At 72.8% G+C, this 115,343-nt stretch carries 98 protein-coding genes, 1 pseudogene and 1 riboswitch (1 of these 100 running past the window's edge); of the genes and pseudogenes, 76 read left to right on the top strand and 23 right to left on the bottom strand.

Annotation, left to right across the window (positions count from 1 at the left end; genetic code table 11):
* Positions 1-879 carry the 3' portion of a replication-associated recombination protein A gene (locus tag AB0E77_RS13635; RefSeq protein ID WP_361569483.1) on the top strand. Its footprint begins 477 nt before the window's first position, so 879 of the gene's 1,356 nt are visible here — the last part of the coding sequence; its start codon lies beyond the left edge, outside the window; its stop codon occupies positions 877-879.
* Positions 880-1,175: 296 nt separating this feature from the next.
* The gene (gene rpsD, locus AB0E77_RS13630; RefSeq protein ID WP_030973190.1) at positions 1,176-1,790 is read left to right on the top strand and encodes a 30S ribosomal protein S4; all 615 of its coding nucleotides are present in this window, start codon (positions 1,176-1,178) and stop codon (positions 1,788-1,790) included.
* A 32-nt stretch (positions 1,791-1,822) separates the two neighbouring features.
* Here the strand turns inward: rpsD and AB0E77_RS13625 are convergent, their stop codons facing one another.
* Positions 1,823-4,006 carry a regulator gene (locus AB0E77_RS13625; protein WP_361569481.1) on the bottom strand — a complete coding sequence of 728 codons (2,184 nt, stop codon included), beginning with the start codon at positions 4,004-4,006 and terminating at the stop codon, positions 1,823-1,825.
* Between the two features lie 170 nt (positions 4,007-4,176).
* Between AB0E77_RS13625 and AB0E77_RS13620 the strand changes: the two genes are divergently transcribed.
* The 14 genes from AB0E77_RS13620 to nusB all read left to right on the top strand — a co-directional run bounded on the left by AB0E77_RS13620 (position 4,177) and on the right by nusB (position 17,561).
* Positions 4,177-4,620 (top strand): DUF948 domain-containing protein, encoded by a 444-nt coding sequence (locus AB0E77_RS13620; protein ID WP_361569479.1) that lies wholly within the window; start codon positions 4,177-4,179, stop codon positions 4,618-4,620.
* 7 nt (positions 4,621-4,627) lie between these two features.
* On the top strand, positions 4,628-4,978 hold the full coding sequence (locus AB0E77_RS13615; RefSeq protein ID WP_361569477.1) for a hypothetical protein: 351 nt from the start codon (positions 4,628-4,630) through the stop codon (positions 4,976-4,978).
* Positions 4,978-7,650, top strand: coding sequence for an alanine--tRNA ligase (gene alaS / locus AB0E77_RS13610; protein WP_361569475.1), 2,673 nt, complete (start codon positions 4,978-4,980; stop codon positions 7,648-7,650). Before AB0E77_RS13615 ends, alaS begins: the two co-directional genes overlap by 1 nt.
* Before the next feature lie 8 nt (positions 7,651-7,658).
* Positions 7,659-8,123, top strand: a complete 465-nt coding sequence (ruvX, locus tag AB0E77_RS13605) for a Holliday junction resolvase RuvX (RefSeq protein ID WP_361569473.1) — start codon at positions 7,659-7,661, stop codon at positions 8,121-8,123.
* A 128-nt stretch (positions 8,124-8,251) separates the two neighbouring features.
* Positions 8,252-9,982: an endolytic transglycosylase MltG gene (gene mltG / locus AB0E77_RS13600; protein WP_361569471.1), complete on the top strand. Its 1,731-nt coding sequence runs from the start codon at positions 8,252-8,254 to the stop codon at positions 9,980-9,982.
* Positions 9,982-10,809, top strand: a complete 828-nt coding sequence (locus tag AB0E77_RS13595; protein WP_361569469.1) for a shikimate dehydrogenase — start codon at positions 9,982-9,984, stop codon at positions 10,807-10,809. The genes mltG and AB0E77_RS13595 overlap by 1 nt, the downstream gene beginning before the upstream one ends.
* A 48-nt stretch (positions 10,810-10,857) precedes the next feature.
* Entirely contained in the window at positions 10,858-11,196 is a 339-nt protein-coding gene (locus tag AB0E77_RS13590; protein ID WP_361569467.1) for a hypothetical protein, read from the top strand.
* Positions 11,197-11,357: 161 nt separating this feature from the next.
* On the top strand, positions 11,358-12,542 hold the full coding sequence (aroC, locus tag AB0E77_RS13585; RefSeq protein WP_361569465.1) for a chorismate synthase: 1,185 nt from the start codon (positions 11,358-11,360) through the stop codon (positions 12,540-12,542).
* A complete protein-coding gene (locus AB0E77_RS13580; RefSeq protein WP_361569464.1) occupies positions 12,539-13,054 on the top strand; it encodes a shikimate kinase in 516 nt (171 codons plus the stop codon). Before aroC ends, AB0E77_RS13580 begins: the two co-directional genes overlap by 4 nt.
* Positions 13,051-14,142, top strand: coding sequence for a 3-dehydroquinate synthase (aroB, locus tag AB0E77_RS13575; protein WP_189230637.1), 1,092 nt, complete (start codon positions 13,051-13,053; stop codon positions 14,140-14,142). Before AB0E77_RS13580 ends, aroB begins: the two co-directional genes overlap by 4 nt.
* Before the next feature lie 193 nt (positions 14,143-14,335).
* Positions 14,336-15,181 carry a Pro-rich N-terminal domain-containing protein gene (locus AB0E77_RS13570; RefSeq protein WP_361569462.1) on the top strand — a complete coding sequence of 282 codons (846 nt, stop codon included), beginning with the start codon at positions 14,336-14,338 and terminating at the stop codon, positions 15,179-15,181.
* A 206-nt stretch (positions 15,182-15,387) separates the two neighbouring features.
* Positions 15,388-16,494, top strand: coding sequence for an aminopeptidase P family protein (locus AB0E77_RS13565; RefSeq protein WP_361569460.1), 1,107 nt, complete (start codon positions 15,388-15,390; stop codon positions 16,492-16,494).
* A gap of 63 nt (positions 16,495-16,557) precedes the next feature.
* Positions 16,558-17,124 (top strand): elongation factor P, encoded by a 567-nt coding sequence (efp, locus tag AB0E77_RS13560; RefSeq protein ID WP_361569458.1) that lies wholly within the window; start codon positions 16,558-16,560, stop codon positions 17,122-17,124.
* Positions 17,125-17,126: 2 nt separating this feature from the next.
* On the top strand, positions 17,127-17,561 hold the full coding sequence (gene nusB, locus AB0E77_RS13555; protein WP_189230641.1) for a transcription antitermination factor NusB: 435 nt from the start codon (positions 17,127-17,129) through the stop codon (positions 17,559-17,561).
* Between the two features lie 186 nt (positions 17,562-17,747).
* Here nusB and bldD read toward each other — a convergent pair whose 3' ends face one another.
* Positions 17,748-18,251, bottom strand: coding sequence for a transcriptional regulator BldD (gene bldD / locus AB0E77_RS13550; RefSeq protein WP_024887373.1), 504 nt, complete (start codon positions 18,249-18,251; stop codon positions 17,748-17,750).
* Positions 18,252-18,548: 297 nt separating this feature from the next.
* Between bldD and pyrR the strand changes: the two genes are divergently transcribed.
* The 14 genes from pyrR (at position 18,549) to AB0E77_RS13480 (ending at position 35,165) form a co-directional block, all read left to right on the top strand.
* Positions 18,549-19,145, top strand: coding sequence for a bifunctional pyr operon transcriptional regulator/uracil phosphoribosyltransferase PyrR (gene pyrR, locus AB0E77_RS13545; RefSeq protein ID WP_361569456.1), 597 nt, complete (start codon positions 18,549-18,551; stop codon positions 19,143-19,145).
* A gap of 116 nt (positions 19,146-19,261) precedes the next feature.
* On the top strand, positions 19,262-20,242 hold the full coding sequence (locus AB0E77_RS13540; protein ID WP_361569454.1) for an aspartate carbamoyltransferase catalytic subunit: 981 nt from the start codon (positions 19,262-19,264) through the stop codon (positions 20,240-20,242).
* Between the two features lie 5 nt (positions 20,243-20,247).
* The gene (locus tag AB0E77_RS13535) at positions 20,248-21,534 is read left to right on the top strand and encodes a dihydroorotase (RefSeq protein WP_361569452.1); all 1,287 of its coding nucleotides are present in this window, start codon (positions 20,248-20,250) and stop codon (positions 21,532-21,534) included.
* Entirely contained in the window at positions 21,531-22,106 is a 576-nt protein-coding gene (locus AB0E77_RS13530; RefSeq protein WP_361569450.1) for a hypothetical protein, read from the top strand. Before AB0E77_RS13535 ends, AB0E77_RS13530 begins: the two co-directional genes overlap by 4 nt.
* The gene (gene carA / locus AB0E77_RS13525; protein WP_361569448.1) at positions 22,103-23,245 is read left to right on the top strand and encodes a glutamine-hydrolyzing carbamoyl-phosphate synthase small subunit; all 1,143 of its coding nucleotides are present in this window, start codon (positions 22,103-22,105) and stop codon (positions 23,243-23,245) included. The genes AB0E77_RS13530 and carA overlap by 4 nt, the downstream gene beginning before the upstream one ends.
* A complete protein-coding gene (gene carB / locus AB0E77_RS13520) occupies positions 23,238-26,546 on the top strand; it encodes a carbamoyl-phosphate synthase large subunit (RefSeq protein WP_361569446.1) in 3,309 nt (1,102 codons plus the stop codon). Before carA ends, carB begins: the two co-directional genes overlap by 8 nt.
* 86 nt (positions 26,547-26,632) lie before the next feature.
* Positions 26,633-27,739 carry a quinone-dependent dihydroorotate dehydrogenase gene (locus tag AB0E77_RS13515; protein ID WP_361569444.1) on the top strand — a complete coding sequence of 369 codons (1,107 nt, stop codon included), beginning with the start codon at positions 26,633-26,635 and terminating at the stop codon, positions 27,737-27,739.
* A 5-nt stretch (positions 27,740-27,744) separates the two neighbouring features.
* Positions 27,745-28,590 (top strand): orotidine-5'-phosphate decarboxylase, encoded by an 846-nt coding sequence (pyrF, locus tag AB0E77_RS13510; RefSeq protein ID WP_361569442.1) that lies wholly within the window; start codon positions 27,745-27,747, stop codon positions 28,588-28,590.
* A gap of 223 nt (positions 28,591-28,813) precedes the next feature.
* Positions 28,814-29,137: an integration host factor gene (locus tag AB0E77_RS13505; RefSeq protein WP_003977346.1), complete on the top strand. Its 324-nt coding sequence runs from the start codon at positions 28,814-28,816 to the stop codon at positions 29,135-29,137.
* A 37-nt stretch (positions 29,138-29,174) separates the two neighbouring features.
* A complete protein-coding gene (gene gmk / locus AB0E77_RS13500) occupies positions 29,175-29,768 on the top strand; it encodes a guanylate kinase (protein WP_225635325.1) in 594 nt (197 codons plus the stop codon).
* Positions 29,769-29,836: 68 nt separating this feature from the next.
* Complete coding sequence (rpoZ, locus tag AB0E77_RS13495) at positions 29,837-30,109, top strand: DNA-directed RNA polymerase subunit omega (RefSeq protein ID WP_003977348.1); 273 nt, start codon at positions 29,837-29,839, stop codon at positions 30,107-30,109.
* A 114-nt stretch (positions 30,110-30,223) separates the two neighbouring features.
* Entirely contained in the window at positions 30,224-31,426 is a 1,203-nt protein-coding gene (gene coaBC / locus AB0E77_RS13490) for a bifunctional phosphopantothenoylcysteine decarboxylase/phosphopantothenate--cysteine ligase CoaBC (protein WP_361569641.1), read from the top strand.
* A gap of 241 nt (positions 31,427-31,667) precedes the next feature.
* On the top strand, positions 31,668-32,876 hold the full coding sequence (metK, locus tag AB0E77_RS13485) for a methionine adenosyltransferase (protein ID WP_361569441.1): 1,209 nt from the start codon (positions 31,668-31,670) through the stop codon (positions 32,874-32,876).
* A 138-nt stretch (positions 32,877-33,014) separates the two neighbouring features.
* On the top strand, positions 33,015-35,165 hold the full coding sequence (locus AB0E77_RS13480) for a primosomal protein N' (protein WP_361569439.1): 2,151 nt from the start codon (positions 33,015-33,017) through the stop codon (positions 35,163-35,165).
* Positions 35,166-35,296: 131 nt separating this feature from the next.
* Here the strand turns inward: AB0E77_RS13480 and AB0E77_RS13475 are convergent, their stop codons facing one another.
* Complete coding sequence (locus AB0E77_RS13475) at positions 35,297-35,845, bottom strand: hypothetical protein (protein ID WP_361569437.1); 549 nt, start codon at positions 35,843-35,845, stop codon at positions 35,297-35,299.
* Positions 35,846-36,174: 329 nt separating this feature from the next.
* Between AB0E77_RS13475 and fmt the strand changes: the two genes are divergently transcribed.
* The 11 genes from fmt to AB0E77_RS13420 all read left to right on the top strand — a co-directional run bounded on the left by fmt (position 36,175) and on the right by AB0E77_RS13420 (position 49,003).
* Positions 36,175-37,107 carry a methionyl-tRNA formyltransferase gene (fmt, locus tag AB0E77_RS13470; RefSeq protein ID WP_361569435.1) on the top strand — a complete coding sequence of 311 codons (933 nt, stop codon included), beginning with the start codon at positions 36,175-36,177 and terminating at the stop codon, positions 37,105-37,107.
* A 79-nt stretch (positions 37,108-37,186) separates the two neighbouring features.
* On the top strand, positions 37,187-38,614 hold the full coding sequence (locus tag AB0E77_RS13465; RefSeq protein ID WP_361569433.1) for a transcription antitermination factor NusB: 1,428 nt from the start codon (positions 37,187-37,189) through the stop codon (positions 38,612-38,614).
* A 144-nt stretch (positions 38,615-38,758) separates the two neighbouring features.
* Positions 38,759-39,445, top strand: coding sequence for a ribulose-phosphate 3-epimerase (rpe, locus tag AB0E77_RS13460; RefSeq protein WP_361569431.1), 687 nt, complete (start codon positions 38,759-38,761; stop codon positions 39,443-39,445).
* A 77-nt stretch (positions 39,446-39,522) separates the two neighbouring features.
* On the top strand, positions 39,523-40,566 hold the full coding sequence (locus AB0E77_RS13455) for a sugar-binding domain-containing protein (protein ID WP_361569429.1): 1,044 nt from the start codon (positions 39,523-39,525) through the stop codon (positions 40,564-40,566).
* Between the two features lie 25 nt (positions 40,567-40,591).
* Entirely contained in the window at positions 40,592-40,945 is a 354-nt protein-coding gene (locus AB0E77_RS13450; RefSeq protein WP_361569428.1) for a barstar family protein, read from the top strand.
* A gap of 108 nt (positions 40,946-41,053) precedes the next feature.
* Positions 41,054-42,496 (top strand): GuaB1 family IMP dehydrogenase-related protein, encoded by a 1,443-nt coding sequence (locus AB0E77_RS13445; protein WP_361569426.1) that lies wholly within the window; start codon positions 41,054-41,056, stop codon positions 42,494-42,496.
* 408 nt (positions 42,497-42,904) lie between these two features.
* On the top strand, positions 42,905-44,395 hold the full coding sequence (locus tag AB0E77_RS13440; protein WP_361569424.1) for an amino acid permease: 1,491 nt from the start codon (positions 42,905-42,907) through the stop codon (positions 44,393-44,395).
* A gap of 15 nt (positions 44,396-44,410) precedes the next feature.
* Positions 44,411-44,863 (top strand): Lrp/AsnC family transcriptional regulator, encoded by a 453-nt coding sequence (locus AB0E77_RS13435; protein WP_361569422.1) that lies wholly within the window; start codon positions 44,411-44,413, stop codon positions 44,861-44,863.
* A 139-nt stretch (positions 44,864-45,002) separates the two neighbouring features.
* Entirely contained in the window at positions 45,003-46,211 is a 1,209-nt protein-coding gene (locus AB0E77_RS13430; RefSeq protein WP_361569420.1) for an MFS transporter, read from the top strand.
* A gap of 258 nt (positions 46,212-46,469) precedes the next feature.
* Positions 46,470-47,258 (top strand): carbon-nitrogen hydrolase family protein, encoded by a 789-nt coding sequence (locus AB0E77_RS13425; protein ID WP_361569418.1) that lies wholly within the window; start codon positions 46,470-46,472, stop codon positions 47,256-47,258.
* Between the two features lie 47 nt (positions 47,259-47,305).
* Positions 47,306-49,003, top strand: a complete 1,698-nt coding sequence (locus AB0E77_RS13420; protein WP_361569416.1) for an NAD(P)/FAD-dependent oxidoreductase — start codon at positions 47,306-47,308, stop codon at positions 49,001-49,003.
* On the opposite strand, the gene AB0E77_RS13415 is transcribed toward AB0E77_RS13420, so the two are convergent.
* Positions 49,000-49,929 carry an LLM class F420-dependent oxidoreductase gene (locus AB0E77_RS13415; protein WP_361569415.1) on the bottom strand — a complete coding sequence of 310 codons (930 nt, stop codon included), beginning with the start codon at positions 49,927-49,929 and terminating at the stop codon, positions 49,000-49,002. The genes AB0E77_RS13420 and AB0E77_RS13415 overlap by 4 nt on opposite strands.
* Before the next feature lie 101 nt (positions 49,930-50,030).
* Positions 50,031-50,726, bottom strand: coding sequence for a DUF5995 family protein (locus AB0E77_RS13410; RefSeq protein WP_361569414.1), 696 nt, complete (start codon positions 50,724-50,726; stop codon positions 50,031-50,033).
* Positions 50,727-50,899: 173 nt separating this feature from the next.
* Between AB0E77_RS13410 and AB0E77_RS13405 the strand changes: the two genes are divergently transcribed.
* Positions 50,900-52,027 carry a glycoside hydrolase family 6 protein gene (locus AB0E77_RS13405; protein WP_361569640.1) on the top strand — a complete coding sequence of 376 codons (1,128 nt, stop codon included), beginning with the start codon at positions 50,900-50,902 and terminating at the stop codon, positions 52,025-52,027.
* Here AB0E77_RS13405 and AB0E77_RS13400 read toward each other — a convergent pair.
* Complete coding sequence (locus AB0E77_RS13400; RefSeq protein ID WP_361569412.1) at positions 52,009-53,424, bottom strand: solute carrier family 23 protein; 1,416 nt, start codon at positions 53,422-53,424, stop codon at positions 52,009-52,011. The genes AB0E77_RS13405 and AB0E77_RS13400 overlap by 19 nt on opposite strands.
* Positions 53,425-53,610: 186 nt before the next feature.
* Between AB0E77_RS13400 and AB0E77_RS13395 the strand changes: the two genes are divergently transcribed.
* Complete coding sequence (locus tag AB0E77_RS13395; RefSeq protein WP_361569411.1) at positions 53,611-54,069, top strand: thioesterase family protein; 459 nt, start codon at positions 53,611-53,613, stop codon at positions 54,067-54,069.
* On the opposite strand, the gene AB0E77_RS13390 is transcribed toward AB0E77_RS13395, so the two are convergent.
* Positions 54,029-55,240, bottom strand: a complete 1,212-nt coding sequence (locus AB0E77_RS13390) for an MFS transporter (protein WP_361569409.1) — start codon at positions 55,238-55,240, stop codon at positions 54,029-54,031. The genes AB0E77_RS13395 and AB0E77_RS13390 overlap by 41 nt on opposite strands.
* 135 nt (positions 55,241-55,375) lie before the next feature.
* Between AB0E77_RS13390 and AB0E77_RS13385 the strand changes: the two genes are divergently transcribed.
* Positions 55,376-56,569 (top strand): ROK family transcriptional regulator, encoded by a 1,194-nt coding sequence (locus AB0E77_RS13385; RefSeq protein ID WP_361569407.1) that lies wholly within the window; start codon positions 55,376-55,378, stop codon positions 56,567-56,569.
* A 53-nt stretch (positions 56,570-56,622) separates the two neighbouring features.
* On the opposite strand, the gene AB0E77_RS13380 is transcribed toward AB0E77_RS13385, so the two are convergent.
* Together AB0E77_RS13380 and AB0E77_RS13375 are read right to left on the bottom strand one after the other, a co-directional pair.
* Entirely contained in the window at positions 56,623-57,375 is a 753-nt protein-coding gene (locus AB0E77_RS13380; protein ID WP_361569406.1) for an SDR family oxidoreductase, read from the bottom strand.
* 177 nt (positions 57,376-57,552) lie between these two features.
* The gene (locus tag AB0E77_RS13375) at positions 57,553-59,916 is read right to left on the bottom strand and encodes a chitinase C-terminal domain-containing protein (RefSeq protein ID WP_361569404.1); all 2,364 of its coding nucleotides are present in this window, start codon (positions 59,914-59,916) and stop codon (positions 57,553-57,555) included.
* Between the two features lie 227 nt (positions 59,917-60,143).
* A riboswitch (FMN riboswitch) is annotated at positions 60,144-60,274 on the top strand.
* A 151-nt stretch (positions 60,275-60,425) separates the two neighbouring features.
* Here AB0E77_RS13375 and AB0E77_RS13370 point away from each other — a divergent pair.
* From AB0E77_RS13370 to AB0E77_RS13330, 9 genes are all read left to right on the top strand, one after another.
* Positions 60,426-61,028 carry a riboflavin synthase gene (locus tag AB0E77_RS13370; RefSeq protein WP_361569402.1) on the top strand — a complete coding sequence of 201 codons (603 nt, stop codon included), beginning with the start codon at positions 60,426-60,428 and terminating at the stop codon, positions 61,026-61,028.
* Positions 61,025-61,669, top strand: a complete 645-nt coding sequence (locus AB0E77_RS13365; protein ID WP_361569401.1) for a nicotinamide mononucleotide transporter family protein — start codon at positions 61,025-61,027, stop codon at positions 61,667-61,669. Before AB0E77_RS13370 ends, AB0E77_RS13365 begins: the two co-directional genes overlap by 4 nt.
* A complete protein-coding gene (locus tag AB0E77_RS13360; RefSeq protein ID WP_361569399.1) occupies positions 61,666-62,955 on the top strand; it encodes a bifunctional 3,4-dihydroxy-2-butanone-4-phosphate synthase/GTP cyclohydrolase II in 1,290 nt (429 codons plus the stop codon). The genes AB0E77_RS13365 and AB0E77_RS13360 overlap by 4 nt, the downstream gene beginning before the upstream one ends.
* Positions 62,956-62,976: 21 nt before the next feature.
* Positions 62,977-63,462: a 6,7-dimethyl-8-ribityllumazine synthase gene (gene ribH / locus AB0E77_RS13355; RefSeq protein ID WP_361569397.1), complete on the top strand. Its 486-nt coding sequence runs from the start codon at positions 62,977-62,979 to the stop codon at positions 63,460-63,462.
* A 33-nt stretch (positions 63,463-63,495) separates the two neighbouring features.
* Positions 63,496-63,768 (top strand): phosphoribosyl-ATP diphosphatase, encoded by a 273-nt coding sequence (locus tag AB0E77_RS13350; protein ID WP_059299784.1) that lies wholly within the window; start codon positions 63,496-63,498, stop codon positions 63,766-63,768.
* A 47-nt stretch (positions 63,769-63,815) separates the two neighbouring features.
* On the top strand, positions 63,816-64,664 hold the full coding sequence (gene hisG / locus AB0E77_RS13345; protein ID WP_361569395.1) for an ATP phosphoribosyltransferase: 849 nt from the start codon (positions 63,816-63,818) through the stop codon (positions 64,662-64,664).
* Between the two features lie 64 nt (positions 64,665-64,728).
* Complete coding sequence (locus AB0E77_RS13340) at positions 64,729-65,208, top strand: PH domain-containing protein (protein ID WP_361569393.1); 480 nt, start codon at positions 64,729-64,731, stop codon at positions 65,206-65,208.
* 250 nt (positions 65,209-65,458) lie between these two features.
* On the top strand, positions 65,459-66,790 hold the full coding sequence (locus AB0E77_RS13335; protein WP_361569391.1) for a hemolysin family protein: 1,332 nt from the start codon (positions 65,459-65,461) through the stop codon (positions 66,788-66,790).
* Positions 66,787-67,863, top strand: a complete 1,077-nt coding sequence (locus tag AB0E77_RS13330) for a hemolysin family protein (RefSeq protein WP_361569389.1) — start codon at positions 66,787-66,789, stop codon at positions 67,861-67,863. Before AB0E77_RS13335 ends, AB0E77_RS13330 begins: the two co-directional genes overlap by 4 nt.
* Positions 67,864-68,062: 199 nt before the next feature.
* Here the strand turns inward: AB0E77_RS13330 and AB0E77_RS13325 are convergent, their stop codons facing one another.
* The gene (locus AB0E77_RS13325; RefSeq protein ID WP_361569639.1) at positions 68,063-69,928 is read right to left on the bottom strand and encodes an AAA family ATPase; all 1,866 of its coding nucleotides are present in this window, start codon (positions 69,926-69,928) and stop codon (positions 68,063-68,065) included.
* A 434-nt stretch (positions 69,929-70,362) separates the two neighbouring features.
* Positions 70,363-70,984, bottom strand: a pseudogene (locus AB0E77_RS13320) (hypothetical protein).
* Positions 70,985-71,222: 238 nt separating this feature from the next.
* Here AB0E77_RS13320 and AB0E77_RS13315 point away from each other — a divergent pair.
* The 3 genes from AB0E77_RS13315 to AB0E77_RS13305 all read left to right on the top strand — a co-directional run bounded on the left by AB0E77_RS13315 (position 71,223) and on the right by AB0E77_RS13305 (position 73,644).
* A complete protein-coding gene (locus AB0E77_RS13315) occupies positions 71,223-72,593 on the top strand; it encodes a peptidase C39 family protein (protein WP_361569388.1) in 1,371 nt (456 codons plus the stop codon).
* Between the two features lie 148 nt (positions 72,594-72,741).
* Positions 72,742-72,882, top strand: coding sequence for an SCO1431 family membrane protein (locus tag AB0E77_RS13310; RefSeq protein ID WP_361569386.1), 141 nt, complete (start codon positions 72,742-72,744; stop codon positions 72,880-72,882).
* 102 nt (positions 72,883-72,984) lie between these two features.
* A complete protein-coding gene (locus AB0E77_RS13305; RefSeq protein WP_361569385.1) occupies positions 72,985-73,644 on the top strand; it encodes a helix-turn-helix domain-containing protein in 660 nt (219 codons plus the stop codon).
* Between the two features lie 52 nt (positions 73,645-73,696).
* On the opposite strand, the gene AB0E77_RS13300 is transcribed toward AB0E77_RS13305, so the two are convergent.
* Entirely contained in the window at positions 73,697-74,956 is a 1,260-nt protein-coding gene (locus AB0E77_RS13300) for a glycoside hydrolase family 18 protein (RefSeq protein WP_361569383.1), read from the bottom strand.
* A gap of 357 nt (positions 74,957-75,313) precedes the next feature.
* Between AB0E77_RS13300 and AB0E77_RS13295 the strand changes: the two genes are divergently transcribed.
* A complete protein-coding gene (locus AB0E77_RS13295) occupies positions 75,314-76,486 on the top strand; it encodes an acyl-CoA dehydrogenase family protein (RefSeq protein ID WP_361569382.1) in 1,173 nt (390 codons plus the stop codon).
* Between the two features lie 421 nt (positions 76,487-76,907).
* On the opposite strand, the gene AB0E77_RS13290 is transcribed toward AB0E77_RS13295, so the two are convergent.
* A complete protein-coding gene (locus tag AB0E77_RS13290) occupies positions 76,908-77,345 on the bottom strand; it encodes a hypothetical protein (protein ID WP_361569380.1) in 438 nt (145 codons plus the stop codon).
* Positions 77,346-77,611: 266 nt separating this feature from the next.
* Between AB0E77_RS13290 and AB0E77_RS13285 the strand changes: the two genes are divergently transcribed.
* The 4 genes from AB0E77_RS13285 to fxsA all read left to right on the top strand — a co-directional run bounded on the left by AB0E77_RS13285 (position 77,612) and on the right by fxsA (position 81,833).
* Positions 77,612-78,052, top strand: a complete 441-nt coding sequence (locus AB0E77_RS13285; protein WP_004002750.1) for an Lrp/AsnC family transcriptional regulator — start codon at positions 77,612-77,614, stop codon at positions 78,050-78,052.
* 78 nt (positions 78,053-78,130) lie between these two features.
* The gene (locus tag AB0E77_RS13280) at positions 78,131-79,738 is read left to right on the top strand and encodes an amidohydrolase (protein WP_361569378.1); all 1,608 of its coding nucleotides are present in this window, start codon (positions 78,131-78,133) and stop codon (positions 79,736-79,738) included.
* A gap of 525 nt (positions 79,739-80,263) precedes the next feature.
* Positions 80,264-81,214, top strand: a complete 951-nt coding sequence (locus AB0E77_RS13275) for a polyprenol monophosphomannose synthase (RefSeq protein ID WP_361569376.1) — start codon at positions 80,264-80,266, stop codon at positions 81,212-81,214.
* A gap of 46 nt (positions 81,215-81,260) precedes the next feature.
* The gene (gene fxsA / locus AB0E77_RS13270) at positions 81,261-81,833 is read left to right on the top strand and encodes an FxsA family membrane protein (protein ID WP_361569374.1); all 573 of its coding nucleotides are present in this window, start codon (positions 81,261-81,263) and stop codon (positions 81,831-81,833) included.
* A gap of 139 nt (positions 81,834-81,972) precedes the next feature.
* Here fxsA and AB0E77_RS13265 read toward each other — a convergent pair whose 3' ends face one another.
* The 4 genes from AB0E77_RS13265 to AB0E77_RS13250 all read right to left on the bottom strand — a co-directional run bounded on the left by AB0E77_RS13265 (position 81,973) and on the right by AB0E77_RS13250 (position 85,463).
* Complete coding sequence (locus AB0E77_RS13265) at positions 81,973-82,347, bottom strand: RNA polymerase-binding protein RbpA (RefSeq protein ID WP_003977404.1); 375 nt, start codon at positions 82,345-82,347, stop codon at positions 81,973-81,975.
* 279 nt (positions 82,348-82,626) lie between these two features.
* On the bottom strand, positions 82,627-83,973 hold the full coding sequence (locus AB0E77_RS13260; protein WP_361569372.1) for an MFS transporter: 1,347 nt from the start codon (positions 83,971-83,973) through the stop codon (positions 82,627-82,629).
* Positions 83,974-84,036: 63 nt separating this feature from the next.
* The gene (locus tag AB0E77_RS13255; RefSeq protein ID WP_361569371.1) at positions 84,037-84,804 is read right to left on the bottom strand and encodes a glycerophosphodiester phosphodiesterase; all 768 of its coding nucleotides are present in this window, start codon (positions 84,802-84,804) and stop codon (positions 84,037-84,039) included.
* Positions 84,801-85,463, bottom strand: coding sequence for a hypothetical protein (locus AB0E77_RS13250; RefSeq protein WP_361569370.1), 663 nt, complete (start codon positions 85,461-85,463; stop codon positions 84,801-84,803). Before AB0E77_RS13250 ends, AB0E77_RS13255 begins: the two co-directional genes overlap by 4 nt.
* Before the next feature lie 101 nt (positions 85,464-85,564).
* Here AB0E77_RS13250 and AB0E77_RS13245 point away from each other — a divergent pair, with 101 nt between their 5' ends.
* Positions 85,565-87,064: a PLP-dependent aminotransferase family protein gene (locus AB0E77_RS13245; RefSeq protein WP_361569368.1), complete on the top strand. Its 1,500-nt coding sequence runs from the start codon at positions 85,565-85,567 to the stop codon at positions 87,062-87,064.
* Positions 87,065-87,109: 45 nt separating this feature from the next.
* Here the strand turns inward: AB0E77_RS13245 and AB0E77_RS13240 are convergent, their stop codons facing one another.
* Positions 87,110-88,951 (bottom strand): hypothetical protein, encoded by a 1,842-nt coding sequence (locus tag AB0E77_RS13240; protein WP_361569366.1) that lies wholly within the window; start codon positions 88,949-88,951, stop codon positions 87,110-87,112.
* 49 nt (positions 88,952-89,000) lie between these two features.
* The gene (locus AB0E77_RS13235; RefSeq protein WP_161166034.1) at positions 89,001-89,195 is read right to left on the bottom strand and encodes a hypothetical protein; all 195 of its coding nucleotides are present in this window, start codon (positions 89,193-89,195) and stop codon (positions 89,001-89,003) included.
* Between the two features lie 312 nt (positions 89,196-89,507).
* Between AB0E77_RS13235 and AB0E77_RS13230 the strand changes: the two genes are divergently transcribed.
* From AB0E77_RS13230 to AB0E77_RS13205, 6 genes are all read left to right on the top strand, one after another.
* A complete protein-coding gene (locus AB0E77_RS13230) occupies positions 89,508-89,900 on the top strand; it encodes an ankyrin repeat domain-containing protein (RefSeq protein ID WP_361569364.1) in 393 nt (130 codons plus the stop codon).
* A 322-nt stretch (positions 89,901-90,222) separates the two neighbouring features.
* The gene (locus AB0E77_RS13225) at positions 90,223-91,641 is read left to right on the top strand and encodes a HEAT repeat domain-containing protein (protein WP_361569363.1); all 1,419 of its coding nucleotides are present in this window, start codon (positions 90,223-90,225) and stop codon (positions 91,639-91,641) included.
* Positions 91,642-91,748: 107 nt separating this feature from the next.
* Positions 91,749-92,456 carry a GntR family transcriptional regulator gene (locus tag AB0E77_RS13220; RefSeq protein ID WP_361569361.1) on the top strand — a complete coding sequence of 236 codons (708 nt, stop codon included), beginning with the start codon at positions 91,749-91,751 and terminating at the stop codon, positions 92,454-92,456.
* A 92-nt stretch (positions 92,457-92,548) separates the two neighbouring features.
* On the top strand, positions 92,549-94,075 hold the full coding sequence (locus tag AB0E77_RS13215) for a hypothetical protein (RefSeq protein ID WP_361569359.1): 1,527 nt from the start codon (positions 92,549-92,551) through the stop codon (positions 94,073-94,075).
* 289 nt (positions 94,076-94,364) lie between these two features.
* Positions 94,365-95,246, top strand: coding sequence for a hypothetical protein (locus tag AB0E77_RS13210; protein WP_361569357.1), 882 nt, complete (start codon positions 94,365-94,367; stop codon positions 95,244-95,246).
* Positions 95,247-95,321: 75 nt separating this feature from the next.
* Positions 95,322-99,992, top strand: coding sequence for a hypothetical protein (locus tag AB0E77_RS13205; protein ID WP_361569355.1), 4,671 nt, complete (start codon positions 95,322-95,324; stop codon positions 99,990-99,992).
* A 76-nt stretch (positions 99,993-100,068) separates the two neighbouring features.
* Here AB0E77_RS13205 and AB0E77_RS13200 read toward each other — a convergent pair whose 3' ends face one another.
* Positions 100,069-100,623 carry a hypothetical protein gene (locus AB0E77_RS13200; RefSeq protein WP_361569353.1) on the bottom strand — a complete coding sequence of 185 codons (555 nt, stop codon included), beginning with the start codon at positions 100,621-100,623 and terminating at the stop codon, positions 100,069-100,071.
* Between the two features lie 422 nt (positions 100,624-101,045).
* Between AB0E77_RS13200 and AB0E77_RS13195 the strand changes: the two genes are divergently transcribed.
* From AB0E77_RS13195 to AB0E77_RS13170, 6 genes are read left to right on the top strand one after another with little or no spacing between them, the layout of a single operon-like run.
* A complete protein-coding gene (locus tag AB0E77_RS13195; RefSeq protein ID WP_361569351.1) occupies positions 101,046-104,063 on the top strand; it encodes a nitrate- and nitrite sensing domain-containing protein in 3,018 nt (1,005 codons plus the stop codon).
* Positions 104,060-104,494 carry a roadblock/LC7 domain-containing protein gene (locus AB0E77_RS13190; protein WP_361569349.1) on the top strand — a complete coding sequence of 145 codons (435 nt, stop codon included), beginning with the start codon at positions 104,060-104,062 and terminating at the stop codon, positions 104,492-104,494. Before AB0E77_RS13195 ends, AB0E77_RS13190 begins: the two co-directional genes overlap by 4 nt.
* Positions 104,495-104,504: 10 nt before the next feature.
* Entirely contained in the window at positions 104,505-104,900 is a 396-nt protein-coding gene (locus AB0E77_RS13185; protein WP_361569347.1) for a DUF742 domain-containing protein, read from the top strand.
* A gap of 57 nt (positions 104,901-104,957) precedes the next feature.
* Positions 104,958-105,566: an ATP/GTP-binding protein gene (locus AB0E77_RS13180; RefSeq protein ID WP_361569346.1), complete on the top strand. Its 609-nt coding sequence runs from the start codon at positions 104,958-104,960 to the stop codon at positions 105,564-105,566.
* 55 nt (positions 105,567-105,621) lie between these two features.
* Positions 105,622-106,431: a M15 family metallopeptidase gene (locus tag AB0E77_RS13175; RefSeq protein WP_361569345.1), complete on the top strand. Its 810-nt coding sequence runs from the start codon at positions 105,622-105,624 to the stop codon at positions 106,429-106,431.
* A 47-nt stretch (positions 106,432-106,478) separates the two neighbouring features.
* The gene (locus AB0E77_RS13170; protein WP_361569343.1) at positions 106,479-107,015 is read left to right on the top strand and encodes an NUDIX domain-containing protein; all 537 of its coding nucleotides are present in this window, start codon (positions 106,479-106,481) and stop codon (positions 107,013-107,015) included.
* Here the strand turns inward: AB0E77_RS13170 and AB0E77_RS13165 are convergent.
* Complete coding sequence (locus tag AB0E77_RS13165) at positions 107,006-109,387, bottom strand: glycoside hydrolase family 31 protein (RefSeq protein WP_361569341.1); 2,382 nt, start codon at positions 109,385-109,387, stop codon at positions 107,006-107,008. The two genes, AB0E77_RS13170 and AB0E77_RS13165, sit on opposite strands and share 10 nt — an antisense overlap.
* A 213-nt stretch (positions 109,388-109,600) precedes the next feature.
* On the opposite strand from AB0E77_RS13165, the gene AB0E77_RS13160 reads away from it, so the two are divergent.
* Together AB0E77_RS13160 and AB0E77_RS13155 are read left to right on the top strand one after the other, a co-directional pair.
* Positions 109,601-111,568 carry an acetoacetate--CoA ligase gene (locus tag AB0E77_RS13160; protein ID WP_361569339.1) on the top strand — a complete coding sequence of 656 codons (1,968 nt, stop codon included), beginning with the start codon at positions 109,601-109,603 and terminating at the stop codon, positions 111,566-111,568.
* Positions 111,569-111,689: 121 nt separating this feature from the next.
* Positions 111,690-112,661, top strand: coding sequence for a hypothetical protein (locus tag AB0E77_RS13155; protein ID WP_361569338.1), 972 nt, complete (start codon positions 111,690-111,692; stop codon positions 112,659-112,661).
* A gap of 69 nt (positions 112,662-112,730) precedes the next feature.
* Here the strand turns inward: AB0E77_RS13155 and ptsP are convergent, their stop codons facing one another.
* Both ptsP and AB0E77_RS13145 read right to left on the bottom strand, forming a co-directional pair.
* Positions 112,731-114,401 carry a phosphoenolpyruvate--protein phosphotransferase gene (gene ptsP / locus AB0E77_RS13150; protein ID WP_361569336.1) on the bottom strand — a complete coding sequence of 557 codons (1,671 nt, stop codon included), beginning with the start codon at positions 114,399-114,401 and terminating at the stop codon, positions 112,731-112,733.
* Between the two features lie 77 nt (positions 114,402-114,478).
* Positions 114,479-114,928: a PTS glucose transporter subunit IIA gene (locus tag AB0E77_RS13145; RefSeq protein ID WP_361569334.1), complete on the bottom strand. Its 450-nt coding sequence runs from the start codon at positions 114,926-114,928 to the stop codon at positions 114,479-114,481.
* Positions 114,929-115,343 lie beyond the last annotated feature (415 nt).

The following is a 115,343-nucleotide window of genomic DNA, read 5'->3' as shown; positions in this document are numbered from 1 at the left end:
TTCTCGGTGATCTCCCCGCTGCTCTCCCGCTCCCTCCTCCTCACCCTCGAGCCCCTCACCGACGACGACGTCCGGGATCTGCTCCGCCGCGCCCTGACCGACGAACGCGGCCTCAAGGGCGCCGTCACCCTCCCCGAGGACACCGAGGACCACCTCCTGCGCATCGCCGGCGGCGACGCCCGCCGTGCGCTGACCGCCCTGGAGGCCGCCGCCGGGGCCGCGCTCGACCAGGGCGAGGCCGAGGTCTCCCTGGCGACGCTGGAGGCCACGGTCGACCGGGCGGCCGTGAAGTACGACCGCGACGGCGACCAGCACTACGACGTCGCCAGCGCCCTGATCAAGTCCATCCGCGGCTCCGACGTGGACGCCGCCCTGCACTATCTGGCCCGCATGATCGAGGCCGGCGAGGACCCCCGCTTCATCGCCCGGCGCCTGATGATCTCCGCCAGCGAGGACATCGGCCTCGCCGACCCGAACGCGCTGCCCGTCGCGGTGGCCGCCGCGCAGGCCGTCGCCATGATCGGCTTCCCCGAGGCCGCCCTCACCCTCAGCCACGCCACCATCGCCCTGGCGCTGGCCCCCAAGTCCAACGCCGCGACCACCGCCATCGGCGCCGCCCTGGACGACGTGCGCAAGGGGCACGCCGGGCCGGTCCCGGCGCACCTGCGCGACAGCCACTACAAGGGCGCGGGCAAGCTCGGCCACGGGCAGGGATACGTGTACCCGCACGACCTCCCCGAGGGCATCGCCGCCCAGCAGTACGCGCCGGACGAGCTGAAGGACCGGACGTACTACACCCCGACCCGGCACGGCGCCGAGGCCCGGTACGCGGACGCGGTGGAGTGGACCCGGGAGCACCTCGGTCGCAAGCGGTCCTGAGCAGCCTGTAGACTCGCTCGGAGTGCCGAGTCCCGTGCAGTCAGAACGGGACAACCGGCCGGAGCCCCCAGCGGGCTCCAGGAGCGTCGCGCACCGTCGATCGGTGTCGCGGGCAGCCCACCACCACCCGGAGCTCCGGGACGGGTCGGTGGGCCACTCGCGTGCTGCACGTATGTGCCCAGACCAGGGGAGCGGCTGCCCGGCAGGTCCCGAGCGGACCCGGCGGGATTCCCCGGCTGCGGATGCGACCTCCCTCAACCCTGACGAGCCGGAAACTCAGAAAAGAGACACAGACAGTGGCGAACCAGTCCCGCCCCAAGGTCAAGAAGTCGCGTGCCCTCGGCATCGCGCTGACGCCGAAGGCCGTCAAGTACTTCGAGGCCCGCCCCTACCCGCCGGGTGAGCACGGCCGCGGCCGCAAGCAGAACTCGGACTACAAGGTCCGTCTGCTCGAGAAGCAGCGTCTGCGCGCGCAGTACGACCTCAGCGAGCGCCAGCTCGTCCGCGCCTACGAGCGTGCCTCCAAGACCAACATGAAGACCGGCGAGGCCCTGGTCATCGAGCTCGAGCGCCGTCTCGACGCGCTGGTCCTGCGTTCGGGCATCGCCCGCACGATCTACCAGGCCCGCCAGATGGTCGTCCACGGCCACATCCAGGTCAACGGCCAGAAGGTCGACAAGCCGTCCTTCCGTGTCCGTCCGGACGACGTCGTGCAGGTGCGCGAGCGCTCCAAGGAGAAGACCCTCTTCACGATCGCCCGTGAGGGTGGCTTCGCCCCCGAGGGCGAGACCCCGCGCTACCTCCAGGTGAACCTCAAGGCCCTGGCGTTCCGCCTGGACCGCGAGCCGAACCGCAAGGAGATCCCGGTGATCTGCGACGAGCAGCTCGTCGTCGAGTACTACGCCCGCTGATCCAGCCGGACGTCAGTACCACCCGCGGTACCTCAGCCCGCCGTCTCCCCGCCCCTCCGGGTGGGCGAGGCGGCGGGCTTCGCGCTGTGCGCACCCGCCGTCGCCGGCCGGCCCGGCCCGCGCGGCGCCGGCAGTGCCGCAGCCCCCGGCCGGCGCAGCGCACGGGTGACCGCCTCCGTGCGGCCGAGCAGTGCCCCGTGCCGCACATGCTCCTCGTACCGCTCGTCGCCCAGCTGCTCCCGGGCCGTCGCCTCGCACAGCTCGTGCGGCGCGTTGTAGTACGCCGAGCCGAACAGCGGCAGCCCCACCGACGGCCACATGCGCCCCGCCACCCCCTGGAGCACCGCGGCCTCCGCCGCATCGCCCTCCGCCACCGTCACCAGGGCCAGCAGCTCCACCGCCAGCACCGACCCCAGCTGGTCCCGGAAGCGGTGGGCGCCGGCCAGGCAGTCGGTCAGCAGCTCTCGGGCGCGCACCGCGTCGCCCTCGCTCCACGCCGCGTACGCCAGCACGTACAGGGCGTACCCCCGGGCCCAGCGCTCACCGTGGTCCTCGCACACCTGGCGCACGTCCTCGCACAACCTCACCGCCTCCGGCAGATCGCCCTGGAACGCCCGGGTCATCGCCAGCTCCACCTGGCCCATCAGCACATTGGTGTTGAGCTCGCCGATCCGCCGGTAGCGGCGCAGCGCCGACCGCAGCAGCGTCTCCGCGCGCGGCATGTCGTCCGTGACCAGCGCCAGACAGCCGGTGCGGTGCTCCGCGTACGCCACCGCCGTCTGGTTCCCGGACCGCTCGGCCTCCTCCCGGCACTCGCGGAGCGCCGCCAGCGCGGGCACGGTGTCGCCCTGGAGGATCGCCACGTAGCCGAGCACCCACAGCGCCTTCAGCCGCGACTGCTCGTCCGACGGCCCCGCCGTGTCCAGCCGCACCGCCTGCTCCAGCCAGTGCCGCCCCTCCGACAGCCTTCCGCAGCCGACCCAGTGGAACCACAGCGCACCCGCCAGGTACTGGCCCAGATGCGCCTCGTCCGGCTCGGCCAGGCAGTGCTCCAGGGCGCCGCGCAGATTCGGCAGCTCCGCCTCCACGCGGGCGGCCACCTCACGCTGGCGCGGCGAGAACCACTCCAGCTCGCACCAGGTCGCCAGCCCCACGTACCAGTCCCGGTGACGACGCCGCAGCCGCGCCGCGTCACCCGTCGCCTCCAGCCAGTCGGCGCCGTACGCCCGCACCGTGCCGAGCATCCGGTACCGGACCCCGGCCGGCGTCTCCTCGCGGGCCAGCACCGACTGCGCCAGCAGCGCGCAGACCACGTCGAGCACCTCGTCGGCGGGCAGCCCGTCGCCGCTGCACACGTACTCGGCGGCCTCCAGGTCGAAGGAGCCTGCGAACACCGACAGCCGCGCCCACAGCAGCCGTTCGCCGGGCGTGCACAGCTCATGGCTCCAGCCGATCGCGGTGCGCAGGGTCCGGTGCCGGTGCGGGGCGGTGCGGTCCCCGCCGGTCAGCAGCCGGAACCGGTCGTCCAGCCGCCGCAGCAACTGCCCCGGCGACAGCGCGTCCAGCCGCCCGGCGGCCAGTTCGATCGCCAGCGGGACGCCGTCCAGGCGCCGGCAGATCTCCCGCAGTGTCCCGTCCGCCTCGGTGTCCGCGGCGTCCGGGCAGCCGAGCCCACGCTGCGCCGCCCGGACCGACAGCAGCTCCACCGCCTCCTCCAGGCTCAGCGGCGCCAGCGGAGTCAGCCGCTCCCCGGCCACCCCCAGCGGCCTGCGCCCCACCGCCAGCACCCGCAGCCCCGGTACCCGGCCCAGCAGGGCGCTCACCAGCGCGCCGCAGGCGTCCACCAGGTGCTCCACCCCGTCCAGGACCAGCAGCAGCTCCCGCTCGGCGAGGTGCGCGAGCAGCGTCTCGCGGGGCAGGCGCGTCGTGTGGTCGGTCAGGCCGAGCGCCTCGACGACCGCGTAGTCGACGAACTCCGCATCGCGCAGCGGCGCCAGATCCACCCGCCAGGCCCCGTCCCGGGGCGCGCACCGCGCCGCCGCCCGCGCCGCCAGCCGGGACTTGCCGACCCCGCCCGCCCCTGTCACGGTCACCAGGCGGGCGGCGTCCAGTGCCCGGACCAGCCCGGCGAGTTCCGCCGCCCGCCCCACGAAGACGTCGGGCTCCAGCGGGAGGTTGCCGTGCGGCGGGCTGCCGTCGCCCCGTTGATCTCGCATGGAACACGGAGCGTACTGGTCCGTAATCACTCCGTACAATCGCTTCGCCCGACTTCCCCGCCCGCCGGTGCCGATCCGGTACGGAGCCCCGCGCCCGGCGCGATAGGCTCGGTGCACGACTTTCTCGATGTTCTCGATGTTCAGGCACGTTTTCAGGGAGCGGGTGCACAGTGTCCGGTGGTGAGGTGGCCGGGATCCTGGTGGCCGTCTTCTGGGCGATCCTGGTCTCCTTCCTCGCCGTCGCACTGGCGAGGCTGGCCCAGACGCTCAGGGCGACCACCAAGCTCGTGGCGGACGTGACGGACCAGGCCGTCCCGCTGCTGGCCGACGCCTCCTCGGCCGTGCGCTCCGCGCAGACCCAGATCGACCGGGTCGACGCGATCGCCTCCGACGTCCAGGAGGTCACGTCGAACGCCTCGGCGCTTTCGACCACCGTGGCCTCCACCTTCGGCGGCCCGCTGGTCAAGGTCGCCGCGTTCGGTTACGGCGTGCGCAGGGCACTCGGTGGTCGCAAGGAGGGCGCGCCCGCGGGCCCGGCCAAGGAGCCGCGGCGCACCGTGATCGTCGGCCGCACGATCCCGGCCGCGCGGCGGACGAAGCGGAAGAAGGACTGATCCAGCGATGTTCCGCCGTACGTTCTGGTTCGGCACCGGTGTCGCCGCCGGTGTCTGGGCCACCACCAAGGTCAACCGAAAGCTCAGGCAGCTGACCCCCGAGAGCCTCGCCGCGACGGCGGCGAACAAGGCGATCGACGCGGGCACCCGGATCAAGGACCGCGCGGTGGGCTTCGCCCTCGACGTCCGCGACAACATGGCCCAGCGCGAGGCCGAACTGGACGACGCGCTCGGGCTGAACGCCCCCGTCGACCGTGAACTGCCCGCGCCCCGGCGGTACACCGCCATCGAGAACAGCAACGACCCGAGGTACGTCGACAGGACGACGTACTCGTACAACCGGAATGAGGACCACTGATGGAGTCGGCCGAGATCCGCCGCCGCTGGTTGAGCTTCTTCGAGGAGCGCGGGCACACCGTCGTCCCTTCGGCGTCGCTCATCGCGGACGACCCGACTCTGCTGCTGGTCAACGCCGGCATGGTGCCCTTCAAGCCGTACTTCCTCGGCGAGGTCAAGCCGCCGTACGACCGCGCCACCAGCGTCCAGAAGTGCGTGCGCACGCCGGACATCGAAGAGGTCGGCAAGACCACCCGGCACGGCACGTTCTTCCAGATGTGCGGCAACTTCTCCTTCGGCGACTACTTCAAGGAAGGCGCGATCAAGCTCGCCTGGGAGCTGCTCACCAGCCCCCAGGACAAGGGCGGTTACGGCCTCGACCCCGAGCGCCTGTGGATCACCGTCTACCAGGACGACGACGAGGCCGAGCAGCTCTGGCGCGAGGTCGTCGGCGTCCCCGCCGAGCGCATCCAGCGCCTGGGCAAGAAGGACAACTTCTGGTCCATGGGCGTGCCCGGCCCCTGCGGCCCCTGCTCCGAGATCAACTACGACCGCGGCCCCGAGTTCGGCGTCGAGGGCGGCCCCGCCGTCAACGACGAGCGGTACGTGGAGATCTGGAACCTCGTCTTCATGCAGTACGAGCGGGGCGAGGGCACCGGCAAGGAGGACTTCGAGATCCTCGGGGACCTGCCGAGCAAGAACATCGACACCGGGCTCGGCCTGGAGCGCCTCGCCATGATTCTGCAGGGCGTGCAGAACATGTACGAGATCGACACGTCCATGGCCGTCATCAACAAGGCCACCGAGCTCACCGGCGTGGCCTACGGCGACGCCCACGAGTCGGACGTCTCCCTGCGCGTGGTCACCGACCACATCCGCACCGCCGTGATGCTCATCGGCGACGGCGTCACCCCCGGCAACGAGGGCCGCGGCTACGTGCTGCGCCGCATCATGCGCCGCGCCATCCGCAACATGCGCCTGCTCGGCGCCACCGGTCCGGTCGTCAAGGACCTGATCGACGTCGTGATCGGCATGATGGGGCAGCAGTACCCCGAGCTGATCACCGACCGCGAGCGGATCGAGAAGGTCGCCCTCGCGGAGGAGAACGCCTTCCTCAAGACCCTCAAGGCCGGCACCAACATCCTCGACACCGCCGTCAGCGACACCAAGGCCGCCGGCGGCACCGTCCTCGCCGGCGACAAGGCATTCCTGCTCCACGACACCTGGGGCTTCCCGATCGACCTCACCCTGGAGATGGCCGCCGAGCAGGGGCTGTCCGTGGACGAGGAGGGCTTCCGCCGCCTGATGAAGGAGCAGCGGGAGCGCGCCAAGGCCGACGCCCAGGCCAAGAAGACCGGCCACGCCGACCTCGGCGCCTACCGCGAGATCGCCGACCGTGCCGGTGCCACCGACTTCATCGGCTACACCGACACCGAGGGCGAGTCCACGATCGTCGGCATCCTCGTCGACGGCGTCTCCTCGCCGGCCGCCACCGAGGGCGACGAGGTCGAGATCGTCCTCGACCGCACCCCCTTCTACGCCGAGGGCGGCGGCCAGATCGGCGACACCGGCCGGATCAAGGCCGACTCCGGCGCCGTCATCGAGGTCCGCGACTGCCAGAAGCCGGTCCCGGGCGTCTACGTCCACAAGGGCGTCGTCCAGGTCGGCGAGATCACCGTCGGCGCCAAGGCCCACGCCTCCATCGACGACCGGCGCCGCAAGGCCATCGCCCGCGCCCACTCGGCCACCCACCTCACCCACCAGGCCCTGCGCGACGCCCTCGGCCCGACCGCCGCCCAGGCCGGTTCCGAGAACCAGCCCGGCCGCTTCCGCTTCGACTTCGGCTCGCCGTCCGCCGTGCCGACGGCCGTGATGACCGACGTCGAACAGAAGATCAACGAGGTGCTCGCCCGTGACCTCGACGTCCGCGCCGACGTGATGGGCATCGACGAGGCCAAGAAGCAGGGCGCCATCGCCGAGTTCGGCGAGAAGTACGGCGAGCGCGTCCGCGTCGTCACGATCGGCGACTTCTCCAAGGAGCTGTGCGGCGGCACCCACGTGCACAACACCGCCCAGCTCGGCCTCGTCAAGCTGCTCGGCGAGTCCTCCATCGGCTCGGGCGTGCGCCGCATCGAGGCCCTGGTCGGCGTGGACGCCTACAACTTCCTCGCCCGCGAGCACACGGTCGTCGCCCAGCTCCAGGAGCTGATCAAGGGCCGCCCGGAGGAGCTCCCGGAGAAGGTCTCCGCCATGCTCGGCAAGCTCAAGGACGCCGAGAAGGAGATCGAGAAGTTCCGCGCCGAGAAGGTCCTCCAGGCCGCCGGCTCGCTCGCCGACTCCGCCAAGGACGTGCGCGGCGTCGCCCTGGTGACCGGTCAGGTCCCCGACGGCACCACGGCCGACGACCTGCGCAAGCTGGTCCTCGACGTGCGCGGCCGCATCCAGGGCGGCCGGGCCGCGGTCGTGGCCCTGTTCACCACGGCGGGCGGCAAGCCGCTCACCGTGATCGCCACCAACGAGGCCGCCCGCGAGCGCGGTCTCAAGGCCGGTGACCTGGTGCGCACCGCCGCCAAGACCCTCGGCGGCGGCGGTGGCGGCAAGCCGGACGTCGCCCAGGGCGGCGGCCAGAACCCGGCCGCCATCGGCGACGCCGTGGACGCCGTCGAGCGCCTCGTCGCCGACACGGCGAAGTAGGTCCGGCGATGCGCAGAGGCCGACGACTCGCGATCGACGTCGGTGACGCCCGTATCGGGGTCGCGTCGTGCGACCCCGACGGGATCCTCGCCACGCCGGTGGAGACGGTCCCCGGGCGGGACGTCCCGGCGGCCCACCGCCGCCTGCGGCAGCTGGTCGAGGAGTACGAGCCCGTCGAGGTCGTCGTCGGCCTCCCTCGCTCCCTCAAGGGGGGCGAGGGCCCGGCCGCGGCCAAGGTCAGGGGCTTCGCCCAGGAGCTGGCAAAGGGCATCGCACCCGTCCCCGTACGGCTGGTCGACGAGCGGATGACCACGGTGACGGCGAGCCAGGGGCTGCGCGCCTCGGGCGTGAAGTCCAAGAAGGGCCGGTCGGTCATCGACCAGGCAGCCGCTGTGATCATCCTCCAGCAGGCACTGGAATCCGAACGGGTGTCAGGCAATGCACCCGGCGAGGGCGTCGAAGTGGTCATCTGATCGCGATACGGTAACGTTCCGCGCGATGCGGCGGCATTCGAACAGCCCCCGCACAGCAAGAGGCGGAACGGAAGCCGGCCCCCCACGTCAGGCCGCGCGGACCGCCGCCTCGCGGCTCTAGGGGATCGATGACTGAGTATGGCCGGGGCCCAGGCTCCGAACCGTGGCATCCGGAGGACCCGTTGTACGGGGACGGCGGATGGGGCGGACAGCAGACCCAGGCGGGTCAGCAGTCCCCCTACGGCGGCCAGCCGCAGCACTATCCGCAGCAGCCGCAACAGCAGCAGGCCCAGTACGGCGACTGGGGCGACGGCGGCCAGGGCGCGTACGGGCAGCAGCAGTACGACCAGTACGGTCAGCCGATCCCCCAGCCGCAGTACGACCAGTACGGGCAGCAGCAGTACGGCCGGCAGTACGACCAGGAGGGGTACGCGGCCCAGGCACAGCCGCAGCAGGGCCAGGGCCAGGGTCATGGCTACGACGACGGCGGCTGGGGGACAGGCGCGCACCCCCACGCGCAGTACCCCGGCGACCCGGCGGACCCCTACGGCCAGCAGAGCGCCGCGTACGGCGCGGAGCAACCCGACTTCTACGGCACCCCGGAGGCCTACCCGCCGCCGGAGCCACCCGCCCGAAGGCGCGCCGAACCCGAACCGCGGGACACCGACTGGGACCCCGGCCCCGACGAGGGCGAGCACGCCTTCTTCGCGGGCGGGGACGACGGCGGATCCGACGGCGACGACGGCGGCGGCGGTCGCCGGGGCCGGGGCGGCAAGTCCAGGAAAGGCCGCAGCGGCGTCGCCTGCCTCGTGGTCTGCCTGGTGCTCGGCGGCGGCGTGGCGGGCGTCGGCTACTTCGGCTTCCAGTTCTACCAGGATCGTTTCGGCGCGGCCCCGGACTACGCGGGCGACGGCAACGGCGAGAAGGTCACCGTCACCATCCCCAAGGGCGCGGGCGGCGCGACGATCGGCCAGGAGCTCAAACGCCAGGGCGTGGTGAAGAGCGTCGACGCCTTCATCAGCGCCCAGCAGAGCAATCCCGACGGCAAGAGCATCCAGGACGGCGTGTACACGCTGCAGAAGGAGATGTCGGCGGCGAGCGCGGTCCAGATGCTGCTCGACCCCAAGAGCCGCAGCAATCTGATCATCGCGGAGGGCCTGCGCAACGTGGAGATCTACAAGAAGATCGACACGCAGCTCGGGCTGAAGGAAGGCACCACGGCCGGCGTCGCCAAGAGCGAGTGGAAGAGCCTCGGCCTGCCCGCCTGGGCGATGAACCACAAGGACGTCAAGGACCCGCTGGAAGGGTTCCTCTACCCCTCCAGCTACTCGGCTGCCAAGGGCCAGAAGCCCGAGGACGTGCTCAAGCAGATGGTGGCGCGGTCGAACGAGAAGTACCAGGAGCTCGGTCTCGAGCAGAAGGCCAAGGGGCTCGGCCTCGAGGGACCGTGGCAGTTGCTGACCGTCGCGAGCCTGGCTCAGGCGGAGGGCACGAGCCACGACGACTTCCGCAGGATGGCCGAGGTCATCTACAACCGTCTCAAGCCGGGCAACGAGCAGACCAACGGAATGCTGGAGTTCGACTCCACGTACAACTACGTCAAGAACCAGAGCACGCTCGACCTGTCGCTCAGCGAGCTGCGCAACTACGACAACCCCTACAACACCTATTACTACAAGGGGCTGCCGCCCGGTCCCATCGGCAACCCGGGTGAGGAAGCGATCCAGGGGGCGCTCGCTCCCACCTCCGAGGGCTGGTACTACTTCATCTCGATGGACGGGAAGACCAGCAAGTTCACCAAGACCAACAAGGAACACCAGGCACTGGTCGACGAGTGGAACGCTTCGAGGAAGAACTGATGCCCGCACCCCGAAGGGCGGCCGTGCTCGGCTCCCCGATCGCCCACTCCCTCTCCCCGGTGCTGCACCGCACCGCCTACGCCGAGCTGGGCCTGCAGGGCTGGACGTACGACCGTTTCGACGTCGACGAGGAGGCGCTGCCGGGCTTCTTCGAGAGGCTGGGCCCCGAGTGGGCGGGACTGTCGCTGACCATGCCGCTCAAGCGGGCGGTGATCCCGCTGCTCGACGGGATCAGCGAGACGGCCGCCTCGGTCGACGCGGTGAACACCGTCGTCTTCACCGAGGACGGCCGCGCGACCGGCGACAACACCGACATCCCCGGCATGGTCGCCGCCCTGCGCGAGCACGGCGTCGAGAAGACCGACACCGCCGCGGTCCTCGGCGCCGGCGCCACCGCGTCCTCCGCGCTGGCCGCGCTGGCCCGGGTCTGCACGGGCGAGATCACCGTGTACGTACGCAGCGAGGCGCGCGCCGCCGAGATGCGGGGCTGGGCCGAGCGGCTGGACGTCGACGTCCGCATCGCCGACTGGGCGGACGCCGAGCAGGCGCTGCACGCCCCGCTGGTCGTCGCCACCACGCCCGCCGGCACCACCGACGCCCTGGCCTCCGCGGTGCCGGAGATGCCCGGGACCCTCTTCGACGTGCTGTACGACCCCTGGCCGACCGCGCTCGCGGCCCGCTGGTCGGCGTACGGCGGCGCCGTCGTCAGCGGCCTCGACCTGCTGCTGCACCAGGCGGTGCTCCAGGTCGAGCAGATGACGGGCCGCGCCCCGGCCCCGCTGGCCGCCATGCGAAAAGCAGGCGAGCGCGCCCTCGCGGAACGCTAGGATCCGTCCGGTTCCGCAGGGGGCGGGACCGGGAGGGGAAAGCGATCCATGTCCACAGGCGTGCCTCTGGCGTCCGTCAAGAGCGAGATATTCGAGGCCGTGCTCGGTTTCCTGCCCGACTGGGTGCAGATCACCGTGATCGCCCTGGCCCTGCTGGCCCTGGTCGCGTCCTGGGTGGTCAAGCTGGTGCGCCGCATCGCAGCCCGCCGCGCGGCACGCGGCGGTGCGCCGGCCGCGGCCGTGACGCAGTACGGCCGGCAGGGCCGCGGCGCCGACTATCTGGGGCCCTACGCACCGGCCCAGGCCCCGCCCCGGCCGCAGCAGAGCGGCGCCGATTTCCTCGGTTCCTACGCGCCCGGGCCGCCTCCGGGCGGCGGCGCCGCCTGAGACCGTCCGTCCGGCAGATGGACCGGCGGACGGGCCGGGCGGCCGGACGTGGGAGGATCGGACATGGCGGACCGGGGCCCGCGCACCCGGACACGTCGTCGCCGTACGCACAGAAGACGCGTACGCAGGGCATACCGGGGCGCGAGCACTGAGGAGCACCGTTGAGCAGGTTGCGCTGGCTGACCGCGGGGGAGTCCCACGGTCCCGCACTCGTCGCGACGCTGGAGGGGCTGCCCGCCGGCGTGCCGATCACCACGGACATGGTGGCGGACCATCTGGCGAGGCGGCGGCTCGGCTACGGGCGCGGCGCGCGGATGAAGTTCGAGCGTGACGAGGTCACCTTCCTCGGCGGCGTCCGCCACGGCCTCACCATGGGCTCCCCGGTCGCGGTCATGGTGGGCAACACCGAGTGGCCCAAGTGGGAGCAGGTCATGGCGGCCGACCCGGTCGACCCGGAGGTGCTGGCGGGACTGGCCCGCAACGCCCCGCTGACCCGCCCCCGCCCCGGCCACGCCGACCTCGCGGGCATGCAGAAGTACGGCTTCGACGAGGCCCGCCCGGTCCTGGAACGCGCCTCCGCGCGCGAGACGGCCGCCCGCGTGGCCCTGGGCGCCGTGGCGCGGTCGTACCTCAAGGAGACGGCAGGCATCGAGATCGTCAGCCACGTCGTCGAGCTGTGCTCCGTGAAGGCGCCGCAGGGCACGTACCCCACCCCGGCGGACGTCGAGAAGCTGGACGCCGACCCGCTGCGCTGCCTGGACGCGGACACCTCCAAGGCGATGGTCGCGGAGGTCGACCAGGCCCACAAGGACGGCGACACGCTCGGCGGCGTCGTCGAGGTGCTCGCGTACGGCGTCCCGGTCGGCCTGGGCTCGCACGTGCACTGGGACCGCAAGCTGGACGCCCGCCTCGCCGGTGCGCTGATGGGCATCCAGGCGATCAAGGGTGTCGAGATCGGCGACGGATTCGAGCTGGCCCGGGTGCCCGGCTCCAAGGCGCACGACGAGATCGTGGGCACGCCCGAGGGCATCCGCCGCGTCTCCGGCCGCGCCGGCGGCACCGAGGGCGGCCTGTCCACCGGTGAGCTGCTGCGGGTCCGCGCCGCGATGAAGCCCATCGCGACCGTGCCGCGCGCCCTGAAGACCGTGGACGTGACGACCGGCGAGGCCACGCAGGCCCACCACCAGCGCTCCGACGTCTCCGCGGTCCCGGCCGCCGGCATCGTCGCCGAGGCGATGGTCGCCCTGGTCCTCGCCGACGCCGTGGCGGAGAAGTTCGGCGGCGACAGCGTCACCGAGACCCGCCGCAACGTCACCTCGTACCTCGAGAACCTGGCCATCCGATGAGCACCCCACTGATCGTGCTGGTCGGACCGATGGGCGTGGGCAAGTCCACCGTCGGGCAGCTGCTCGCCGAGCGCCTCGGCACCGCGTACCGGGACACCGACGACGACATCGTCTCCGCCGAGGGGCGCACCATCGCGGAGATCTTCGTGGACGAGGGCGAGCCGGCCTTCCGTGCCCTGGAGAAGCAGGCCGTGCGGACGGCCCTCGCCGAGCACGACGGCGTCCTCGCCCTCGGCGGCGGCGCGGTCCTCGACGCCGGCACCCGCGGCCTGCTCGCCGGGCAGCGCGTCGTCTATCTGTCGATGGACGTCGAGGAGGCGGTCAAGCGCACCGGCCTGAACGCCGCACGCCCGCTGCTGGCGGTCAACCCGCGCAAGCAGTGGCGCGAGCTGATGGAGGCCCGCCGCCACCTCTACGAGGAGGTCGCCACGGTCGTCGTCGCCACCGACGGACGCACGCCCGAAGAAGTCACGCAAGCGGCGCTGGACGCACTGGAGTTGAAGGAAGCATGAGCGAGGCAGTCACCCGGATCCAGGTCGGCGGCACCGCGGGATCCGACCCCTACGAGGTCCTGGTGGGCCGTCAGCTCCTGGGCGAACTCGCCGGCCTGATCGGCCCGAAGGCCAAGCGGGTCGCCGTGATCCACCCCGAGGCCCTCGCCGAGACCGGCGACGCGCTGCGCGCCGACCTCGCCGAGCAGGGCTACGACGCGATCGCCATCCAGGTGCCCAACGCAGAGGAGGCCAAGACCGCCGAGGTCGCCGCCTACTGCTGGAAGGCGCTCGGCCAGTCCGGCTTCACCCGCACCGACGTCATCGTCGGCGTCGGCGGCGGCGCCAGCACCGACCTCGCCGGCTTCGTGGCCGCGACCTGGCTGCGCGGCGTGCGCTGGATCGCCGTCCCGACCACCGTGCTGGCCATGGTGGACGCGGCCGTCGGCGGCAAGACCGGCATCAACACCGCCGAGGGCAAGAACCTCGTCGGCGCCTTCCACCCGCCGGCCGGCGTCCTGTGCGACCTCGCGGCCCTCGACTCCCTCCCGGTCAACGACTACGTGTCGGGCCTCGCCGAGGTCATCAAGGCCGGCTTCATCGCCGACCCGGCGATCCTCGACCTGATCGAGTCCGACCCGCAGGCCGCGCGCACCCCGGCCGGGCCGCACACCGCCGAGCTGATCGTGCGCTCCATCAAGGTCAAGGCCGAGGTCGTCTCCTCCGACCTGAAGGAGGCGGGCCTGCGGGAGATCCTGAACTACGGTCACACCCTGGGCCACGCCATCGAGAAGAACGAGCGCTACAAGTGGCGCCACGGCGCCGCCGTCTCCGTCGGCATGCACTTCGCCGCCGAACTGGGCCGCCTCGCGGGCCGGCTGGACGACGCCACCGCCGACCGTCACCGCAGCATCCTCGAGGCGGTCGGCCTGCCCCTCCACTACCGCTACGACCAGTGGCCCAAGCTGGTGGAGAACATGAAGGTCGACAAGAAGTCCCGCGGTGACCTGCTGCGCTTCATCGTCCTGGACGGCCTGGCCAAGCCCACCGTCCTGGAGGGACCCGACCCGGCCGTCCTCCTCGCCGCCTACGGCGAGGTGGGCGAGTAAGTCCCCGGTCGCACCTTCCGTCCGATTCGCCTCGCGGGGCGGGCACTTCGGACCGACCCCGGCCGTTCACCAAAGGACGGCCGGGGAAGGTACCGTTCGGGTGAGGCCCCTCCCACGCCCTCTAGGCTGTGGGAGAGCGGGTACCCCTCCCGCTGTCAGCGCCCATCGCCTGTACGAGACGGAGTGGCACCGGATGCAGCACGCAGTGGGTTCTCCGCTGCCGCCCCCCCAGCCGGGGCACGGACCGGCCGTCGGCTGGTCCCCGGCCGCACACCACCCGGGCCCGCACCAGGGCTCCGCCCCCGTGCCCCCGCCCGTGGCGCCGGGCCACCCCATGCGGGCCCCGCACCCCGGGCCGCCGCAGCAGGCCCCGCCCCCGGCACCCGTGCCGGACACCACCGGACACGTCCCGCTGCCGCCCGGCGGCCCCGTCGCCGCGCCCAGCGTGCCGCCCGCCGCGGCCGCCGGACCCGATCCGGCGACCACCTGCCTCGCGGTGCTGCTCATCGGCCCCGCGGGCGCGGGCAAGACCAGCGTCGCCAAGTACTGGGCCGACCACCGCAGGGTCCCCACCGCCCACATCAGCCTCGACGACGTGCGCGAATGGGTCCGCTCCGGCTTCGCCGACCCCCAGTCCGGCTGGAACGAGAACTCCGAGGCCCAGTACCGCCTCGCCCGCCGCACCTGCGGCTTCTCCGCGCGCAACTTCCTCGCCAACGGCATCTCCTGCATCCTCGACGACGCCGTCTTCCCGGACCGCCCCGTCGTCGGCCTCGGCGGCTGGAAGCGGCACGTCGGGCCCGGCCTGCTCCCGGTCGTCCTCCTGCCCGGACTGGACATCGTCCTGGAGCGCAACGCCGAGCGCAGCGGCAACCGTCGCCTCTCCGACGAGGAGGTCGCCCGCATCCACGGCCGCATGGCCGGCTGGTACGGCTCGGGCCTCCCGATCATCGACAACTCCCAACTCGACGTCCCGGAAACCGCACAGGTGCTGAACGAGGTCCTGTCCCGCTCCATAGCGAGCCCCCCGACCTGGTAACCAGGGCTGAGGGAAGCGCCCCGAAGGGGCGCGGGGCTGTATCGACATGCGGCTCCGCCGCGGGGCGCGTGAAGCCCCACCGGCCCGCAGACGCCGTACGACGATCCCCCCGCCCCGGACCGCGCACCCCGCACCCAGCGCCCCGCACCTCCCCACTCGGCCTCTCCCGAGCGGCGCCCCCACCGGCGGAGCCATACGCTCGGCTCATGTCAGAGGTGTACGCGGCCCGCCGGACGCGCCTACGAGAACGCTGCAACGCGGGCGGCAGCGCGGCGGCGCTCGTCTCCCGGCCCGCCAACGTGCGCTATCTCGCGGGCGGCGCCCCGCCCGGCGCCGTGCTGCTGCTCGGCAAGACCGAGGATCTCCTGGTGTGCTCAGGCCCGCCCGACGAACGGCCCACCGAGGGCCGGCCCGACGAGACGCTGCCGCTGCGCGCCCTGCCCGGCCCCGGCGGTGACGCGGCCGTCGCCGCCGCCGGCCTCGCCGCGTCACAGGGCGCCGAGTCCCTCGCCACCGAGGACCACCACCTCACCGTCGCCCGTCAGCGGGCCATGCGCGCGGTCGCCCCCGGACTGCGCCTGACCGACCTGGGGCAAGCCGTGGAGCAGCTCCGGGTCGTCAAGGACGAGGAGGAGATCTCCTGCCTGCGGATCGGCGCCGAGATCGCCGACCAGGCCCTCGGAGAGCTGCTGGAGTCCATCCTCGTCGGCCGTACCGAGCGGCACCTCGCCCTGGAACTGGAACGCCGCCTGGTCGACCACGGCGCCGACGGCCCCGCCTTCCCGACCTCCGTCGGCACCGGCCCGAACTCCGGACGCCGAGGCCACCGGCCCACCGACCGGCGCGTGGAGGAGGGCGACTTCCTCTCCGTGTGCCTGGGCGCGACGTACCGCGGCTACCGCTGCGAGATCGGCCGGACGTTCGTCATCGGCACCTCGCCGGCGGACTGGCAGATCGAGCTGTACGACCTCGTCTTCTCGGCGCAGCGGGCCGGCCGCGAGGCCCTCGCACCCGGCGCCGCCTGCCGCGATGTGGACCGCGCGGCCCGTCAGGCACTGGACTCCGCCGGGTACGCGGAGAACCTTCCGGCCCTCACCGGGCACGGGGTGGGACTCGAAATCGACGAGGACCCGCAGTTGGCCCCCGCGGCCATGGGTAAACTGGACGCTTGTGTGCCGGTCACCGTCGAACCGGGGGTCCACCTCCCGGGCCGGGGCGGTGTCCGGATCGATGACACGCTCGTCGTGCGCCCCGAGGCGGACGGCGGACCCGAGCTACTCACCATCACGACCAAGGAGCTGCTCGCGCTCTAGCCTCGCGCTGTGCGCACGCCCCGGGGTCGTCCACGTCAGTCCAGTCCAGGAGATTCCGCAACCGTGGCTTCCACGAACGACCTCAAGAACGGCCTGGTGCTCAAGCTCGAAGGCGGCCAGCTCTGGTCCGTCGTCGAGTTCCAGCACGTCAAGCCCGGCAAGGGCCCCGCCTTCGTGCGCACCAAGCTCAAGAACGTGCTCTCCGGCAAGGTCGTCGACAAGACCTTCAACGCCGGCGTCAAGGTCGAGACGGCCACTGTCGACAAGCGCGACATGCAGTTCTCGTACATGGACGGCGACTACTTCGTCTTCATGGACATGGAGACGTACGACCAGCTGATGGTCGACCGCAAGACGGTCTCCGACGCCGCCAACTTCCTGGTCGAGGGCTTCACCGCCACCGTCGCCCAGCACGAGGGCGAGGTGCTCTTCGTCGAGCTGCCCGCCGCCGTCGAGCTGACCGTCCAGGAGACCGAGCCGGGCGTCCAGGGCGACCGCTCCACCGGCGGCACCAAGCCCGCCACCCTGGAGACCGGCCACCAGATCCAGGTCCCGCTCTTCATCACCACCGGTGAGAAGATCAAGGTCGACACCCGTACGAGCGACTACCTCGGCCGGGTGAACAGCTAACCGTGGCTGCCCGCAACACGGCCCGCAAGCGCGCCTTCCAGATCCTCTTCGAGGGCGATCAGCGCGGCGCCGACGTCCTGACGGTCCTCGCCGACTGGGTCCGGCACTCCCGGTCCGACACCCGGCAGCCGCCGGTGAGCGAGTACACGATGGAGCTCGTGGAGGGCTACGCCGAGCGTGCGAAGCGCATCGACGAGCTCATCGCCCAGTATTCGGTCGGCTGGACGCTGGACCGGATGCCGGTCGTCGACCGAAACATCCTGCGCCTCGGCGCGTACGAGCTGATCTGGGTCGACGCGACCCCGGACGCCGTCGTCCTCGACGAGATGGTGCAGCTGGCGAAGGAGTTCTCCACGGACGAGTCGCCGGCGTTCGTCAACGGCCTGCTCGGCCGGCTGAAGGAACTGAAGCCTTCGCTGCGCCGTGACGAGGCCTGACGGAGACAGACACAGACGCCGGAGGGCCTGCCGCGACCGACATCGGTCACGGCAGGCCCTCCGGCGTTCTCCGTGCGCCCCGCGAGCCTCGACGCCCGCAGACGCCGCCGGGGTGGCCGGGAGCATCAGGCTTCCCGGCCACCCCGGCGGCACGTTTCTGCTATGTGTCCGGACCCCTCCCGGGGCTCAGACGTCCTCGTGGGACGCCACCGCGCGGCGCGCGTCCGCGTCCAGGACACCCCAGCTGATCAGCTGCTCGGTCAGGACCGAGGGGGACTGGTCGTAGATGACGGCGAGTGTGCGCAGGTCGTCCTGGCGGATCGAGAGCACCTTGCCGTTGTAGTCGCCGCGCTGGGACTGGATCGTGGCCGCGTACCGCTGCAGCGGGCCCGCCTTCTCGGCCGGCACCGTGGCCAGCCGCTCCAGGTCCAGGACCAGCTTCGGCGGCGGCTCGGCGGCGCCACCGGGGGTGGTGCCGGGCAGCAGCTCCTGCACGGGAACGCCGTAGAAGTCCGCCAGCTCGGCGAGGCGCTGCACGGTCACGGCACGGTCACCGCGCTCGTACGACCCGACCACGACCGCCTTCCAGCGGCCCTGGGACTTCTCCTCGACACCGTGGAGGGAAAGGCCCTGCTGGGTGCGGATGGCCCGGAGCTTGGCCCCGAGCTGTTTGGCGTATTCGCTGGACATATGGCTCCCCGGACAAGGTGTCGACGCGGCCGGCTGTGTTGTCTGCCGCGCGGCTGGTAACTCACTGTGAGGTTACGCAGCGTTACTCTTCTGCGTCAAGCCGAATGGTCCGCACCGACGCTTCCGTGGTAGTCGCGCCCCGTTGCTGCGAACGGGTGACGCGGACGCGGCACGGGAGTGACAGGGGAGTGTCGGGGGTGCGATCGATGCGGTGTCGTGAGCCTGGTAGCGTAGGTGGCGCAAATCCGACGTCCTTTAAGGTCCGTCCCGTGAGGCGGAGAAGGAGGTCCGTTTCGTATGGACAAGCAGCAGGACAGCAGGCAGCAGGACGCACCGTCCGACGCGCGGCCCGTGCTCGAGGGGCCGGACATCGCGCGGGTGCTGACCCGTATCGCCCACGAGATCGTCGAACGCGCCAAGGGCGCCGACGACGTGGTGCTCCTCGGCATCCCGACCCGGGGCGTCTTCCTCGCCCGGCGGCTCGCCGACAAGCTGGAGCAGATCACCGAGCGCAAGATGCCGGTCGGCTCGCTCGACATCACCATGTACCGCGACGACCTGCGCATGCACCCGCCGCGCGCGCTGGCCCGCACCGAGATCCCCGGTGACGGCATCGACGGCCGCCTGGTGGTCCTCGTCGACGACGTCCTCTTCTCCGGCCGCACCATCCGCGCCGCCCTCGACGCCCTGAACGACATCGGCCGCCCGCGCGCGGTGCAGCTGGCGGTCCTCGTCGACCGCGGCCACCGCGAGCTGCCCATCCGCGCCGACTACGTCGGCAAGAACCTCCCCACGTCGCTGCGGGAGACGGTCAAGGTCCAGCTCGCCGAGGAGGACGGTCGCGACACCGTGCTGCTCGGCGCCAAGCCGGACACCCCGGGCGCCCACCCCTAGCACCCCGCGCGTACGCCCCGACCGGTGCGGTACGCGTGCCCGGTGTGCCCCCGCACGCACCCGGGCGCCCGAATTATCCCGCTCTTCCGCATGAATCGCCTTACGGAGCCTGACAGATGCAGCGTCATCTCATCTCGGCCGCCGACCTCACCCGCGACGACGCCGTCCTGATCCTCGACACCGCCGAGGAGATGGCCCGGGTCGCGGACCGGCCGATCAAGAAACTCCCCACCCTGCGCGGCCGGACCGTCGTCAACCTCTTCTTCGAGGACTCCACCCGGACCCGGATCTCCTTCGAGGCCGCCGAGAAGCGCCTGTCCGCGGACGTCATCAACTTCACCGCCAAGGGCTCCAGCGTCTCCAAGGGCGAGTCCCTCAAGGACACCGCGCAGACCCTGGAGGCCATGGGCGTCGACGCCGTCGTCATCCGGCACGGCGCCTCCGGCGCCCCGTACCGCCTGGCCACCTCCGGCTGGATCGACGCCCACGTCATCAACGCCGGCGACGGCACCCACCAGCACCCCACCCAGGCCCTGCTGGACGCCTTCACCATGCGCCGCCGCCTGGTCGGCCGCGACACCGGCCTCGGCAAGGACCTGGACGGCCGCCACATCACCCTGGTCGGCGACGTCCTGCACAGCCGCGTCGCCCGCTCCAACGTCGACCTGCTGCACACCCTCGGCGCCCAGGTCACCCTCGTCGCCCCGCCCACCCTGCTGCCGGTCGGCGTCGAGACCTGGCCCTGCGAGATCTCCTACGACCTCGACTCCACCCTGCCGAAGTCCGACGCGGTGATGATGCTGCGCGTCCAGCGCGAGCGCATGAACGCCGCGTTCTTCCCGACCGAGCGCGAGTACTCCCGCCGCTACGGCCTCGACGGCGACCGCATGGCGAAGATGCCCGAGCACGCCATCGTGATGCACCCCGGCCCGATGGTCCGCGGCATGGAGATCACCGCCGAGGTCGCCGACTCCGACCGCTGCACCGTGGTCGAGCAGGTCACCAACGGCGTCTCCGTCCGGATGGCCGTCCTCTACCTCCTGCTCGGCGGCGCCGAGCCCGCCGTCACCCACGCCCGCACCACCGAGGAGAAGTAAGAACCATGAGCAAGACCCTGATCCGCGGTGCGAAGGTCCTCGGCGGCGAGCCGCAGGACGTGCTGATCGACGGCGGCACCGTCGCCGAGGTGGGCACCGGACTGTCCGCCGAGGGCGCCGAGGTCGTCGAGGCCGACGGCAAGGTGCTGCTGCCCGGCCTCGTCGACCTTCACACCCACCTGCGCGAGCCCGGCCGCGAGGACTCCGAGACCGTCCTCACCGGCACCCGGGCCGCGGCGAGCGGCGGCTACACCAACGTCTTCGCCATGGCCAACACCTTCCCGGTCGCCGACACCGCCGGTGTCGTCGAGCAGGTCTGGCGGCTCGGCCAGGAGTCCGGCTACTGCGACGTGCAGCCCATCGGCGCCGTCACCGTCGGCCTGGAGGGCGCCAAGCTCGCCGAGCTGGGCGCCATGCACGAGTCCGCGGCCGGCGTCACCGTCTTCTCCGACGACGGCAAGTGCGTCCACGACGCCGTGATCATGCGCCGCGCCCTGGAGTACGTGAAGGCCTTCGACGGCGTCGTCGCCCAGCACGCCCAGGAGCCCCGGCTCACCGAGGGCGCCCAGATGAACGAGGGCGTCGTCTCCGCCGAGCTGGGTCTCGGCGGCTGGCCCGCCGTCGCCGAGGAGTCGATCATCGCGCGGGACGTGCTGCTCGCCGAGCACGTCGGCTCCCGCGTCCACATCTGCCACCTGTCGACCGCCGGCAGCGTCGAGATCGTCCGCTGGGCCAAGTCCCGCGGCATCGACGTCACCGCCGAGGTCACCCCGCACCACCTGCTCCTCACCGACGAGCTGGTCCGCTCCTACAACCCCGTCTACAAGGTCAACCCGCCGCTGCGCACCGAGCGCGACGTGCACGCCCTGCGCGAGGCGCTCGCCGACGGCACGATCGACATCGTCGCCACCGACCACGCCCCGCACCCGCACGAGGACAAGGACTGCGAGTGGGCCGCCGCCGCCATGGGCATGGTGGGCCTGGAGACCGCGCTGTCGGTGGTCCAGGAGACCATGGTGGACACGGGCCTGCTCGACTGGGCCGGCGTCGCCGACCGGATGTCCTTCAAGCCCGCGCAGATCGGACAGGCCACCGGACACGGCCGTCCCGTCTCGGCTGGTGAGCCCGCCAACCTCACCCTCGTCGACACGGCATACCGTGGCCAGGTGGACCCCGCGGGCTTCGCCTCGCGCAGCCGCAACACCCCCTACGAGGGACGTGAGCTGCCGGGCCGTGTGACGCACACGTGGCTGCGGGGCAAGGCCACGCTCGTCGACGGGAAGCTCACGTGACATCTGTAGCACCGGTAATCCTGCTGGCCGCCGAGAAGGAATCGGCGGAAGTGACCGACTGGGCCGCCCGCATCGGCTGGGTCGTCGGCCTCGGGCTGTTCGTGGCCCTCGTCTACTGGCTGATGCGCGAGGGCTGGAAGTGGCGCAGCACTCTCCAGAGTGACCTCCCCGAGCTGCCCACCGTGCCGGACGAGCCCGGTCCGGCGAGACTGACGATGAGCGGCCGCTACCACGGCTCCACCACCGCCGGTCAGTGGCTCGACCGCATCGTGGCGCACGGCCTGGGCACCCGGAGCAGGGCCGAGCTCACGCTGACGGACGCGGGACTGGACGTCGTACGCCCCGGCGCGGCCGACTTCTTCGTCCCCGCCGCCGCACTGCGCGAGGCCCGGCTGGACAAGGGCATCGCCGGCAAGGTGCTCACGGAGGGCGGTCTGCTGATCGTCACCTGGGCACACGGAGACAAACTGATCGACTCCGGCTTCCGCTCCGACCACGCGGCCGAGCACAACGAGTGGGTCGAAACCCTGAACAACATGATCGACAAGACGGAAACGGAAGGCGCACGATGACGACCTCCACCAGGGGAGTTCACAGGACTCCCGCCGTACTCGTCCTGGAGGACGGCCGGATCTTCCGCGGCCGCGCCTACGGGGCCGTGGGGGCCACCTTCGGCGAAGCCGTGTTCTCCACCGGCATGACGGGCTACCAGGAGACCCTCACCGACCCGTCGTACCACCGCCAGGTCGTCGTGATGACCGCCCCGCACGTCGGGAACACGGGCGTCAACGACGAGGACATGGAGTCCAAGAAGATCTGGGTCTCCGGATACGTCGTCCGCGACCCCGCCCGCGTACCCTCCAGCTGGCGCTCGCAGCGCACGCTGGACGAGGAACTCGCCGCCCAGGGCGTCGTCGGCATCTCCGGCATCGACACCCGCGCCCTCACCCGCCACCTGCGCGAGCGCGGCGCCATGCGCGTCGGGATCTTCTCCGGCAACGCGCTGCCCGACGAGGGCACCATGCTCGCCGAGGTCCGCCAGGCCCCCGAGATGAGCGGCGCCGACCTCTCCGCCGAGGTCGCCACCACCGAGGCGTACGTCGTCCCGGCGATCGGCGAGAAGAAGTTCACCGTCGCCGCCGTCGACCTCGGCATCAAGGGCATGACCCCGCACCGCATGGCCGAGCGCGGCATCGAGGTGCACGTCCTGCCCGCCACGGCCACCGTCGAGGACGTCTACGCCGTCAACCCGGACGGCGTGTTCTTCTCCAACGGCCCCGGCGACCCGTCCACCGCCGACCACCCGGTCTCGGTCATGCAGGGCGTCCTCGAGCGCGGCACCCCGCTGTTCGGCATCTGCTTCGGCAACCAGATCCTGGGCCGCGCCCTCGGCTTCGGCACCTTCAAGCTGAAGTACGGCCACCGCGGCATCAACCAGCCGGTGCAGGACCGTACGACCGGCAAGGTCGAGGTCACCGCGCACAACCACGGATTCGCCGTCGACGCCCCGCTCGACACGGTCTCCGACACCCCCTACGGCCGCGCCGAGGTTTCCCACGTCTGCCTCAACGACAACGTGGTGGAGGGCCTCCAGCTCCTCGACAAGCCGGCCTTCAGCGTCCAGTACCACCCCGAAGCGGCAGCGGGCCCGCACGACGCCGCCTACCTGTTCGACCGCTTCGTTTCCCTGATGGAGGGCCAGCGTGCCTAAGCGCACCGATATCCAGTCCGTCCTGGTCATCGGCTCCGGCCCGATCGTCATCGGCCAGGCCGCCGAGTTCGACTACTCCGGCACCCAGGCGTGCCGCGTGCTCAAGGCCGAGGGTCTGCGCGTCATCCTGGTGAACTCCAACCCGGCGACGATCATGACCGACCCGGAGATCGCCGACGCCACCTACGTCGAGCCGATCACCCCCGAGTTCGTCGAGAAGATCATCGCCAAGGAGCAGCCCGACGCGCTGCTGCCCACCCTGGGCGGCCAGACGGCCCTCAACACCGCGATCTCCATGCACGAGCAGGGGGTGCTGGAGAAGTACGGCGTCGAGCTGATCGGCGCCAACGTCGAGGCCATCCACAAGGGCGAGGACCGCGACCTGTTCAAGGAGGTCGTCGAGGAGGTCCGCAGGAAGACCGGCCACGGTGAGTCCGCCCGGTCCTACATCTGCCACTCCATGGACGACGTCATGAAGGGCGTCGAGGCGCTCGGCGGCTACCCCGTCGTCGTCCGCCCCTCCTTCACCATGGGCGGCGCCGGCTCCGGCTTCGCCCACGACGAGGAGGAGCTGCGCCGCATCGCCGGCCAGGGCCTCACGCTCTCCCCGACCACCGAGGTGCTCCTGGAGGAGTCCATCCTCGGCTGGAAGGAGTACGAGCTGGAGCTCATGCGCGACAAGAACGACAACGTCGTGGTCGTCTGCTCCATCGAGAACTTCGACCCCATGGGCGTGCACACCGGTGACTCGATCACCGTGGCGCCCGCGATGACGCTCACCGACCGCGAGTACCAGATCCTGCGCGACGTCGGCATCGCCATCATCCGCGAGGTCGGCGTCGACACCGGCGGCTGCAACATCCAGTTCGCGGTGAACCCCGAGGACGGCCGTGTCATCGTCATCGAGATGAACCCGCGCGTCTCCCGCTCGTCGGCGCTCGCCTCCAAGGCGACCGGCTTCCCGATCGCCAAGATCGCCGCCAAGCTCGCCGTGGGCTACACCCTGGACGAGATCCCGAACGACATCACGCAGGAGACCCCGGCCTCCTTCGAGCCGACGCTCGACTACGTGGTCGTGAAGGCCCCGCGGTTCGCCTTCGAGAAGTTCCCGAGCGCCGACTCCACCCTCACGACCACCATGAAGTCGGTCGGCGAGGCCATGGCCATCGGCCGCAACTTCACCGAGGCCTTCCAGAAGGCGCTGCGCTCCCTGGAGAAGAAGGGCAGCCAGTTCACCTTCGTCGGCGAGCCCGGCGACAAGAAGGCGCTGCTGGAGGAGGCCGTCCGGCCCACCGACGGCCGGATCAACGCCGTCATGCAGGCCATCCGCGCCGGCGCCACGCCCGAGGAGGTCTTCGAGCACACGAAGATCGACCCCTGGTTCGTCGACCAGCTCTTCCTGATCAAGGAGATCGCCGACGAGCTGGCCGCCGCGCCCGAGCTGACCCCCGACCTGCTCGGCGAGGCCAAGCGGCACGGCTTCTCCGACCAGCAGATCGGCGAGATCCGCGGCCTGCGCGAGGACGTCGTCCGCGAGGTCCGGCACGCGCTCGGCATCCGCCCGGTCTACAAGACGGTCGACACCTGCGCCGCCGAGTTCGCCGCGAAGACGCCGTACTTCTACTCCTCCTACGACGAGGAGACCGAGGTCGCACCGCGCGAGAAGCCCGCGGTGATCATCCTGGGCTCCGGCCCGAACCGCATCGGCCAGGGCATCGAGTTCGACTACTCCTGCGTCCACGCCTCCTTCGCGCTGAGCGACGCCGGGTACGAGACGGTGATGGTCAACTGCAACCCGGAGACCGTCTCCACCGACTACGACACCTCCGACCGGCTCTACTTCGAGCCGCTCACCCTGGAGGACGTCCTGGAGGTCGTGCACGCGGAGGCGCAGGCCGGACCGATCGCGGGCGTCATCGTCCAGCTCGGCGGCCAGACCCCGCTGGGCCTGTCCCAGGCGCTCAAGGACAACGGCGTGCCGGTCGTCGGCACCTCCCCGGAGGCCATCCACGCCGCCGAGGACCGAGGCGCCTTCGGCCGGGTGCTCGCCGAGGCGGGCCTGCCCGCCCCCAAGCACGGCACTGCCACCACCTTCGCCGGCGCCAAGGCCATCGCCGACGAGATCGGCTACCCGGTCCTCGTCCGCCCGTCCTACGTGCTCGGCGGACGCGGCATGGAGATCGTCTACGACGAGACCCGGCTGGAGTCCTACATCGCCGAGTCCACCGAGATCAGCCCATCCCGGCCGGTCCTGGTCGACCGCTTCCTGGACGACGCGATCGAGATCGACGTCGACGCCCTGTACGACGGCGAGGAGCTCTACCTCGGCGGCGTCATGGAGCACATCGAGGAGGCCGGCATCCACTCCGGTGACTCGGCGTGCGCCCTGCCCCCGATCACGCTCGGCGGCTTCGACATCAAGCGGCTGCGCGCCTCCACCGAGGGCATCGCCAAGGGCGTCGGCGTGCGCGGCCTGATCAACATCCAGTTCGCGCTGGCCGGGGACATCCTCTACGTCCTGGAGGCCAACCCGCGCGCCTCGCGCACCGTGCCCTTCACCTCGAAGGCGACCGCGGTGCCGCTGGCCAAGGCCGCCGCCCGCATCTCGCTGGGCGCGACCATCGCCGAGCTGCGCGCCGAGGGCCTGCTGCCCGCGAAGGGCGACGGCGGCGAACTGCCGCTGGACGCGCCGATCTCCGTCAAGGAGGCCGTGATGCCGTGGTCCCGCTTCCGGGACATCCACGGCCGCGGCGTCGACACGGTCCTCGGCCCGGAGATGCGCTCCACCGGCGAGGTCATGGGCATCGACTCCGTCTTCGGCACGGCGTACGCCAAGTCGCAGGCGGGCGCGTACGGGCCGCTGCCCACCAAGGGGCGGGCCTTCATCTCCGTCGCCAACCGCGACAAGCGCTCGATGATCTTCCCGGCGCGTGAGCTGGTCGCCCACGGCTTCGAGCTGATGGCCACCTCCGGCACCGCCGAGGTCCTCAGGCGCAACGGCATCAACGCCACGGTGGTCCGCAAGCAGTCCGAGGGCACCGGCCCGAACGGCGAGAAGACCATCGTCCAGCTGATCCACGACGGCGAGGTCGACCTCATCGTCAACACCCCGTACGGCACCGGCGGCCGCCTCGACGGCTACGACATCCGTACGGCGGCCGTGGCGCGGTCCGTGCCGTGCCTGACGACGGTCCAGGCGCTCGCCGCGGCCGTCCAGGGCATCGACGCCCTCAACCGCGGCGACGTGGGAGTGCGCTCACTCCAGGAACACGCCGAGTTCCTGACCGCGGCCCGCGACTAGCAGCCCCGAGGGGGACACCGGAAACGGTGTCCCCCTCTTCATGAGCCCCGGCCTCACGAGCCCTCATGAAGCCCTGACGAGGACACATGTACCAGATCTTCTTCAAGCTCTTCTTCGCCCGCATGGACCCGGAGCAGGCGCACCACCTGGCCTTCCGCTGGATCCGGCTCGCCGCCCGCGTCCCGGTGCTGCGCACCTTCGTCGCCGCCGCGCTCGCGCCCCGGTACAAGGAGCTGCGCACCGAGGCCCTGGGCCTGCGCATGCACGGCCCCTTCGGGCTCGCCGCGGGCTTCGACAAGAACGCGGTCGCCATCGACGGCATGGCGATGCTCGGCTTCGACCACGTCGAGATCGGCACCGTGACGGGGGAGCCGCAGCCCGGCAACCCCAGGAAGCGGCTGTTCCGCCTCGTGGCGGACCGGGCGCTCATCAACCGCATGGGCTTCAACAACGACGGCTCGCGGGCCGTGGCGGCCCGTCTGGCCTCCCGCAACCCCGTCTTCCGGACCGTCGTCGGCGTCAACATCGGCAAGACCAAGGTCGTCCCCGAGGAGGAGGCCGTCGCCGACTACGTGAAGTCGGCGGAGCGGCTGGCGCCGTACGCCGACTACCTGGTGGTCAACGTCTCCTCGCCGAACACGCCGGGCCTGCGCAACCTCCAGGCCACCGAGGCGCTGCGTCCCCTGCTGAGCGCCGTCCGCGAGGCCGCCGACCGCGCGGTGCCCGCACGGCGCGTGCCCCTGCTGGTCAAGATCGCCCCGGACCTCGCCGACGAGGACGTCGACGCGGTCGCCGACCTCGCCGTCGAACTCGGCCTCGACGGCATCATCGCCACGAACACCACCATCGCGCGCGAAGGGCTCGGCCTGCGGTCGACGCCCGCCCTGGTCAAGGAGACCGGCGGCCTGTCCGGCGCCCCCCTCAAGGAGCGCTCCCTGGAGGTCCTGCGCCGCCTGTACGCGCGCGTGGGCGACCGGATCACCCTGATCGGCGTCGGCGGCGTCACGACCGCCGAGGACGCCTGGCAGCGCATCCTGGCCGGCGCCACGCTGGTCCAGGGCTACAGCGCGTTCATCTACGAGGGTCCCTTCTGGGGCCGCGCGATCCACAAGGGGCTCGCCGCCCGACTGCGGCAGAGCCCGTACGCCACCCTCGCCGACGCGGTCGGCGCCGACGTGAGGAAGTCCCAGTGACCGGCATGACGGTTCTCGAGCCCTTCGGCGCCCGGCTGCGCCGCGCGATGGACGAACGCGGCCCGCTGTGCGTCGGCATCGACCCGCACGCCTCCCTGCTCGCCGACTGGGGCCTGAACGACGACGTGGCGGGCCTGGAGCGCTTCAGTCGCACCGTCGTCGAGGCGGTGGCCGAGCGGGCCGCCGTGCTCAAGCCCCAGATGGCCTTCTTCGAGCGCTTCGGCTCACGGGGCGTCGCCGTCCTGGAGAAGTCGGTCGAGGAGGCCCGAGCGGCCGGCGCGCTGGTCGTGATGGACGCCAAGCGCGGCGACATCGGCTCGACCATGGCCGCGTACGCCGAGACCTTCCTGCACAAGGACGCGCCGCTGTTCTCGGACGCGCTGACGGTCTCCCCGTACCTCGGCTACGGCTCGCTGAAGCCCGCCGTCGACCTGGCCCGGGAGAACGGCGCGGGCCTGTTCGTGCTGGCGCTGACCTCCAACCCGGAGGGCGGCGAGGTCCAGCACGCGGTGCGCGCGGACGGACGGAACGTCGGGGCGACCATGCTGGCGCATCTGTCGGCCGAGAACGCCGGCGAACGGCCCCTCGGCTCCTTCGGCGCGGTGGTGGGGGCCACCCTGGGCGACCTCTCCTCGTACGACCTGGACATCGACGGACCGCTCCTCGCGCCAGGGATCGGTGCCCAGGGAGCCACCCCGGCGGACCTGCCGCGGGTCTTCGGCGCTGCGGTGCGCAACGTGGTTCCCAACGTCAGCCGGGGTGTTCTGCGTCACGGTCCCGATGTGGCCGCGTTGCGGACGGCCACCGACCGCTTCGCGGAGGAGATCGGTGCGGCGGTCACCGCGGCCTGACTCTGGATACATCCTCAAATACGAGGCAGTATGTCCTAAATGTCTGGCCTGACGGAGGCTGACCAGGACTTTTCCGCTGTTCTCGCTGACTCTGGCGGACTTGACCGCTAGTCTCCGTCGAGAGTCACCGGGCGAGCGTGTTGCTCGTGGCTCACCAGGTGTGGGGCGACTAGGTTCCTCACCGGTCCGTATCCGACAGTTCGACATCCGAGGTGACGTAGGCGTGGCTCTTCCGCCCCTTACCCCTGAACAGCGCGCAGCCGCGCTCGAAAAGGCCGCCGCGGCTCGCCGGGAGCGGGCCGAGGTCAAGAATCGACTCAAGCACTCCGGCGCCTCCCTCCACGAGGTCATCAAGCAGGGCCAGGAGAACGACGTCATCGGCAAGATGAAGGTCTCCGCCCTCCTCGAGTCCCTGCCGGGCGTGGGCAAGGTCCGCGCCAAGCAGATCATGGAGCGGCTCGGCATCTCCGAGAGCCGTCGCGTGCGGGGCCTCGGCTCCAACCAGATCGCATCCCTGGAGCGTGAGTTCGGCAGCACGGGCTCCTGAGTCCCGGGCACCGCGCGATTGCTGGAATAATCGCTGCATGGCTGCAACACCCCGGGGGACGTCCCCCGTACCCCCGGACGCTCGTCCGCGGCTGACCGTGCTCTCCGGCCCCTCAGGGGTCGGGAAGAGCACGGTCGTCGCTCATATGCGCAAGGAACACCCCGAGGTCTGGCTCTCGGTGTCGGCGACGACCCGCAAGCCCCGGCCCGGCGAGCAGCACGGCGTCCACTACTTCTTCGTCACCGACGACGAGATGGACAAGCTGATCGCCAACGGTGAGCTGCTCGAGTGGGCCGAGTTCGCGGGCAACCGCTACGGCACGCCCCGCACCGCCGTGCTGGAGCGGCTCGAGGCCGGCGAGCCGGTGCTGCTCGAGATCGACCTCCAGGGCGCGCGGCAGGTCCGCGAGTCCATGCCGGAGGCCCAGCTGGTCTTCCTGGCGCCGCCCTCCTGGGAGGAGTTGGTGCGCAGGCTCACCGGCCGGGGCACCGAACCGCCGGAGGTCATCGAGCGCCGCCTCGCCGCGGCCAAGGTCGAGCTGGCGGCCGAGCCGGAGTTCGACGAGACCCTGGTGAACACCTCCGTCGAGGACGTGGCCCGCGAGCTGCTAGCCTTGACGAACGTCGTGTGATCGCGACAGGTCCGCAGACCCGGCCGATCCGCCCGACTGAATCTTTCCCATCCATCGGAAGGTAGAGCGTGTCCTCTTCCATCTCCGCGCCCGAGGGCATCATCAACCCGCCGATCGACGAGCTCCTCGAGGCCACGGACTCGAAGTACAGCCTCGTGATCTACGCGGCCAAGCGGGCCCGCCAGATCAACGCGTACTACTCGCAGCTCGGCGAGGGCCTCCTCGAGTACGTCGGTCCGCTCGTCGACACCCACGTCCACGAGAAGCCGCTCTCGATCGCCCTGCGCGAGATCAACGCGGGTCTGCTGACGTCCGAGGCCATCGAGGGCCCCGCGCAGTAGTACCGGCAGTAGTATTTTCAGCCTCGAGCTGACTTTTCCACAGGCCCGGCAGTCCGACTGCCGGGCCTGTGGTGTGTGATGGGGACATACGCATTCCGAGGTCCGGGAGAGATGGTGGACAAGCCCAAGGTCGTTCTGGGGGTCAGCGGCGGGATCGCCGCCTACAAGGCCTGTGAGCTGCTGCGCAGGTTCACGGAGTCGGGACACGACGTGCGCGTCGTCCCCACCGCCTCCGCGCTGCACTTCGTCGGCGCCGCCACCTGGTCCGCCCTGTCCGGCAACCCCGTCTCCACCGAGGTCTGGGACGACGTGCACGAGGTCCCGCACGTCCGCATCGGCCAGCACGCCGACCTCGTCGTCGTCGCCCCCGCCACCGCCGACATGCTCGCCAAGGCCGCCCACGGCCTCGCCGACGACCTGCTCACCAACACCCTGCTCACGGCCCGGTGCCCGGTGGTCTTCGCCCCCGCCATGCACACGGAGATGTGGGAGCACCCGGCCACCCAGGAGAACGTGGCGACACTGCGCCGCCGGGGCGCCGTCGTGGTCGAACCGGCCGTCGGCCGCCTCACCGGCGTCGACACCGGCAAGGGCCGGCTGCCCGACCCGGGCGAGATCTTCGAGGTCTGCCGCCGGGTGCTCGCCCGCGGTGTGCGCGAACCCGACCTCGCCGGACGGCACGTCGTCGTCAGCGCCGGCGGCACCCGCGAGCCCCTCGACCCCGTCCGCTTCCTCGGCAACCGCTCCTCGGGCAAGCAGGGCTACGCCCTGGCCCGCACGGCCGCCGCCCGGGGCGCCCGCGTCACGCTGATCGCGGCGAACGCGGCGCTGCCGGACCCGGCCGGCGTGGACGTCGTCCCGGTGGGCACGGCCGTGGAGCTGCGCGAGGCCGTGCTCCGCGCCGCGGCGGACGCCGACGCCGTCGTCATGGCCGCCGCGGTCGCGGACTTCCGTCCGGCGGTCTACGCGGCCGGAAAGATCAAGAAGAAGGACGGCCAGGAGCCGGAACCGGTCACGCTGGTGCGTAATCCGGACATCCTTGCGGAGATCTCCGCCGACCGGGCCCGCGCCGGACAGGTGGTCGTCGGCTTCGCCGCGGAGACGGACGACGTCCTCGCCAACGGCCGGGCCAAGCTGAAGCGCAAGGGCTGCGACCTCCTCGTGGTCAACGAGGTCGGGGAGCGCAAGACCTTCGGTTCCGAGGAGAACGAGGCGCTGGTCCTGGGCGCCGACGGCAGCGAGACCCAGGTGCCGCACGGCCCGAAGGAGGATCTGGCCGAAACGGTGTGGGACCTCGTGGCGGAACGACTCGGCTGAATGCCCCATTCGTTCCCCCGGTGCTCGTGCACCTCGCGCATTCGGGCGTGGCGAGCCTGGCCAAGGGGCCTTCGCATTGTGCAGAATGCCCGTGCCGCAGGTCACAGCCCTTCCGAGAGCTGAGACGGGTGAGTCCGCGGCCGAGTGCGACCGATAAACTGTTCTCGGACGTCGCCGGGTGCAGCTCCCCGTGCCGTCCACCAATGATCAGCCAGCAGCCGCTGCAACCCCAGGGAGCGTTGTGTCCCGTCGCCTGTTCACCTCGGAGTCCGTGACCGAGGGTCACCCCGACAAGATCGCTGACCAGATCAGCGACACGATTCTCGACGCGCTTCTGCGCGAGGACCCGGCCTCCCGGGTCGCCGTCGAGACGCTGATCACCACCGGCCTGGTACACGTGGCCGGAGAGGTCACGACCAAGGCCTACGCGGACATCGCCACGCTGGTCCGCGGCAAGATCCTGGAGATCGGCTACGACTCCTCCAAGAAGGGTTTCGACGGCGCGTCCTGCGGCGTGTCCGTGTCGATCGGCGCGCAGTCCCCGGACATCGCGCAGGGCGTCGACACGGCGTACGAGTCCCGGGTCGAGGGTGACGAGGACGAGCTGGACCGGCAGGGTGCGGGCGACCAGGGCCTGATGTTCGGCTACGCCTCGGACGAGACGCCGACCCTCATGCCGCTGCCGGTCTTCCTGGCGCACCGCCTGGCCAAGCGCCTGTCCGACGTCCGCAAGAACGGGACCATCCCGTACCTGCGCCCGGACGGCAAGACGCAGGTCACCATCGAGTACGACGGCGACAAGGCCGTCCGCCTCGACACGGTCGTCGTCTCCTCGCAGCACGCGAGCGACATCGACCTGGAGTCGCTGCTCGCTCCCGACATCAAGGAGTTCGTCGTCGAGCCCGAGCTCAAGGCGCTCCTCGACGACGGCATCAAGCTCGACACGGAGAACTACCGGCTGCTGGTCAACCCCACCGGCCGTTTCGAGATCGGCGGCCCGATGGGCGACGCCGGCCTGACCGGCCGCAAGATCATCATCGACACCTACGGCGGCATGGCCCGCCACGGCGGCGGCGCCTTCTCCGGCAAGGACCCGTCCAAGGTCGACCGCTCGGCGGCGTACGCGATGCGCTGGGTCGCCAAGAACGTCGTCGCCGCGGGTCTCGCCGCCCGCTGCGAGGTCCAGGTCGCCTACGCCATCGGCAAGGCCGAGCCCGTCGGCCTCTTCGTCGAGACCTTCGGCACCGCCAAGATCGACCACGAGAAGATCGAGAAGGCGATCGACGAGGTCTTCGACCTCCGCCCGGCCGCGATCATCCGCGACCTCGACCTGCTCCGCCCGATCTACGCCCAGACCGCCGCGTACGGCCACTTCGGCCGCGAGCTGCCCGACTTCACCTGGGAGCGCACGGACCGCGTCGACGCGCTGCGCAAGGCGGCGGGCCTGTAACAGCGGTCCGCACCGACGGCACGTCGCGAGGCCCGGTGTCCCCCGTGGGGGCACCGGGCCTCGGCGTGTCGGGATCCGGGAGGGACGGCGGGATGCGGGCGCCGTCGGTTGTCAGTGGTCTTTGGTAAGAATGCAGGCGTGAGCAGCGAGGACGAACGGGCGGGCGGGGGCGCGGACGACGCGCCCCCCGAGCAGCTCGCGCTCATCCGGGAGACCGTGCGGCAGGCGAAGGCGCCGCGGGCCAAGCCGCGGACCTGGCGCGGAGCCGCGCTCGCCAAGGAGCTGCCCGTCGCCCGGGTCCTGGTCGACAAGGGCGTGCTCCACCTCGACCGGTACTTCGACTACGCCGTACCGGAGGAACTCGACGCCGAGGCCCAGCCGGGCGTGCGGGTGCGGGTGCGCTTCGGGGCCGGACGGCACCGGGTGCGCGACGGACGGCGCGAGGGCGGCGGCCTCATCGACGGTTTCCTGGTGGAGCGGCTCGCGGAGTCCGACTACGCGGGGCCGCTGGCCGCGCTGGCCCAGGTCGTCTCGCCCGAGCCGGTGCTCGACGCCGAGCTGCTCGGTCTCGCCCGGGCCGTCGCCGACCGCTACGCCGGCTCTCTCGCCGATGTGCTGCAGCTCGCCGTACCGCCGCGCAGCGCACGCGCGGAGAAGCGGCCCTCGCCGGAGCCGCTGCCCCCGCCGCCGGTGCCCGAGCCCGGGTCCTGGGCACGGTACGAGCAGGGAGCCGCGTTCGTCGCGGCCCTCGCCTCGGGCGGGGCGCCGCGCGCCGTGTGGAACGCGTTGCCCGGCCCCGAATGGAGCGAGGAGCTGGCGCGGGCCGTGGCGGCGACGCTGGCCTCCGGGCGGGGCGCGCTCGTCGTCCTCCCCGACGGACGGGCGGTCGCCCGTGCCGACGCCGCGCTGAGGGCCCTGCTCGGCGAGGGCCGGCACGCGGTGCTCACCGCCGACGCCGGACCCGAGAAGCGGTACGCCCAGTGGCTCGCGGTGCGCCGGGGGGCCGTACGGGCGGTCATCGGGACCAGGGCCGCGATGTTCGCGCCGGTGCGCGACCTCGGGCTGGTCGCCCTGTGGGACGACGGCGACGACAGCCACAGCGAGCCGCACGCCCCGCAGCCGCACGCCCGCGAGGTGCTGCTGCTGCGCGCGGCCCAGGACGGATGCGCCTTCCTGCTGGGCGGCTGGAACTGCACGGTGGAGGCCGCCCAGCTCGTCGAGACCGGCTGGGCCCGGCCGCTGGTCGCCGCTCGGGAGCAGGTGCGGGCCTGCGCCCCGCTGGTGCGGACCGTCGGGGACGGGGACCTGGCCCGCGACGAGGCGGCCCGCGCCGCACGGCTGCCCACGCTCGCCTGGCAGGCCGCCAGGGACGGGCTGCGGCAGGGTCCGGTGCTGGTCCAGGTGCCACGGCGTGGATACGTGCCGCGGATGGCGTGTGCCGCCTGCCGGACGCCCGCGCGGTGCCGGCACTGCTCCGGGCCGCTGGAGGGGCGGGAGTCCGGGGCGGCGCTGCGGTGCGGGTGGTGCGGGCGCGAGGAGGGCGCCTGGCACTGCCCGGAGTGCGGGGCCCTCCGGCTGCGCGCGCAGATCGTGGGGGCGCGCCGGACCGCCGAGGAGCTGGGGCGCGTCTTCCCGGCGGTGCCGGTGCGCACCTCGGGCCGCGAGCATGTGCTGGACACCGTGCCCGGGACGCCGGCGCTGGTGGTGAGCACCCCCGGCGCCGAACCCGTCGCCGAGGGCGGCTACGCGGCGGCCCTGCTGCTCGACGGCTGGGCCATGCTCGGACGGCCCGACCTGCGCGCCGGCGAGGACGCGCTGCGACGCTGGCTGTCGGCGGCCGCGCTGGTGCGCCCGCAGTCCGCCGGCGGGACCGTCGTGGTGGTCGCCGAGCCGACCCTGCGGCCGGTGCAGGCACTGGTGCGCTGGGACCCCGTCGGCCACGCGGTGCGCGAGCTGGCCGAGCGGGCCGAGCTGGGCTTCCCGCCGGTGTCGCGGATGGCGTCCGTGGCGGGACCCGCGGAGGCGGTGGCAGGCTTCCTCGGCGCGGTGGAGCTGCCGCGGGAGGCGGAGATCCTCGGGCCCGTCCCGCTCCCCGTCACGTCGCCGGGGCGTCCGCGCCGGGTGGGCGGGCCGCCGCCGGGGGAGCAGTGGGAGCGGGCGCTGATCCGGGTGCCGCCGGGGAGCGGGGCGGCGCTGGCCGGTGCGCTGAAGACCGCGCAGGCGGCACGGATGGCGCGCGGGGGCGACACGGCGGTGTGGGTGCGGATCGATCCGCCCGACATCGGGTGAGCCGCCCGGCGTCGGCTCGAGGTGACGGCGTCCGCTCGGGGCGACGGCATCGGCTCGGGGCGACGGCATCGGTGACCGTGCCGGCCCCGGGGCAGCCGCCCTCCCGAGGGTGCCGGGAGGGCGGGCGCGGATCAGCCGTTGCGGGGGCCGGGGAAGGCCGTCGGCCTGACCTCTTCGCGCAGGGCCGGACTGCCCGCCGTCGGCTGGGTCGGCATGGAGCGGGCCGCGGGCACGGTGGGCACGGCCGGGATGCCGCTGCCCACGTTGACCGGGCGGGTGCCCGTCGGCTCCGGTGCGCGCTCGGGGGTCTCGGCGGTCGCCGCCTGGGCCGCCGCGCGGCGGGAGCCGTAACGGCGGTGCACCGCCTGCTTGGTGACGCCGAGCGCGGAGCCGACCGCGTCCCACGAGAAGCCGAGCGAGCGGTCGAAGTCCACGGCTGCCGTGACCAGGGTCTCGACACTGTCCCGCAGCTCCTGGGCGAGACGGACCGTCGGGGCGGGAGCGCGTCCGTAGACGACGAAGCCCGTCGACGGGCCGGAACGGCGCGGTCGGTAGACATTGCCCAGCTGGGCGGTGAGGGTGCGCAGTGCGTCCACCTGCCGGCGGACCCGCTCGATGTCCCGCACCAGCAAGTGCAGGCTGGCCCGAGCCTGGGCGTCGTGGGTTGCGTGGTCGGCCATGAACAAGCCTCTCGAACCGGCGTTGAAAGGAACCGGGCCGCACGGGCGGCCCTGTGTGGTCAACTCTTTCTTGACCAACGCGTGGGCGCTCCGCTGGTCACGGGGTGGGGGCGTGGCGGCATATGCGTGCGCCCCTCTCCGGGCCGACGTACGCCTCGCCTTCGGCCTTCGGTGCCTGCTCACCCACCCGCGCACCACTCCTTTCCAGCCGGTCGAGAGGCCGGACTCTCCCGTGGGGGCCGAACGACGTCGGCGGCCGTGCCTCGTCCTCGGGCTCGTAGACTGGTGCGTCGCCCACCGCCGTCCCGCCCGAGAGGCCCGTCCCACCCATGAAGCTGGTCTTCGCCGGTACCCCCGAGGTCGCCGTTCCCGCCCTGGACGCCCTGATCGCCTCCGGGCGTCACGAGGTGGCCGCCGTCGTCACGCGGCCCGACGCGCCGGCCGGGCGCGGGCGCCGGCTGGTCGCCTCTCCCGTGGCCGAGCGCGCGGAGGAGGCCGGGATCGAGGTGCTCAAGCCCGCGAAGCCCCGCGACCCGGAGTTCCTGGAGCGACTGCGCGAGATCGCGCCCGACTGCTGCCCCGTCGTCGCCTACGGCGCCCTGCTGCCCCGTGTGGCCCTGGACGTGCCCGCCCAGGGCTGGGTCAACCTGCACTTCTCGCTGCTGCCCGCCTGGCGCGGGGCCGCGCCCGTGCAGCACGCGCTGATGGCGGGGGACGAGATCACCGGGGCGTCCACCTTCCTCATCGAGGAGGGCCTCGACTCCGGGCCCGTCTACGGGACCGTCACCGAGACCATCCGCCCCACCGACACCAGCGGCGACCTGCTGACCCGCCTCGCCTTCGCCGGCGCCGGACTGCTCGCCGCCACCATGGACGGCATCGAGGACGGCAGGCTGAAGGCCGTGCCGCAGCCCGCCGACGGCGTCACCCTCGCGCCGAAGATCACCGTCGAGGACGCCCGGATCGACTGGACCGCCCCGGCGCTGCGCGTCGACCGGGTCGTGCGCGGCTGCACCCCCGCGCCCGGCGCCTGGACCACCTTCCGCGGCGAGCGGCTCAAGCTGGTGCAGGCCCTGCCCGTGCCCGACCGCACCGACCTCGCCCCCGGGCAGCTCGCGGCCGGGAAGAACAACGTGTACGTCGGCACCGGCTCCTACGCCGTCGAGCTGCTGTGGGTGCAGGCCCAGGGCAAGAAGCCGATGCGGGCCGCGGACTGGGCGCGCGGGGCGAGGATCGCCGAGAGCGAGCTGCTCGGCGGCTGACCTGCGCCTTCGCACCACGCTCACCGGCCCGGCGTACGCTGGTGAGCGCACTTCACCCCACACCCGGAGCACCTTTTCCGTGAGCGAGCAGCCTCGTCGTCCCCGCAAGCCCGGCAAGCCCTACCGCAGGCCCCAGAAGGACCCCGTCCGCATCCTCGCCTTCGAGGCGCTCAGGGCCGTGGACGAGCGGGACGCGTACGCCAACCTCGTCCTGCCGCCGCTGCTGCGCAAGGCCCGCGAGAAGGAGGGACCCGAGAAGTTCGACGCCCGGGACGCCGCGCTCGCGACCGAGCTGGTCTACGGGACGCTGCGCCGGCAGGGGACGTACGACGCGGTCATCGCCGCCTGCGTGGACCGGCCGCTGCGGGAGGTCGACCCGCCGGTGCTGGACGTGCTGAGCCTCGGTGTGCACCAGCTGCTCGGGACGCGCATCCCGAGCCACGCCGCCGTGTCCGCCTCCGTCGAGCTGGCGCGGGTGGTGCTGGGCGACGGGCGGGCCAAGTTCGTCAACGCCGTGCTCCGCAAGGTCGCGCAGGACGATCTCGAGGGCTGGCTCGAGCGGGTCGCGCCGCCCTACGACGAGGACCCCGAGGACCACCTGGCCGTCGTGCACTCGCATCCGCGCTGGGTCGTCTCCGCGCTCTGGGACTCGCTGGGCGGAGGCCGGGCCGGCATCGAGGAGCTGCTGGCCGCCGACAACGAGCGGCCCGAGGTCACCCTGGTCGCCCGCCCGGGCCGCGCCACGGCCGACGAACTGCTGGGCGAGGAGGCGGCCGTGCCGGGCCGCTGGTCGCCGTACGCGGTGCGGCTGAGCGAGGGCGGCGAGCCCGGTGCCGTCGAGGCCGTACGGGAGAACCGGGCCGGCGTGCAGGACGAGGGCAGTCAGCTCGTCGCGCTCGCCCTGGCCAACGCGCCCCTGGAGGGATCCGACCGGCGCTGGCTGGACGGCTGCGCGGGCCCCGGCGGCAAGGCGGCGCTGCTCGGCGCCCTGGCGGCGGAGCGCGGTGCCTTCCTCCTCGCCTCCGAGAAGCAGCCGCACCGCGCGGGGCTCGTGGCCAGGGCGCTCGACGGCAACCCCGGCCCGTACCAGGTGATCGCCGCCGACGGCACCCGCCCGGCGTGGCGGCCCGGGAGCTTCGACCGCGTCCTGGTCGACGTGCCCTGCACCGGCCTCGGTGCCCTGCGCCGCCGGCCCGAGGCACGCTGGCGGCGCCGTCCCGAGGACCTGGACGGCTTCGCCCCGCTCCAGCGCGGGCTGCTGAACAGCGCCCTGCAGGCGGTACGGGTCGGCGGGGTCGTCGGCTACGCGACCTGCTCGCCGCACCTCGCCGAGACCCGCGCGGTCGTCGCCGACGTCCTCAAGCAGCACCCGGAGGCGGAACTCCTCGACGCCCGCCCCCTCCTCCCCGACGTCCCCCACCTCGGCGAGGGCCCCGACGTCCAGCTCTGGCCCCACCTCCACGGCACGGACGCGATGTACCTCGCCCTGATCCGCCGCGCGGCATAAGCGCCCCGAAGGGGCGCGGGGCTGCGACACCGTGCGGCTCCGCCGCGGGGCGCGACCGCCCCCACCGGCCCGCGGCCGAAGAACAACCGCACCCCGAGGGGACCCATGCCACTGACCCCCGGAGGGCATGGCAACCTTGGGGGCATGGCCGCGCAGATCAACCCCAGCATCCTGTCCGCCGACTTCGCCCGCCTCGCGGACGAGGCCAAGGCGGTCGAGGGAGCCGACTGGCTCCACGTCGACGTCATGGACAACCATTTCGTCCCCAACCTGACGCTCGGCGTGCCGGTCGTGGAGTCCCTGGCCCGTGCGACGGACACCCCGCTGGACTGCCACCTGATGATCGAGGCCCCCGACCGGTGGGCCCCGCAGTACGTCGAGGCCGGCGCCGGTTCCGTCACCTTCCACGTGGAGGCGGCCTCCGCGCCGGTCCGGCTCGCCCGCGAGATCCGGGCCAAGGGCGCCCGCGCCTCCATGGCGCTGCGGCCCGCGACGGCGATCGAGCCGTACGAGGACCTGCTGCCCGAACTCGACATGCTGCTGATCATGACGGTTGAACCGGGCCTCGGCGGGCAGGCGTTCCTCGACATCATGCTTCCGAAGATCCGCCGCACCCGAGAGCTGATCAAGAAGCACGGTCTGGAGCTGTGGCTGCAGGTCGACGGCGGTGTCTCGGCGTCCACCATCGAGCAGTGCGCCGACGCCGGCGCCGACGTCTTCGTGGCCGGTTCCGCCGTGTACGGGGCGTCCGACCCGGCCGAGGCGGTACGTGCACTGCGCAACCAGGCCGAGACGGCGACCGCCAGGGCGTCCTGGGCGTGCGACCACTGAGGAACAGAACGTGAACGGCTCCCAGCAGGGCTGATCAAGTGCGCCGAATCTGCAAGGATGAACGGCGAGTCCAGAGTGTGAACAGCAGTGAGGAGATCGCCGTGTCGGGTATGTCGGCGGGCCGTTCAGCCATGCGGATGGGACCCGCTGAGCTGGTCCAGGCGGCGGCCATGGCCCGCCGCTTCTACCTCGAGGGCAAGTCCAAGATCCAGATCGCGGAGGAGTTCGGCGTCAGCCGCTTCAAGGTGGCCAGGGTTCTCGAGACGGCCCTCGAGAGAGACCTTGTACGAATCGAGATCCGGGTGCCGGCCGAGCTGGACGCGGAGCGTTCCGACGCCCTGCGGGCCCGCTACGGCCTCAGGCACGCCGTCGTCGTCGAGTCCCCGGCCGAGGCCGAGGAGACCCCCGACCCCGAGAACCTGGGCGAGGTGGCCGCCGACCTGCTCGGCGAGCTGGTCAACGAGGGCGATGTGCTCGGCCTCGCCTGGGGCCGTTCCACGATCCACATGGCGGCCGCCCTCGACCGGCTGCCGCCGTGCACCGTCGTGCAGCTGACGGGCGTGTACGACGCCGGGACCGCCGAGCGCGGATCGGTCGAGGCCGTCCGCCGCGCCGCGCAGGTGTCGGGCGGCGACGCCCACCCCATCTACGCGCCGATGCTGCTGCCGGACGCGGCCACCGCGACGGCGCTGCGCCACCAGACCGGGATCGCCCGGGCCTTCGAGTACTTCGACAAGGTCACGGTCGCCTGCGTCTCCATCGGCTCCTGGGAGCCCGGCATCTCGACGGTGCACGACATGCTCAGCGACGAGGAGCGGGCGCACTACGCGTCCCTCGGTGTCGCCGCCGAGATGTCCGCCCACCTCTTCGACGCCGAGGGGCGCCGGGTCGGCCGGGACCTGGGGGAGCGGTGCATCACGGTCACGGCCGACCAGCTCCGCCGTATTCCCGAGGTCGTCGCGATCGCGGGCGGGCAGCGCAAGGCGGCGGCCATCGACGCGGTGCTGCGGTCCGGGCTCGTCACCAGCCTGGTGACGGACACCTCGGCCGCGGACTACCTGATGACGGCGGGGAGCACGCCGAAGCCGACCCTCAACCGATCCGACCCCGACGGGGCCTGACGGCCAGTCAGAGGAAGGGCAGGGCATGACGGAGGACCCCGCGGGGCGGCTCGTGGTCACGCTGGACCTCGACGGGGTCACGGACAAGGCGGGCCTCATGGACCGCTGCGCCCGTGCCCTGGGCCTGCCCGAGTGGTTCGGCCGCAACTGGGACGCGCTCGCCGACTCCCTGGCCGACCCGTCCGTCTGGCCGGGGGAGGCGGCGGACCGCGGCCTGCTGCTCCTCGTGCGGGGCTGGCGCGGGTACGCCGAGGCCCGGCCGGACGAGTGGGCCGTCGCCGAGGAGGTCTTCGCCGAGGCCACCGACCGAGGCCCGGGGCTCTTCGTCACCCTGGGGCCTGGAGGTTCCTCCAAGGGGGCCGCTGACCAGCCTGGATGATCTGCCCGGGGATATTCCGGCGCCCGTCATGGGAGAATGAAGTACGTGCTCTTTCCCCCTGGCTGACCTGTCCGGGGGCCACCTCTGATCGACTGGGATGTGCAGCACGTGCGTTTCCTCAATGACATCCAGCCCTCGTACGACCTGACGTACGACGACGTCTTCATGGTGCCGAGCCGTTCCGCCGTCGGCTCCCGGCAGGGCGTGGACCTCGGTTCCCCGGACGGCACGGGCACCACCATCCCGCTGGTCGTCGCCAACATGACCGCCATCGCCGGGCGCCGCATGGCCGAGACGGTCGCCCGTCGCGGCGGCCTCGTCGTCATCCCGCAGGACATCCCGATCGAGGTCGTCACCGACGTCGTCACCTGGGTGAAGAGCCGCCACCTCGTCCTGGACACCCCGATCGTGCTGGCCCCGCACCAGACCGTCGCCGACGCGCTCTCCCTGCTGCCCAAGCGCGCGCACGACGCCGGCGTCGTCGTCGACGGGGACCACAGGCCGATCGGCGTGGTCACCGACGCCGACCTGTCCGGCGTGGACCGCTTCACCCAGCTCGAGGAGGTCATGTCCAAGGACCTCATCCTGATCGACGCGGACACGGACCCCCGCGAGGCCTTCAACACCCTCGACACCGCCAACCGCCGCTATGCGCCCGCCGTCGACAAGGACGGCCGCCTGGCCGGCATCCTGACCCGCAAGGGCGCCCTGCGCGCCACGCTGTACACCCCGGCCGTCGACGCGCAGGGCAGGCTCCGCATCGCCGCCGCCGTCGGCATCAACGGCGACGTGGCGGGCAAGGCCAAGCAGCTGCTGGACGCGGGCGTGGACACCCTCGTCATCGACACCGCGCACGGTCACCAGGAGTCGATGATCAGCGCAGTCAAGGTGGTGCGCGAGCTCGACCCGCAGGTGCCGATCGTGGCCGGCAACATCGTCTCCGCCGAGGGCGTGCGCGACCTGATCGAGGCGGGCGCGGACATCATCAAGGTCGGCGTCGGCCCCGGCGCCATGTGCACCACCCGCATGATGACCGGCGTCGGCCGGCCGCAGTTCTCCGCCGTCCTGGAGTGCGCCGCCGAGGCGAAGAAGCACGGCAAGCACGTGTGGGCCGACGGCGGCATCCGCCACCCGCGCGACGTGGCCATGGCGCTCGCCGCCGGCGCGTCGAACGTGATGGTCGGCTCCTGGTTCGCCGGCACGTACGAGTCCCCGGGGGACCTCCAGCACGACGCCAACGGCCGCCCCTACAAGGAGTCGTTCGGCATGGCCTCCGCCCGCGCGGTGCGCAACCGCACCTCGGAGGAGTCCGCCTACGACCGGGCCCGCAAGGCGCTGTTCGAGGAGGGCATCTCCACCTCCCGCATGTTCCTCGACCCGACCCGTCCGGGCGTCGAGGACCTGATCGACTCGATCATCGCGGGCGTCCGCTCCTCCTGCACCTACGCCGGTGCCGCCTCCCTGGAGGAGTTCGCCGAGAAGGCCATCGTCGGCATCCAGAGCGCCGCCGGTTACGCCGAGGGCAAGCCGCTGCACGCCAGCTGGAGCTGACCCGCGCGACCGTTCCGTACGGCCCCCTCGTCTCCCCTCGCCCGGGAGGAGAGGGGGCCGTACGCCGTCCCCGGGACGGCCACGGAACGGGCGCTGAGCAGGCCCGATTCCTCTCCGCCCCGCCTTCCGGCGGGGCCCTGCGCAACGCTCGAAAGCCCCCGCGCAACGAACACACGCCTTCCCCCGGCGAACGCAACGTTCGTGCGGAGATGCGCAAGGTTGCTGCATTACCCCGGGGAACGTGACGCTCGTAGGGTTCTGCGCTGTACGTGGCGTGGCGGGGGCCCCGCTCGGTGGGTTCCCGCTTCCGCGAGGGACGCCGCCGGTCCCCGCCGCTCCAGAAGCCCGCCGCGACAGAGCCCGCTCGACACCGGGCGGCGCGACCGGCAGCGACAAAGGAGTCAACGCGTGCTCGACCAAGGCGCACCCCCGCACCACGACACACCGGCCGGCCCCGCGTCCCCGGGGCTCGCCGCGCGCCTCATGCGCCGCAAGCCCGTGGAACGGCTGGTCGCCGAGGGCGGCCAGGGCGAGGGCGGCAGCCTGCGCCGCTCCCTCGGCCTGTGGCAGCTCACGATGATCAGCATCGGCGCCACCCTCGGCACCGGCATCTTCGTCGTCCTCGGCGAGGCCGTCCCCAAGGCCGGACCCGCGGTCACCCTCTCCTTCGTCATCGCCGGACTGACGGCGCTCTTCTCGGCCCTGTCCTACGCCGAGCTGGCCGGCACCATCCCGGTCGCCGGCTCCTCGTACTCGTACGCCTACGCCACCATGGGCGAGCTGGTCGCCTGGATCTGCGGCTGGTGCCTGGTCCTGGAGTACGGCGTCTCGGTCGCCGCCGTCGCCGTCGGCTGGGGCGAGTACCTGAACGAGCTCCTCGACGGCACGATCGGCGTCACCATTCCGGCCGCCCTCTCGGCGCCGCCCGGCGACGGCGGGATCTTCAACCTGCCCGCGCTGATCGTGGTGCTCCTCGCCATGACGTTCCTGCTGGGCGGCGCCCGCGAGTCGGCCCGCGCCAACACGGTCATGGTCGTCGTCAAGATCGCCGCGCTGGTGCTGTTCTGCGCCGTCGGCGTCCAGGGCTTCCGCTCCGGCAACTACGAGAACTTCATGCCGCTCGGCATGGCCGGCGTCAGCGCGGCCGGTGCGACGCTCTTCTTCTCGTACATCGGCTTCGACGCCGCCTCCACCGCCGGTGAGGAGGCGAAGAACGCCCAGCGCGACCTGCCCCGCGCGATCATGCTCTCCCTCGTCATCGTCACCCTGCTCTACGTCCTCGTCGCCGCCGTCGCCGTCGGCGCCAAGCCGTGGAAGGGCTTCACCGACTCCGAGGCCGCCCTCGCCCAGATCATGACCGACGTCACCGGACAGAGCTTCTGGGGCACCCTGCTGGCGTTCTGCGCGGTCGTCGCCATCGCCAGCGTCGTGCTGACCGTCCTCTACGGCCAGACCCGCGTCCTGTTCGCCATGTCCCGCGACGGACTGGTGCCCAAGGTGTTCTCCAAGGTCCACCCGAAGACCGGCGCGCCCCGCGCCAACACGCTGATCGTCTCCCTGTTCTGCGGCGTCCTGGCCGCCGCCATCCCGCTCGGCCGGCTCGCCGACGCCACCAGCATCGGCACCCTCTTCGCCTTCGCCCTGGTCAACGTGGCCGTCGTGGTGCTGCGCCGGACCCGACCCGACATGCCGCGCACCTTCCGGGTGCCGCTGTCCCCGGTCCTGCCTGCCCTCGGCTTCGGCTTCTGCCTCTGGATGATGGGCAGCCTGTCCACCGTCACCTGGGTGGTCTTCGGTGTCTGGATGGCCGCCGGGCTCGTGTTCTACTTCGTGTACGGCCACCGCCGTTCCCGACTCGCCACGCCGGACCCGTCCGAGGCCCGGACGCACCAGAAGTGAAGTGACCGACCCGCAGTGCTGAACGATCTCGACGAACGCATCGTGCACGCCCTCGCCGAGGACGCCCGCCGCTCCTACGCGGACATCGGGCAGTCGGTCGGCCTGTCCGCGCCCGCCGTGAAACGGCGCGTCGACCGGCTGCGCGCCTCCGGAGCCATCACTGGCTTCACCGTGCGGGTCGACCCCGCCGCGCTCGGCTGGGAGACCGAGGGGTTCGTCGAGATCTTCTGCCGTCGCAACACCTCACCGGAGACCATCCAGCGGGGCCTGGAGCGCTACCAGGAGGTCGTGGCCGCGTCCACCGTCACCGGGGACGCGGACGCGATCGCCCAGGTCTTCGCCGCCGACATGCGGCACTTCGAACGGGTCCTGGAGCGCATCGCCGGCGAACCGTTCGTGGAGCGCACCAAGTCCGTGCTGGTGCTCTCACCGCTGCTGCGGCGCTTCTCGTCGGGGTCGCCCGCGTAATCACTGTCGCCAGGGGCGCGGGGCCGTCTAGCATCGGTGTCATGACCTGGCGACATTGATCTCCCCGCCGTGCCCGTTCCCGAGGGCCGCCTCGGACGCCGTACCCCCGGTGTCCGATCCGCTCCCTCGGGAAGGCCTCATGACCCACGCACCCACACGTGTGCCGCCCGCCGGCTACCGGCGGCTGACGGCCACGCTGTACGGCTACGCGTTCCTCGACGACTTCGTCCTGCTCTACCCGGTGTACGCGCTGCTCTTCAGCGACGCCGGGCTCTCCGTCTGGCAGATCTCCTCACTCTTCGCCCTCTGGTCGGTCACCGGCGTCCTGCTGGAGGTGCCCTCCGGCGCCTGGGCCGACGCCGTCTCCCGGCGGCTGCTCCTGTGGCTCGGCCCGCTCCTCACCGCCGCCGGCTTCGCCCTGTGGGTGCTCGTCCCGTCCTACGGCGCCTTCGCGCTGGGCTTCGTGCTGTGGGGCGCCGGGGGAGCACTCGGGTCCGGCGCGCTGGAGGCCCTCGTCCACGACGAACTGGACCGGCTCGGCGCCGCCGGCCGCTACGCCCGCGTCATGGGCCGGGCCCGCTCGGCCGGGCTGGTGGCCGTGATGGCCGCGATGGGCCTGGCCGGGCCGGTGTTCGCCCTCGGCGGCTACCCGGCCGTCGGGGCGGCGAGCATCCTGGTCTGTCTGCTGGCGGCGGCCCTGGCGACCCGGTTCCCCGAGCACCGTGCGGCGGTGACGTCCGGCGAGGGGTGGGCCTCGGGCCTGCGGTCCGGTCTCGCCGAGGCCCGTGCCGACCGGTCCGTGCGCGGTGCGCTGCTGCTCGTGCCGGTGGTGGGCGCCGTGTGGGGCGCCCTCGACGAGTACACGCCCCTGCTGGTCCGCGACACCGGCGTGGCCGAGGCGACCGTGCCGTGGCTGCTCCTGCTGATCTGGGCCGGCGCCACCGCCGGGGGCCTGCTGGCCGGGCCCGCCGAACGGCTCGGCAACGCCGGCTTCGGTGTGCTGCTCGGCGGTGCCGCGCTCGCCCTGGCCGTGGGTGCCGGCGCGGGCACGCCGATCGGCCTGGGCCTGGTCGCCGTCGCCTTCGGCGGCTTCCAGCTCGCGCACGTGCTTGCCGACGCCCGCCTCCAGCGGCGTATCGACGCCGCCGGCCGGGCCACCCTGACCTCGGTGGCCGGGCTCGGCACCGAGCTGGCCACGGTCGCGGTGTACGGGGCGTACGCGGTGGCCGGGACGGAGGCGGGACACGGCACCGCGTTCGCGATCTTCTCGGTGCCGTATCTGCTGGCGGGGGCGGTGCTGGTGGCCGCCGGCCGGACCAGGGCCGCAGCCACCGGGGCACGGTCCTGAAGCCGGCCCGGGCCCTTCCCGGCCTCGAGGGAACGCCGGGAAGAGCCCGGGCCGGCAGTCGGGAAGAGGCCTGGTCGAAGGTGTGGGGCCCGTCCGTCCCGCACCGGCGGGCGGGGTGCGCAACGAATCACCGCGAGCCCCCCGGTGGACGCAACGATCCGCTCACCGGCGCGCAACGGCTCCTTCTTGTCCGGCCGAGTCCGCCGACCGTACCGTCTATCTGGCCCCCAGACCCCCTCCCACCGGTGAGGAACACGCATGCGCACCGCCCTGCTCCAGAGCTCCGGCCGCCCCGGCTCCACCGTCGAGAACCTCACGGTCCTCGACGAGGCCGCGGGCCGCGCCGCCGCCGCGGGCGCCGGGCTGCTCGTCACCTCCGAGCTGTTCCTCACCGGGTACGCGATCGGCGACGGCATCGGCCGCCTCGCCGAGTCCGCCGACGGCGAGGCCGCCGACGCCGTCGCGGAGACCGCCGCGCGGCACGGCCTCGCCATCGCGTACGGCTACCCGGAGCGGTCCGGAGAGAGCGTCCACAACTCCGTCCAGCTGATCTCCGCCGACGGCACCCGCCTGGCCAACTACCGCAAGACCCACCTCTTCGGCTGCTTCGAGCACGACCACTTCGTCCCCGGCGAGCAGCCGGTCGTGCAGGCCGAGCTGAACGGCCTCACCGTCGGCCTGATGATCTGCTACGACGTCGAGTTCCCGGAGAACGTACGAGCCCACGCCCTGGCCGGCACCGACCTGCTGCTCGTGCCGACCGCGCAGATGCACCCGTTCCAGTTCGTCGCCGAGTCCGTCGTGCCCGTGCGGGCCTTCGAGAACCAGATGTACGTGGCGTACGTGAACCGGGTCGGCCCGGAGGGCGAGTTCGAGTTCGTCGGGCTGTCAGTGCTGGCCGGCCCCGACGGCATCGCCCGCGTCCGCGCCGGACGCACCGCCGAACTGGTCGTCGGCGACGCCGATCCGGCCTTCCTCGCCGCGTCCCGCGAGGCCAACCCGTATCTGAAGGACCGCCGCCCCGGCCTCTACGGGTCCCTCGTCTGACCGCCCACCGTCACCCCCGTTCCACCTGTGCAAGGAGTCCGTACCCCATGACGTCCACGGTGCCCAACGCGATCGAGCACGCCGACGAGCAGCAGCCGCCGATCACCATGTTCGGGCCGGACTTCCCGTACGCGTACGACGACTTCCTCGCCCACCCGGCGGGCCTCGGCCAGATACCCGCGACCGAGCACGGCAGCGAGGTCGCCGTCATCGGCGGCGGTCTGTCCGGCATCGTCGCCGCCTACGAGCTGATGAAGATGGGCCTCAAGCCCGTCGTGTACGAGGCCGACAGGATCGGCGGCCGGCTGCGCACCGTCGGCTTCGACGGCTGCGACCCGTCGCTGACCGCCGAGATGGGCGCCATGCGCTTCCCGCCGTCCTCCACCGCCCTCCAGCACTACATCGACCTGGTGGGACTGGAGACCCGGCCCTTCCCCAACCCGCTGGCCGAGGCCACCCCGTCCACCGTCGTCGACCTCAAGGGCGAGTCCCACTACGCCGAGACGCTCGCCGACCTGCCGCAGGTCTACCGGGACGTCGCCGGCGCCTGGGCCAGGTGCCTCGAGGAGGGCGCCGACTTCTCGGACATGAACCGCGCCCTGCGCGAGCGCGACGTCCCGCGCATCCGGGAGATCTGGGCGAAGCTGGTCGAGAAGCTCGACAACCAGACCTTCTACGGCTTCCTCTGCGAATCCGAGGCCTTCAAGTCCTTCCGGCACCGGGAGATCTTCGGCCAGGTCGGCTTCGGCACCGGCGGCTGGGACACCGACTTCCCCAACTCCATCCTGGAGATCCTCCGCGTCGTCTACACCGAGGCCGACGACCACCACCGCGGCATCGTCGGCGGCTCCCAGCAGCTGCCGCTGCGCCTGTGGGAGCGCGAGCCGGAGAAGATCGTCCACTGGCCCCACGGCACCTCGCTGAAGTCCCTGCACGTGGACGGCGAGCCCCGCCCGGCCGTGACCCGGCTGAACCGCACCGCCGGCAACGGGATCACCGTCACCGACGCCGACGGCGACATCCGCACCTACCGGGCGGCGGTCTTCACCGCCCAGTCCTGGATGCTGCTCTCCAAGATCGCCTGCGACGACTCGCTCTTCCCGATCGACCACTGGACCGCCATCGAGCGGACCCACTACATGGAGAGCTCCAAGCTCTTCGTGCCCGTCGACCGGCCCTTCTGGCTGGACAAGGACGAGGAGACCGGGCGGGACGTCATGTCGATGACGCTCACCGACCGCATGACCCGCGGTACGTACCTGCTGGACGACGGCCCGGACAGGCCCGCCGTCATCTGCCTCTCCTACACCTGGTGCGACGACAGCCTCAAGTGGCTGCCGCTGTCCGCGAACGAGCGGATGGAGGTCATGCTGAAGTCGCTCGGCGAGATCTACCCGAAGGTCGACATCCGGAAGCACATCATCGGCAACCCGGTGACGGTCTCCTGGGAGAACGAGCCCTACTTCATGGGCGCCTTCAAGGCCAACCTGCCCGGCCACTACCGCTACCAGCGGCGCCTGTTCACCCACTTCATGCAGGACCGGCTGCCCGAGGACAAGCGGGGCATCTTCCTCGCCGGTGACGACATCTCCTGGACGGCCGGCTGGGCCGAGGGGGCCGTCCAGACCGCGCTGAACGCGGTCTGGGGCGTCATGCACCACTTCGGCGGCCAGACCGACGCGACCAACCCCGGCCCGGGCGACGTCTACGACGAGATCGCGCCGGTCGAGCTGCCCGAGGACTAGATTCCGGCGGCCCTTGCCTTCTCGTACACCTCGGCGGCGACGTCCTTGAGCTCCTCGGCGTCCCGCAGGGAGCCCTGGAGGTCGACGAGGATCTCCTCCAGGCCGATCTCGGCGTGCGCGGCCAGGTCCTCGACGATCTGGTCGACGCTGCCGTGGAAGGGGCGGCGGCCGGCGCCGTCCTGGCCGCCCGGCCGACAGCGGGCGTTGACCCGCAGCACCGTGCGGATCGGCTCCGTACGGCCGCGTTCCTCGGCCAGCTCGCGCAGCAGGCGCCACTGCTCGGCCACGGCCTCGGCGCCCATGCCGGTCGGCAGCCAGCCGTCGGCGTGGTCGACCAGCCGGCGCCGGGCCCTGCCGCTGCCCGCCGCCAGCAGGACCGGGATCGGCCGGGCGGGCTTGGGGCCCACCACGGCGGACGCGATCTTCGTGACCTCGCCCTCGTACACCACCGGGTCCGGGCCCCACACCGCCCGGCACACCTCGATCAGCTCGTCCAGCGCGGCGCCGCGCTCGGCGAACGGCCTTACGGACGCCGCCGCGTACTCGTCGTGGGACCAGCCGGTGCCGAAGCCCGCGATCACCCGGCCGCCGCTCGCCGCGTCCAGCGTGGCCAGCGCCTTGGCCAGCTGGAACGGCACGTGCAGCGGGGCGACCAGTACGCTCGTGCCCAGCTCCGCCCGCTCGGTGGCCGCGGCGGCCAGCGTCAGGGTGACCAGCGGCTCGGCCACGCTCCGGTAGGTGTCGGGCCAGGGCAGGCCCTCGATGCCGTACAGCCCCTGGCCGGCGGGCTCGGGGAACAGGGCCCTCTCGAAGACCCACAGGCTCTCGTAGCCCGTCCGTTCCGCCGCGCGTGCCACGTCCGGGACGTCCTTGCCGATGTCGTACTGCCGCATCTGGGGGAGGCCGAGTCCGAGCCGGGTCGTCATGGCGGGGTGCTCCTTCGCAGTCGGGGTGCGATGTTGCCCGAGGGGGCAACGAGCCGCGTACGCACGGGAGTTCCCGATGCGCAGGGGGAGTGCCGGCCGGGTCAGTCCGGGAGCGGGGTGAGCATCATGCGGCCCGCGAAGCCCACCGCCGCGTCCAGCCGCTCCGTGAACTCCCCGGCCACGTCGGGCATCCGGCGCAGCGCCCACAGCGCCCGGGCCGCGGCCCAGGTGGCGTCGCGGGCCCGCTCCAGGCTCCAGGAGCCGAGCAGATGGGTCAGCGGATCGGCGATCTGGAGGAGGTCGGGACCCGGCATCAGCTCGTCGCGGACGCGCTCCTCCAGCGACACGAGGAGATCGCCCACCCGGTCGAACTCGTCCTCCAGGTCGACGGGTTCGCAGCCGAGCGTACGACAGGTGTCCACCACGGCCAGCGCGAGGTCGTGCCCGATGTGCGCGTTGATGCCCGCCAGCGCGAACTGCAGCGGCCGTACGCCGGGATGGCGGCGGAACTGGAACAGGGGCCGCCAGCACGCGGGTGGCCTGCGCCCGCTCTCCAGGGCGTCGACGGCGGCCAGATACCGCTCGGCGAACCGCACGTCCAGCGCGATCGCGGCCCGGGCGTCCGGGAACAGCCCCCGGTCGATCTGCCGGTCGACCGCCTCCGTGACCGCCAGGTAGACGCCGTTGAAGACGGCCAGCCCGTCCCGCTCCGGCAGCGTGGCGTCGAGGGCGCGCATCCGGCTCAGGACCGTGTCCACCGTCCGGGACGCCGTCGGGACTTGCTCGCAGTACGCCATGGCGGCAGGGTCCCAGCTTTAGGGTGTCAGGAGTGCCGGCGGGCCCGACGCTTCCCCAGAACGGGGGAACGCGCCCGCCGTGCGGGGGAGGGGGAACGTACGTGTCAGGCCTTCGTGCCCGGCGTCTGGCCGCTCGCAAGGCGGAGCGCAGGCGCGCCGCACGCCGCGGCGCGATGGTCGCGGCGGCGTCCGTCGTCGTCGCGGTCGGCACCGCGACCGGCATGCTGAGCGCACTCGGCGGCGACGAGCGCGGCGGCGACGCGGCGCGGCCGCAGGTGACGCGGTCGCCGCGGCTGGACTCGCTGCCCCACACACCGAGCCCCTCCGCCCCGGCGTCGCCCTCGGCCTCCGCCTCGCCCTCCCCGTCGAAGAAGGCGAGCCCCAGCCCCTCGCCGAGGAAGACCGAGCGGAAGAAGCCCCGGACCACCACCGCGGCCTCCGCCCGGCTCTACCGGCACCCCGACTCCCAGGTCCTCGAGTGGGTCAGGGCCCACCCCGACGACCCGCGCCAGGACGTCATCGAGTCCCGTATCGCCGCCCACCCGGCCGCCGTGTGGTTCGCCGACTTCACGCCGGACAACATCACCTCACGGGTCCGGGCGGTCACCTCGGGCGCCGCCGCCCAGGGCAGGGTGCCGGTGGTCGTGCCGTACGTGATACCCGACCGCGACTGCGGGGGGTACTCGGAGGGCGGCGCGCCGGACCTCGGCGCCTACGACGACTGGATCGACCGGTTCGCCGCCGGGCTGGGCTCCGGCGAGGTCATCGTCGTCCTCGAGCCCGACTCGGTGTCGCAGGCCGAGTGCCTGTCCGCCGGTGACCGGGCCGACCGCTTCGCCTCCCTGGCCCGGGCCGGCCGCGTCATGAAGGACGCCGACCCGAAGGCCCGCGTCTACTTCGACGCGGGCCACTCCGGCTGGCACGCGCCCGCCAGGCAGGCGGGCTGGCTCAGGCAGGCCGGTGCCGCCTCCGCCGCCTCCTCGGACGGCGTCTTCAGCAACGTCTCCAACTTCCACGGCACCGCCGACGAGGTCGCACACGACCGTGCGGTCCTCGACGCCCTCGGCGGCCCGGCGAGCCTGGGCGCCGTCATCGACACCAGCCGCAACGGCAACGGTGCCCCGCCCGACGGCGAGTGGTGCGACCCCGACGGCCGCAAGCTCGGGCGGGCACCGACCCTGAGCACCGGCATGGGGCGCATCGACGCCTACCTGTGGGTCAAGCTGCCGGGCGAGTCGGACGGCTGCAAGGGGTCGCCGGGCACCTTCACCCCGTCGTACGCCTACGACTTGGCGCGCTGAGGCCCGTCGTCGCCGCCGTTCCCGGTCCCCGCGTCGTACGACGACGTCCCCTCGTCCAGCAGCGGCTGCTGCGTCTTGAGGTGGGCCGGGGCGAAGGCGCGCAGCGCGTGGTAGCCGGTGATGACGACCAGGGTGCCCAGCGCGATGCCGCTGAGGGAGAAGGTGTCGGTGAACTCCATGCTGACGTTGCCGACGCCGATGATGATGCCCGCTGCGGCCGGCACCAGGTTCAGCGGATTGCGCAGGTCCACCTCGGCGTTGATCCAGATCTGCGCGCCGAGCAGGCCGATCATGCCGTACAGGATGACCGTGATGCCGCCGAGCACGCCGCCGGGGATCGCGGCGACGACCGCGCCGAACTTCGGGCAGAGGCCGAACAGCAGGGCGAAACCGGCGGCGGCCCAGTAGGCCGCCGTCGAGTAGACCCGGGTCGCGGCCATCACACCGATGTTCTCGGAGTACGTGGTGTTGGGCGGGCCGCCGACCGCGGTGGACAGCATCGAGCCGACGCCGTCCGCGGAGATCGCCGTGCCCAGCTTGTCGTCGAGGGAGTCGCCGGTCATCTCGCCGACCGCCTTGACGTGCCCCGCGTTCTCCGCGATCAGCGCGATGACGACGGGCAGCGCGACCAGGATCGCCGACCACTCGAAGCTCGGCCCGTGGAAGGACGGCAGCCCGATCCAGTCGGCCTGGCCGACGGCGGAGAAGTCCAGCCGCCAGTGGTCGGTCACCTTGCCGCTGCCGTCCACCGAGTGGATCTTGCCGAAGATCCGGTCCAGCGCCCACGACAGGGCATAACCGAAGACCAGCCCCAGGAAGATCGCGATCCGGGACCAGAAACCGCGCAGACAGACCACGGCCAGACCGGTGAACAGCATCACCAGCAGCGCCGTCCACTGGTCCTGCGGCCAGTAGGTCGAGGCGGTGACGGGCGCCAGGTTGAAGCCGATCAGCATCACCACCGCGCCGGTGACGATCGGCGGCATCGCGGCGTGGATGATCCGCGCCCCGAACCGCTGCACCGCGAGACCCACCAGGAACAGCACGGCGCCGACGACGAGCACCGCGCCGGTCACCGTGGCGCTGGTGCCGCCCTGCGCCCGGATCACTGCGGCGACGCCGACGAAGGAGAGCGAGCAGCCGAGGTAGCTGGGCACCCGGCCGCGGGTGGCGAGCAGGAAGATGACGGTCGCCACGCCCGACATCATGATCGCGAGGTTGGGGTCCAGGCCCATCAGGACCGGAGCCACGAAGGACGCCCCGAACATGGCCACCACGTGCTGGGCGCCGAGCCCGGCCGTGCGGGGCCACGAGAGCCGTTCGTCGGGGCGGACCACCGCTCCGGGGGCGGGTACCTTCCCGTCCCCGTGCAGCTTCCAGCGCACGCCGAGGTCCATGGTGAGGTTTCGCTTTCTGCTGTACGTGAGGACTGTCCGCACCATTGTCGGGGGTAGCCGGCCGTCCCCCGCGCCACGCCTCCCGCTGACCAGCGCCTTCCCCACGACCGACGCCGCTGAGCGTCCGCTTAGGATGGAGGGAACCGCGTATGCGACACCGCAGAGCACACCCCAGGAGCCCCGCCCGTGACCGCCGAAGCCCCCGCCGTCCCCGCCCTGTCCTACGGCAGGCTCGTCCCCGTCACCGTCCACTTCGACGACCTGGACGCCCTCGGCCTGCTGCACAACGCCCGCTACCCCGTGCTGGCCGAGCGGGCCTGGGCCGAGCTGTGGACCGAGCACGGCTTCCGCTTCGAGGGCGACTGGGCGGCGGCCGGCGACGCCTGCAACGCGGTCAAGGAGCTGACCGTCAGCTACGAGGCGCCGGTCACCAGGCCCGGCGCGTACGCCGTCCACCTCTGGCTGGAGCGGCTCGGCACGACCGGGCTGACGTACGGCTTCCGGTTCTGCTCGGCGGACGGTGCCGTCACCTACGCCCGCGGCACCCGGGTGCTGGTCCGGCTGGACGCCGCCACGCTGCGCCCGGCGCCGTGGAGCGAGACCTTCAGGGCTGCCGGTCGGGCACTGCTGCGCTCGGCGGACTGATCTTCGGCCGGTCGCGGTCGCCGGCCCGCAGCACCTTCGCGAACAGCACCAGACAGCAGGCCAGCACGGTCACCAGGCCGAAGGACACCACCAGGCTGGTCGCCTGCGCCAGGCCGCCGATCGCGCTCGGCGCCACCAGCCCGGACGTGTACGTGATGGTCGCGACGCCCGCGATGGCGAGGCTCGGGTTGGAACCGGCCCGGCCCGCCGCCGCGAAGCACAGCGGGACGACGACCGCGATGCCGAGACCCATCAGCGCGAAGCCGGTCATCGCCACCGCCGGATGCCCGCCGACGACCACGAGCAGACCGCCGAGCGTGGCCAGCACGCCGCTCACCCGGACCGTGCGCACGGCGCCGAAGCGGTCCACCACCTTGTCCCCGGCCAGCCGGGCCACGGCCATGGTGAGCGTGAAGCCCGTCGTGCAGGCCGCCGCGAGACCGGCCGAGGTCTCCAACTGGTCCCGCAGGTAGACCGCCGACCAGTCCAGGCTCGCGCCCTCCGCGAACACCGCGCAGAAGCCGACCGCGCCGATCAGCAGCGCCGACCGGGGCGGCAGCGCGAACCGCGGCGGCGGGTCCTCGTCCTCCGCGGGCTGGAGGTCCAGCACCCAGGTGCAGGCCACCAGCCCCAGCACCGTCAGCACCCCCGCGGCCAGCACGTGGTGCAGCCGCGCGTCCGCGCCCAGGTGGGCGGCGAGGGTGCCGGCCGCCGAGCCGGTCAGGGCTCCCGCGCTCCACATGCCGTGCAGCCCGGACATGATCGACCGGTCGAGCCGGTTCTCCACCTCGACGCCGAGCGCGTTCATCGCCACGTCCGACATGCCGGCCGTGGCGCCGTAGACGAACAGGGCGAGGCACAGGGTGAGCAGATTCGGGGCGAGGGAGGGCAGGACCAGGGCCAGCGTCCACAGGGCGAGCAGGCCGCGCAGGGCGGTGCGGGCGCCGAAGCGGTGGCTGACGCTGCCGGCCAGCGGCATGGCGACGGAGGCGCCGAGCGCGGGAAAGGCCAGCGCGAGGCCGAGCTGGCCCGCGCTCACCCCGGCGTGGTCCTGGATCCAGGGCACCCGGGTCGCGAACGAGCCGGTGACCGCGCCGTGCACGGCGAACACGGCGGCCACGGCGTACCGGGCGCGCCTCACCTCACGGTGCGCGTAGACCACTGTGCTCATACTCTCGGCTCCTCCGTCGGGTCCGCTCGTCCGTTCCACCGGTGCGTCGCGCCGCGTAAACTATCAGGAACCCTGCCTGATAGATAGTGAGTTCTCGGCGCGACTCTCCACCCGCCGATCTGGAAGGATCCCGGCATGCCCGCATCCCCGAGCACCGCCCGGGCCATCAACGACCGGCTCGCCCTGCGTCTGCTCCAGCAGGAGGGCCCGTTGACGGCCGCGCAGCTGAAACAGCTCACCGGCCTCTCCCGGCCCACCGTCGCCGACCTCGTCGAACGCCTCACCGCATCCGGTCTGATCGAGGTGACGGGGGAGTCGGGGGAGCAGCGCCGCGGGCCGAACGCCAAGCTGTACGGCATCGTCGCCGGCCGGGCCCACCTGGCCGCCCTGGACGTGCGCACCGAGAGCGTCTCCGTCCTCGTGTCGGACCTGCTCGGCCGGGTCCTCGCCGAGGCGTCCGTGCCGATCGGCGACGGCACCGGGACGGGCCCCGCGGTGGAACAGGCCGTCACGCTGGTCGAGCGCACGGCGAAGGAGGCGGGGGCCGACCGGCTGCACACGGTCTGCGTCGGCGCCCCCGGCCTGATCGACCCGGCCAGCGGCGAACTCCACGACTCCACCGGCCTGCCCGAGTGGCACCGGCGCCTGGTGGCCGCACTGCGGGAGCGGCTGCCCGGAGCGCGGGTCGGCGTCGAGAACGAGACCAACCTCGCCGCCCTGGCCGAGCAGCGCGACGGCGCGGCCCGCGACCGGGACACGTTCGTGCTGCTGTGGCTCGGTCTGGGCGTCGGCGGCGCGGTCGTCCTCGACGGCGTGCTGCGGCGCGGTGCCTCCGGCGGCGCCGGCGAGCTGGGCTTCCTGCCGGTGCCCGGCACGTCGGGCGTGCCGTCGGCCACCGACTGCGCGGGCGGCTTCCACTCCATGACCGGGGCGGCCGCGGTGGCCGCCCTCGCGGCGCGGCACGGCGTGACGGCGGACCCCGTGGGAAGGGAGCCGCACGCGGCGGCCCTGGTGCGGGCGGCGGTGGGCGGGGTGGGCGGCGACCCGGCGGCCGACCGGTTCCTCGACGCCCTCGCCGACCGGATCGCGCTCGGCGCCGCCGCCGTCGTCTCCGTCCTGGACCCCGGCTGCGTCGTGCTGGCCGGTGAGACCGGCCGGGCCGGCGGGGAGGCGCTCGCAGCCCGGGTACGGGACCGCCTCGCCCGGATGTCACCGCTCGCGACCGAGGTGCGCGCCGGCACCCTGGGCGGCGGCGCGGTACTGCGCGGGGCGCTGCTGACCGCCCGGGACCGGGCCCAGGACGACCTGTTCGGACCGCGGGAGCACTGAACCCGTCCCGGCCGGGCCGGACTGCGTGGAACGCCGTGGTCCCACCGGCTCGGTCAGCCGCGCCCGCCCCCGGACCGTGCCGCCAGATGCTCCTCGAAGGTGCCCTTGCCCAGCGCCCGCTCCGGCGCCAGGTGGCCGCCCGAGCGGAACGCGCGGTACGTCTTCCCGGCGAGCGGCACGTTCACCACGGCCCGCCGGCGTCCCGTCGCGGCCAGCCAGGCGCGGGCGAGCGACTCGAAGCTCCGCACCTCGGGACCGCCCAGGTCCGGGACCCGCCCGGCGGGCTCGCCGGCCGCCAGCTCGGCGAGCCGGCCCGCGACCTCCCGCGCCTCGACCGGCTGGTCGGCGACGTGCGCGGGCAGCAGTACGACCGGCGCCTTGGCCAGGCCCTGGAGCAGCCGCACCACCAGGTCGTGGAACTGCGTCGTCCGCAGCACCGTCCACCCCAGCCCGGACTCCTCGACGAGCCGCTCGACGGCCAGCTTGGTGCGGTAGTAGCCGAGCGGCACCCGGTCGACGCCGACGATCGAGATGTACACCACGTGCCGCACCCCGGCCCGCCGGGCCGCCGCCAGCAGGTTCGCGGCCGCCCGCTCGTCGCCGCCGGTCTGCGTGCTCGCGCAGTGCACGACCGTGCCGACGCCGTCGAGCGCCGCGTCCAGGCCCGCGCCGCCCTTGCGCAGGTCGACGGCGTACGGCTGGGCGTGCCGGCTGAGCACCCGCACCTCGTGGCCGTCGGCGCGCAGCCGCTCGGTGACGAACCGGCCGAGCGTGCCGGTGCCGCCGGTCACCAGGATCGTGGTCATGCTGTTCAGTCCCTTCGGACGGACGGTGCTCCCGAGGGGAACACCCTGTCGTCCGCTCGGACGGATCAGCACGCCGAAAACGTGACACCGGCCCCGACCGGACCGGTGTCACGCGTGGGAAGGCCCGGCGGCGGGCAAGGGCCGTCGTCACCGCCGCCGGGCCGGATCCGCGGGGGCTCAGCAGGCGCCGAGGTCCTGCCAGACGCCCCACTCCCCAGTGGTGCCGGGCTCCTCGCCCTTCGTCCACCACTTGGACTTCCAGGAGTGCCCCTCGTGGGAGACCGTGGTGCCCGCACCGAACGCGTCGGCCGCACTCCAGGCCGGGGCGGCGCACTCACCCGTGCCGCCCGTCGGGGTCGGGCCCGGGGACCCGGGGCCCGTCGGCGTGGGCGTCGGGACCGGCGTGCCGGGGTCCACCACGGTGGTGCCCCGGGCCAGGTCACCGGCCAGGGCGTAGGACTTCCCGCCGAAGGTCACCGTCCAGTTCGACGGCGTCGACACCGGCAGGTAGTACACGAAGTCCACGGTCGTGGAGGCTCCCGGCGCCAGCGACTGCCAGGCCGGCAGCTTCAGCGAGACGCGGTGGTGGTCGCCCTTCAGGCCGCCCACGTTGGAGCCGGTGTGGCCGCTGCGGACGACCGTGGTGCCCCAGCCGGACTGGTCCTTGGCGTTGCCGGGCGCGGAGGTGCCGTAGTCGAACTGGAACTCCGTGCCGCCGGGCAGCGTCGTGCCCGTGTTGTTGGTGATCTTCAGCTTCGGGCCGATCGGGTAGTTGGAGTCGCCGAGCGGGAACTGCCCGAACTCCACGTCGATCTCCAGCGCCTCGGCCGGCAGGTCGGTCGTCGACCGCTTCGCCCCGTACGGCGCGGCCGACTTGAAGGTGTCGTACATCGTGCCGGTCAGCGTCGAGCCCGGCTCGTACTGACCCTTGCCCGCGTTCCAGGCGTAGTCGCCCGCGAGCTCCCACACCATCGTGCCGCCGATGCCGCGGTCCACGACGTAGTCCGCCTTGGCCTTGACCGACTGCTCGTCCTCGGTGGACAGGAAGACCTTCTTCTCCGCGTTCCACAGCCACGGTGCGACCAGCGTGGCGTCGTACTTGCGGGCGTAGGTGCCGGTCAGCTTCGTGCCGGCCGGGAAGCCGTAGTCGGTCACGTAGTCGCCGACGACGCCCTTCTCCAGGTTCTTGGCGTGCCACATCGGGTTGGAGCCCGCCGGGGACTCCTTGCCGTTGCTGTCCAGGTCGTGCCACAGGTTGTCGATGCCGACCGCTCCGTCACCGCACTTGGCCAGCCCGGAGCCCGCCGGGCAGCTCGTGGCGGCCGCCTTGCCCCACAGTCCGTCGGTGCCGCCGGTGACGTTCTTGAAGCCGCGTGTGTAGTACGGCAGCCCGATGTTGATGCGCCCGGCCGGCATGGAGCCGCGGAAGTAGTGGTAGGCCCAGTCGGTGTTGAGGTAGCCGATGCCGCCGTACTGGGAGGTGGAGTAGACGCCCGCGGAGGCGAGTTCGGCGTCCTTGCCGTCGTCGAAGAGGGAGGCGTTCGGACCGACGTACTCGTTCCAGGCGCCGTGCAGGTCGTACGACATGATGTTGACGTAGTCCAGGTACTTCTGGACCTGGAAGGTCTCCATGCCGCGCAGCAGGTACCCGGAGGACGGCGCGGCGACGGAGAGGAGGTAGTGCCTGCCGTCCGCGGCCCCGGCGCGGTCGAGTTTCTCGCGCAGCGTCTTCATCAGCGCCGCGTAGCCCTTGACCAGCCCGGCCCGGCGGCCGCCCGCGAAGGTCCAGTCGAGCGGGTTGCCCGCGTCCTTCATCGTGGTCGGGTACTCGTAGTCGATGTCGACACCGTTGAAGCCGTACTTCCGGACGAAGTCGACGGCCGAGTCGGCGAAGGTGTCGATGCCGGCCTGGTTGACCGAGCCGTCGGCGTTGGTGGCCATCGAGTAGAAGCCGCCCGAGTCCACACGCGAGCCGTCGTCCGCGAAGTAGCCGCCGGTCTCGGCCCAGCCGCCCACCGAGATCATCGTCTTGACGTTCGGGTGCTGCTTCTTGAACTTGTTCAGCAGATTGAAGTGGCCCTGGTAGGGCAGGTCCGGGTCCATCTCGGCGCCCGCGACCCCGGGCCAGGTCATGCCCGTCGCCGCGTTCTTCTCGCCGTCCGAGCCCACGGAGAGCCTGTTGCCGCCGTCGACGTGCGCGAACGCGTAGTTGATGTGGGTGACCTTGTCCCACGGGATGTCCGAGGCCAGGTAGGCGGGCTTGCCGTCCTTGCCGGTGCGCCAGCCGGTGAAGTAGCCGATCACCCGGCGGGGGTGGTCGGCGCCCATCTTCTCCCTGCCCTCGGCGTCGTAGACCGAGCAGTAGGGGACGTCGACGCCGGGGGTCCGGTACAGGCCGTCGGGCCGGCAGGACTCCTGGTCGGCGGCCTGTGACGCGGTCGCCGGGAGACCGGCGAGCAGCAGGCCCGCGACGGCGGCGGCACCGGCGAACAGGGCCGCTCCCGCCCGGTGACGGGATCTGGAGCGTGAGGCGGAAGGCACAGTCGAGTTCCTCTCCACGGAAGTTGCGCAGACCCTAGAGAGGACTAGACCAGTGAGTCAATAGGTATGGACCAATCTCAAGAGGGGGCCCAGCTGGGGAAGTTGGCCCCCCGTGAGGGTGTGTGCGGCGGGGTGGGGTGACCCGTGGCGGCAATCTGTGAGTCACCCCACACCCTCGGTCGGCATGACTGCGGGCCGGTCGTGGCACACTGGCCCTGTACCAGAAGCAGCGCACTCCGGGGTCGGTGAAAGTCCGAACCGGCGGTTACAGTCCGCGACCCGGTCGCTTCCAGCGGCCGGTTGACCAGGTGAAATTCCTGGACCGACGGTTAAAGTCCGGATGGGAGGCAGTGCGCGGCGGGCGGGCATTCGTGCGCGCCGCCGATCTCTGGGCTCGTCCGCCATGGACGGGCCCCGTCCGGCGTCGCTCCCGGTGTCCTCGCTCGTCTCTTCTGTCGTTCGTCGACAGCCCCGGAGTCCGTGCCCGAAGAGGCAGGAGGACCCGGGAAGTGTTCACCGGAATCGTCGAAGAGCTGGGCGAGATCACCGCTGTCGAGACCCTCGACGACGCCTGTCGCTTCCGCCTGCGCGGCCCCGTGGTCACCCAGGGCGCACAGCACGGAGACTCCATCGCCGTCAACGGCGTCTGCCTCACCGTCGTCGACCACGAGGGTGACGAGTTCACCGCCGACGTGATGGCCGAGACCCTGAACCGCTCCAGCCTCGGCGTTCTCGCCGTCGGCTCCCGCGTCAACCTGGAGCGCCCCACCGCCGTGGGAGCCCGGCTCGGCGGCCACATCGTGCAGGGCCACGTCGACGGCACCGGCGAGATCCTCGAGCGCAAGCCCTCCGAGCACTGGGAGATCGTCAAGGTCTCCCTGCCCGCCGACCTCGCGCGCTACGTCGTCGAGAAGGGCTCCATCACCGTCGACGGCATCAGCCTCACCGTCGTCGACGCCGGGCCCGACTTCTTCACCGTCAGCCTCATCCCCACCACCCTCGCCCTGACCACGCTCGGCCTCAAGCAGCCCGGCGACCCGGTCAACCTCGAGGTGGACGTCATCGCCAAGTACGTCGAGCGGCTGCTCGGCTCCCAGGGGGGAAGCAAGTGAACTGGCTCAACTCCGAGGCCTTCACGCTCCTCGACCAGCACATCAAGTGGTCGGACATGATCGGCAACGTGATCGGTCTGCTCGGCCTCGCCCTCGGCTGGCGGCGCTCCATCTGGACCTGGCCCGTGCAGTTCGTCTCCGGGCTCATCCTCTTCGCCGCCTTCGCCACCGCCCACCTCTCCGGCAGCGCCGGCAAGCAGATCGTGGTCATGGTCGTCGCCGCCTGGGGCTTCTGGCAGTGGAACCGCGGCCGGCAGCAGAGCCAGGACGGCTCCATCGCCGTCCGCTTCGCCACCTGGCGCGAACGCGGCGCCCTGGCCGGCGCCGCCGCCCTCGGCACCCTCACCGTCGGCGGCCTGTTCACCGCCTTCCCGGCCCTGTCCTGGGACCCCTGGCCGGACGCGTACATCTTCGTCGGCACCGTCGTCGCCATGTACGCCCAGGCCCGCGGCATGGTCGAGTTCTGGTTCGCCTGGCTGCTCGTCGACCTGGTCGGCGTCCCGCTGAACTTCGCCAACGGCTTCGCCTTCTCCGGCTTCGTCTACGTCCTCTACGGCGCGCTCGTCCTGTGGGGCCTGCGCGACTGGTGGCTGCGCTCGCGCACCGCGACGCGGCCCGTCCCGGAAGGAGCGCCCGCATGAGCACGGCACCCATCCTCTACAGCACCGACGGCATCGACGACCTCTCGCTCGACCCGGTCGAGCAGGCCGTCGCCGACATCGCGGCCGGCCGCCCGGTCGTCGTCGTCGACGACGAGAACCGCGAGAACGAGGGCGACCTCGTCATCGCCGCTGAGAAGGCGACCGAGGAGATCGTCGCCTTCATGATGAGCGAGTGCCGAGGCCTGATCTGCGCCCCCATGGAGGGCGACGAACTCGACCGGCTCCGGCTCCCGCAGATGGTCGACGACAACACCGAGTCGATGAAGACCGCCTTCACGGTCTCCGTGGACGCCACGGCCGCCCACGGGGTGAGCACCGGCATCTCGGCCTCCGACCGTGCCACCACCCTCCGGCTCCTGGCGAGCGGCACCGCCGAGCCGACCGACCTGGTCCGGCCCGGCCACATCTTCCCGCTGCGCGCCCGCTCCGGCGGCGTGCTCGTCCGCGACGGCCACACCGAGGCCGCCGTCGACCTCGCCCGCCTCGCGGGCCTGCGCCCGGCCGGCGCCATCGTCGAGATCGCCGGCGAGGACGGGCGCATGCTGCGGCTGCCCGAACTCATCCCCTTCGCCCGCAAGCACGGCCTGACGATCATCTCCATCGAGGACCTGATCGCCTACCGCCGCAGCGCCGAACCCACCGTCCGTCGCGAGGCCGAGGTCCACCTGCCCACCCGGCACGGCGAGTTCACGGCGTACGGCTACCGCTCCACCGTCGACGGCGTCGAGCACGTCGCCCTCGTCCACGGCGAGATCGGCGACGGCAAGGACGTCCTGGTCCGCATCCACTCCGAGTGCCTCACCGGCGACGTCTTCGGCTCCCAGCGCTGCGACTGCGGCCCTCAGCTCGACGCCTCCCTGGACCGCATCCAGGCCGAGGGCAGGGGCGTGGTGGTCTACCTCCGCGGCCACGAGGGACGCGGCATCGGCCTGATGTCCAAACTGCGCGCCTACGAACTGCAGGAGCGCGGCCGGGACACCCTCGACGCCAACCTGGAGCTCGGTCTGCCCGCCGACGCCCGCGACTACGGCGCCGGCGCCCAGATCCTCACCGACCTCGGCGTGCGCGCCGTACGGCTGATGACCAACAACCCCGACAAGTCCGACGCCCTCGAGCGGCACGGCATCGACGTCACCGGCCGCGAGCCGATGCCCGTCCAGGCCGGCGAGCACAACCTCCGCTACCTGCGCACCAAGCGGGACCGGATGGGGCACGACCTGCCCTGGCTGGACACGACGCCCGTGTCCACCTGCGGCAACCAGTAAGCAAGGGACCTTAGGAGACACGTGAGCGGCAAGGGTGCACCGGAACTGACCGTACGCAACGTCGGGGACCTCAGGGTCGCCGTCATCGCGTCGCTGTGGCACGACAAGGTGATGGACGGACTGGTGGACGGCGCCCTGCGCGCCCTGCACGAGCTCGGGATCGACGAGCCGACCCTGCTCAGGGTCCCCGGCAGCTTCGAGCTCCCGGTGGTCGCCAAGGTCCTCGCCGGCCGCGGCTACGACGCGATCGTCGCCCTCGGCGTCGTCATCCGCGGCGGCACCCCCCACTTCGACTACGTGTGCCAGGGCGTCACCCAGGGCCTGGTCCAGGTGTCCGTCGACACCGGTGTGCCCGTCGGCTTCGGCGTGCTCACCTGCGACACCGAGGAGCAGGCCCTGGACCGGGCCGGCATCGAGGGCTCCAGCGAGGACAAGGGCCACGAGGCGGTGACCGCGGCCGTCGCCACGGCGGCTACGCTCCGCTCAGTATCTGAACCCTGGCGATAGGTCGGCCACACAACCCGTAAAGTGGTCGGCACCATGTCCAAGAAGACTTTCGAGGAGCTCTTCACCGAGCTCCAGCACAAGGCCGCCAGCGGCGACCCCGCCACCTCCCGCACCGCCGAGCTGGTGGACAAGGGGGTCCATGCCATCGGCAAGAAGGTCGTCGAGGAGGCCGCCGAGGTCTGGATGGCCGCCGAGTACGAGGGCAAGGACGCCGCGGCCGAGGAGATCTCCCAGCTGCTGTACCACGTCCAGGTGATGATGGTCGCCCGCGGGATCTCCCTGGACGACGTCTACGCCCACCTGTAAAGCCCGACCCCCCTTTCTCACCCCTTCACACAAAGGAAGCCGTCCTCATGCTGCGCATCGCCGTCCCCAACAAGGGTTCCCTGTCAGGCCCCGCGGGGGAGATGCTGCATGAGGCCGGCTACCAGCAGCGCCGCGAGTCCAAGGAACTGCGGATCGTCGACCCGGTGAACGAGGTGGAGTTCTTCTACCTCCGCCCCCGCGACATCGCGATCTACGTCTCCTCCGGCAAGCTCGACATCGGCATCACCGGCCGGGACCTGCTGGTCGACTCCGGCGCCGACGCGGAGGAGATCCTCCCGCTCGGCTTCGCCCGCTCCACCTTCCGCTTCGCCGCCAAGCCGGGCACCGCGCACGGCATCGAGGACCTCAAGGGCCGGACCGTCGCCACCTCCTACGAGGGCATCGTCGCCGGCCACCTCGCCGAGAACGGCGTCGACGCCGCCGTCGTCCACCTCGACGGCGCCGTGGAGACGGCCATCGAGCTGGGCGTCGCCGAGGTCATCGCCGACGTCGTCGAGACCGGCACCTCGCTGCGCAACGCCGGCCTGGAGGTCTTCGGCGAGCCCATCATGCAGTCCGAGGCCGTCGTGATCCGCCGTACCGGAGCCGACGCGGAGGAGTCCAAGGTCCAGCAGTTCCTGCGCCGCCTCCAGGGCGTCCTGGTGGCCCGGACCTACGTGATGATGGACTACGACTGCCGCGTCGAGCAGCTGGAGAAGGCCGTCGCGCTCACCCCCGGCCTGGAGTCCCCGACCGTCTCCCCGCTGCACAACGAGGGCTGGGTCGCCGTCCGCGCCATGGTCCCCTCCAAGGAGGCCCAGCGGATCATGGACGACCTGTACGAGATCGGCGCCCGGGCCATCCTGACCACGGCCATCCACGCCTGCCGTCTCTGACCCGCCGTATCCGCACCACCCTTCCACCCTTCGTTCCATCCGCGTGACCCGGAGCACACACACCATGTCGGACGCACCGTCGGGCGCCGGACGGGACCTGCCCGCCCTGCCCGCCACATTCCGGCCGGGCCGCACCCGCGCCGTCCTCCTCGGCCTGGCGGTGGCCACCGTCGTGACCGTCTCGTCGATCGGCATGCTGCTGAAGGGGCTCCACCCGGGGGAGCGCCTGAGCTTCGTGCTGACGGCCCTCCTCCTGGCCGGTGTCCTCACCCTGCTGTCCCGGCCCAAGGTCGTCGCCGACGAGGCGGGCGTCACCGTCGTCAACCTCACGACCAGGCGGCGCCTGGAGTGGCCGGAGATCCTGCGGGTCAACCTCCGCGCCGGCGACCCGTGGGTGTTCCTCGACCTCAGCGACGGCACCAGCCTGCCCGCGCTCGGCATCCAGCCGGGCATCGCCAAGCAGCGTGCCATCGCCGACGCGCGTGCCCTGCGCGCCCTGGTGGAGGCCCGCTCCGCCACCGGCCCCGAGACACCGCGCGGCTGACCGGACACGACCCCGCGACGCCCCCCGGGAGCAACCGGGGGACCGGCTCGGCGGCGTCCACCCTGCCGCACACCCCCTTTTCGTGACTAATCTGGGAACGGAGACGCGGTCGTCGCGTCTCCACCCCTGTCGCTCCGCCCGGTGCGCGGGGGTTCCTGCTACCCGAGGAGTGACTCCCTCCGGCGATGGACGGATCGTCCTGCAGTACCTGCGCCGCCCCCTGTCGTGACACCCCACAGGCGGCGGCATCATGACCACCCCCCTGCTGCTCCTGGCAGCCGCGTTCCTGCTGATCCTGGCCAACGGCTTCTTCGTCGCGGCCGAGTTCGGCCTCGTGACGGTCGAACGCCCGGACGCCGAACAGGCCGCCGCCGACGGCGACCGACGTGCCCGCCGGGTCGTCGAGTCCCTCAAGGAGCTGTCCTTCCAGCTCTCCGGCACCCAGCTCGGCATCACCATCACCTCCCTCGTCGTCGGCATGCTCGCCGAACCGGCCCTCGCCCAGCTGCTGGACGGCCCGTTCACCGCGATAGGCGTCCCCGACGGCGCCGTGTCCGGCGTCTCCGTGGTCGTCGGCATGCTGCTGGCCTCGGCCGTGCAGATGGTGATCGGCGAGCTCGTGCCCAAGAACTGGGCCGTGTCCAAGCCGCTGCACGTCGCGCGCTTCGTCGCCGGCCCGCAGCACGTCTTCGCGCGGCTCTTCCGCCCCGTGATCTCCGCGCTGAACACCGTCGCCAACCGGCTCGTGCGCATGCTCGGCATCGAACCGGCCGAGGAGCTGGCCTCCGCCCGCACCCCCGGCGAACTGGTGTCCCTGGCCCGGCACTCCGCCCGGGCCGGCGCCCTGGAACAGGACACCGCGGAACTCTTCGTCCGCACCCTGTCCCTGGGCGAACTGACCGCCCAGCACGTCATGACCCCCCGTGTGAAGGTCAGCGCCCTCCAGTCCTCGGCGACCGCCGAGGACGTGGTCAACCTGACCCGCGCCACCGGCCTGTCCCGCTTCCCCGTCTACCGGGAGAAGATCGACGAGATCGTCGGCATGGTCCACCTCAAGGACGCCCTCGCGGTCCCCGTGCACGACCGGCTGCGCACCCCCGCCGGCCGCATCGCCCGCCCCGCCCTGCTCGTCCCCGAGACGCTGCCCGTGCGGCCGCTGCTCACCCGGCTGCGCAGCGAGCAGCCCATCGCGGTCGTCGTCGACGAGTACGGCGGCACCGCCGGCGTCGTCACCCTGGAGGACATCGTCGAGGAGATCGTCGGCGAGGTCCGCGACGAGCACGACGGCCTGGACGCGCCCGAACTCGCCCCCGCCCCGCCCGAGGACGGCCGGCCCGCCTGGGACGTCGACGGCAGCTGCCGCGTCGACGTCCTGCGCCGCATCGGCCTGGAGACGCCCGAGGGGCCGTACGAGACGGTGGCCGGCCTGGTCGCCGACCTGCTCGGCCGCATCCCGGCCGTCGGCGACCGCGCCGAACTGCCCGGCTGGCGCCTGTCCGTCCGCCAGGTCGGCCACTACCGCGCCGAGCGGATACGTCTGGTGCGCACGGCCCCCGTCTCGGTACTGGAGGCCGCCCGATGAGCGTCCTGCAACTCCTCTTCGCCGCCCTCCTCGTGCTCGCCAACGGCTTCTTCGTCGGCGCCGAGTTCGCGCTCGTCTCCGTGCGCCGCAGCCAGATCGAGCCGCTCGGCACCGCCCGGGCCCGGCAGGTGCTGTACGGACTGGAGCGGCTGCCGCAGATGATGGCCGCCGCCCAGTTCGGCATCACCGTCTGCTCGCTGACGCTCGGCGCGGTCGCCGAGCCCACGGTCGCCCACCTGCTGGAGCCGGTCTTCGAGTGGGTCCACCTGCCGCACGGCATGATCCACCCGCTCGGCTACGTCATCGCGCTGGCCGCCGTCGTCTTCTGCCACCTCGTCATCGGCGAGATGGTCCCGAAGAACCTCGCGATGGCCGCCCCCGAGAAGGCCGCCCTGTGGCTGAGTCCCGGCCTGGTCGCCTTCGCCCGCCTCTGCAAGCCGATCACCCTCGCGCTCGGTGCCTGCGCCCAGGGCATCCTTCGGCTCTTCCGCGTCGAGCCGAAGGACGAGGTCGAGGCCGTCTTCACCAGCGAGCAGCTCAACCGGCTGGTCGAGGACGCCGGCCAGGCCGGCCTGCTCGACCCGGAGGAGCAGGAGCGCCTGGAGGACGCCCTGGAACTGGGCTCCCGCCCGGTGACCGACGTGCTCCTCGGGCGCGAGTCCCTGGTGACGGTCAGCCCCTCCGTCACGCCGGGAGAGATCGTCGCGCTCACCGCCCGCACCGGGTACTCCCGTTTCCCGGTCGCGGCGGACACGGGCGCCTTCATGGGATACCTGCACGTCAAGGACGTCCTCGACGTGGAGGACTCCGACCGTGCCGTGCCGCAGCAGCTGTGGCGGCCGATGACGACGCTCCGCCCGGAACTCCCGCTCGACGACGCCCTCACCGTCATGCGCCGCGCCGCGACCCACCTGGCCCAGGTGGCCGACGCCTCCGGCCGGGTCCTGGGCCTGGTCGCCCTGGAGGACGTCCTCGAACTCCTGGTGGGCGAGGTCCGGGACCCGGCCCACAGGGAGGTGACGGCAGTGACGGAACAGAGGACGACCGGAACCCCGGAGGAGGTACCGGCGTAGCCGCGGCGCCTGCCCGCCCGCAGCCGCAACCGCTGCCGTCGTAGCTGCGGGCAGCCGTGCCTCCCCCAGTGCCCGAACGGCCTGGGAGGTGCCCCCAGGGCGGCACGGGGTGGGCGCAGGGCACCCCCACGGCGGGGCTAGCGAAAAGCCACCCGGTGCCGCCCCCACCGAGGGCACCTCACCAACACCGGAAGCACCCCTACATGCCTGCCGCGTCCGCGGGCCCCCGCCCCGACAACACCTCCCCGTACGCCTGCATCAGATCCGGCAGCCGCAACGTCGCCAGGTCCTCCCGCGTCAACGCCCCGCCGTACCCCGACAACCGCAGATCCCGGTACGCACAGCTCTTCTCGTACAGCGTCCGCAGAAACCGCCCGTTCCCCAGCTCGTCGATCCACCCCTGATCGACCACGTGCCCGGCGATCGACCGCAGCTCGTCCAGCGCCTCCTCGTCCCACCCGTCCCCGTTCTCGGCGGCGAGCACCTCCCCGATCGCCGTCAGCTCCAGCGGCCGGTACGACGGGAAGTCCACCCGGGTGGTGAACCGGGACGACAGTCCGGGGTTGGCGGTCAGCAGCCGGTCCATACCCTCCGGGTACCCGGCGAGGATCACCACCAGGTGGTCCCGGTTGTCCTCGGCCCGCTTCAGCAGCACCTGCAACGCCTCGTCCCCGTACGCGTCGCCCTTGCCGTACCCGGAGTTGGCCAGCGAGTACGCCTCGTCGACGAACAGCACACCGCCGAGCGCGGAGTCGATCAGCTCGTTGGCCTTCACGGCCGTCTGCCCCAGGTACTCGCCGACCAGGTCGGCCCGCTGCGCCTCCACGAGGTGGTCGCCGCCGAGCAGGCCGAGGGCGTAGAAGACGCGGCCCAGGATCCGGGCCACGGTCGTCTTGCCGGTGCCCGAGGGGCCGGAGAAGACGAAGTGGCGTTTGGGCGGCTGGACCGGCAGGCCCTGCCCGGCCCGCAGCCGCGCCATGTTCAGCTGCGCGGACAGGGCCTTGACCTGTCGTTTCACCGGCTCGAGGCCCACCATGCGCTCCAGTTCGGCGAGCGCCTCCTCCAATAACGCGGGATCCGTGGGACCGGCGGGCAGGGACGGGTCCGGCCCGCCGTCCCGCCGGCGCACCGGCGGCCCGGTCAGCGAGGGCAGCACACCCGACGGCGGCGGCTGCGGGTCGGAGAGCTTCAGGCCGCGCTCCTCCGTGCCGAAGAGCGGGTCGAGGCCGTCGGCCCCGTCCACGGCGTCCGGTCCGGCACCGCCCGGGACGAGGCCGGTGAGGTCGCCCGGGTCGTCGTAGCCGTCGCTCTCGGCGATCGCCGCCAGCCGGGCCGAGGTGTCCATGAACGCCGGGTCGACGCGGTGCACGGCCCGGTACAGGGGCAGGGCCGCCGCGCTGCGGCCCGTGCCCTCGTGGGCCCGCGCCAGCCAGTAGCGCAGCTCCTTGCGCTGCGGCTGCTCGCTGCGGCACCGCATGAGGGCGGCCGACAGCAGCGGCTCGGCCTGTCCGTACATCTCCAGCCGCACCCGGGCCATTCCGCTGAACAGGCCCGCCTCGATGCCCAGCAGGGGATCGCCGAGCAGCGGGTCGGTGTGCCGGACGAGCTGTTCCCAGTCCTTGACGAGGTAGGCGCGGCAGGCGTGCAGAAAGCGGACCTGGGGGTCGGCGTCCACCGGTGGCAGCCCGGCGAGCGCCCGGTCCAGTTCCGGGACGTGGCGGCCGTCCAGCCAGTGCGAGGCGTGCGCGAGCAGCAGGTCGCGCGGGCTCTCCAGCACGGGTTGGACCCACCAGCCCAGCCAGTACCAGGAGTTGAGCGTACGGCGGTGCCGGGCCCGCTGTTCGCCGAAGCGGTCCCGGTGCCGGAACATCCTCAGCAGGGCGTCGGTGGTGTCGACGCGCAGCGCGTGGAGCCCCAGCCAGCCGTCGGCCATCGCCGGGTCGATGCGCACGGCGGTCCGGAACTCCTCTTCCGCCTGCGGGTATGCCCCCATGGTGTAGGCGTCGACGCCGCGCAGCCAGGCGAGGTCGGCCGGGGCCTGCGGGCCCTGCGTGCCGAAGTCCATCACGTCCCCCACGAACCGTGCCCCCGTCGGTATGCCACCGGGCCCTCGCCCGCCGGCCTTCGCGTCCAACCGCTGTACGGGCGACCGGAGTTGCCAGGTGCGCGCAGCCGGCCGTCCGTAGGTCGCACACCGAGGGCATCGTACCCGCGGCGGTCTTCCCTCCGAAGGGTGCCGGGAGAGCCCGTTCCCCGAGGTGGCGACGCACGGGACCCGCGCATGGAGGTGACCGAGCGTGATCGGCGGGCGTCGCGGAGCAGTCGAAATGAGAGTTCTGGGCAGAACGAAGCCCCCGGTCACGGGGGAACAACCGGGGGCTTCGCGTCTGCGGTGCGGTTCCGAATGACCGCACATCCAGAACGTAAGACCTGTACGGCCCCTGGGTCAAGCAGAGTTGGGGCGCTCCGGCGAGTCGGGGGCGAGCGGTCTTCACAAGTTCAACACATTGCGGAAGGGTCGTCACTCAGCGTGAAAAAGTGTGCCCGGGCTCTCGGGTCCGGCGGGCCCCGGACGTACCTCGTACCCCTCGTCCCTCTGGCGTACCAGAAGGCGCGCGAAGGGGCGCGAGGGGTCATCGGCGAAGTGCCTGCGCTCCGCCGGGATCCACCCGTCCCAGAACACCCGCTGTTCCGCCCCGTCGCGCGCCCGTCCGCGGTTCCACGCCTCCTCGGGCGGCAGGTCCATCCACAGCAGCAGGGCCAGGTGCGGGCGCAGCTCCCCGCGGCCCGCACCGACGCCCTCGATCAGGACGACCGGCGCCGGGGGCAGGGCGCGGGGCGCGCCGAAGCGCCGGGCCCGCCAGTCGTAGGGCGCGTAGTGCGCCGTGTCACCGCGCCGCAGGGGCTCGATCACCTGGCTCAGCAGCCGGCCGGTCCAGCCGAACAGCTCGTCGTGGCTGGCGATGTCGTCCAGGTGCAGCACGGGCGTGCCGCCCAAGGCGCCGGCCAGTCGTCCGGCGAACGTGGACTTCCCCGACCCGGCGTGCCCGTCCACGCCGACGAGCCGCACGGGCCCGCAGGACGGGGGCAGCCGGCGGATCCGGTCGGCGAGGTCGTGGATGGCGGTGTCCTGGGAGAAGCGGAGGGGCGAGGCGGAGGGACGGACCGGTGTCCGCCCAGCACTCTAGGCCCCGTCCGCCGGTGCGGGACGCCCCGGCCCCCCGTGTCACTGGTCGACACCAATGAATCATGGCGTGGCGTGCGCAGAAGTGCTGGCAGGAGCGGCAGCCTGCGGCCATAGTTGGCGCACATCCGTGCAACGGACCCGCCCGACTCGCACACCTGGGGGTCTCTCACCCATGAGCAGAGCCGAACAGCCGTCCCGCAGAACGGTCCTCACCGCAGCCGTCGCCGCCGCGGTGGCCGGCGGCGCGGCCCAGGCCACCGCGGCGGCCGCGCCGTCCGCGGTCGGCGCGGCCCCGGAGCCCGGCCACGCCTCCCGGCCGGTCGACTACCGGGCCTGGACCACGTTCCACGACTGGCGGAGCGGAACCACGCGGGGCGCCCGGCCCGTCGCCGGCGCCCGGCCCGGTGTCGTCATCGGCGCCGCGGCCGGCACCGCCGAGTACACCGACCCGCACACCGGCACCACCGCCCCGTGGGAGTACGCCACCTGGACGTCGCCCCGCCACCGGCTCGCCGTGCCCTCGACGGAGGTCATCGCCTCCTGGAACGCCCACACTCCGGACGGCACCTGGCTCCAGGTCGAGCTCGGGGGCACCTACTCGGACGGCACGGACACGCCCTGGTACGTGATGGGCCGCTGGGCCGCCGGCGACCAGGACATCCGGCGGACCTCGGTCGACGACCAGAGCGACGGCAGAAGCAGTATCTGGACGGACACCTTCTCGATCGACGACGCCTCCACCGGCCTGCGCCTGGTCTCCTACCGGCTCAGGCTCACCCTCTACCGCCGCCCCGGCACGCGGGCCACCCCCACCGTCTGGCGGCTCGGCGCCATGGGTTCCGACGTCCCCGACCGCTTCACCGTGCCGGCCTCCGCTCCCGGCCTCGCGCGGGAACTGCGCGTCCCGCGCTACTCCCAGGAGGTCCACAGGGGCCAGTACCCGGAGTACGACAACGGCGGCGAGGCCTGGTGCAGCCCCACCTCCTCGCAGATGATCGTGGAGTACTGGGGCGGCCGGCTCACCCAGGAGCAGCTCGCCTGGGTCGACCCCTCCTACGCCGACCCGCAGGTCTGCCACGCGGCCCGGTACACGTACGACTTCCAGTACGCCGGCTGCGGCAACTGGCCCTTCAACGCCGCCTACGCGGCCACCTTCAAGGGTCTCCAGGGCGTGGTCACCCGGCTCGGCTCGCTGACCGACCTGGAGACGCTGATCGCGGCCGGCATCCCGGCCATAACGTCCCAGTCCTTCCTGAAGGAGGAGCTGACCGGGGCCGGGTACGGCACCTCGGGCCACCTGATGACGGTGATCGGCTTCACGGCCGACGGCGACGTGATCGCCAACGACCCCGCCTCGCACGACAACGAGGCCGTGCGCCGCGTCTACAAGCGGCGCGAGTGGGAGAACATCTGGCTGAGGACCAAGCGGTACAACGCCAGTGGCAAGGTCGTCTCCGGCACCGGCGGCGTCTGCTACCTGTACTTCCCGGCCCACCCGAGCCCTCGCCAGCGCAGGGCGCTCGCGGCGGTGGGCGTGCGCTGACACCGGCCGGCGCACGACGGCCCCCGGCGGACGCCTCCGCCGGGGGCCGTCCCCTGTGAGCAAGGTCTCCGCCGCAAAAGCCGCTGACGGTGGCAAGGTGGACAGGGTCAGCGGGGGGCCGGCAACCGTTCGAGATCAGCGAGAAGTCATGAGCGCACACACCGCCACCGCCGCCCGTGCCCGCACCGGCGGCCCCGACGACGACGGTCCGAAGGTCCTCGAGCACGTCATGGGCTGGACCCTCGTCGTGGTGATCGCGATGTTCGTGGTCCAACTGGGCCTGCTGTGACCCGATCGCGGCCCGGCCGCGCTCCGGCCCGCGTGTGACCTGCCCCACGACCCGACCTGCCATACTGCGGACGTCCCCCCGCCCGTAGGAGACCAGGGTCGAATGACTGCCAGTCACCAGCGTGCCGGCGCCCGTCCCCGGGTGCGCGACACGGAGCGTTCACTCGCCCGCCGTGCCGAACTCATCGCCATCGGGCGCAGGTTGTTCGCCGACAGGTCCTACGACGCGCTGTCCATGGACGACATCGCCCGGCAGGCGAACGTGGCCAAGGGGCTGATCTACTACTACTTCCGCTCAAAGCGGGGCTACTACCTGGCCATCATCCAGGACTCCGTCGCCGGCCTGGTCACCACCGCGGCCGGCGGGACGGAACTGCCGCAGGTGGACCGCGTCCACCGCACCATCGACGGCTATCTGCGCTACGCCGAGCACCACCAGGCCGCGTACCGCGCGATCGTCAGCGGAGGCGTCGGCTTCGACGCCGAGGTGCACGCCATCCGCGACGGGGTGCGCGAGGCGATCGTCGAGACCATCGCCGAGGGCGCGTACGGCCGGCGCGACATCGGCCCGCTGGCCCGCATGGGACTGCTCTCGTGGGTGTGCGGCGTCGAGGGCGCCACCCTGGGCTGGATCGACCGTCCCGGTCTGCCCCGCGAGACCATGCGCGACCTGCTGGTGAAGACGCTCGGCGGTGCCCTGCGCGCCGTCGAGGAACTGGACCCGGCCTACCCGGCCCCGCCGCCGGCCCGCCGGGACGCCTGACGCGGGGGAGGAGGCCCGAACGGCCCCCGCCCCCGCGCCCCCCGCCGGCGGGTCAGCCGATCGCGTTGATCAGCTCACCGTTCGTGGTGTCCCCGCTCAGCTCCCAGAAGAACGTGCCGCCCAGACCCTGCTCGTTCTTGTACGCCGTCTTGGTCGCGATGGTCGCCGGGGTGTCGTAACTCCACCAGTCGCTCCCGCACTTGGCGTACGCGGTGCCGGCCACGGTGCCGGTCGCCGGGCACGAGGCCTTGAGCACCTTGTAGTCCTCGATGCCGTTCTCGTACGTCCCCCTGGCCGGTCCGGTGGCGGTGCCGCCGGGCGCCGCCTGTGTGACGCCGGTCCAGCCGCGGCCGTAGAAGCCGATGCCGAGCAGCAGCTTCGAGGACGGAATCCCGAGGCCCTTGAGCTTCGCGATCGTCGCCGAGGTGTGGAAATCCGCCTTCGGAATGCCGGGGTACGAGGTCAGCGGCGAGTGCGGCGCGGTCGGCCCGGCGGCGTCCCAGGCGCCGAAGAAGTCGTACGTCATCGGGTTGTACCAGTCGACGTACCGGGCGGCGCCCGCGTAGTCCGCGGCGTCGATCTTGCCGCCGGACGTGGCGTCGGCCGTGATGGCCGCGGTGACCAGATTGCCGGAGCCGAACTTGGCGCGCAGCGCCGCCATCAGCTCGCGGAACGCGTCCCGGCCGCTGGTGTCGCAGGTCAGGCCGCAGGCGTTCGGGTACTCCCAGTCGATGTCGATGCCGTCGAAGACGTCGGCCCACTTCGAGTTCTCGACCAGGTCGTAGCAGGACTGGGCGAACGCGGCCGGGTTCTTCGCCGCCTCGGCGAAGCCGCCGGACCAGGTCCAGCCGCCGAAGGACCACAGGATCTTGAGGTCCGGGTGCTTCTTCTTCAGCTTGAGCAGCTGGTTGAAGTTGCCGCGCAGCGGCTGGTCCCAGGTGTCGGCGGCGCCGTCGACGGACTCGGCGGCGGTGTACGCCCGGTCGGTGGCCGCGTAGGCGTCGCCCATGGCGCACTTGCCGCCGGTGACGTTGCCGAACGCGTAGTTGATGTGGGTGAGCTTCGCCGCGGAGCCGGACGTCTCGATGTTCCTGACGTAGTACTTGCGGTCGTAGGTGCCCCATTCGGTGAAGTAGCCGACCACCTTCGAGCCGGCCGCCTCCTGGGCGGTGGGGGTCGCCGGTGCCGCCGCGGCGGGGCCCGTGGCCGTCACGGCGCCGGCGCCGACGAGCAGCCCGGCGCCGAGGGCGGCGGAACACAGGGCGGAGAGCAGCCCCCGGAAGGGGGCGCGGGACAGGTGCGGGACGTGCATCGGGTGTCTCCTCGTGGGGGGAAGAGGGAACGCTCGCCGATTGGCATGAACGCGGTAAGCGCGTCCGGTCCGTCACCGTAGGAGGACTAGACCAGTGTGGTCAATGGTTCGGACCAAATGGCCTGGGAGGCGGTAAAATTCGGCCCTCGTGGCCGAGTCGGAGGTTTCTTGAAGTAAGCGGTCGTTAACTGGTGACTCCATGCGTCCGATCGGGCATACTCACAGCGCACAGCCGCTGGTCAGCCGCTTCCGTGACCCGGGAGTGCGAGCATCGGCCAGGCCCGAACGACCAGGCGGAGCCGCCTCCACCCAAGGCGCACGTCCGCCGATGTGCCCGACAGGGAGGAGAGCGTCGCCATGCCCGACCGCGCCCCGCAGCCGGTGGACCGGCAACTGCCCACGGACGAGGCACGGGATCTGATCTCGCTCGTCCGCGACATCGCGCAGCGCGAGATCGCCCCGAGCGCGGCCGAGGAGGAGGACGCCGGACGCTTCCCGCGCGAGGTCTTCACCCTGCTCTCCGACTCCGGCCTGCTCGGTCTGCCCTACGACGCGGAGTACGGCGGCGGCGAGCAGCCCTACGAGGTCTATCTCCAGGTCCTGGAGGAGCTCGCCGCGGCCCGGCTCACCGTCGGCCTGGGCGTCAGCGTGCACACCCTCGCCTCCTACGCGCTCGCCGCCTACGGCACCAAGGAGCAGCAGGTGGAGCACCTGCCCGCGATGCTCGGCGGCGGTCTGCTCGGCGCCTACTGCCTCTCCGAGCCGGCCTCCGGCTCGGACGCCGCCTCCCTGCGCACCAAGGCCGTGCGCGACGGGGACGACTGGGTGCTCACCGGCACCAAGGCGTGGATCACGCACGGCGGCATCGCCGACTTCTACACCGTCATGGCCCGCACGGGCGCGGAGGGCCCGCGTGGCATCACCGCCTTCCTCGTCCCCGGCGACGCCGAGGGGCTGAGCGCCGCTGCGCCGGAGAAGAAGATGGGCCTCAAGGGCTCGCCCACCGCCCAGGTCCACCTCGACGGCGTGCGGGTCCCCGACGCGCGCCGCCTCGGCGAGGAGGGCCAGGGCTTCGCGATCGCCCTGTCCGCGCTCGACTCCGGGCGGCTCGGCATCGCCGCCTGCGCGATCGGCGTGGCCCAGGCGGCGCTGGACGAGGCGGTGTCCTACGCGGCCGAGCGACGGCAGTTCGGCAAGCCGATCTCCGACTTCCAGGGACTGCGCTTCCTGCTCGCCGACATGGCCACCCAGATCGAGGCCGGCCGCTCCCTGTACCTGACGGCGGCACGGCTGCGCGACGCGGGTCTGCCCTTCGCCAAGCAGGCCGCCATGGCCAAGCTGTTCTGCACCGACACGGCGATGCGGGTCACCACCGACGCCGTCCAGGTCCTCGGCGGGTACGGCTACACCGCGGACTTCCCGGCCGAGCGCTACATGCGCGAGGCGAAGGTCCTGCAGATCGTCGAGGGCACCAACCAGATCCAGCGGATGGTCATCGGCCGTCACCTCGCGGGTCCCGAGGGACGCTGAAGGTCCCGGTGACGCTGAAGTCACCGGTCGCCACGCTGTCGCCGAGCCCTCGCGGGGGCTCGGCGAGCCGGACCCACTCCGGGTCGTGGCGCCCCGGCAGCGTGCGGCCCCGGTCGGCCCAGGTCCGCATCAACTCGCGGTAGATCGGCGGGTCCGGGGGCTGCGGAGCCGGTGGCACCGGTTCCGTCGGCACCGGCACGAACACGCGGCGCCGGCTCCCGGTCGCCGAGTACGTGGGAGTCATACCAGGGCAACGCCGCGGAGCGCGGACAGGTCACCGGCCCGCGGAATCGGGCGTGCGTTCACGGAGTCCGCCGCGCCCGCGCGGGCCCGACGGCACACCCGTACGCGCCACGGCGGCCTGCGTGCCGTGGCGCGGAAGGACGTGCACCGGGAACGGCGCTCCCGGGGACGCGGTCGCTCAGGCGGCTTCGCGCCACATCGCCGGCACCCGCATCGGGCGCGAGCCCGGGCCGCCGACGTGGGAGAAGGGCTGGGTCCGCCAGTCGAGGCCGTGCGGCAGCGTCAACAGCAGGGCGGTGTCCTGCTCATGGGGCCGGAAGGACTCGTCCGCGGGACGCGCGTCCGTGGCCCTGCGTCCGGTGCCGGCGCAGACGGTCAGCCCGAACGGGTTCCACGGCGAGGCGCACAGCGCGTGCTCCGGCAGCACCTCCTCGTCCGCCAGCAGGGCGATGGGCTGCGCGCAGTCCGGGCAGATCACCCGGTACATCTCGAAGGTGTCGTAGGCGTCGAGCTCCTCGTCGTCGAAGACGTCGGGATCGACGCCCTCCGGCACGGATTCGACGACGGGCTGCTGCCGCTTGGGCGCGGTACGGCCAGGGCGCTTAAGACTCTGCATGGGATTCTCCCCCTCGGGCTGGGCCGGGACGGCACTGCGGTCTCGGCCACAGCAAGCACTTCCCGTCCGCCATCCCGGGTAATCACGAGAACATCACGGAGACGGAGCAGAGTGTGTGGCGTTGGTCACATGCCACTCGCAGGTGCCCGGTGCGGTGGTTCTGTCCCCGCCGCGTCGCCCGCCGGCCCCCGCCCACATCACGAACCGGCATGACCTGGGCTGCTCAGGTTTCCGAGGGGATCAAGCGCACTGTAGGTTCTTGCGCCATGGAGGAGCTGGACCGACAGATCGTGCAGCTGCTCGTCAAGGACGGGCGGATGAGCTACACCGACCTGGGCAAGGCCACGGGCCTGTCCACGTCGGCCGTGCACCAGCGGGTGCGGCGGCTGGAACAGCGTGGCGTCATCCGCGGGTACGCCGCGGTCGTCGACCCGGAGGCCGTCGGGCTGCCGATGACCGCCTTCATCTCCGTCAAACCGTTCGACCCCAGCGCGCCCGACGACATCGCCGACCGGCTGGCCGGGGTCCCCGAGATCGAGGCCTGCCACAGCGTGGCGGGCGACGAGAACTACATTCTCAAGGTCCGCGTGGCCACCCCGCACGAGCTGGAGGAACTGCTCGCCCGGCTGCGTTCCCTGGCCGGTGTGTCGACCCGCACCACCGTGGTCCTCTCGACGCCCTACGAGGCGCGCCCTCCCCGCATCTGACCCCGTCCCGCCGCCCCGGCCCCGCGCGGCGCCGACCTGCGTGCGGGCCGCCCGGCGCGAGGGGCGAGACTGGTGTCCATGAGTGAGTCCACCACCCCGCCCGCCACCGTCCTGCTGCGCCGCGGCGAGGTCCACAGTCCCGCCGACCCCTTCGCGACGGCCATGGTCGTCGAACGCGGCCAGGTCGCCTGGGTCGGCTCCGAGGGTGCCGCGGACGCCTTCGCGGACGGCGTGGACGAGGTGATCGACCTGGACGGCGCGCTGGTCACCCCGGCGTTCACCGACGCACATGTGCACACCACGTCGACCGGCCTCGCCCTCACCGGCCTCGACCTGTCCGGCGCCCCCACCCGCGAGGCGGCCCTCGCCCTCGTCCGGGACTTCGCCGCCGCCCGCCCCGGCGACCGGGTCCTGCTCGGCCACGGCTGGGACGCCTCCCGCTGGCCCGAGGGCCTGCCCCCGACCCGCGCGGAACTGGACGAGGCCACCGGCGGCCGGCCCCTCTACCTCAGCCGTGTCGACGTCCACTCCGCGGTCGTCACCACCGCACTGCTCGACCTGGTCCCGGGCGGCGTCGCGCGCACGGAGGGCCCGCTCACCGCCGGCGACCACCACGCCGTGCGGGCCACCGCGCTGGGCGCCCTCACCCCCGCCCAGCGCGCCGAGGCCCAGCGCGCCGCGCTCACGCACGCCGCCTCCCTCGGCATCGGAACCGTTCACGAGTGCGCAGGCCCGGAGATCTCCTCCGAGGACGACCTCACGGCGCTGCTGCGTCTCGCCGCCGCCGGCGACGGGCCGCGCGTGATCGGCTACTGGGCCGAACGGGACGTCGACAAGGCACGGGAGCTGGGCGCCGTCGGCGCCGCGGGCGACCTCTTCGTCGACGGCGCCCTCGGCTCGCACACCGCCTGCCTGCACGAGCCGTACGCCGACGCCGGCCACAACACCGGCACCGCCTACCTCGACGCCGCCGACGTCGCCGCCCATGTCGTCGCCTGCACCGAGGCGGGCCTCCAGGCGGGCTTCCACGCCATCGGCGACGCCGCCGTGACCGCTGTCGTGGAGGGAGTGCGTGCCGCCGCGGAGAAGGTCGGCCTCGCCCGCGTCCGCGCCGCCCGCCACCGCGTCGAGCACGCCGAGATGCTCACCCCGGACACCGTCGCGGCCCTCGCCGAACTCGGTCTGACCGCCTCCGTCCAGCCCGCCTTCGACGCGCTGTGGGGCGGCGAGGACGGCATGTACGCCCAGCGGCTGGGCGCCGAGCGGGCCTGCACCCTCAACCCCTTCGCCGCCCTGCTGCGCGCCGGCGTCCCGCTGGCCTTCGGCTCCGACAGCCCGGTCACCCCCCTCGACCCGTGGGGCACCGTCCGTGCCGCAGCCTTCCACCGCACGCCGGAGCACCGCGTCTCGGTGCGCGCGGCCTTCACGGCACACACGCGTGGCGGCTGGCGGGCGACCGGCCGGGACGACGCGGGCGTCCTGGTGCCGGGCGCGCCCGCGGACTACGCCGTCTGGCGCACCGGCGCCCTGGTCGTGCAGGCCCCCGACGACCGGGTCGCGCGCTGGTCGACGGACCCGCGCTCCGGCACCCCCGGCCTGCCCGATCTCACCCCCGGCCGGGAGCTGCCGGTCTGCCTGCGCACCGTGGTGGGCGGCCGGACGGTCTTCGTACGGCCGGGCGAGTGATCTCCACGGCCGACGGGGCGGTGATCTTGGGACCCGAGGGCGCGGGGCGTCCGCCGCGCTGACCTGGGCATTGATGTGAAAACCGCAGGTCGAACGACTGTTGACAGGCGACTGCGGAGGGCCGGTAGGTTCGGCGGAGTCCACCACCGGACGCCCGACCGGGAAACCTCCGCGCACTCGCCGCGGCGCCGCTGCGTCAGGGACGGTGTGCCGCACCGGCGCACCGCCACTGGGAGCCAGGCTCAGCGCTCGCGCCACGGCGGGGGAACGATACGGCCGGTCGGGAGGTGTGACCCGGGTGGGGCCCGGGCGCTCAGTAGACAACGGCTTCCGGTCGACCCGCAGCCAGCGGGTCCCGGGCCGGCCCGAAGGGCGCCGGGCCCCCATCCGCCGCGCAAACGGTCCGAAACGCGCATCCCTACCCGCGTTCCGCGGCGTCGACACCACCGATCGCACGTCCTGTCACGTCACCGCAGGCCGCGGCCACTATGGTGGTCCTCTGCGTACGGACATGAAGGGGCAGCAGTGAACGACGGCGACGGGACGCTCGCGGCAGCGGACCACGGGAGGCGGTTCGGCCCCCTGGGCACGGCCCTGGTGATCATCCCGACCTACAACGAGGCGGAGAACATCAAGGCGATCGTCGGGCGCGTGCGCGAGGCGGTCCCCGAGGCGCACGTGCTCGTGGCCGACGACAACAGTCCCGACGGCACCGGCAAGCTCGCCGACGAACTGGCGGCCGGCGACGACCACGTCCAGGTCCTGCACCGCAAGGGCAAGGAGGGGCTGGGCGCCGCCTACCTCGCGGGCTTCCGCTGGGGCCTGGAGCACGGGTACGGCGTGCTGGTCGAGATGGACGCCGACGGCTCCCACCAGCCCGAGGAACTGCCCCGCCTGCTGACCGCGCTCAAGGGCGCCGACCTGGTGCTCGGCTCCCGCTGGGTGCCCGGCGGCCGGGTGGTGAACTGGCCCAAGTCCCGCGAGTTCATCTCCCGCGGCGGCAGCATGTACTCGCGCCTGGCGCTCGATCTGCCGCTGCGCGACATCACGGGCGGCTACCGCGCCTTTCGCCGGGAGACCCTGGAGGGGCTCGGCCTGGACGAGGTCGCCTCCCAGGGCTACTGCTTCCAGGTCGACCTGGCCCGCCGGGCGGTCAAGGCCGGTTACCACGTCGTCGAGGTGCCCATCACGTTCGTCGAGCGCGAACTCGGCGACTCCAAGATGAGCCGCGACATCCTCGTGGAGGCCCTCTGGCGGGTCACCACATGGGGGGTGGGGGAGCGGGTCGGCAAGGTCCTGGGCCGCGACAAGCCCGCCGACAAGCACGCCGGCAGGACCGGTGCCGGGCCTGACGGCGGGCCGGGCCGGCAGGGCGCCGAGGCCGGGCCGGCCGGGAAGAGCGCACCGGCACAGCCGGCCGAGCCGGACGAGAAGGCCGAGCCGGACGAGAAGGCCGAGCCGGACGAGAAGGCCTGATCACCCCCTTATCCCGTGCTGAGCCGGGCCCAGGCACACTGGGAGTATGACGACAGGCGCTCAGACCCCCAGGTCCTCCGCCCGGCCCCGGCGCTCCCGGCTGCGCACCTACCTGCCGCTGGGCCTCGCCGCGTGGCTCGTGCTGGAGATCTGGCTGCTGACCGTGGTCGCGGGGGCGTCCAGCGGGTGGGTGGTCTTCCTCATCCTGGTCGGCGGCGTGGTGCTCGGCTCCGTGGTGATCAAGCGGGCCGGCCGCCGGGCCTTCCGCGACCTCACCGAGACACTGCAACGGCAGCAGCCCGGCGCGATGCCCGCGCCCCGGCCGAACAGCGAGGGCAACGGGCTGACGATGCTGGGCGGCCTGCTCCTGATGATCCCCGGCATGATCTCGGACGCGCTCGGCCTGCTCCTCCTGCTGCCCCCTGTCCAGAAGGCCGTGAGCCGCTCCACGCAGCGCACCGTCGAGCGCAAGCTCCGCGAGGCCGGCCCGGGCACCCTGGGTGACGCCTTCCGGCAGGCCCGTATGCACCGTCCGGACGGCAAGGTCGTCCAGGGCGAGGTCATCCGGGACGAACCGGGCGATGCCCCTCAGGACCCTCGCCCGCCGCTGACGCGCTGACGGGACCGCGCCCGGTGAGCGCCTCGCCGCAAGAGCCCGTGCGAGAGAGCGCATGACAAAGCGCGGGCGCCGCACGTGAAGTCACGTACGGCGCCCGCGTCGCTTGCTGTGCTGAAAGCCGGCTCAGCCCCCGTGGGGACTATGCACTCTTGCGGCTGTCCCGCGGATGAACCGCGATGTTCATCGCGCCGGAGCGCAGAACGGCCAGTCGCTCCTCGAGGACCTCTTCGAGCTCCTCGCGGGTGCGCCGCTCCATCAGCATGTCCCAGTGCGTACGCGCGGGCTTGGCCTTCTTCTCCTCAGGGCCGTCGCCGTCCACCAGGAGTGCCTGGGCCCCGCAGACCTTGCACTCCCACTCCGGCGGGATCTCCGCCTCGACCGAGAAGGGCATCTCGAACCGATGCCCCTTCTCGCATGCGTACTCCACGGCCTGGCGCGGGGCCAGGTCGATGCCGCGGTCCGTCTCGTAGCTGGTCACCACGAGGCGCGTGCCGCGAAGAGCTCGCTCACTCATGAATCGTGCCTCCCGGGCTTGTCGCCCACAGGACAGGTGTCGCTGTCGTCGTCATCCGGTCAACGTCCGGGCGGCGGTAAAGATTCCCGTCCGGAGTCCCCGTTCCGGGCCCTGCGTCGCCGTCGCAGCCGCAGCCTTGTCAACCAGTGCAGTACCCGCCGACGTCCGGTTTGTCACCTCTGTCACCAGATGCGACATAGCGTTTCGGCACCTTTGACGCGCAGTAACGGTACGCCTGGCAGGCCAAACGCGTACACTACCGCCCTTTCGTGCCAAGTGCTAAATCCTTTCGGGTACCGGGTTGCCCGCGTCGCCGATCGCACGCCGTACGGGCACCCGGGCGAGCAGCACGAACCCGATGACGAAGAAGGCCACCAGCGAGATGATCGCGTCCCGGTAGCTCCCGGTCAGCTGGTAGGTGAGGCCGAACAGCAGCGGCCCGAGCCAGCTCATGCCGCGGTCGCTCATCTCGTACGCGGAGAAGTACTCGGCCTCCCTGCCCGGCGGGACCAGATGGGAGAAGAGCGAGCGGGACAGCGCCTGGCTGCCGCCGAGGACCAGGCCGATGCCGGCCGCCAGCACGAAGAACCACGCCGGCGCCCCGGCCGGCAGGAAGTAGCCGGCCGCGAGCGTGACCGTCCAGGCGACCAGCGATCCGAGGATGGTGCGCTTGGCGCCGTAGGTCCGTGCCAGCCGGCCAAGCGCCAGCGCGCCCACCACCGCCAGGACCTGGACCAGCAGCACGGCCACGATGAGCGTGGACTGCCCGAGCCCCAGTTCCTCGGAGCCGTAGACCGAGGCCTGGGAGATCACCGTCTGGATGCCGTCGTTGTAGACCAGGTAGGCCAGCAGGAAGGCCAGGGTCAGCGGATGGCGGCGCATGTCGCGGACGGTCGCCGCGAGCTGCCGGAAGCCCGGCAGGGCGGCCTCCCGGGCGGCGACGCGGCGGTCGCGCAGCCGCCGTAGCGGTATGAGCGCGAAGGCGCCCCACCACAGTCCGGCCGAGGCGAGGCAGACGCGGACGGCCTCGCTCTCGCTCAGACCGAAGGAGGCGTGCCCCGTGTAGAGCACCAGGTTCGCGATCAGGACCAGCGATCCGGACGCGTAGCCGAAGGCCCAGCCGCGCGAGGAGACCGCGTCGCGCTCCTCGGGCGGCGCGATCTGCGGCAGATAGGAGTTGTAGAGCATCATCGCCACCGACTGCGCGGCGTTCGCGACGACCAGCAGCAGGCCGCCCAGCAGATAGCGGTCGCCGTCGAGGAAGAACATGCCGGCCGTCGCCGCCGCCCCGGTGTACGCGGCGGCCCCGAGCAGCGGCTTCTTGCGGCCCGTACGGTCGGCCGCGGCGCCCACCACGGGCATCACCAGCACCGCGACGATCACCGACAGGGACACCGAGTACGCGAAGAAGGACCCGGAGCGCACCGGGATGCCCAGGGGGTGCACATAGCCGTCCGCGTCCGCCGCCGACTCGGCGACCGACGTCAGATACGGCCCCAGGAACACGGTGAGCACGCTCGTCGAGTAGACCGAGCACGCCCAGTCGTAGAAGTACCAGCCGCGCTGCTCGCGCCGCCGGCCGTCGGCCCCGTCGGCCGCGTCCGTCCGCACGGTGTCGATGCCCACCCGTGCCCTCGCTTCCCCGTGAACGCGCGCCGCCGCCGGTGCCCGGCCACGGGTCCCGGAGGCTCAGACCCAGACGCCGCGGTCCTCCATGACCTTGCGCAGTGTGTCGATGTGATCGGTCATGATGCCATCCACTCCCAGGTCCAGGAGCCGGTGCATACGGGCCGGATCGTTCACCGTCCACACGTGCACCTGGAGCCCGCGCGCGTGGGCGGCGCGCACGAACCGGTGGTCCACCACCGGAACGCCCGACTGGGCCTCCGGCACCTGTGCGGCCACGGCCGAGCGGCGCAGCACGGCCGGCACGCCCCAGGAGCGCAGCCGTAGGGCGAACACGCCCCGGGTGCCGTACGAGGTCGCCAGGCGCGGCCCGGCCAGCCGCTGCGCGCGCACGACGCGGGCCTCGGAGAACGAGCCGACGCAGATCCGGCCCCAGGCGTTCGTCCGCCGGACCAGCTCCAGGAGGGGCCGCAGCGCCGGCTCCGCCTTCACGTCGATGTTCCAGCGCACCTCGGGGAAGGCCTCCAGCAACTCCTCGAAGAGGGGCACCGGCTCCTCGCCCGCCACGCGCGCGTGGCGCACCTCCTCCCAGCGCAGATCGGCGATCCGGCCGGCCCCGTCCGTCACCCGGTCCAGGGTCGCGTCGTGGAAGGCGACGAGCCTGCCGTCCCGCGTGGCGTGGACGTCGGTCTCGATGTACCGGTAGCCGGCGTCGACCGCCCGCCGGAACTGGCGCAGGGTGTTCTCCAGGCCGTCCTCCGCTCCGCCCCGGTGGGCGAAGGCGATCGGACCGGGATGGTCGAGGTAGGGGTGGCGTATCGGGGTGGTCACCGCCGCAGTATCGCGCGCGAGGGCCGAGCCGCGGCAACCACCGTGCTGCCCTCCGGTGCCGCCGGCACGGCGAACAGCCGCAGGAAGACCTGGGCGAGCGGCCCGATCGCCAGGGCGTACAGGAGGGTGCCGACCCCCACCGTGCCGCCGAGGACGAAGCCCGTCGTCACCACGGTGACCTCCAGCACCGTGCGCACCAGGCGCACCGACAGGCCCGTGCGCCGGTTCAGGCCCGTCATCAGACCGTCTCGCGGGCCCGGTCCGAACCGGGCCGCGATGTACAGCCCGGTCGCCGCGCCGTTCAGGACGATCCCGGCCGCCATCATGGCGATCCGCAGCGTCCAGCCGTGGCCGTCGGGCACCACGGCCAGCGTGGCGTCCATCGCGGCGCCGATCACCAGCACGTTGGAGACCGTGCCCAGGCCCGGCCGCTGGCGCAGCGGGATCCACAGCAGCAGCACGGCCGCGCCCACGACGGTCAGCACCACGCCCATGGACAGACCCGCGCGCTCGGCGAGGCCCTGGTGCAACACGTTCCAGGGTTCGAGGCCGAGCCCGGACCTGACCAGCAGCGCCGAGCTGGCGCCGTAGAGCACGAGGCCGCCGTAGAGCTGTGTCAGTCGCCGCGCGAAACGAGCGTGTCCGGATCGGCTGGACAAGACGTGCCCCCTGTGTGGTGGTAGTGGACTGCTGCATGACACCCTGTGGCTTGAGAAGCAGAGCCAACCATGGCCAATTCGGGGAAGGTGGACTGATTTCCATGGCGCAGTGGACCTCGGCCGTGGGGGCGGCCCAGCTCGCCCGGCTCCTCGGCTCCCAGCAGGACCGCCCGGCAGGACCCGGCACCCGCCGCCCGCCCGCCTACCGCGCGCTCGCCGACGGCATCCGGCTGCTGGTCCTCGAGGGCCGGGTGCCGGTCGCCGCCCGGCTGCCCGCCGAACGCGAACTGGCGCTCGCCCTGACCGTCAGCCGCACCACGGTCGCCGCCGCCTACGAGGCCCTGCGCGCCGAGGGCTTCCTGGAGTCCCGCCGCGGCGCCGGCAGCTGGACCGCCGTACCGGCGGGGAACCCGCTGCCCGCGCGCGGCCTGGAGCCGCTGCCGCCCGAGGCCCTCGGCTCGATGATCGACCTCGGCTGCGCGGCGCTGCCCGCGCCCGAGCCCTGGCTCACCCGCGCGGTACAGGGCGCCCTCGAGGAGCTGCCGCCCTACGCGCACACCCACGGCGACTACCCGGCCGGGCTGCCCGCGCTGCGGTCGATGATCGCCGAGCGTTACACCGCGCGCGGCATCCCGACCATGCCCGAGCAGATCATGGTGACCACCGGTGCCATGGGGGCGATCGACGCGATCTGCCACCTCTTCGGGGGCCGCGGCGAGCGCATCGCCGTCGAGTCGCCGTCGTACGCCAACATCCTCCAGCTGATGCGCGAGGCGGGGGCGCGGCTGGTCCCCGTCGCGATGGCCGAGGGCCTCACCGGCTGGGACGTGGACCGCTGGCGGCAGGTGCTGCGGGAGGCGGCGCCCCGCATCGCCTACGTCGTCGCCGACTTCCACAACCCCACCGGCGCGCTCGCCGACGACGACCAGCGGCGCCGGCTGGTGGACGCGGCCCGCTCGGCCGGCACCGTGCTCGTCGCGGACGAGACGATGAGCGAGCTGTGGCTCGAGGACGACGTCGAGATGCCGCGCCCCGTCTGTGCCTTCGACCCGGCCGGCTCCACGGTCGTCACCGTCGGCTCGGCCAGCAAGGCCTTCTGGGCCGGGATGCGCATCGGCTGGGTCCGCGCCGCCCCCGACGTGATCCGCAGCCTGGTCGCCGCGCGCGCCTACGCCGACCTGGGCACGCCGGTGCTGGAGCAGCTCGCGGTGAACTGGCTGTTCAGCACGGGCGGCTGGGAGCAGGCGGTGCGGATGCGCCGCGAGCAGGCCCGGCAGAACCGCGACGAGCTGGTGGCGGCGGTACGGCGCGAGCTGCCGGACTGGGAGTTCGAGGTGCCCCGCGGCGGCCTCACCCTGTGGGTGCGCTCCGGCGGCCTCTCGGGCTCGCGGCTCGCCGAGGCGGGGGAGCGGGTCGGGGTGCGGGTCCCGTCCGGGCCGAGATTCGGGGTCGACGGGGCCTTCGAGGGCTATGTCCGGCTGCCGTTCACCGTCGGCGGAGCCGTGGCGGACGAGGCGGCGGTCCGCCTGGCCGCGGCGGCCCGGCTGGTGGAGAACGGCGGCACCGGGGGGAACGAGGCGCCCCGCACCTTCGTGGCCTAGGTAGGCCGTGTCCGCGCACGGTGCGGACACGGCCCGTCGTTCGGGTCAGGCCGTCTCCGCCGCGGCGACCCTCTCGCCCGGCGCGGCCTCGGCGGTGGACCTCGCCGGCGCCGAGGACGCCGCGACCGGCTCGGGGTCGGGTTCGGGCTCGGGCTCGGGCTCGGACGTGCCCGGGGTGTCGTCGGCCTCCCCGGTCTCCCTGTCCTCGGTCTCCCTCTTCCCGGTCTCCCCGGTCTTCTCGGCGGGGGACCTGGTCTCGAGCCTCGCCGTGCCCTCGGTGGAGACGGTCCGCGTCTCGGCCGGAAGGTCCTTCGTCTTGATCAGGATCGTGTGCGGCCTGGCCTTCGCCGGCACGGCCGCCTGTTCACCGTCGGCGGGCGTCGTGCGCGGCGGCAGCAGGTCGAGGACCGCCTGCCGCTGTGCGTCGCTCGTCGCGTCGTCGTAGGGGTCCGGCGTGGCCGGCACCTGGAGCCGGTGCACCGGGCCCGAGCCGAGGCGGGCGTAGCCGCGGCCGGGCGGCACCTGGTCGACGGGCGTCGTGTGCGGGGCGGCGCCCAGCACCGTGGTCAGCTCGTCGGCCGTGGCCGGGCCGAGTACCACCCGCGCGCGCGTGTGCTGCCGTACCGCGTCGACGAGACCGTCCAGCGCGTCCAGCTGTTCGGCGACGACCACCGTCACGTTCGCCGCCCGGCCGTGCCGCAGCGGGATCTGCAGCAGGGTCTGGGGGTCCCTGCGGCCGTCCGCGGCGGCGAGGTGCGTGAACGCGCTCGGGCGGTCCACGAGGACCCACAGCGGACGCCGGGCGTCGTCGGGCGCCGGCCGGCCCTCCTGGCGGGCCCGGTTGGCGGCGATCAGCCGGCGCTCCGTCTCGTGGGCGGCCCACTCGAGGCTGGTCAGCGCCCCGGCGAGGCCGCACTCGACCGCCAGGACGCCGTCGCGTCCGGTCAGACAGGCGTACTCGCCGGTGCCGCCGCCGTCCACGATGACCAGGTCGCCGTGGTGCAGGGCCTGGAGGGCGATCGAGCGCAGCAGCGTGGAGGTGCCGGTGCCCGGCTGCCCGAGGACCAGCAGATGCGGCTCGGTGGAGCGGATGCCCGTGCGCCAGACGACCGGCGGCACGTCCCGCCGCTCCTCGCCGTGGGTGAGCGGAAGCGTGCGCTGCACACGGGTCGGGTCGGTGAAGCCGAGGACCGTCTCGCCCGGTGCCGTGACGAACCGCTGGGCGGCGATGTCGGCGGGCAGCGGCGGGAGGACGGTGAGGGTGAGGTGATTGGCCTCCTCGTCCCATGTGTAGTGGTACTCGCGGCCCCGGCCGGCCTTGGCGGTGAGCAGGTGCTCGATCCGCGCCCGGGACTGCGCCTCCCCGTCCGTGAAGTACGCCGGGTAGCGGATCACCAGCTCGGTGACCCGGCCGGCCTCGTCGAACTCGTGCGCCGGGAACGCCTTCTCCCACGCGCCGCCGTGGACGTAGAGCGGATCCGGGTCCTCGGCGATCGAGAAGTACGGGACCAGCGCCTCGTACAGCGACTTGAGGCGCTGGATCTGCGCGTCGTCGGGGCCCGCGGGCCGCGGCGGCGTGCGGTCCCTGCCCTGCCACGCCGCCGCCGACATCAGGACGATGACGGCGAGCAGCGGGCCGTACGGCGCCAGTGCCACGACCAGGACCACGGAGGCCACCAGGAACAGCAGCGCACCGCGCCGGTCCTTGGGGGTCTCGGTCCATCTGCGCCGGGCGGCCGAGGCCAGCCGGCGCAGACCGCGCCCGATCGTGATGAGGGGCTGGAGGACGTCCGTGGCGCCGTCGGCCGCCGTCCGGGCCAGCTCCCGGCTCCGGGCGAGCTGTGCGCCGCCGTTGCTCAGAATGCGGGGGAGGGGCCGCCGGGCCACTGCTGCCTCCTGGGAGTGCGTACGTGCGGGTTTCGGGCAGGCCGAGCCGTCAGAACTTGATTCCGCCGAGGAGGCCCGCCAGGCTCTCGCCGCCCGCTCTGATGCTCGGGGCGATGGCCGTGCTGGCCAGGTAGAAGCCGAACAGGACCGCGACCAGCGCGTGCGAGGCCTTGAGGCCGTCCTTGCGGAAGAAGATGAAGACGACGATGCCGAGCAGGACCACGCCTGAGATCGAGAGGATCATGTGAGTTCTCCTGGTTCGCGGGGACAGTCACCATGAGTACTTCCAGGCTCACAGGATGTATCCATACGATTAAAGGTGCAAATGGAGGAATTTTCATAAAATTGCCCCGTGTGGCGGAGCGGTCCCGTGGCCGGCCGCGCACCGGGGCCGCCCACGGCCGGGCCCGTGACGATCTTTGCCTCGGGCGCGTCCGCTCATGTGCGGCGCGAGCCGTTACCCTGGCGATTCACTCGTACGGCCGCACCGCTCGCGGCCGTGCGCACACGCAGTCCCCGACGTTCGTACGTCCGTGAGTGAGAGGTGGTCCGGCCGATGAGTGAAGCCCCCGACCCCGAGGTCGTGGAGCTGGCGACCAAGATCTTCGATCTGGCCCGGCAGGGGCGGACCGAAGAGCTGGTGGCCTATGTGGACGCCGGCGTTCCGGCCAACCTCACCAATGACCGCGGCGACTCCCTCGTCATGCTCGCCGCCTACCACGGCCACGCCGACGCGGTCCGCGCGCTGCTGGCCCGCGGCGCCGACGCGGACCGGGTCAACGACCGGGGACAGACCCCGCTCGCCGGCGCCGCCTTCAAGGGGGAGACGGCCGTGACCAAGGCGCTCCTCGAGGCCGGCGCGGACCCGTCCGCGGGCACCCCGTCGGCGGTCGACACGGCGCGGATGTTCGCCAGGACCGACCTGCTGGAGCTGTTCGGGGTGGCGTGAGCCATCGCCGTTCCACTCCTGGCGCTCCACGCTGACCAGGGAAAACACTACAAACGGGGGAGGCGGTACGAGGCCGCCGAAATTTCGGTCGCGGCAGCTGTGACCGCCGGGTCATCATGACGACGTGGTTCACGGACGCGATGGCTGGGCAGGTGTTGCCGCACCGCGCGGGCCGTGATGCGGCCCGCATGGGCCACCGACGAGAGGCAGAGAAACATGGGTCACGGCAAGCAAGAGACGGCGGGCGCTCCGACGTGTTGTCACGCGGCCAGGTAATGCGTGGTTCCCGGTTGCGTCGACGCTTGATGTGAGGCTGTTTCCCATGTTCGATCCGGTCATAGCGCCCAGCGGTACCCTGCTCGGCCTGCTTCAGCGGGGTCGCGGCGACGGCACGCTGCACGCGCTCACCGCCCCGCGCGCCGAAGCGCTCGCCGCGCTGAACCACTGTGTGCTGCGCGATCCCCGCCACGACTGGCAGGTGGAGAACCGCTCCCTGTACTACGCCCGCCTCTACCTCGACCTGAACGGCGAGCTGGACGCGATCGAGACCCACCTCTTCGACCCCGAGGACGTCCTCGACTCCGAAGAGTCGCGCACCGGCCTGGCCCTCGCGGTCCTCGGCCACCTCGCCTCCTACGGCAGGCTCGACGCGCTCCAGCTGCTGCGCCGGTACGCCGCCCACGGCGTCAACTGGGCCTGGGCGCTGGACGAGCTGGCGCTGCGCGACGACGACGCCGGTCTTCGGGCCCTCGCCGCCCCGGTCCTCGCCCGCTTCCCGCAGGACCCCGAGGGCGACGCCGAACTGGCCGCCGCCGTCCGCGACGCCTTCGAGCCCAGGCCCTGGCGGCTGTGGGCGGAGGATCCCCGCGAATCGGTCGCCACGCGCGTGCGTGCGGCCCACGAGGCGGGCTGCTTCGACCGCTGGCAGCGGCAGATGAGCCCGAGCGGGCCGCGTCCGGGCTGGAGCGTCCGAGCGGTGTTCGACTGGGCCGAGCAGGGCGTCGAGCGCGGCGCCGCGCTCCACGTCCCCGCCGCGCGCTGCCTCACCGCGGTCGCCGGTCCCGACGACCGGGCCGAGATCGTCGAGGCCGCGCGGTCCGGCACCGAGGGTGCCCGCTGCACGGCCCTGCGCTATCTCGCCGACTGCGAGGACCCCGAGGCCCTCGGCCTGATCGAGGGCGCCGTGGCCGACGGCCCGGCACCCGTGGTGGAGGCCGCCGTCGCCGCCTTCGAGCGGATGCGCGGCCCCGCCGCGGTCGACCGCGCGCGCGGCTGGGTGCACCGGCCGGACGCCCTCGGCGCCGCCGCCGGGCGCGTCCTCGCCTGCCGGGGCGGAGCGCAGGACAGTGAACTCGTCCTCGCCGCGCTGCGGGAGGCCGTACGGGGCGAGGGTCCCGACGCGCCCACCCTGTGGACCCTCGTGGACGGCGCCGGCCGGCTCGGCATCGCCTGCGCGGCCCCCGTGCTGCGCCACGTCTACCGCGAGACCGCCTCCTCCCATCTGCGGGGCCGGGCCGCCCGCGCCCTGGCCGCCACCGACCCCTCCTTCGCGGCCGGCTTCGCGGTCGAGTGCCTGTGGGACTGCGAGGAGACCACCCGGGAACTGGCGGCCCGCCATGCCGAGACCGGCGACAACCGCGTCGTCGAACGGCTGCGCAGGCTCGCAGCGGATCCGGCCGAGGAGGACGAGGTCCAGACGGCGGTGCGCAGGCGCTTCAATCCGGACGCACCGGCCGTGTGACCGGGCCGCGGACCCGGCGCGACAGCGAGGGTGTCGCTGAGGGATCGTTCAACGATCCCTCGATACCCACGTTGTTTCGTTCCGGCATCTGCGATTGAATTCCGGTCATGGCAGAGCAGTTGACGGAGCTGGCCGGCGACCGCGCCCTCCTGGGGCGGACCAGCACCGCGGAGCGGGTCTCGGACATCCTCAGGAGCCGCATCGCGGACGGCTACTTCCCGCCGGGCACGCGCCTGTCCGAGGACAGCATCGGCGGTGCCCTCGGCGTCTCCCGCAACACGCTCCGCGAGGCGTTCCGGCTGCTCACCCATGAACGCCTGCTGGTCCACGAGCTGAACCGGGGCGTCTTCGTCCGGGTCCTGACCGTCGAGGACGTCGAGGACATCTACCGCACCCGCGCCCTCGTCGAGTGCGCCGTCGTGCGGAGCCTCGGGGAGCCGCCGTACGGGCTCGAGGGGGTCGCCTCGGCCGTCGAGGACGGCCGCCGTGCGGCCGCCGACGCCGACTGGAAAGCCGTGGGCACGGCCAACATCCACTTCCACCGGGAGCTGGTCGCCCTCGCCGGCAGCGAGCGCACGGACGAGCTGATGCGCAGCGTCTTCGCCGAACTGCGCCTCGCCTTCCACGTCGTGGACGACCCGCGACGCCTGCACGAGCCGTACATCGTGCGCAACGCCGAACTGCTCGAGGCGCTCCGGGCGGGGAAGCGCGAGGAGGCCGCGGAGCTGCTCGCCGGCTACCTCGAGGACTCGCTTGAGCGGGTCGTGGACGTGTATCTGCGGCGGGTCGGCGACGACGGTTCCGCCCCGGCCTGAGCGGCGCCGGAGCCCGGTCGCGGACCGGGGCGGGCGGCGGTGGTTCTGCGCCGTTTGGGTCGTTGTCGGACCGAGGACCTAGTCTGTGCACCGTGACTTCGCCTGCATCGACGGACCGTGTTCCGCCCCAGCTCAGCGCGGGGCCGCGCCCCGCCCCGGGCCCGGCCGCCGACGAGGGACTGGCGCGGCGGCTGCGCGCGCTCGCCTGCACGGCGCCGCTGCACGACCTCGACGCGCGCAAGGCCAATCTCGCCGGCGAGTACTCGGTGTACGGCATGTCCGAGGTGGCGCTCGCCGCCATCGACCTCGTCACCCTGAACATGGACTTCGACACGGGCGCCGACCACGACCAGATAGTCGCCCGTCTCCTCCCACGCGTCGCCGCCCAGGCGCCGGCACGGCCGGCCGCCGAGCACGAGCGCGTGGCCCGCTGGGTCCTGGAGAACCTGATCAACGTCGGCAGCGTCGACCGCGGCTTCCGCGCGGTGTACGGCACCTTCGAGCCGGACGGCACCTATGTGCGGCGGGACTACGACTTCAAGCTCCTCGAGGAGGTCCCCGGCCCCGGCGGCACCGTCTACCTGCGCACCACCGACGAAGCGGTCAACGTCCTGGTCGGCGCCCTGGACACCGACGTCACCAGCGCCCAGATCGCCGCCGAGGTCAAGCTCGAGGTGCTGATCAGCCGCGGCAGGCTCGCCGACGCCCAGCTCGCCGCCGAGCAGGCCCGGTACCGGACCGTGCAGTACTCGGAGACCCTGCGCAGGGCCCTGGACGCCACCCGGCGCAATGTCCGCGCGGTCGACTGGCTGACCGCCGTCCCCGACATGATCGCCGAGGCCCTGGACCACGTCGCCGACAGGTACCGGCACGAGAACGCGATCCTCACCAACATCCGCAAGGCCCGCGACGAGACCGAGGACCCCGAGCACAAGCGGCGCGCCGCCGAGCTCGTCGACATCGTCAAGGACTGCATCCGCCGCCACACCCAGTTGCAGTCCCGGCTCCTCGAGGCCGGCCCGCTGTTCCGTGCCGAACAGGACCGGCAGGCCTTCGCGACCCCCCTGACGACCTCGGGCCTCGACCTGTACGGGCACCTGGTAGCCCCCGTACTGCCGCTGCCCGCGGACCAGGCGCTCCGCGTGACCGACGCCTTCTTCGCACACGGCACCGGTCTGCGTACGCCCGTCTCCGTGCGGGTCGGCGACCTCGTCGACATCCTGCTGACCCCGCCGGCCGAGCGGGAGCACCTCGGCGCCGAGATGCCGGAACCCGACCTGATCGCCACCCCGGACGACAGCCGCTTCAGCGAGGAACAGCTGGCCGCGGCCATGGAGCTGCTCGACCTTCCGCACGACGCCCCCCGCCGCCTGTCCGGGCTGCTGAGCGACGCCCGCGCGCAGGACCCCGACCTGCCGTACCTCGTCGCGCTGCTGGCGGTGCACGCGGCCAGCCCGCCGGTCGGCACCGCGTACCGGCAGGGCGAGCCCAAGCTGCTGTTCGCCGTGGACGACGGCACCGAGCTGGACGACCCCGAGTTCGGCGGCGCCGACCTCATCGTCGGCACGGCACTGCTGGACGCGGCGGGGATGGCGGCCGACCGGACGGAGGCCGCGTGAACGACGCCGTAGCCCCCGGTTGGGGCCACCGGTCGCGCTCGGTCCCTGGGCGGGGCCACTGGTCGCGCTCCGTCTGTGGGCGTGCCGCCGGAGAGGGCTCGGTCCCTGGGCGAGGTGCCGGACAGCGCTCAGCCCCCGGGCGGGCCGCCGGAGAGCACCGGCCCGGCACCGCCCACCGGCACGGCGAGAACCACCAGCACAGCGAGAAGTCGCAGCACAGCACCTCCGACCAGCACAGCGAGAAGTCGCATTACAGCACCCCCGACCAGCACAGCGAGGAGTACCGACCGTGACCGAGCACGTCGACCGGAGCGAACCGGAGGCGGGTGCCGCACCGGCCACCGCGGCCGTCACGCCCGCCGACGCCGCCGACGCGGCGCGGCTCGTGGCCTTCGGCCTCCAGCCCAAGCTGCTCCCCGCCCGCGACCAGGAGTACGCCGACCTGCTGCGCCGGTACCGCGAGGACCCGCCCTTCGCGCGGCTCGCCGACGCCGTGGCGGCCGGCCTCGGACTCGTCGTCCTGGAGGTGTCCCCGCGCGCGGGCATGGCCGTCAGCGCCGCCGAGGACTCGGTGTTCGCGGTCCGCATGGGCGACTACGCGCGCCGCGCCGCCACCGACTCCGGCGACCGCTTCCTGCACGGCCTCGCCCACCTCGCCGTGGCCGCCATGGCCTACCCGCGCCCCGAGGACCTCGCCGACGACGGCTACATCGGCCGCGTCACGGTCAACGGCGTGGACGCCTTCGTCCGCCAGGCCTGCCGCCGGCTGGAGGAGCGGGCCGAGCAGCAGGGTGAGAACACCGACCCGGTCACCGACGCCCCGGGCCTGGAGGCGGCCTGGCGGATCTGGGCCCGGCGCAGCGCCACCGGTGCCACCAAGGACGCGCGCAGACTCCCCGGCTCCACCACCGGCATCGTCGGCAAGGCAGCCGCCTTCCTCACCGAGTCCGGCTTCCTCCAGCGCACCGGAGACGACAACGGCGGCACCTACCGCACGACCGCCCGCTACCAGCTCCAGGTGCGGGACATGGCGGGCAGCGCCGCGATGGCCGAGCTGCTGGAGCTGGGTGTCGTCCCGGTCACCGACGGCACGGCCACCCTGCTGCCCGCCGAGGACACGGAGGACCTGGAGCTGGTGGCCGACGCCGGGCTGCCGTTCCACTCGTCCTGAAGCCCGTTCCCGACACCGCCCCCCACCACGCCAACCCGTCGTCCCCGACTTCACGAAGACTTACGAGAGTCCGCCATGTACGAGCTGTCCCGGGTCCGCCTCTACTCCATCGGGCCCGCCGGTGCGCGCTACGCCGACACCGTGCTTGACCTGCGCGGTGTCGGCGAGCCCGTGCCCCGACCCGCGCCCGCTCAGGCGGAGTTCTTCGAGGAGGAGCCCGTCGGCCCGCCACGCCGCCCCGCGCCCGCGGGCGTGCTGTTCCTGGAGAACGGCGGCGGCAAGTCCGTCCTGCTCAAGCTGATCTTCTCCGTGATGCTGCCGGGCCACCGCAACACCCTGGGCGGCGCCAGCTCCGGTGTGCTCCGCAAGTTCCTGCTCGCCGACGACTGCGGACACGTGGCGCTGGAGTGGCAGCACGTGCAGACCGGTGAGTGCGTCGTCGTCGGCAAGGTCAGCGAGTGGCGCGGACGTCAGGTCTCCAGCGACCCGCGGAAGTTCGCCGAGGCCTGGTACTCCTTCCGGCCCGGCCCCGGGCTCACGCTGGACAACCTGCCGGTCGCCGAGGCCACCGCCGTCCGCCCGCCCGTCGAGGGCGTCTCCGGCGCCCAGGGCCGGCGGCGCACCATGAAGGGCTTCCGGGACGCCATCACGGAGGCAGGAAAGGCCTATCCGCACCTGGAGGTGCACTGGGAGGAGATCCACGACCGCTGGATCGAGCACCTCGGCGACCTGGGCCTCGACCCCGAACTCTTCCGCTACCAGCGCGAGATGAACGCCGACGAGGGCGAGGCCGCCGGCCTCTTCGCGGTGAAGAAGGACTCCGACTTCACCGACCTGCTGCTGCGCGCCGTCACCGACACCCGCGACACCGACGGACTCGCCGACCTGGTCGGCGGCTTCGGCAACAAGCTGGGCCGGCGCGCCGAGCTGATCGCCGAACGCGACTTCACCGCCGGGTCCGTCGACCTCCTCGGGCGGATCGTCGAGGCCGCCGACGCCCGCACCCGCGCACGGGACATCCACACCGGCGCCGAACGCCGCACCAGGACCCTCGCCCGCAGGCTCTCCGCACGCGGCGCCCGGGAGCGGGCCCGCGCGGCCGACCTCGCCCAGCGGGTCACCGCCGCCGCCTACGCCGTCACGCACGCCGAGTCGGCCCGGGACCGCAGCGCGCTCATCGCCGCCGAACTCGCCTACCGGCACGCCTCGCTGGCCCTGACGGCCGCCGAGAAGTCGGCTGCCGCACAGAAGCGGGAGCTCGCCGACGCGCGCACCCTGCACTCCGCCTGGCAGGCCGCCGAGGCCGTCCTGCGCCACCGCGCCGCGGCCGACCGCGTCGCCCGCGTCTCCGCCGCCATCCAGGAGGCCGAGCGGGACGCCGCGCCCGCGCTCGCCGCCCGCGCCAAGGCCGCCGTCGACCTCGTCCGCGCCCTGCACGCCGCGGCCTCCAAGGCCGAACACCACGCCAACGAGGAGGAGGAGCGCTCCGCCGCCCTCCAGGACGTCGGCGACGCCGCCCATCGGGACGCCACCGCCGCCGCCACCGAGGCCCAGCGCGCCCGCAGCGAGGCCGGACACCTGCGGCAGCGCCTGTCCGAGGTCGAGCAGGAGACCGCCGAGGCGGTCCGCGCCGGCTGGCTCGACGACACCGCCCCCGACGCCGACCCCGCCCGCGCCGCCCTCGCGGCCAGCGACGCCGAGAAGACGACGGTCGCCGCCTGGGACACCGCCCGCGAGGCCGCCCGCCGGGCCACCGAGCACGCCCGCGAGGCCGCCGCCGCCGAGTCCCGCGCCGAGCTGACCGCGGCCCGCGCGGCCGACGCGGCCACCGCCGCCGAGCGCGCCCACGAGGCCGAACGCCGCACCGCCGAGGCACTGGCGGCCGAGGACCGCCTCGCGGAGCTGCTCGGCCTGGCCGCCCGCACCCGTCCCGGAATCCCCCAGCCCCGGCAGGACGCGGACGACGACCGCCCCGCCGACGCGCCCAGGGCGTCCGAAGGTGCCCTGACCGCCGAGGACCTCGACCGCTTCGCCGACGAACTGCGCGAGCTGCTCGACGACACGGTCTCCGCCGCCGAACGCCAGCTGTTCGAGCTGCGCACCGCCGCCGCCGACGACTCCCGCATCCTCGGCGCCCTCGGCGACGGCGGACTGCTGCCGCCCGGCCCGGACGTGCTGGCCACCGTGGAGTTCCTCGGCGAGCACGGCATCCCCGCACTGCCCGGCTGGCGCTATCTGGCGCAGGCCGTCGACCCCGCCGACCACGCGCGCGTGCTCGCCGCCCGGCCCGAGCTGGTCGACGGCGTGATCATCACCGACCCGGACTCGCACACCCGCGCCCGGGAGGTCCTCGGCGACGCCGCCCTGCTGCCGCGCTCCGCGGTCGCCGTCGGCACCGCCGCCGCCCTGCTCGCACCCACCCCGGCCGCCGGGTCCGGCACCGAGGACGTCTTCCTCGTACCGCCGAACCCGGCCATGCACGACGAGCACGCCGCCGACGAGGAACGGCAGGCCCTGCGGGCACGGGCGACCGAGCGCGACGAGGAGATCCGGGCGCTCGCCGCCCGGCTCGGCAAGGACCGGGAACTCGCGGCCCGGCTCGCCTCCTGGCGCACCGGCTGCCCCGCCGGCCGCCTCGCCGAACTGGCCCGGGCCGCCGAGGAGGCGCGTGCCTTCGCCGAGGAGACCGAGGCCGAGCTGACCGAGGCGCGCACCGTGCGGGCCGAGGCCGAGGAGAGCGCCTCCGAGGCCGTCCGTATGCGCGACGAGCGGCAGGAGGCCGCGCAGAAGGCCCGCCGCGCCGCCGACGCCCTCGCCGGACTCGCCTTCCGGCTGCGTGAACGCGCCGGCTGGCAGGCCAGGCTGCGGGAGCTCGCCGACGAAGGCGCCGAGGCCGACGCCCGCGCCCAGGTCTGCCTGGAGCGGGCCCGCGCCGCCGACGAGGACCGCCGTGCCGCCCAGCGCGCCGCCGACGACGCCCGGCGCACCGCCCGCGCGCTGCGTGCCGAGCGCTCCGAGATCGCGGGCGCCCCCGACGACGTACCCGAGTCCGGTTCCGCTGCCGGGGACGGCACGCAGGCGCCGAAGGCGTCCCTGCCGGACCTCCGCGAGGCCTACCGCGCTGCTTCCCAGGTGTACGAGAAGGTCGGCGTCGGCGCCGACCTGCGCGCCGAGCAGGCCCGTGCGGAGAGCGACGAGAGCGCGGCCCGAGCGGAGCTGGACCGGCTCAGCAACAAGGTCCGTACCCGGGCCGCCCAGCTCCTCGAGTCGCCCGACGGCTCCGACGGCCCCTCCCGGCAGGCTGCCGCCGCCCGCGCCGAGGAGCTGGTGCAGCTCCTGGAGACCCGTATGTCGACCGCGAGCGAGCAGCTCGGCCGGCTGCGCGGCGAGGCGGAGCGGCACGCGCCCGAGGACGGCGACGCCCACACCGAACTCCCCGAGGACCTGGTCCCGGCCGACGCCGAGCACGCCCAGACCCTGCTGCGCACGGCCACCGCCGAACTCACCTCCCGCACCGAGGCGTTGACCCAGGCCCGCGACGCCCACGCCGAACTGCTCGACGCGCACCGCGCCGCCGAGGACGCGGCCGGCGGCTTCGACGAGATCGCCGCGATGCTCCGCGACCTGCTGCGCGACCCCGCGTCCGAGGAGGAACAGGAGACTCCGGAGCCGTACCCCGGAAGCCTGGACGAGGCCCGGCAGTCCGCCGCCGAGGCCCGCCGGTCGCTGCGCGGCTGCGCCGCAGACCTGTCCGCCGCCGAGGCAGCCGTCCGCGAGGCGAGCGACGTCCTCGTCCGGCACGCCAACTCCACGCGCTACGAGCAGGTCCGCACCCCGGCACGGCAGCAGATCCGCGAGCTGCCCGCCGCCGCGCTGCCCGAGCACGCCGCCAAGTGGGCGGAGGCCTTCGCGCCGCGGCTGCGGGTCCTCACCGACGAGCTGGCCCAGCTGGAGCGCAACCGCGACTCGATCGTGGACCGGCTGCGCGGCCTGGTCGAGTCGGCCCTCGCCACGCTCCGCTCCGCCCAGCGGCTCTCCCGGCTGCCGGAGGGCCTCGGCGAGTGGTCCGGGCAGGAGTTCCTGCGCATCCGCTTCGAGGAGCCCGACCAGGCCACCCTCACCGAGCGGCTCGGCGAGGTCGTCGACGAGGCGACCCGGGCGGCCGTGAGGAAGAACTCCGACCTGCGCCGCGACGGCATGTCCCTGCTGCTGCGCGGCGTCGCCGCCGCCCTCCACCCCAAGGGCGTCGCCGTCGAGATCCTCAAGCCCGACGCCGTGCTGCGCGCCGAACGCGTCCCCGTCGGACAGATGGGCGACGTCTTCTCCGGCGGCCAGCTGCTCACCGCGGCCATCGCCCTGTACTGCACGATGGCCGCGCTGCGCAGCAACGACCGGGGACGCGACCGGCACCGGCACGCCGGCACCCTGTTCCTCGACAACCCCATCGGCCGTGCCAACGCGACGTATCTGCTGGAGCTGCAGCGGGCCGTGTCCGACGCGCTCGGCGTGCAGCTCCTGTACACCACCGGCCTGTTCGACACGACCGCGCTGGCCGAGTTCCCGCTGGTCATCCGGCTGCGGAACGACGCCGACCTGCGGGCCGGGCTGAAGTACATCAGCGTGGAGGAGCACCTGCGGCCCGGGTTGCCCCAGCAGGCCCCCGCCGGTGAGGGGGAAGCGGTGCACAGCGAGATCACGGCGACCCGCATGTACCGGCGGCCCGCCCCAGACCGGTCACCGGCCTAGAGCGGCTCAGCAGCGCTGTCCGGGCGGGCACCACCGACGGGGTGCCCGCCCCGAACGTCCGGGACGCCCGGGACGATCAGGGATGCGACAGCTGCCCCGCGCCGCCGCGCCGGCGTATCCGTCCCCGGGCGCGCTCGGCGGCCCGCGCCTGCCGCCGTGCCCGGCGCCGCTCACGCCGCATGGCCCGCGCGGTGCTGCTCGGCAGCGACACCACCCCGTGCCGCTGGTTCCACACCTGACGCGTCACCCACACGTCGAGCACGCCCCACGTGGCCACCACCGTGCCGGCCACGCTGCCGATCACCATCGGGAACGCCAGCCAGGATCCGGCCATCGTGCACAGAAAGGCCACCATCGCCATGATCAGCGTCACGGCGACGACGAGCACCGCACGCACCGCTGCCGTACGCACCGGATCCGGCAGCCGGCGCCGCCGTGCCGGCTCGTCCGTCCACAACGGACGGCGGGCCGGCTGAGGTTCTTCCCGTGGCCCCTCCCGCTCCGGTGCCGCGACGGCGCGTCCGGGCACCGGAATGTCGCGATCCGGCGCCTCGGAGCCCGAACCCGCCGCGGGTCCGCTCGCCCCGGCGTCCCTCGGCGCCCTGCGCCGCTCCGCCGTGCCCATCACCATGTCACTCCCCACCGCCTGCAGACCGCTCGCCCGTGTCCGAAGACCCGGCTCCCCTCTGGCTGCCCGGCTTGCCTCGCTTTACGCCGCCCGGGGGCGGGATGCGGCTCCTGTGGCCGATTCCGCCTCCATCTCCCGTGGAGAAGGACGAGTCACGGCCCGTCAAGATTCCCGGAAATCCCCCGCAGCCGAAAAATTTCGGCCAATCCGCCCGCCACATCGCCGGGGCGCCCTGCCACACCGTCCGTCCGAACCCGGGAGGCAATCTCCCGCAATGAGGGGACAACTGACCATCCCCGGCCGCCGGTGCGGAAGTTCGGCCTCCGGTCGGGTCTTCGAGTTACCTGCGCGTCAGTAGTAGGCTCGCGCCGTTTGTTGACGCACATGTGTACCCCCTGCCGGTGGGGGTCCAGCTGGGGGAGGCCATGCGCTTTCGCGGGAAGTCCATCCGCCGGAAGATCGTGGCGCTGCTTCTCGTGCCGCTGGTGTCCCTGACCGCGATCTGGGCCTTCGCCACGGTGCTGACGGGACGTGAGGCGGGCCGGCTGTTCACGGTGTCGACCCTCGTCGAACAGGTCGGCTACCCCGTCGAGGACACCGTCCGCGTTCTCCAGCAGGAACGCCGCCAGACCCTGGTCCATCTCGCCGACCCACGCGCCTCCGACGGTCTGACCGCACTGCACCGCAGCCGCACCGCCACCGACGAGGCCGTCGCCGAGATCCGCCGCAACGCCGAGAACGCCGACGTGCGCGACGCGCTCGGCGCCGCCGAGCAGGATCGGCTGACCGCGGTCCTGGACGCCTTCGACGGCATCGGCTCCCTGCGCCGCAGCGTCGAGGACGGCACCGTCGACCGCGCACAGGCCCTCGTCCTCTACAACCGCCTGGTCGACCCCTGCCACGCACTGCTCGCCAACCTCCACGTCGTCGACGACGTCGGCCTGGACAAGCAGTACCGCGCACTCGTCAACGTCTCCCGCGCGCGCGAACTGCTCTCCCGCGAGGACGCCCTGCTCGGCTCCGCCCTGGTCACCGGCAGACTCACCCGCAGCGAGACACGGGACGTCTCCGACCTCGTGGCGCAGCGCACCGTGCTCTACGAGAGCAACCTCCCGCTGCTGCCCGCCACGGAACGCGGCCGCTACGAACGCTTCTGGAAGAACGCATCCTCCGCCCCCCTGCGCGTCGCCGAGGAGGCGGCCGTCTCCACCGAGGACGGCCTGCCCCACGGCGTGACCGCCAAGAGCTGGGACGCCGCCGCCGGCAGCGTCCTCGCGGAGCTCGGCGACCAGGCCGCCGACCGCTACCAGGACCGGGTCCGCCCGGTCGCGATGAACGTCATCACCAAGGCGGTCGTCGCCGGCGCACTCGGCCTGATCGCCGTGCTGTTCTCCCTCTTCCTGTCCGTCCGCGTCGGCCGCGCCCTCATCCGCGATCTCCGGCAGCTGCGCCTGGAGGCCCACGAGGCGTCCGGCGTCCGCCTGCCCAGCGTGATGCGCCGCCTCTCGGCGGGCGAACAGGTCGACGTCGAGACCGAGGTGCCGCGCCTGGAGTACGACCGGAACGAGATCGGCGAGGTCGGACAGGCCCTGAACACGCTCCAGCGTGCCGCCGTGGAGGCCGCCGTCAAGCAGGCCGAGCTGCGCGCCGGAGTCTCCGAGGTGTTCGTCAACCTCGCCCGCCGCAGCCAGGTGCTGCTGCACAAGCAGCTCACCCTGCTCGACACCATGGAGCGCCGCACCGAGGACACCGAGGAACTCGCCGACCTGTTCCGCCTGGACCACCTGACCACCCGCATGCGCCGGCACGCCGAGGGCCTGGTCATCCTCTCGGGCGCCGCCCCCTCCCGGCAGTGGCGCAAGCCTGTCCAGCTCATGGACGTCGTACGCGCCGCGGTCGCCGAGGTCGAGGACTACGAGCGCATCGAGGTCCGCAGGCTGCCCCGCATCGCCGTCACCGGACCGGCCGTCGCCGACCTCACCCACCTCGTGGCCGAGCTCCTGGAGAACGCCACGGTGTTCTCGCCGCCGCACACCGCCGTGCAGGTCCTCGGCGAACGGGTCGCCAACGGCTTCACCCTGGAGATCCACGACCGCGGCCTCGGCATGGCGGCCGAGGCGCTCCTCGACGCCAACCTCCGGCTCGCCGAGACACCCGAGTTCGAGCTGTCCGACACCGACCGGCTCGGCCTGTTCGTCGTCAGCCGGCTCGCCCAGCGGCAGAACGTCCGGGTCTCGCTCCAGCCCTCCCCGTACGGTGGCACCACCGCCGTCGTCTTCGTCCCCGACGCGCTGCTCACCGACGACGCGCCCGACACCAACGGCGTCGGATTCCGCCTCGACCGGCCGCAGCGCGCCAAGGAGAAGGAGGAGAGCCGCCGTTCCGCCCTCGCCCATGTTCCCGTCCGGCTCCCGGGCCGGCCGGCCCCGCTGCTGGACGGACCGGTCGAACTGGAGGCGCCCGTCGACCTGGACACCCTCGACGACCTTCCCGGCGGGCTCGGCGACGAGGACAGCGAGCGTGGCGGCATCTTCCGTGCGCGGCGCCCGCTCGCCGCGGCACAGGACGGTCCGGTGGTCGGCCTGGGCGACCGGCGACGCCAGGACACCGAGGGACCGGAACGTCTCCCGGCAGCCGGCGATGCGCCCTCCGGCAGGGACCGGCCCGGTGCCGAGGACGACCCGAACGCCCCCGTCCCGCTGCCGCGTCGCCGGACGCCCAAGCTGGTCAGCTCGCACGGACGCCCCGTCCCCGAGCGCGACGCCCGCGACGGTGCGGACGGCATGCCGGGTCCCGGCGCCGGGAGCCCGGCGGACCGGCGGGCGGAACGCGACGAGACACCCGCGCTGCCGTCCCGCCGCCGCGGGGACGGCCCGGTCCCGCACCCCGCCGCCGGCCACGACGCCGGCCGTGACGCCGCCCGCCGGGAGGACGACCCGCTGCCGTCCCTCCCGTCCCGCCGCCGCGCGACACCCCGCCCGCACGGCGTGCCCGCGGCCGAAGGCGGACCGGCTCGGGACCACACCCCCGGCGAGCCGTCCGAGCCGTCCGCCCTCCCGAACCGCACCCACCCCGCCGAATCGTCACCGACCGACCCGCGCGAACCGGCGCCGCGGGACACCACGCCCCTAGGCTCCCCGCCGTCCGATCCCGTGCCCGGCGGCTACGGCGGCGGCGCCCTGCCCCGGCGCGTGCGGCAGGCCAGCCTGGCTCCCCAGCTCAAGCGCGACGCCGAACGCCCCGCCGAGGTCCCTTCCGATCCGGCCGACCGGGACGCCGAGGAGGTGCGCAGCCGCATGGCCTCGCTCCAGCGCGGCTGGCAGCGCGGCCGCAAGGAGAACGCCTCGGCCGACGGCACCTCAGGCGGCCCACGACCACAGACGCCACAAGCGTCACAGGCACCACAGGCACCACACCGAACGACTAAGGGGGACGGTCGATGACCGCACCGAAGGCGACCGGCCAGAACGAGACCACGTCCGGGGACCTCAACTGGCTCCTCGACGACCTGGTGGACCGCGTCGCGAGCATCCGCAAGGCCGTCGTCCTGTCCGGCGACGGTCTGGCGACCGGCGCATCCAAGGACCTGACCAGGGAGGACAGCGAACACCTGGCGGCCGTGGCCTCCGGTTTCCACAGCCTGGCCAAGGGCGTGGGCCGCCACTTCGAGGCGGGCAGCGTCCGGCAGACGGTCGTCGAACTCGACGACGCCTTCCTGTTCGTCACGGCCGCCGGCGACGGCAGCTGTCTCGCCGTGCTCTCGGACGCCGACTCCGACGTCGGCCAGGTCGCCTACGAGATGACCCTCCTCGTCAAGCGGGTCGGCGTGCATCTGGGCACCGCCCCGCGCACCGATCTGCCGTCGGGCGGGTAAGTGGGATGACATGAGTCAAGACGGTCAGGGAACACACCACTGGTTCGACGACGAGGCCGGTCCCGTCGTCCGTCCGTACGCCATGACGCGCGGCCGCACCAGCAGCACGGCCCAGCACCGCCTCGACCTCATCGCGGTGGTGGTCCCGGAACCCCATGCGGACGACCCGGAGGCGGACGTCACGCTCGCCCCGGAACACGTGGACATCGTCGGCCTGTGCCGGGACACCCCGCAGTCGGTCGCCGAGCTCGCCGCCGAACTCGACCTGCCCGTCGGCGTCGTGCGCGTCCTGGTCGGTGACCTCGTCGACGCCGAACTCGTGCACGTGAACCGGCCGGTGCCCCCGGCCGAACTGCCGGACGAGAACATTCTGCGCGACGTGATCAACGGCCTGCGCGCACTGTGAAACGGTCCTGCGGGGACGCCGGAGCGGCCCCGCGGGCACGGTAAGGAGAAGAGATCGATGATCTTCGGGCGTTCTCAGGGCGGCAAGCCGCCGGTCGAGCCCGTCACGCTCAAGATCCTCGTGGCCGGCGGCTTCGGCGTGGGCAAGACCACCCTCGTCGGCGCGGTCAGCGAGATCAGACCGCTGCGCACCGAGGAACTGCTCACCGAGGCCGGCCGCCCCGTCGACGACGTCACCGGTGTGGAGGGCAAGCACACCACCACCGTGGCGATGGACTTCGGTCGGATCACGCTGCGCGAGGACCTGGTCCTGTACCTGTTCGGCACCCCCGGCCAGGAGCGGTTCTGGTTCATGTGGGACGAGCTGTCCGAGGGTGCCCTCGGGGCCGTGGTCCTCGCCGACACGCGCCGCCTGGAGGACTGCTTCGCCGCGATCGACTACTTCGAGCGGCGCTCCATCCCCTTCCTCGTCGGCGTCAACTGCTTCGAGGGCTCGGCCCGCTACCCGGCCGAGACCGTCCGTCAGGCCCTCGATCTCGACGCCGACGTGCCGCTGGTGATGTGTGACGCCCGGGACAAGGAGTCGGTCAAGGAGGTCCTCGTCGGCGTCGTCCAGCACGCGATGGCCCAGGCGGCGGCGGACCGGCGCCGGCCCGTCACCACCTGAACGCGCACCCGCACCACTTCCCTCACCGGACACGCGCCTGATAGATGCAGGGGACATGACACGACTCTCCACCGCCGTGCGCGGACTGGTCGGCGCCACCGTCGCCCTGCTCGCCCTGACCACCGCCCCCGCCCCCGCCCAGGCCGGACCCGGGCCCAGGGCGCCCGAGGACTTCGTGGCCCTGAGAAGCGTCGACCCCACGATCATCCAGGAGATGCGCTACGCCACCCCGCACAACTTCGTCGGCGAACGCATCGACGGCTACCGCCGGCCCCTGTGCATCCTCACCCGCCCCGCGGCCCAGGCCCTCCACCGGGCCCAGACCCGGCTGCTGCGCCAGGGCTACTCACTCAAGGTGTACGACTGCTACCGGCCGCAGCGCGCCGTCGACCACTTCGTCCGGTGGGCCGAGGACCTCGACGACCAGCGGATGAAGGCCGAGTTCTACCCGAACGTCGACAAGACCCGCCTGTTCGACGACGGCTACATCGCGGAGAAGTCCGGCCACAGCCGCGGCTCGACCATGGACCTCACGATCGTGAAGCTCCCCGCGAAGCCCACCCGCCCCTACCACCCCGGACAGCCACTGGTGCCCTGCTTCGCGCCCCAGGACCAGCGCTTCCCCGACAACTCCGTCGACATGGGCACCGGCTTCGACTGCTTCGACACCCTCTCGCACACCCTCGACCCCCGAGTCCAGGGCGCCCAGCACGCCAACCGGATGCTGCTGAAGACCACCCTGGAGGACGCCGGCCTCGTCAACCTCCCCGAGGAGTGGTGGCACTTCACCTACAAGCCCGAGCCCTACCCGGACACCTACTTCGACTTCCCCGTCTCCGCGAAGTCTCTGTCCGGCCGCCACTGAGCCGCCCGCCGGAGCCGTCCCTCCCGTGATCGGATACAGTCCGCCGCGTGTCCGAAACTGAAACCTCCGTTCCCAACTCCGCGCCGGACTCCCACTGTTCGCGCTGCGGAACGCCCTACGGAGAGGGCGTCTCCGGCTGGCCCCGCACCTGCCCGGCGTGCGGCACCACGGCCTACCGCAACCCGCTGCCGGTAGCGGTCGCCCTCCAGCCCGTGTACGACACCAAGGGCACCGCCCTGGTCGTCATCACCCGCACCGTGTCCCCCGCGCGCGGGGGAGTCGCCCTGCCGGGCGGCTACATCGACGACCGGGAGGACTGGCGGCAGGCCGTCGTCCGTGAACTCAAGGAGGAGACCGGCATCGACGCGGCCGGCCGCGACGTACGGCTCGCCGACGCCATGAGCTCGCCCGACGGCCACCTGCTGCTCTTCGGACTCCTCCCGGAGCGGCCCGCCGAGCACCTCCCGCCGTCCGCTGCCACCGACGAGACGGAGGGCTGGCACCTCCTGCGCCGGGCCGAGGAGCTCGCCTTCCCCCTCCACACCCGCGCCGTGCAGGCCTTCTTCGAAGGCCGCTACATCTGAGCCGAGCCCCCGGCCAGCCCGCGGACGCGCACCGGGCGGGACGGCGCACCCACGCCGTCCACGCCCTCGCGTGCCACGACCACCCGCCTGCCCTCCCGGCGCACGGCATACCGCTCGGTCTCCGGTTCCTCCCAGCCGTCGCCCCCGTCCGGCACCACCAGCCCGCCCCCGGCCCCGCCCCGGGCGGGCGCCCACACCTCCAGCTCCACCTCGCCGTCCTCCCCGCGCACCGGCACCACCGCCCCCGCGCGCGCGAACACCGGGATCCGGCCCGGCGGAGCCTCGACGAGCACCTGCCCCGGCCCCTCGTACGCCCGCTCCGTCGCCGTGTCGTACCAGCGCCCCCGCGGCAGCCGCACCGCCCGCACGTCCACGCCGGGCTCCAGCACCGGCGCCACCAGCAGACAGTCGCCCAGCAGAAACGCGTCCTCACAGTCCCGCAGCGCCCGTTCCTCCGGCGCCGACCACCACAGCGGCCGCACGAACGGCGCGCCCGTACGCCGGGCCAGATGCGCCAGCGTCACGAAGTACGGTGACAGCCGCCGCCGTTCCAGCAGCGCCTCGCGCGCGTGCTCCAGCACCTCCGCACCGGACGCCCACGGCTCCGGGCAACCCGCCGGCGCACCCCCGGGCGTACGGAAGAGCGGCAGATACGCGGCCAGCTGCCACCACCGCAGAAACAGCTCCGGCGACGGACACCCCTCGGACCCGCCCACGTCCGGCCCCGAGTACGGCACCCCGCACAGCCCCAGCCCCAGCACGACCGCCAGCGACGCCCGCAGCCCCGGCCAGCCGGACGCCTGCCCCCCGCTCCAGACACCGCCGTACCGCTGCATCCCCGCCCACCCCGAGCGCGACAGCACGAACGGCCGTTCCTCCGGCACCAGCTCGCGCAGCGCCTCGAACCCCGCCCGGGCCATGCACAGCGCGTACACGTTGTGCGCCTCCCGGTGGTCACCACCGCGCCCCTCCAGCCGGTGCCGCGCCGAACGGGGCAGCGTCGCCTCACCGAACGCGGCGGCCGACACCGGCTCGTCCCGGTCGTGCCAGAACCCGGAGAACCCCCGCTCCAGCCGCTCCGCACAGAGCCCGCCCCACCACGCCCGCACACGCGCGTCCGTGAAGTCCGGGAACACCACCTCCCCGGGCCGGCCCACACCGCGCACCACCGGCCCGCCCGCGCCCCGCACGAACGCGTCCGCGTCCACTCCTCCGTCGTACCCGGCATGCCCCGCCACCGCGGGCACCCCTGGCTCGACGACCGACACCAGCCGGACCCCCTCCCGCCGCAACTCCTCGGCGAGCACCGGCAGCTTCGGGAACCGCTCCTCGTCGACGGTGAACCCCCGGTGGGCGTCCAGGTGGCCGACGCCCAGATGCACGGCGTCCACCGGCAGACCACGCTCCTGGTGGCCGGCGACGACCCGCCGCAGCTCCTGCTCGTCGCCGGACCCGTGCCGCCCCAGATGGTGACCGAGGGCCCATGCGGGAGGCAGCGCCGGAGCACCGGTCAGCGAGACCCACGCGAGCAGCACGCGCGCGGGGGTCCCCACCATGACCCAGCACCGCAGCGGCCCCCCGTCCATCCGCAGCACACTCCTGCCCGGCCGGTCGTGCCCCGACCCCGCACCCTCCTCGCCCTCCCGCAAGGTCACCGAGCCGTCCCACGTGTTGTCGTGGAACACCAGGTGCGTCCCCGCGTCAGCCACCACCAGCTGCACCGGCATCGTCACGGACGCCGGGGCGTCACCCGCGGCGCGGCCCGCCGCACCCGGACCCGTGTTCCACAGCCGGTACGCGCCGTCGCTCAGCCGGGGCCCCGAGGCCCGCCCGCCCAGCCCGAAGAACCGGGCGTCCGCCGCCACCTCCGACCGCTGCGTCCAGCGCGCGGAACCGCCGCCCACCGGCTCCCACCACCGCGGAGGCAGCTCACGCCGCAGGACCACACCCCCCGGAGTGCGCACCTCCACCGCGCCGTGCCGCGACACCGCCACCGTCACCCGCTCGGCCACCACCCGCCGGCCACCGTCCTTGTCCGGCTCCAGCACCGCCCGCGGATCCGGCTCCGGACACGGGCCCGCCAACGCGTACGACGGCTGCGGCACAGCCCCGTCCCAGCCCCAGAACACCGCCCCGTTCACCGCGACGAGGATCCGCAGCTCCGAACGGGCGAACCGGATCACACCGCCCCCCGGCCCCGGCTCCACCTCCCGTATCGCCCCCGGCACCCGCGCCCGCTCCGCCCCACGCGGCGGCAGCCCCACGGCATCCGCACGCCGCCTGCGCCACGCCGCCCGAACGGTACGCAACCCCCGCGCCGGTCCCGCAGAACCGAACGCCTTCATCGAACGCACCAGGTCACGACCGTCCATGCCGCTCACCCTGCCACCCACCGACCGGCGAGGGGGCCGCGTTCAACTGCCGTTCACCCGTGACAGGACCACATCTTCACGACACCGACTATGTGGGGCGCACCCTGGTGCGGAAGTCGATCACATGGCATCGTCCGTGTCAGCCGCGTCACGCGCACACCCCAGCCCGTGCGCGGAGGACGCACACGACGCGCACAGTCCGGGAGCCGCCCCATGTCGACCACGAACCCCCAGCCGCTCTGGCAGCCAGATCCGCAGCGCATCGCCCAGGCACGGATCACCAGGTTCCAGACCTGGGCAGCCGAACACCACGGAGCCCCCGCCGACGGCGGATACGCCGCCCTGCACCGCTGGTCCGTCGACGAGCCGGAGACCTTCTGGAAAGCCGTCACGGAATGGTTCGACGTCCGCTTCTCGACCCCCTACGCGCGCGTACTGGGCGACCGCTCGATGCCGGGCGCCCAGTGGTTCCCCGGTGCCACCCTGAACTACGCCGAACACGCCCTGCGCGCCGCCGCCACCCGCGCCGACGAACCGGCTCTCCTGTACGTCGACGAGACCCACGAGACGAGCCCCGTCACCTGGTCGGAACTGCGCCGCCAGGTCGGCTCCCTCGCCGCCGAACTGCGCGCCCTCGGCGTCCGCCCCGGCGACCGCGTCAGCGGCTACCTCCCGAACATCCCGCAGGCCGTCACCGCCCTCCTCGCCACCGCCGCCGTCGGCGCCGTCTGGACCTCCTGCGCCCCCGACTTCGGCGCCCGCAGCGTTCTGGACCGCTTCCAGCAGGTCGAACCGGTCGTCCTGTTCACTGTCGACGGCTACCGCTACGGCGGCAAGGAACACGACCGCCGCGCCACCGTCGCCGAACTCCGGCGCGAACTGCCCACCCTGCGCGCCGTCGTTCACATCCCGCTCCTGGGCAGCGACACCCCCGAGGGCGCCCTCGCCTGGGACGCGCTCACGGCCGCGGACACGGAGCCCGTCTTCGAACAGGTCCCCTTCGACCACCCCCTGTGGGTGCTCTACTCCTCCGGCACCACCGGCCTGCCCAAGGCCATCGTCCAGTCCCAGGGCGGCATCCTCGTCGAGCACCTCAAGCAGCTCGGCCTGCACTGCGACCTCGGCCCCGAGGACCGCTTCTTCTGGTACACCTCGACCGGCTGGATGATGTGGAACTTCCTCGTCTCCGGCCTGCTCACCGGCACCACGATCGTCCTCTACGACGGCAGCCCCGGCTTCCCCGCCACGGACGCCCAGTGGCGCATCGCCGAACGCACCGGCGCCACCCTCTTCGGCACCTCCGCCGCCTACGTCATGGCCTGCCGCAAGGCTGACGTCCACCCGGGCCGCGACCTGGACCTCTCCCGCGTCCAGTGCGTCGCCACCACCGGCTCCCCGCTCCCGCCCGACGGCTTCCGCTGGCTGCACGACGAGGTCCGCGAGGACCTGTGGATCGCCTCCGTCAGCGGCGGCACCGACGTGTGCTCCTGCTTCGCCGGCGCCGTCCCCACCCTCCCCGTGTACATCGGCGAGCTCCAGGCCCCCGGTCTCGGCACCGACCTCCAGTCCTGGGACCCGAACGGCGAACCCCTCACCGACGAGGTCGGCGAACTCGTCGTCACCAACCCCATGCCCTCGATGCCGGTCCGCTTCTGGAACGACCCCGACGGCAGCCGCTACCACGACAGCTACTTCGACACCTATCCCGGCGTCTGGCGCCACGGCGACTGGATCACCCTCACCTCACGCGGCTCCGTCGTCATCCACGGCCGCTCCGACTCCACCCTCAACCGGCAGGGCGTCCGCATGGGCTCGGCCGACATCTACGAGGCCGTCGAACGCCTCCCCGAGATCAGGGAGTCCCTCGTCATCGGCGTCGAGCAGCCCGACGGCGGCTACTGGATGCCCCTCTTCGTGCACCTCGTCCCCGGCGCGACCCTCGACGACGCCCTGCGGACGCGGATCAAGCAGACCATCCGCGAACAGCTCTCCCCGCGTCACGTCCCCGACGAGATCATCGAGGTGCCGGGAGTCCCGCACACCCTCACCGGCAAACGCATCGAGGTCCCCGTCAAGCGACTCCTCCAGGGCACCCCGCTGGAAAAGGCCGTGAATCCCGGCTCCATCGACGACCTCGACCTCCTCCACTTCTACGAGGACCTCGCCCGCAAACGCGCCTGACCAGGTACTCCACAAGCCGGCCGCCCGTGCGAGGGCGGCCGGCCCGCCTCCCCCCGGCCCCGTTGTCAGTGCCGCCGGTTACGGTGAGTGAGCATTGATCGACTGCGCACAGGGGGAAGACATGGCGCACACCGACCAGACGATGCGACGCGTCCTGCGCCGCGAAATCGCCGGCACCATCGGCCTGCTCACCGACGAGCACGACTTCCGCGCCATGCGGCGCTACCGCACCTTCACCTTCGACGACCACGCCGCCTACCTCCGGCAGGTGGAAGCCCTGCTCAGGACACGAGCCTCCCAGGGCACCCACACCACGGTCGCCCTCTTCGATCCCGAGGACTACGCCGAGTTCTGCTCGAAGACCGGCCTCGACCCCGACCTGGCCGCCACCCGCACCCGGTACACCGCCGAGATCGCCGCCCACGGCCCCACCGTCCCCTACGACGGACAGCCCCTCGCCGACCTCGTCCCCACCCTCGTCGACGAAGCCGTCCGCCAGGCCACCTGGGAGTACGCGGCCACCCTTCTGTCCCGCCTCGGCACCTGCGCCACCTGCGGCGAAGACCTCGGCCGCGCGGCGTTCACCCGCGCCTCGCGCCTGCTGACCCGCATCGTGGAAACAGCCCCGGCGGGCCACCGCCACCTGGTCTGCAGCATCTCCACCACTCCGGAGGCCCTCACCTCCGTCCTCCACGCCGACGACGACACCGAAGGCGGCACCGAGCTGGACGAGGCCGACGCCCTCGAATTCACCGCCGTCCTGGCCCTCGGCCTCGCCACCCACACCCCCGGCGGCCTCGTCATGCGGACCAGCGCCCCCGGCAGCCCCGACCACATCTACGGCTGGCGCCTGCGCGGATACGGCCTCGCCCCGCTCACCGCCGCCGAGGTCTTCGACCCCGGCAGCCCCGACCACATCTACGGCTGGCGCCTGCGCGGATACGGCCTCGCCCCGCTCACCGCCGCCGAGGTCTTCGACGCCTACTGCACCGACGTCGAGTCCGGCGACCTCATCGCCCCGGAGTCCAACGTCGACTACTGCGCGCCGCCCGACCTCGGAGACGACAGCGGCGCACCGGGCCACCGCCACTGAACGCGAGGGGCGCCCCACCCGAAGGCGGAGCGCCCCTCACTCAGCGACGGCGACGGTCGCCCCCGCGCCCTACTCGCCGGACAGCACCGCCTGAGCCGCGTTGCGCGCCTCCTCGGCGCTCTCCGCCGCGCGAGCGGCCGCCGCGGCCCGCTCGCACTGCGCCAGCGTGAACTTCGCCAGCGTCGCCCGCACATAGGGCAGCGACGCCGCGCCCATCGAGAGAGAGGTGACGCCCAGACCCGTCAGGACACACGCCAGCAGCGGATCCGACGCGGCCTCACCGCAGACGCCGCAGCTCTTGCCCTCGGCCCTCGCCGCCTCGGCGGCCAGCGCGACCAGGTCGAGCAGCGCGGGCTGCCACGGATCCTGCAGCCGCGACACCGCGCCCACCTGACGGTCGGCGGCGAACGTGTACTGCGCGAGGTCGTTCGTCCCCAGCGACAGGAACTCGACCTCCTGCAGGATCGAACGCGCCCGCAGCGCGGCGGACGGGATCTCCACCATCGCACCGAACTTCGCCCGCAGCCCGGCCTCCCGGCACGCGTCCGCAAACGCCTTGGCGTCCGCACGGTCCGCGACCATCGGGGCCATGACCTCGAGGTAGACCGGCAGCCCCTCCGCCGCCTTCGCCAGCGCCGTCAGCTGCGTACGCAGCACCTCCGGGTGGTCGAGCAGTGTCCGCAGACCCCGCACACCCAGCGCGGGATTCGGCTCGTCGGCCGGGGTGAGGAAGTCCAGCGGCTTGTCCGCGCCCGCGTCCAGCACCCGCACGACGACCCGGCCCTCGGGGAACGCCTCCAGCACCTGCCGATAGGCGGCGATCTGCTTCTCCTCCGACGGCGCGTTCTTGCTGTCGTCGAGGAAGAGGAACTCGGTACGGAACAGACCGACGCCCTCCGCACCGGCCTCCACCGCGGCCGGCACATCGGCGGGACCACCGACATTGGCCAGCAGCGGCACCTTGTGACCGTCGGAGGTCGCGCCGGGACCGGTCGAGGCGGCCAGCGCGGCCTTGCGCTCGGCGGCCTCCGCCTCCATCTGCGCCTTCTTCTCGGCGCTCGGGTTCACGAAGATCTCGCCGGTGCTGCCGTCCACCGCGATCACCGTGCCCTCGGGAAGCTCACCGGCCCCCGGCAGCGCCACCACGGCCGGCACACCCAGCGCCCGCGCCAGAATCGCGCTGTGGCTCGTCGGCCCGCCCTCCTCGGTGACGAATCCGAGCACCAGCGTCGGGTCGAGCAGCGCCGTGTCGGCGGGCGCCAGGTCACGCGCGATCAGCACGTACGGCTCGTCGCTGTCGGGCACACCCGGCATCGGCACCCCGAGCAGACGGGCGACGATACGGTTCCGCACGTCGTCGAGGTCCGCGACCCGGCCTGCCAGATACTCACCGGCACCGGCCAGCAGGGCGCGATACGCGGCGAACGCGTCGTACACCGCCCGCTCGGCGGTGCTGCCGACGGCGATCCGCCGCTCCACGTCCGCCATCAGCTCGGGATCCTGGGCCATCATGGCCTGCGCCTCGAGCACCGCCTGGGCCTCGCCCCCCGCCAGATTGCCGCGCGCCATCAGGTCGGCCGCCACAGCCTCGACAGCCTTGCGGGCCCGCCCCTGCTCGCGCTCCGCGTCCTGTGCCGGGATCTGCTTGGCAGGCGGCTCGAGCACGGCCGTCCCCATGTGCCGAACCTCGCCGATCGCCACACCGTGGCTCACACCGACGCCTCGCAGCGTTGTCTCCATCTCACCCGTCCCGATAATGCGGCGGGTCCCGCCGCCGCGGTGGTTGTCCTACCAGCCGTCCTAGGACGGCGTTGCGGTCACTTCCAGAGGAAGAGGCTCTCGCCGGCCTTCACTTCGCCGTCCTCACGGAGATCGGCGAGCGCCTCGGCCGTCGCCTCGAGGGCCACGACCGGGCAGACCGGCGACTTGCCCGCGGCCTCCACGGCCGCCGGGTCCCAGCGCACCACAGCCTGTCCGCGCGTAACGGTGTCGCCCTTGTTCACCAGCAGCTCGAAGCCCTCACCGTTCAGCTGCACGGTGTCGATGCCGAGGTGGGTCAGCACACCGTGACCACTCTCGTCGACCACGACGAACGCGTGCGGGTGCAGAGAGACGATGACCCCGTCCACGGGAGCGACGGCCTCGGAAGGCTCCCGAACGGGGTCGATGGCGGTACCCGGGCCGACCATGGCCCCGGAGAAGACCGGATCCGGCACTGCTGCCAGTCCGATGGCGCGTCCTGCAAGCGGGGACGAGACGGTGGTCATGGGAAGCCTCCCAGTGATGGAGATCTGTACGAGCCGTCACTGCCTGTCCCGGACGGCACACTGAGCAGCAGCGTATGTCATAGGAAGTACCGGTTCCGCACGAGTGTTCCGAATAGAGGTCTAGACCACACTCCCCAGCGATTTGCACCCGTTCCTCAGGCCCGTGTACAGTCGTGACTCCTGCTTGAGGTTGAGCGGCGCCACGCTGGCGTGCTCGCCGGGCAGGCACCCAACTCTTCAGATCCTATCTTCGGATCGCCTTCTGCGTGCCCGCAGGACGGTGGTCAGAGGGACCGGAAAAGCCTGATAGTGTTGGAAACACCGAAGGGAAGCGCCCGGAGGAAAGCCCGAGAGGGTGAGTACAAAGGAAGCGTCCGTTCCTTGAGAACTCAACAGCGTGCCAAAAGTCAACGCC

The organism is Streptomyces sp. NPDC032940 (assembly GCF_040636935.1).
Lineage (GTDB): Bacteria > Actinomycetota > Actinomycetes > Streptomycetales > Streptomycetaceae > Streptomyces.
Note: the sequence above shows the minus strand (reverse complement) of the source record. Positions and strands in the feature narration are given on the sequence as shown.

What these genes read in the sequence shown, in the direction of transcription:
- AB0E77_RS13625 (WP_361569481.1), bottom strand. Translation starts at nt 4,006, where the DNA reads ATGCGAGATCAACGGGGCGACGGCAGCCCGCCGCACGGCAACCTCCCG.
- AB0E77_RS13615 (WP_361569477.1), top strand. Translation starts at nt 4,628, where the DNA reads ATGTTCCGCCGTACGTTCTGGTTCGGCACCGGTGTCGCCGCCGGTGTC.
- alaS (WP_361569475.1), top strand. Translation starts at nt 4,978, where the DNA reads ATGGAGTCGGCCGAGATCCGCCGCCGCTGGTTGAGCTTCTTCGAGGAG.
- ruvX (WP_361569473.1), top strand. Translation starts at nt 7,659, where the DNA reads ATGCGCAGAGGCCGACGACTCGCGATCGACGTCGGTGACGCCCGTATC.
- mltG (WP_361569471.1), top strand. Translation starts at nt 8,252, where the DNA reads ATGACTGAGTATGGCCGGGGCCCAGGCTCCGAACCGTGGCATCCGGAG.
- AB0E77_RS13595 (WP_361569469.1), top strand. Translation starts at nt 9,982, where the DNA reads ATGCCCGCACCCCGAAGGGCGGCCGTGCTCGGCTCCCCGATCGCCCAC.
- AB0E77_RS13590 (WP_361569467.1), top strand. Translation starts at nt 10,858, where the DNA reads ATGTCCACAGGCGTGCCTCTGGCGTCCGTCAAGAGCGAGATATTCGAG.
- AB0E77_RS13580 (WP_361569464.1), top strand. Translation starts at nt 12,539, where the DNA reads ATGAGCACCCCACTGATCGTGCTGGTCGGACCGATGGGCGTGGGCAAG.
- aroB (WP_189230637.1), top strand. Translation starts at nt 13,051, where the DNA reads ATGAGCGAGGCAGTCACCCGGATCCAGGTCGGCGGCACCGCGGGATCC.
- AB0E77_RS13570 (WP_361569462.1), top strand. Translation starts at nt 14,336, where the DNA reads ATGCAGCACGCAGTGGGTTCTCCGCTGCCGCCCCCCCAGCCGGGGCAC.
- AB0E77_RS13565 (WP_361569460.1), top strand. Translation starts at nt 15,388, where the DNA reads ATGTCAGAGGTGTACGCGGCCCGCCGGACGCGCCTACGAGAACGCTGC.
- bldD (WP_024887373.1), bottom strand. Translation starts at nt 18,251, where the DNA reads ATGTCCAGCGAATACGCCAAACAGCTCGGGGCCAAGCTCCGGGCCATC.
- pyrR (WP_361569456.1), top strand. Translation starts at nt 18,549, where the DNA reads ATGGACAAGCAGCAGGACAGCAGGCAGCAGGACGCACCGTCCGACGCG.
- AB0E77_RS13540 (WP_361569454.1), top strand. Translation starts at nt 19,262, where the DNA reads ATGCAGCGTCATCTCATCTCGGCCGCCGACCTCACCCGCGACGACGCC.
- AB0E77_RS13535 (WP_361569452.1), top strand. Translation starts at nt 20,248, where the DNA reads ATGAGCAAGACCCTGATCCGCGGTGCGAAGGTCCTCGGCGGCGAGCCG.
- carA (WP_361569448.1), top strand. Translation starts at nt 22,103, where the DNA reads ATGACGACCTCCACCAGGGGAGTTCACAGGACTCCCGCCGTACTCGTC.
- AB0E77_RS13515 (WP_361569444.1), top strand. Translation starts at nt 26,633, where the DNA reads ATGTACCAGATCTTCTTCAAGCTCTTCTTCGCCCGCATGGACCCGGAG.
- pyrF (WP_361569442.1), top strand. Translation starts at nt 27,745, where the DNA reads ATGACGGTTCTCGAGCCCTTCGGCGCCCGGCTGCGCCGCGCGATGGAC.
- gmk (WP_225635325.1), top strand. Translation starts at nt 29,175, where the DNA reads ATGGCTGCAACACCCCGGGGGACGTCCCCCGTACCCCCGGACGCTCGT.
- AB0E77_RS13475 (WP_361569437.1), bottom strand. Translation starts at nt 35,845, where the DNA reads ATGGCCGACCACGCAACCCACGACGCCCAGGCTCGGGCCAGCCTGCAC.
- fmt (WP_361569435.1), top strand. Translation starts at nt 36,175, where the DNA reads ATGAAGCTGGTCTTCGCCGGTACCCCCGAGGTCGCCGTTCCCGCCCTG.
- rpe (WP_361569431.1), top strand. Translation starts at nt 38,759, where the DNA reads ATGGCCGCGCAGATCAACCCCAGCATCCTGTCCGCCGACTTCGCCCGC.
- AB0E77_RS13450 (WP_361569428.1), top strand. Translation starts at nt 40,592, where the DNA reads ATGACGGAGGACCCCGCGGGGCGGCTCGTGGTCACGCTGGACCTCGAC.
- AB0E77_RS13430 (WP_361569420.1), top strand. Translation starts at nt 45,003, where the DNA reads ATGACCCACGCACCCACACGTGTGCCGCCCGCCGGCTACCGGCGGCTG.
- AB0E77_RS13425 (WP_361569418.1), top strand. Translation starts at nt 46,470, where the DNA reads ATGCGCACCGCCCTGCTCCAGAGCTCCGGCCGCCCCGGCTCCACCGTC.
- AB0E77_RS13420 (WP_361569416.1), top strand. Translation starts at nt 47,306, where the DNA reads ATGACGTCCACGGTGCCCAACGCGATCGAGCACGCCGACGAGCAGCAG.
- AB0E77_RS13415 (WP_361569415.1), bottom strand. Translation starts at nt 49,929, where the DNA reads ATGACGACCCGGCTCGGACTCGGCCTCCCCCAGATGCGGCAGTACGAC.
- AB0E77_RS13410 (WP_361569414.1), bottom strand. Translation starts at nt 50,726, where the DNA reads ATGGCGTACTGCGAGCAAGTCCCGACGGCGTCCCGGACGGTGGACACG.
- AB0E77_RS13405 (WP_361569640.1), top strand. Translation starts at nt 50,900, where the DNA reads ATGGTCGCGGCGGCGTCCGTCGTCGTCGCGGTCGGCACCGCGACCGGC.
- AB0E77_RS13400 (WP_361569412.1), bottom strand. Translation starts at nt 53,424, where the DNA reads ATGGACCTCGGCGTGCGCTGGAAGCTGCACGGGGACGGGAAGGTACCC.
- AB0E77_RS13390 (WP_361569409.1), bottom strand. Translation starts at nt 55,240, where the DNA reads ATGAGCACAGTGGTCTACGCGCACCGTGAGGTGAGGCGCGCCCGGTAC.
- AB0E77_RS13385 (WP_361569407.1), top strand. Translation starts at nt 55,376, where the DNA reads ATGCCCGCATCCCCGAGCACCGCCCGGGCCATCAACGACCGGCTCGCC.
- AB0E77_RS13380 (WP_361569406.1), bottom strand. Translation starts at nt 57,375, where the DNA reads ATGACCACGATCCTGGTGACCGGCGGCACCGGCACGCTCGGCCGGTTC.
- AB0E77_RS13360 (WP_361569399.1), top strand. Translation starts at nt 61,666, where the DNA reads ATGAGCACGGCACCCATCCTCTACAGCACCGACGGCATCGACGACCTC.
- AB0E77_RS13350 (WP_059299784.1), top strand. Translation starts at nt 63,496, where the DNA reads ATGTCCAAGAAGACTTTCGAGGAGCTCTTCACCGAGCTCCAGCACAAG.
- hisG (WP_361569395.1), top strand. Translation starts at nt 63,816, where the DNA reads ATGCTGCGCATCGCCGTCCCCAACAAGGGTTCCCTGTCAGGCCCCGCG.
- AB0E77_RS13340 (WP_361569393.1), top strand. Translation starts at nt 64,729, where the DNA reads ATGTCGGACGCACCGTCGGGCGCCGGACGGGACCTGCCCGCCCTGCCC.
- AB0E77_RS13335 (WP_361569391.1), top strand. Translation starts at nt 65,459, where the DNA reads ATGACCACCCCCCTGCTGCTCCTGGCAGCCGCGTTCCTGCTGATCCTG.
- AB0E77_RS13330 (WP_361569389.1), top strand. Translation starts at nt 66,787, where the DNA reads ATGAGCGTCCTGCAACTCCTCTTCGCCGCCCTCCTCGTGCTCGCCAAC.
- AB0E77_RS13325 (WP_361569639.1), bottom strand. Translation starts at nt 69,928, where the DNA reads ATGGACTTCGGCACGCAGGGCCCGCAGGCCCCGGCCGACCTCGCCTGG.
- AB0E77_RS13315 (WP_361569388.1), top strand. Translation starts at nt 71,223, where the DNA reads ATGAGCAGAGCCGAACAGCCGTCCCGCAGAACGGTCCTCACCGCAGCC.
- AB0E77_RS13310 (WP_361569386.1), top strand. Translation starts at nt 72,742, where the DNA reads ATGAGCGCACACACCGCCACCGCCGCCCGTGCCCGCACCGGCGGCCCC.
- AB0E77_RS13305 (WP_361569385.1), top strand. Translation starts at nt 72,985, where the DNA reads ATGACTGCCAGTCACCAGCGTGCCGGCGCCCGTCCCCGGGTGCGCGAC.
- AB0E77_RS13300 (WP_361569383.1), bottom strand. Translation starts at nt 74,956, where the DNA reads ATGCACGTCCCGCACCTGTCCCGCGCCCCCTTCCGGGGGCTGCTCTCC.
- AB0E77_RS13295 (WP_361569382.1), top strand. Translation starts at nt 75,314, where the DNA reads ATGCCCGACCGCGCCCCGCAGCCGGTGGACCGGCAACTGCCCACGGAC.
- AB0E77_RS13290 (WP_361569380.1), bottom strand. Translation starts at nt 77,345, where the DNA reads ATGCAGAGTCTTAAGCGCCCTGGCCGTACCGCGCCCAAGCGGCAGCAG.
- AB0E77_RS13285 (WP_004002750.1), top strand. Translation starts at nt 77,612, where the DNA reads ATGGAGGAGCTGGACCGACAGATCGTGCAGCTGCTCGTCAAGGACGGG.
- AB0E77_RS13280 (WP_361569378.1), top strand. Translation starts at nt 78,131, where the DNA reads ATGAGTGAGTCCACCACCCCGCCCGCCACCGTCCTGCTGCGCCGCGGC.
- fxsA (WP_361569374.1), top strand. Translation starts at nt 81,261, where the DNA reads ATGACGACAGGCGCTCAGACCCCCAGGTCCTCCGCCCGGCCCCGGCGC.
- AB0E77_RS13265 (WP_003977404.1), bottom strand. Translation starts at nt 82,347, where the DNA reads ATGAGTGAGCGAGCTCTTCGCGGCACGCGCCTCGTGGTGACCAGCTAC.
- AB0E77_RS13245 (WP_361569368.1), top strand. Translation starts at nt 85,565, where the DNA reads ATGGCGCAGTGGACCTCGGCCGTGGGGGCGGCCCAGCTCGCCCGGCTC.
- AB0E77_RS13235 (WP_161166034.1), bottom strand. Translation starts at nt 89,195, where the DNA reads ATGATCCTCTCGATCTCAGGCGTGGTCCTGCTCGGCATCGTCGTCTTC.
- AB0E77_RS13230 (WP_361569364.1), top strand. Translation starts at nt 89,508, where the DNA reads ATGAGTGAAGCCCCCGACCCCGAGGTCGTGGAGCTGGCGACCAAGATC.
- AB0E77_RS13225 (WP_361569363.1), top strand. Translation starts at nt 90,223, where the DNA reads ATGTTCGATCCGGTCATAGCGCCCAGCGGTACCCTGCTCGGCCTGCTT.
- AB0E77_RS13220 (WP_361569361.1), top strand. Translation starts at nt 91,749, where the DNA reads ATGGCAGAGCAGTTGACGGAGCTGGCCGGCGACCGCGCCCTCCTGGGG.
- AB0E77_RS13205 (WP_361569355.1), top strand. Translation starts at nt 95,322, where the DNA reads ATGTACGAGCTGTCCCGGGTCCGCCTCTACTCCATCGGGCCCGCCGGT.
- AB0E77_RS13200 (WP_361569353.1), bottom strand. Translation starts at nt 100,623, where the DNA reads ATGGTGATGGGCACGGCGGAGCGGCGCAGGGCGCCGAGGGACGCCGGG.
- AB0E77_RS13195 (WP_361569351.1), top strand. Translation starts at nt 101,046, where the DNA reads ATGCGCTTTCGCGGGAAGTCCATCCGCCGGAAGATCGTGGCGCTGCTT.
- AB0E77_RS13190 (WP_361569349.1), top strand. Translation starts at nt 104,060, where the DNA reads ATGACCGCACCGAAGGCGACCGGCCAGAACGAGACCACGTCCGGGGAC.
- AB0E77_RS13185 (WP_361569347.1), top strand. Translation starts at nt 104,505, where the DNA reads ATGAGTCAAGACGGTCAGGGAACACACCACTGGTTCGACGACGAGGCC.
- AB0E77_RS13180 (WP_361569346.1), top strand. Translation starts at nt 104,958, where the DNA reads ATGATCTTCGGGCGTTCTCAGGGCGGCAAGCCGCCGGTCGAGCCCGTC.
- AB0E77_RS13175 (WP_361569345.1), top strand. Translation starts at nt 105,622, where the DNA reads ATGACACGACTCTCCACCGCCGTGCGCGGACTGGTCGGCGCCACCGTC.
- AB0E77_RS13165 (WP_361569341.1), bottom strand. Translation starts at nt 109,387, where the DNA reads ATGGACGGTCGTGACCTGGTGCGTTCGATGAAGGCGTTCGGTTCTGCG.
- AB0E77_RS13160 (WP_361569339.1), top strand. Translation starts at nt 109,601, where the DNA reads ATGTCGACCACGAACCCCCAGCCGCTCTGGCAGCCAGATCCGCAGCGC.
- AB0E77_RS13155 (WP_361569338.1), top strand. Translation starts at nt 111,690, where the DNA reads ATGGCGCACACCGACCAGACGATGCGACGCGTCCTGCGCCGCGAAATC.
- ptsP (WP_361569336.1), bottom strand. Translation starts at nt 114,401, where the DNA reads ATGGAGACAACGCTGCGAGGCGTCGGTGTGAGCCACGGTGTGGCGATC.
- AB0E77_RS13145 (WP_361569334.1), bottom strand. Translation starts at nt 114,928, where the DNA reads ATGACCACCGTCTCGTCCCCGCTTGCAGGACGCGCCATCGGACTGGCA.